The sequence below is a fragment of the Synechococcus sp. A15-24 genome (assembly GCF_014280195.1).
GTDB lineage: Bacteria > Cyanobacteriota > Cyanobacteriia > PCC-6307 > Cyanobiaceae > Parasynechococcus.
The window spans coordinates 2,144,525-2,254,655 of record NZ_CP047960.1 but is presented as its reverse complement, the minus strand read 5'-3'; the positions used below and the strand labels follow the sequence as shown (position 1 = coordinate 2,254,655).

At 58.7% G+C, this 110,131-nt stretch carries 118 protein-coding genes, 1 tRNA gene and 1 pseudogene (2 of these 120 cut by a window edge); 56 read left to right on the top strand and 64 right to left on the bottom strand.

All coding sequences use genetic code 11. From position 1 onward, the window contains the following. Together SynA1524_RS12630 and SynA1524_RS12625 are read left to right on the top strand one after the other, a co-directional pair. On the top strand, window positions 1–546 hold the 3' portion of the coding sequence (locus tag SynA1524_RS12630) for a metal ABC transporter ATP-binding protein (protein ID WP_186498369.1). 222 nt of this gene lie to the left of the window's left edge; the window shows 546 of its 768 coding nt (coding positions 223–768); its start codon lies beyond the left edge, outside the window; it ends in the stop codon at window positions 544–546. Next, window positions 539–1,369, top strand: a complete 831-nt coding sequence (locus SynA1524_RS12625; RefSeq protein WP_186498368.1) for a metal ABC transporter permease — start codon at window positions 539–541, stop codon at window positions 1,367–1,369. Before SynA1524_RS12630 ends, SynA1524_RS12625 begins: the two co-directional genes overlap by 8 nt. On the opposite strand, the gene SynA1524_RS12620 is transcribed toward SynA1524_RS12625, so the two are convergent. Both SynA1524_RS12620 and SynA1524_RS12615 read right to left on the bottom strand, forming a co-directional pair. Further along, the gene (locus tag SynA1524_RS12620) at window positions 1,358–2,284 is read right to left on the bottom strand and encodes a hypothetical protein (RefSeq protein WP_186498367.1); all 927 of its coding nucleotides are present in this window, start codon (window positions 2,282–2,284) and stop codon (window positions 1,358–1,360) included. The two genes, SynA1524_RS12625 and SynA1524_RS12620, sit on opposite strands and share 12 nt — an antisense overlap. 114 nt (window positions 2,285–2,398) lie before the next feature. Next, the gene (locus tag SynA1524_RS12615; protein WP_186498366.1) at window positions 2,399–3,940 is read right to left on the bottom strand and encodes a ferredoxin--nitrite reductase; all 1,542 of its coding nucleotides are present in this window, start codon (window positions 3,938–3,940) and stop codon (window positions 2,399–2,401) included. Window positions 3,941–4,500: 560 nt separating this feature from the next. On the opposite strand from SynA1524_RS12615, the gene SynA1524_RS12610 reads away from it, so the two are divergent. After that, on the top strand, window positions 4,501–5,163 hold the full coding sequence (locus SynA1524_RS12610) for a DNA mismatch repair protein MutS (RefSeq protein ID WP_186498365.1): 663 nt from the start codon (window positions 4,501–4,503) through the stop codon (window positions 5,161–5,163). After that, a complete protein-coding gene (gene cobA / locus SynA1524_RS12605; RefSeq protein WP_186498364.1) occupies window positions 5,160–5,948 on the top strand; it encodes a uroporphyrinogen-III C-methyltransferase in 789 nt (262 codons plus the stop codon). Before SynA1524_RS12610 ends, cobA begins: the two co-directional genes overlap by 4 nt. A 21-nt stretch (window positions 5,949–5,969) precedes the next feature. Here the strand turns inward: cobA and moaB are convergent, their stop codons facing one another. Next, a complete protein-coding gene (moaB, locus tag SynA1524_RS12600) occupies window positions 5,970–6,467 on the bottom strand; it encodes a molybdenum cofactor biosynthesis protein B (RefSeq protein ID WP_186498363.1) in 498 nt (165 codons plus the stop codon). A 51-nt stretch (window positions 6,468–6,518) separates the two neighbouring features. On the opposite strand from moaB, the gene SynA1524_RS12595 reads away from it, so the two are divergent. Further along, window positions 6,519–6,749 carry a MoaD/ThiS family protein gene (locus SynA1524_RS12595; RefSeq protein ID WP_186498362.1) on the top strand — a complete coding sequence of 77 codons (231 nt, stop codon included), beginning with the start codon at window positions 6,519–6,521 and terminating at the stop codon, window positions 6,747–6,749. Window positions 6,750–6,752: 3 nt separating this feature from the next. Continuing rightward, window positions 6,753–7,181 (top strand): molybdopterin synthase catalytic subunit, encoded by a 429-nt coding sequence (locus SynA1524_RS12590; protein ID WP_186498361.1) that lies wholly within the window; start codon window positions 6,753–6,755, stop codon window positions 7,179–7,181. Here SynA1524_RS12590 and SynA1524_RS12585 read toward each other — a convergent pair. Next, window positions 7,145–8,008, bottom strand: coding sequence for an NAD-dependent epimerase/dehydratase family protein (locus SynA1524_RS12585; RefSeq protein ID WP_186498360.1), 864 nt, complete (start codon window positions 8,006–8,008; stop codon window positions 7,145–7,147). The genes SynA1524_RS12590 and SynA1524_RS12585 overlap by 37 nt on opposite strands. 59 nt (window positions 8,009–8,067) lie before the next feature. Here SynA1524_RS12585 and SynA1524_RS12580 point away from each other — a divergent pair, with 59 nt between their 5' ends. Continuing rightward, the gene (locus SynA1524_RS12580) at window positions 8,068–8,865 is read left to right on the top strand and encodes a hypothetical protein (protein WP_186498359.1); all 798 of its coding nucleotides are present in this window, start codon (window positions 8,068–8,070) and stop codon (window positions 8,863–8,865) included. Here SynA1524_RS12580 and SynA1524_RS12575 read toward each other — a convergent pair. From SynA1524_RS12575 to SynA1524_RS12560, 4 genes are read right to left on the bottom strand one after another with little or no spacing between them, the layout of a single operon-like run. Beyond that, on the bottom strand, window positions 8,862–10,112 hold the full coding sequence (locus tag SynA1524_RS12575) for a molybdopterin molybdotransferase MoeA (RefSeq protein ID WP_186498358.1): 1,251 nt from the start codon (window positions 10,110–10,112) through the stop codon (window positions 8,862–8,864). The two genes, SynA1524_RS12580 and SynA1524_RS12575, sit on opposite strands and share 4 nt — an antisense overlap. Then, entirely contained in the window at window positions 10,096–10,572 is a 477-nt protein-coding gene (gene moaC, locus SynA1524_RS12570; RefSeq protein ID WP_186498357.1) for a cyclic pyranopterin monophosphate synthase MoaC, read from the bottom strand. Before moaC ends, SynA1524_RS12575 begins: the two co-directional genes overlap by 17 nt. Then, entirely contained in the window at window positions 10,569–11,267 is a 699-nt protein-coding gene (locus tag SynA1524_RS12565) for a carbonic anhydrase (RefSeq protein WP_186498356.1), read from the bottom strand. The genes moaC and SynA1524_RS12565 overlap by 4 nt, the downstream gene beginning before the upstream one ends. 38 nt (window positions 11,268–11,305) lie before the next feature. Further along, window positions 11,306–11,614, bottom strand: coding sequence for a hypothetical protein (locus SynA1524_RS12560; RefSeq protein ID WP_186498355.1), 309 nt, complete (start codon window positions 11,612–11,614; stop codon window positions 11,306–11,308). A 275-nt stretch (window positions 11,615–11,889) separates the two neighbouring features. Between SynA1524_RS12560 and SynA1524_RS12555 the strand changes: the two genes are divergently transcribed. Continuing rightward, a complete protein-coding gene (locus tag SynA1524_RS12555; RefSeq protein ID WP_186498354.1) occupies window positions 11,890–12,357 on the top strand; it encodes a nitrate reductase associated protein in 468 nt (155 codons plus the stop codon). Here SynA1524_RS12555 and SynA1524_RS12550 read toward each other — a convergent pair. Both SynA1524_RS12550 and SynA1524_RS12545 read right to left on the bottom strand, forming a co-directional pair. Then, on the bottom strand, window positions 12,338–14,569 hold the full coding sequence (locus SynA1524_RS12550) for a nitrate reductase (RefSeq protein ID WP_186498353.1): 2,232 nt from the start codon (window positions 14,567–14,569) through the stop codon (window positions 12,338–12,340). The two genes, SynA1524_RS12555 and SynA1524_RS12550, sit on opposite strands and share 20 nt — an antisense overlap. A gap of 80 nt (window positions 14,570–14,649) precedes the next feature. After that, window positions 14,650–16,191, bottom strand: coding sequence for a NarK family nitrate/nitrite MFS transporter (locus SynA1524_RS12545; protein WP_186498352.1), 1,542 nt, complete (start codon window positions 16,189–16,191; stop codon window positions 14,650–14,652). 233 nt (window positions 16,192–16,424) lie between these two features. Between SynA1524_RS12545 and SynA1524_RS12540 the strand changes: the two genes are divergently transcribed. The 3 genes from SynA1524_RS12540 to SynA1524_RS12530 all read left to right on the top strand — a co-directional run bounded on the left by SynA1524_RS12540 (window position 16,425) and on the right by SynA1524_RS12530 (window position 18,660). Next, window positions 16,425–17,051: a molybdenum cofactor guanylyltransferase gene (locus SynA1524_RS12540; protein WP_353616561.1), complete on the top strand. Its 627-nt coding sequence runs from the start codon at window positions 16,425–16,427 to the stop codon at window positions 17,049–17,051. Beyond that, window positions 17,048–18,088, top strand: a complete 1,041-nt coding sequence (locus SynA1524_RS12535; RefSeq protein WP_186498351.1) for a GTP 3',8-cyclase MoaA — start codon at window positions 17,048–17,050, stop codon at window positions 18,086–18,088. Before SynA1524_RS12540 ends, SynA1524_RS12535 begins: the two co-directional genes overlap by 4 nt. 80 nt (window positions 18,089–18,168) lie before the next feature. After that, the gene (locus SynA1524_RS12530) at window positions 18,169–18,660 is read left to right on the top strand and encodes a redox protein (RefSeq protein WP_186498350.1); all 492 of its coding nucleotides are present in this window, start codon (window positions 18,169–18,171) and stop codon (window positions 18,658–18,660) included. Here the strand turns inward: SynA1524_RS12530 and SynA1524_RS12525 are convergent. Genes SynA1524_RS12525 through SynA1524_RS12515 form a run of 3 tightly spaced genes read right to left on the bottom strand, consistent with a single transcriptional unit; the run spans window position 18,648 to window position 21,981 of the window. Next, a complete protein-coding gene (locus SynA1524_RS12525; protein ID WP_186498349.1) occupies window positions 18,648–19,547 on the bottom strand; it encodes a transglutaminase-like domain-containing protein in 900 nt (299 codons plus the stop codon). The two genes, SynA1524_RS12530 and SynA1524_RS12525, sit on opposite strands and share 13 nt — an antisense overlap. Next, window positions 19,532–20,515 (bottom strand): alpha-E domain-containing protein, encoded by a 984-nt coding sequence (locus tag SynA1524_RS12520; RefSeq protein ID WP_186498348.1) that lies wholly within the window; start codon window positions 20,513–20,515, stop codon window positions 19,532–19,534. The genes SynA1524_RS12525 and SynA1524_RS12520 overlap by 16 nt, the downstream gene beginning before the upstream one ends. After that, entirely contained in the window at window positions 20,509–21,981 is a 1,473-nt protein-coding gene (locus SynA1524_RS12515) for a circularly permuted type 2 ATP-grasp protein (RefSeq protein ID WP_186499654.1), read from the bottom strand. Before SynA1524_RS12515 ends, SynA1524_RS12520 begins: the two co-directional genes overlap by 7 nt. A 198-nt stretch (window positions 21,982–22,179) precedes the next feature. Here SynA1524_RS12515 and SynA1524_RS13130 point away from each other — a divergent pair, with 198 nt between their 5' ends. The 7 genes from SynA1524_RS13130 (at window position 22,180) to SynA1524_RS12485 (ending at window position 29,250) form a co-directional block, all read left to right on the top strand. Beyond that, window positions 22,180–22,305 carry a hypothetical protein gene (locus SynA1524_RS13130; RefSeq protein ID WP_286188597.1) on the top strand — a complete coding sequence of 42 codons (126 nt, stop codon included), beginning with the start codon at window positions 22,180–22,182 and terminating at the stop codon, window positions 22,303–22,305. Further along, window positions 22,295–23,725 carry a sodium:solute symporter family protein gene (locus SynA1524_RS12510; RefSeq protein ID WP_186498347.1) on the top strand — a complete coding sequence of 477 codons (1,431 nt, stop codon included), beginning with the start codon at window positions 22,295–22,297 and terminating at the stop codon, window positions 23,723–23,725. Before SynA1524_RS13130 ends, SynA1524_RS12510 begins: the two co-directional genes overlap by 11 nt. Continuing rightward, a complete protein-coding gene (locus tag SynA1524_RS12505) occupies window positions 23,722–23,877 on the top strand; it encodes a hypothetical protein (RefSeq protein ID WP_222930522.1) in 156 nt (51 codons plus the stop codon). The genes SynA1524_RS12510 and SynA1524_RS12505 overlap by 4 nt, the downstream gene beginning before the upstream one ends. Before the next feature lie 176 nt (window positions 23,878–24,053). Continuing rightward, window positions 24,054–25,169 carry an aspartate/ornithine carbamoyltransferase family protein gene (locus tag SynA1524_RS12500; protein ID WP_186499653.1) on the top strand — a complete coding sequence of 372 codons (1,116 nt, stop codon included), beginning with the start codon at window positions 24,054–24,056 and terminating at the stop codon, window positions 25,167–25,169. A 9-nt stretch (window positions 25,170–25,178) separates the two neighbouring features. Next, a complete protein-coding gene (gene asnB, locus SynA1524_RS12495) occupies window positions 25,179–27,203 on the top strand; it encodes an asparagine synthase (glutamine-hydrolyzing) (protein WP_186498345.1) in 2,025 nt (674 codons plus the stop codon). A gap of 59 nt (window positions 27,204–27,262) precedes the next feature. Continuing rightward, the gene (locus tag SynA1524_RS12490) at window positions 27,263–28,579 is read left to right on the top strand and encodes a Zn-dependent hydrolase (protein WP_286188596.1); all 1,317 of its coding nucleotides are present in this window, start codon (window positions 27,263–27,265) and stop codon (window positions 28,577–28,579) included. After that, window positions 28,576–29,250 carry a DUF1028 domain-containing protein gene (locus SynA1524_RS12485; RefSeq protein WP_186498343.1) on the top strand — a complete coding sequence of 225 codons (675 nt, stop codon included), beginning with the start codon at window positions 28,576–28,578 and terminating at the stop codon, window positions 29,248–29,250. The genes SynA1524_RS12490 and SynA1524_RS12485 overlap by 4 nt, the downstream gene beginning before the upstream one ends. 11 nt (window positions 29,251–29,261) lie before the next feature. Here the strand turns inward: SynA1524_RS12485 and SynA1524_RS12480 are convergent, their stop codons facing one another. The 5 genes from SynA1524_RS12480 to SynA1524_RS12460 form a co-directional block, all read right to left on the bottom strand. Beyond that, a complete protein-coding gene (locus SynA1524_RS12480; protein WP_186498342.1) occupies window positions 29,262–29,429 on the bottom strand; it encodes a DUF4278 domain-containing protein in 168 nt (55 codons plus the stop codon). A gap of 203 nt (window positions 29,430–29,632) precedes the next feature. Further along, entirely contained in the window at window positions 29,633–31,342 is a 1,710-nt protein-coding gene (ureC, locus tag SynA1524_RS12475) for an urease subunit alpha (RefSeq protein ID WP_186498341.1), read from the bottom strand. A gap of 3 nt (window positions 31,343–31,345) precedes the next feature. Further along, window positions 31,346–31,666, bottom strand: a complete 321-nt coding sequence (locus SynA1524_RS12470; protein WP_186498340.1) for an urease subunit beta — start codon at window positions 31,664–31,666, stop codon at window positions 31,346–31,348. A gap of 10 nt (window positions 31,667–31,676) precedes the next feature. Next, window positions 31,677–31,979 carry an urease subunit gamma gene (locus SynA1524_RS12465; RefSeq protein WP_006851427.1) on the bottom strand — a complete coding sequence of 101 codons (303 nt, stop codon included), beginning with the start codon at window positions 31,977–31,979 and terminating at the stop codon, window positions 31,677–31,679. 18 nt (window positions 31,980–31,997) lie between these two features. Next, entirely contained in the window at window positions 31,998–32,933 is a 936-nt protein-coding gene (locus SynA1524_RS12460; protein WP_186499652.1) for an urease accessory protein UreD, read from the bottom strand. A 98-nt stretch (window positions 32,934–33,031) separates the two neighbouring features. Between SynA1524_RS12460 and ureE the strand changes: the two genes are divergently transcribed. From ureE to urtE, 8 genes are all read left to right on the top strand, one after another. Beyond that, a complete protein-coding gene (gene ureE, locus SynA1524_RS12455; RefSeq protein ID WP_011129298.1) occupies window positions 33,032–33,484 on the top strand; it encodes an urease accessory protein UreE in 453 nt (150 codons plus the stop codon). Then, window positions 33,481–34,149, top strand: coding sequence for an urease accessory protein UreF (locus SynA1524_RS12450; protein WP_186498339.1), 669 nt, complete (start codon window positions 33,481–33,483; stop codon window positions 34,147–34,149). The genes ureE and SynA1524_RS12450 overlap by 4 nt, the downstream gene beginning before the upstream one ends. Next, window positions 34,149–34,751, top strand: coding sequence for an urease accessory protein UreG (ureG, locus tag SynA1524_RS12445; protein WP_186498338.1), 603 nt, complete (start codon window positions 34,149–34,151; stop codon window positions 34,749–34,751). Before SynA1524_RS12450 ends, ureG begins: the two co-directional genes overlap by 1 nt. A gap of 117 nt (window positions 34,752–34,868) precedes the next feature. Beyond that, the gene (urtA, locus tag SynA1524_RS12440; RefSeq protein WP_186498337.1) at window positions 34,869–36,176 is read left to right on the top strand and encodes an urea ABC transporter substrate-binding protein; all 1,308 of its coding nucleotides are present in this window, start codon (window positions 34,869–34,871) and stop codon (window positions 36,174–36,176) included. 72 nt (window positions 36,177–36,248) lie between these two features. Next, window positions 36,249–37,406, top strand: a complete 1,158-nt coding sequence (gene urtB / locus SynA1524_RS12435; RefSeq protein ID WP_186498336.1) for an urea ABC transporter permease subunit UrtB — start codon at window positions 36,249–36,251, stop codon at window positions 37,404–37,406. A gap of 17 nt (window positions 37,407–37,423) precedes the next feature. Next, window positions 37,424–38,545, top strand: coding sequence for an urea ABC transporter permease subunit UrtC (gene urtC / locus SynA1524_RS12430; protein ID WP_186498335.1), 1,122 nt, complete (start codon window positions 37,424–37,426; stop codon window positions 38,543–38,545). A gap of 50 nt (window positions 38,546–38,595) precedes the next feature. Beyond that, a complete protein-coding gene (gene urtD / locus SynA1524_RS12425) occupies window positions 38,596–39,339 on the top strand; it encodes an urea ABC transporter ATP-binding protein UrtD (protein WP_186498334.1) in 744 nt (247 codons plus the stop codon). A gap of 32 nt (window positions 39,340–39,371) precedes the next feature. Beyond that, window positions 39,372–40,118 (top strand): urea ABC transporter ATP-binding subunit UrtE, encoded by a 747-nt coding sequence (gene urtE / locus SynA1524_RS12420; RefSeq protein WP_186498333.1) that lies wholly within the window; start codon window positions 39,372–39,374, stop codon window positions 40,116–40,118. 65 nt (window positions 40,119–40,183) lie between these two features. Here urtE and SynA1524_RS12415 read toward each other — a convergent pair whose 3' ends face one another. From SynA1524_RS12415 to SynA1524_RS12385, 7 genes are all read right to left on the bottom strand, one after another. Further along, a complete protein-coding gene (locus SynA1524_RS12415; protein WP_186498332.1) occupies window positions 40,184–40,468 on the bottom strand; it encodes an FmdB family zinc ribbon protein in 285 nt (94 codons plus the stop codon). 34 nt (window positions 40,469–40,502) lie between these two features. Next, window positions 40,503–41,708 (bottom strand): formamidase, encoded by a 1,206-nt coding sequence (fmdA, locus tag SynA1524_RS12410; protein ID WP_186498331.1) that lies wholly within the window; start codon window positions 41,706–41,708, stop codon window positions 40,503–40,505. Between the two features lie 173 nt (window positions 41,709–41,881). Continuing rightward, window positions 41,882–42,133, bottom strand: coding sequence for a hypothetical protein (locus SynA1524_RS12405; protein ID WP_286188594.1), 252 nt, complete (start codon window positions 42,131–42,133; stop codon window positions 41,882–41,884). A gap of 179 nt (window positions 42,134–42,312) precedes the next feature. After that, on the bottom strand, window positions 42,313–42,921 hold the full coding sequence (locus tag SynA1524_RS12400; protein WP_186498330.1) for a hypothetical protein: 609 nt from the start codon (window positions 42,919–42,921) through the stop codon (window positions 42,313–42,315). A gap of 396 nt (window positions 42,922–43,317) precedes the next feature. Next, on the bottom strand, window positions 43,318–43,566 hold the full coding sequence (locus tag SynA1524_RS12395; protein WP_186499651.1) for a DUF1830 domain-containing protein: 249 nt from the start codon (window positions 43,564–43,566) through the stop codon (window positions 43,318–43,320). Window positions 43,567–43,769: 203 nt separating this feature from the next. Further along, window positions 43,770–44,096 carry a hypothetical protein gene (locus SynA1524_RS12390; RefSeq protein ID WP_186498329.1) on the bottom strand — a complete coding sequence of 109 codons (327 nt, stop codon included), beginning with the start codon at window positions 44,094–44,096 and terminating at the stop codon, window positions 43,770–43,772. 31 nt (window positions 44,097–44,127) lie between these two features. After that, the gene (locus SynA1524_RS12385) at window positions 44,128–45,405 is read right to left on the bottom strand and encodes a glycosyltransferase family protein (protein ID WP_186499650.1); all 1,278 of its coding nucleotides are present in this window, start codon (window positions 45,403–45,405) and stop codon (window positions 44,128–44,130) included. 69 nt (window positions 45,406–45,474) lie between these two features. Between SynA1524_RS12385 and SynA1524_RS12380 the strand changes: the two genes are divergently transcribed. Then, window positions 45,475–47,202: a sugar phosphorylase gene (locus SynA1524_RS12380; RefSeq protein WP_186499649.1), complete on the top strand. Its 1,728-nt coding sequence runs from the start codon at window positions 45,475–45,477 to the stop codon at window positions 47,200–47,202. Beyond that, window positions 47,199–47,993 (top strand): mannosyl-3-phosphoglycerate phosphatase-related protein YedP, encoded by a 795-nt coding sequence (yedP, locus tag SynA1524_RS12375; protein WP_186498328.1) that lies wholly within the window; start codon window positions 47,199–47,201, stop codon window positions 47,991–47,993. Before SynA1524_RS12380 ends, yedP begins: the two co-directional genes overlap by 4 nt. A gap of 44 nt (window positions 47,994–48,037) precedes the next feature. On the opposite strand, the gene SynA1524_RS12370 is transcribed toward yedP, so the two are convergent. The 10 genes from SynA1524_RS12370 to gcvT form a co-directional block, all read right to left on the bottom strand. Next, complete coding sequence (locus tag SynA1524_RS12370) at window positions 48,038–48,877, bottom strand: aminotransferase class IV (protein ID WP_186498327.1); 840 nt, start codon at window positions 48,875–48,877, stop codon at window positions 48,038–48,040. Beyond that, window positions 48,874–50,160 (bottom strand): anthranilate synthase component I family protein, encoded by a 1,287-nt coding sequence (locus SynA1524_RS12365; protein WP_186498326.1) that lies wholly within the window; start codon window positions 50,158–50,160, stop codon window positions 48,874–48,876. Before SynA1524_RS12365 ends, SynA1524_RS12370 begins: the two co-directional genes overlap by 4 nt. Further along, window positions 50,157–50,837 (bottom strand): 7-cyano-7-deazaguanine synthase QueC, encoded by a 681-nt coding sequence (gene queC / locus SynA1524_RS12360; RefSeq protein WP_186498325.1) that lies wholly within the window; start codon window positions 50,835–50,837, stop codon window positions 50,157–50,159. The genes SynA1524_RS12365 and queC overlap by 4 nt, the downstream gene beginning before the upstream one ends. Before the next feature lie 7 nt (window positions 50,838–50,844). Then, window positions 50,845–51,702 carry an NAD(P)-dependent oxidoreductase gene (locus tag SynA1524_RS12355; protein ID WP_186498324.1) on the bottom strand — a complete coding sequence of 286 codons (858 nt, stop codon included), beginning with the start codon at window positions 51,700–51,702 and terminating at the stop codon, window positions 50,845–50,847. A 3-nt stretch (window positions 51,703–51,705) separates the two neighbouring features. After that, entirely contained in the window at window positions 51,706–55,206 is a 3,501-nt protein-coding gene (locus SynA1524_RS12350; RefSeq protein WP_186498323.1) for a S8 family serine peptidase, read from the bottom strand. 159 nt (window positions 55,207–55,365) lie between these two features. Continuing rightward, window positions 55,366–55,986 (bottom strand): 7-carboxy-7-deazaguanine synthase QueE, encoded by a 621-nt coding sequence (locus tag SynA1524_RS12345; protein WP_186498322.1) that lies wholly within the window; start codon window positions 55,984–55,986, stop codon window positions 55,366–55,368. Then, a complete protein-coding gene (gene pyrG, locus SynA1524_RS12340; RefSeq protein WP_186498321.1) occupies window positions 55,983–57,617 on the bottom strand; it encodes a CTP synthase in 1,635 nt (544 codons plus the stop codon). Before pyrG ends, SynA1524_RS12345 begins: the two co-directional genes overlap by 4 nt. An 87-nt stretch (window positions 57,618–57,704) precedes the next feature. Next, window positions 57,705–58,838, bottom strand: a complete 1,134-nt coding sequence (locus tag SynA1524_RS12335; RefSeq protein ID WP_186498320.1) for an RNA polymerase sigma factor, RpoD/SigA family — start codon at window positions 58,836–58,838, stop codon at window positions 57,705–57,707. A gap of 101 nt (window positions 58,839–58,939) precedes the next feature. Continuing rightward, entirely contained in the window at window positions 58,940–60,769 is a 1,830-nt protein-coding gene (gene aspS, locus SynA1524_RS12330) for an aspartate--tRNA ligase (RefSeq protein ID WP_186498319.1), read from the bottom strand. A gap of 37 nt (window positions 60,770–60,806) precedes the next feature. Then, entirely contained in the window at window positions 60,807–61,910 is a 1,104-nt protein-coding gene (gene gcvT / locus SynA1524_RS12325) for a glycine cleavage system aminomethyltransferase GcvT (RefSeq protein WP_186498318.1), read from the bottom strand. Window positions 61,911–62,357: 447 nt separating this feature from the next. On the opposite strand from gcvT, the gene SynA1524_RS12320 reads away from it, so the two are divergent. Further along, window positions 62,358–62,756: a cyclic nucleotide-binding domain-containing protein gene (locus SynA1524_RS12320; protein WP_286188593.1), complete on the top strand. Its 399-nt coding sequence runs from the start codon at window positions 62,358–62,360 to the stop codon at window positions 62,754–62,756. On the opposite strand, the gene speB is transcribed toward SynA1524_RS12320, so the two are convergent. Both speB and speE read right to left on the bottom strand, forming a co-directional pair. After that, window positions 62,750–63,610 carry an agmatinase gene (gene speB / locus SynA1524_RS12315; protein WP_186498317.1) on the bottom strand — a complete coding sequence of 287 codons (861 nt, stop codon included), beginning with the start codon at window positions 63,608–63,610 and terminating at the stop codon, window positions 62,750–62,752. The genes SynA1524_RS12320 and speB overlap by 7 nt on opposite strands. Beyond that, window positions 63,607–64,449 carry a polyamine aminopropyltransferase gene (gene speE, locus SynA1524_RS12310; RefSeq protein ID WP_186498316.1) on the bottom strand — a complete coding sequence of 281 codons (843 nt, stop codon included), beginning with the start codon at window positions 64,447–64,449 and terminating at the stop codon, window positions 63,607–63,609. Before speE ends, speB begins: the two co-directional genes overlap by 4 nt. Before the next feature lie 234 nt (window positions 64,450–64,683). On the opposite strand from speE, the gene arfB reads away from it, so the two are divergent. Both arfB and SynA1524_RS12300 read left to right on the top strand, forming a co-directional pair. Continuing rightward, window positions 64,684–65,118 carry an alternative ribosome rescue aminoacyl-tRNA hydrolase ArfB gene (gene arfB / locus SynA1524_RS12305; RefSeq protein WP_186498315.1) on the top strand — a complete coding sequence of 145 codons (435 nt, stop codon included), beginning with the start codon at window positions 64,684–64,686 and terminating at the stop codon, window positions 65,116–65,118. A 13-nt stretch (window positions 65,119–65,131) separates the two neighbouring features. Continuing rightward, window positions 65,132–65,875 (top strand): dienelactone hydrolase family protein, encoded by a 744-nt coding sequence (locus SynA1524_RS12300; RefSeq protein WP_186498314.1) that lies wholly within the window; start codon window positions 65,132–65,134, stop codon window positions 65,873–65,875. Here SynA1524_RS12300 and mazG read toward each other — a convergent pair. Then, window positions 65,835–66,647, bottom strand: coding sequence for a nucleoside triphosphate pyrophosphohydrolase (gene mazG, locus SynA1524_RS12295; protein ID WP_186499647.1), 813 nt, complete (start codon window positions 66,645–66,647; stop codon window positions 65,835–65,837). The genes SynA1524_RS12300 and mazG overlap by 41 nt on opposite strands. A gap of 30 nt (window positions 66,648–66,677) precedes the next feature. Beyond that, entirely contained in the window at window positions 66,678–67,172 is a 495-nt protein-coding gene (locus SynA1524_RS12290; RefSeq protein ID WP_186498313.1) for a metal-binding protein, read from the bottom strand. A 59-nt stretch (window positions 67,173–67,231) separates the two neighbouring features. Between SynA1524_RS12290 and SynA1524_RS12285 the strand changes: the two genes are divergently transcribed. The 6 genes from SynA1524_RS12285 (at window position 67,232) to SynA1524_RS12260 (ending at window position 71,437) form a co-directional block, all read left to right on the top strand. Then, window positions 67,232–67,303 (top strand) — tRNA-Val (locus SynA1524_RS12285). Between the two features lie 143 nt (window positions 67,304–67,446). Continuing rightward, a complete protein-coding gene (locus tag SynA1524_RS12280) occupies window positions 67,447–68,712 on the top strand; it encodes a site-specific integrase (protein WP_186498312.1) in 1,266 nt (421 codons plus the stop codon). A 231-nt stretch (window positions 68,713–68,943) separates the two neighbouring features. Further along, window positions 68,944–69,234 carry a hypothetical protein gene (locus SynA1524_RS12275; RefSeq protein ID WP_186498311.1) on the top strand — a complete coding sequence of 97 codons (291 nt, stop codon included), beginning with the start codon at window positions 68,944–68,946 and terminating at the stop codon, window positions 69,232–69,234. Between the two features lie 169 nt (window positions 69,235–69,403). Continuing rightward, complete coding sequence (locus tag SynA1524_RS12270; protein WP_186498310.1) at window positions 69,404–69,718, top strand: DUF4326 domain-containing protein; 315 nt, start codon at window positions 69,404–69,406, stop codon at window positions 69,716–69,718. A gap of 301 nt (window positions 69,719–70,019) precedes the next feature. After that, the gene (locus tag SynA1524_RS12915; protein WP_222930491.1) at window positions 70,020–70,430 is read left to right on the top strand and encodes a hypothetical protein; all 411 of its coding nucleotides are present in this window, start codon (window positions 70,020–70,022) and stop codon (window positions 70,428–70,430) included. Continuing rightward, window positions 70,427–71,437, top strand: coding sequence for an AAA family ATPase (locus tag SynA1524_RS12260; RefSeq protein WP_186498308.1), 1,011 nt, complete (start codon window positions 70,427–70,429; stop codon window positions 71,435–71,437). Before SynA1524_RS12915 ends, SynA1524_RS12260 begins: the two co-directional genes overlap by 4 nt. 1,455 nt (window positions 71,438–72,892) lie before the next feature. On the opposite strand, the gene SynA1524_RS12250 is transcribed toward SynA1524_RS12260, so the two are convergent. Then, on the bottom strand, window positions 72,893–73,108 hold the full coding sequence (locus SynA1524_RS12250) for a hypothetical protein (protein WP_186499669.1): 216 nt from the start codon (window positions 73,106–73,108) through the stop codon (window positions 72,893–72,895). A gap of 6 nt (window positions 73,109–73,114) precedes the next feature. Further along, entirely contained in the window at window positions 73,115–73,972 is an 858-nt protein-coding gene (locus SynA1524_RS12245; RefSeq protein WP_186498306.1) for a hypothetical protein, read from the bottom strand. 432 nt (window positions 73,973–74,404) lie between these two features. Here SynA1524_RS12245 and SynA1524_RS12240 point away from each other — a divergent pair, with 432 nt between their 5' ends. Both SynA1524_RS12240 and SynA1524_RS12235 read left to right on the top strand, forming a co-directional pair. Next, a complete protein-coding gene (locus SynA1524_RS12240; RefSeq protein ID WP_158305758.1) occupies window positions 74,405–74,566 on the top strand; it encodes a hypothetical protein in 162 nt (53 codons plus the stop codon). Window positions 74,567–74,824: 258 nt separating this feature from the next. Further along, window positions 74,825–75,088: a hypothetical protein gene (locus SynA1524_RS12235; RefSeq protein ID WP_286188592.1), complete on the top strand. Its 264-nt coding sequence runs from the start codon at window positions 74,825–74,827 to the stop codon at window positions 75,086–75,088. A gap of 18 nt (window positions 75,089–75,106) precedes the next feature. On the opposite strand, the gene SynA1524_RS12230 is transcribed toward SynA1524_RS12235, so the two are convergent. From SynA1524_RS12230 to SynA1524_RS12190, 10 genes and pseudogenes are all read right to left on the bottom strand, one after another. Then, window positions 75,107–75,403, bottom strand: coding sequence for a DUF8638 family protein (locus tag SynA1524_RS12230; protein WP_186498305.1), 297 nt, complete (start codon window positions 75,401–75,403; stop codon window positions 75,107–75,109). Between the two features lie 105 nt (window positions 75,404–75,508). Beyond that, complete coding sequence (locus tag SynA1524_RS13125) at window positions 75,509–75,640, bottom strand: hypothetical protein (RefSeq protein ID WP_286188591.1); 132 nt, start codon at window positions 75,638–75,640, stop codon at window positions 75,509–75,511. Window positions 75,641–75,690: 50 nt separating this feature from the next. Continuing rightward, window positions 75,691–75,909 carry a hypothetical protein gene (locus tag SynA1524_RS12225; RefSeq protein ID WP_186498304.1) on the bottom strand — a complete coding sequence of 73 codons (219 nt, stop codon included), beginning with the start codon at window positions 75,907–75,909 and terminating at the stop codon, window positions 75,691–75,693. Between the two features lie 104 nt (window positions 75,910–76,013). Next, window positions 76,014–76,190 carry a hypothetical protein gene (locus SynA1524_RS12220; RefSeq protein WP_186498303.1) on the bottom strand — a complete coding sequence of 59 codons (177 nt, stop codon included), beginning with the start codon at window positions 76,188–76,190 and terminating at the stop codon, window positions 76,014–76,016. Window positions 76,191–76,341: 151 nt separating this feature from the next. Further along, window positions 76,342–76,572 (bottom strand): chlorophyll a/b-binding protein, encoded by a 231-nt coding sequence (locus SynA1524_RS12215; protein ID WP_186498302.1) that lies wholly within the window; start codon window positions 76,570–76,572, stop codon window positions 76,342–76,344. A gap of 81 nt (window positions 76,573–76,653) precedes the next feature. Further along, on the bottom strand, window positions 76,654–77,391 hold the full coding sequence (locus SynA1524_RS12210) for an MBL fold metallo-hydrolase (RefSeq protein ID WP_186498301.1): 738 nt from the start codon (window positions 77,389–77,391) through the stop codon (window positions 76,654–76,656). After that, on the bottom strand, window positions 77,388–77,792 hold the full coding sequence (locus tag SynA1524_RS12205) for a Fur family transcriptional regulator (RefSeq protein WP_186498300.1): 405 nt from the start codon (window positions 77,790–77,792) through the stop codon (window positions 77,388–77,390). Before SynA1524_RS12205 ends, SynA1524_RS12210 begins: the two co-directional genes overlap by 4 nt. A gap of 4 nt (window positions 77,793–77,796) precedes the next feature. Next, window positions 77,797–79,732 (bottom strand): annotated as a pseudogene (locus tag SynA1524_RS12200) (4Fe-4S binding protein). 37 nt (window positions 79,733–79,769) lie between these two features. Beyond that, complete coding sequence (locus tag SynA1524_RS12195) at window positions 79,770–80,675, bottom strand: oxidoreductase (RefSeq protein ID WP_186498299.1); 906 nt, start codon at window positions 80,673–80,675, stop codon at window positions 79,770–79,772. Window positions 80,676–80,683: 8 nt separating this feature from the next. Then, the gene (locus SynA1524_RS12190; RefSeq protein ID WP_186498298.1) at window positions 80,684–80,941 is read right to left on the bottom strand and encodes a hypothetical protein; all 258 of its coding nucleotides are present in this window, start codon (window positions 80,939–80,941) and stop codon (window positions 80,684–80,686) included. 54 nt (window positions 80,942–80,995) lie between these two features. On the opposite strand from SynA1524_RS12190, the gene SynA1524_RS12185 reads away from it, so the two are divergent. The 7 genes from SynA1524_RS12185 to SynA1524_RS12155 all read left to right on the top strand — a co-directional run bounded on the left by SynA1524_RS12185 (window position 80,996) and on the right by SynA1524_RS12155 (window position 88,236). Next, window positions 80,996–81,448 (top strand): protein phosphatase, encoded by a 453-nt coding sequence (locus SynA1524_RS12185; protein ID WP_186498297.1) that lies wholly within the window; start codon window positions 80,996–80,998, stop codon window positions 81,446–81,448. After that, entirely contained in the window at window positions 81,445–82,068 is a 624-nt protein-coding gene (locus tag SynA1524_RS12180) for a 2OG-Fe(II) oxygenase (protein ID WP_186498296.1), read from the top strand. Before SynA1524_RS12185 ends, SynA1524_RS12180 begins: the two co-directional genes overlap by 4 nt. A gap of 202 nt (window positions 82,069–82,270) precedes the next feature. After that, window positions 82,271–85,015: a valine--tRNA ligase gene (locus SynA1524_RS12175; RefSeq protein WP_186498295.1), complete on the top strand. Its 2,745-nt coding sequence runs from the start codon at window positions 82,271–82,273 to the stop codon at window positions 85,013–85,015. Window positions 85,016–85,019: 4 nt separating this feature from the next. Beyond that, window positions 85,020–85,994, top strand: coding sequence for an ABC transporter ATP-binding protein (locus tag SynA1524_RS12170; RefSeq protein ID WP_186498294.1), 975 nt, complete (start codon window positions 85,020–85,022; stop codon window positions 85,992–85,994). Beyond that, window positions 85,994–86,791 (top strand): ABC transporter permease, encoded by a 798-nt coding sequence (locus SynA1524_RS12165; RefSeq protein ID WP_186498293.1) that lies wholly within the window; start codon window positions 85,994–85,996, stop codon window positions 86,789–86,791. The genes SynA1524_RS12170 and SynA1524_RS12165 overlap by 1 nt, the downstream gene beginning before the upstream one ends. Next, window positions 86,791–87,579: an ABC transporter permease gene (locus SynA1524_RS12160; RefSeq protein WP_186498292.1), complete on the top strand. Its 789-nt coding sequence runs from the start codon at window positions 86,791–86,793 to the stop codon at window positions 87,577–87,579. Before SynA1524_RS12165 ends, SynA1524_RS12160 begins: the two co-directional genes overlap by 1 nt. Window positions 87,580–87,612: 33 nt before the next feature. Beyond that, window positions 87,613–88,236 (top strand): TVP38/TMEM64 family protein, encoded by a 624-nt coding sequence (locus SynA1524_RS12155; protein WP_186498291.1) that lies wholly within the window; start codon window positions 87,613–87,615, stop codon window positions 88,234–88,236. Here the strand turns inward: SynA1524_RS12155 and SynA1524_RS12150 are convergent. Further along, a complete protein-coding gene (locus SynA1524_RS12150; protein WP_186498290.1) occupies window positions 88,212–88,382 on the bottom strand; it encodes a hypothetical protein in 171 nt (56 codons plus the stop codon). The genes SynA1524_RS12155 and SynA1524_RS12150 overlap by 25 nt on opposite strands. Before the next feature lie 141 nt (window positions 88,383–88,523). On the opposite strand from SynA1524_RS12150, the gene SynA1524_RS12145 reads away from it, so the two are divergent. Together SynA1524_RS12145 and SynA1524_RS12140 are read left to right on the top strand one after the other, a co-directional pair. Further along, on the top strand, window positions 88,524–90,245 hold the full coding sequence (locus tag SynA1524_RS12145) for a choice-of-anchor I domain-containing protein (protein WP_186498289.1): 1,722 nt from the start codon (window positions 88,524–88,526) through the stop codon (window positions 90,243–90,245). Between the two features lie 469 nt (window positions 90,246–90,714). Then, window positions 90,715–92,706, top strand: coding sequence for a bifunctional metallophosphatase/5'-nucleotidase (locus tag SynA1524_RS12140; RefSeq protein WP_186498288.1), 1,992 nt, complete (start codon window positions 90,715–90,717; stop codon window positions 92,704–92,706). Window positions 92,707–92,753: 47 nt separating this feature from the next. Here the strand turns inward: SynA1524_RS12140 and ligA are convergent, their stop codons facing one another. Together ligA and SynA1524_RS12130 are read right to left on the bottom strand one after the other, a co-directional pair. Continuing rightward, entirely contained in the window at window positions 92,754–94,787 is a 2,034-nt protein-coding gene (gene ligA / locus SynA1524_RS12135) for an NAD-dependent DNA ligase LigA (RefSeq protein ID WP_186498287.1), read from the bottom strand. Further along, window positions 94,780–95,199, bottom strand: coding sequence for a hypothetical protein (locus SynA1524_RS12130; RefSeq protein WP_186498286.1), 420 nt, complete (start codon window positions 95,197–95,199; stop codon window positions 94,780–94,782). Before SynA1524_RS12130 ends, ligA begins: the two co-directional genes overlap by 8 nt. Before the next feature lie 75 nt (window positions 95,200–95,274). Between SynA1524_RS12130 and SynA1524_RS12125 the strand changes: the two genes are divergently transcribed. Further along, on the top strand, window positions 95,275–95,814 hold the full coding sequence (locus SynA1524_RS12125; RefSeq protein ID WP_186498285.1) for a SprT family zinc-dependent metalloprotease: 540 nt from the start codon (window positions 95,275–95,277) through the stop codon (window positions 95,812–95,814). Window positions 95,815–95,920: 106 nt separating this feature from the next. Continuing rightward, on the top strand, window positions 95,921–96,364 hold the full coding sequence (locus tag SynA1524_RS12120) for a hypothetical protein (RefSeq protein ID WP_186498284.1): 444 nt from the start codon (window positions 95,921–95,923) through the stop codon (window positions 96,362–96,364). 7 nt (window positions 96,365–96,371) lie between these two features. Here the strand turns inward: SynA1524_RS12120 and SynA1524_RS12115 are convergent, their stop codons facing one another. From SynA1524_RS12115 to SynA1524_RS12085, 7 genes are all read right to left on the bottom strand, one after another. Then, the gene (locus SynA1524_RS12115; protein WP_186499645.1) at window positions 96,372–96,824 is read right to left on the bottom strand and encodes a hypothetical protein; all 453 of its coding nucleotides are present in this window, start codon (window positions 96,822–96,824) and stop codon (window positions 96,372–96,374) included. A gap of 90 nt (window positions 96,825–96,914) precedes the next feature. After that, window positions 96,915–97,496: a chorismate lyase gene (locus SynA1524_RS12110; RefSeq protein WP_186499644.1), complete on the bottom strand. Its 582-nt coding sequence runs from the start codon at window positions 97,494–97,496 to the stop codon at window positions 96,915–96,917. Between the two features lie 14 nt (window positions 97,497–97,510). Beyond that, window positions 97,511–98,254, bottom strand: coding sequence for a pilus assembly protein PilZ (locus SynA1524_RS12105; protein ID WP_186498283.1), 744 nt, complete (start codon window positions 98,252–98,254; stop codon window positions 97,511–97,513). 23 nt (window positions 98,255–98,277) lie between these two features. Next, window positions 98,278–100,203 carry a tRNA uridine-5-carboxymethylaminomethyl(34) synthesis enzyme MnmG gene (gene mnmG / locus SynA1524_RS12100; protein ID WP_186498282.1) on the bottom strand — a complete coding sequence of 642 codons (1,926 nt, stop codon included), beginning with the start codon at window positions 100,201–100,203 and terminating at the stop codon, window positions 98,278–98,280. Between the two features lie 21 nt (window positions 100,204–100,224). Continuing rightward, the gene (gene dnaB / locus SynA1524_RS12095; RefSeq protein ID WP_186498281.1) at window positions 100,225–101,640 is read right to left on the bottom strand and encodes a replicative DNA helicase; all 1,416 of its coding nucleotides are present in this window, start codon (window positions 101,638–101,640) and stop codon (window positions 100,225–100,227) included. 61 nt (window positions 101,641–101,701) lie between these two features. Continuing rightward, window positions 101,702–102,160, bottom strand: coding sequence for a 50S ribosomal protein L9 (rplI, locus tag SynA1524_RS12090; RefSeq protein ID WP_186498280.1), 459 nt, complete (start codon window positions 102,158–102,160; stop codon window positions 101,702–101,704). Between the two features lie 73 nt (window positions 102,161–102,233). Beyond that, window positions 102,234–103,145 carry an acyl-CoA desaturase gene (locus SynA1524_RS12085; protein ID WP_186498279.1) on the bottom strand — a complete coding sequence of 304 codons (912 nt, stop codon included), beginning with the start codon at window positions 103,143–103,145 and terminating at the stop codon, window positions 102,234–102,236. Between the two features lie 146 nt (window positions 103,146–103,291). Between SynA1524_RS12085 and SynA1524_RS12080 the strand changes: the two genes are divergently transcribed. The 4 genes from SynA1524_RS12080 (at window position 103,292) to SynA1524_RS12065 (ending at window position 108,315) form a co-directional block, all read left to right on the top strand. Beyond that, window positions 103,292–104,569, top strand: coding sequence for an aminotransferase class I/II-fold pyridoxal phosphate-dependent enzyme (locus SynA1524_RS12080; protein ID WP_186499643.1), 1,278 nt, complete (start codon window positions 103,292–103,294; stop codon window positions 104,567–104,569). 21 nt (window positions 104,570–104,590) lie between these two features. Beyond that, complete coding sequence (gcvH, locus tag SynA1524_RS12075) at window positions 104,591–104,980, top strand: glycine cleavage system protein GcvH (protein WP_186498278.1); 390 nt, start codon at window positions 104,591–104,593, stop codon at window positions 104,978–104,980. A gap of 41 nt (window positions 104,981–105,021) precedes the next feature. After that, window positions 105,022–107,916, top strand: a complete 2,895-nt coding sequence (gene gcvP / locus SynA1524_RS12070) for an aminomethyl-transferring glycine dehydrogenase (protein ID WP_186498277.1) — start codon at window positions 105,022–105,024, stop codon at window positions 107,914–107,916. Window positions 107,917–108,063: 147 nt separating this feature from the next. Beyond that, entirely contained in the window at window positions 108,064–108,315 is a 252-nt protein-coding gene (locus SynA1524_RS12065) for a hypothetical protein (protein ID WP_186498276.1), read from the top strand. Between the two features lies 1 nt (window position 108,316). On the opposite strand, the gene SynA1524_RS12060 is transcribed toward SynA1524_RS12065, so the two are convergent. After that, window positions 108,317–108,523 (bottom strand): hypothetical protein, encoded by a 207-nt coding sequence (locus SynA1524_RS12060; protein WP_186498275.1) that lies wholly within the window; start codon window positions 108,521–108,523, stop codon window positions 108,317–108,319. A 52-nt stretch (window positions 108,524–108,575) separates the two neighbouring features. Here SynA1524_RS12060 and SynA1524_RS12055 point away from each other — a divergent pair, with 52 nt between their 5' ends. Further along, complete coding sequence (locus SynA1524_RS12055; RefSeq protein WP_222930490.1) at window positions 108,576–108,740, top strand: hypothetical protein; 165 nt, start codon at window positions 108,576–108,578, stop codon at window positions 108,738–108,740. A 16-nt stretch (window positions 108,741–108,756) separates the two neighbouring features. Here the strand turns inward: SynA1524_RS12055 and SynA1524_RS12050 are convergent, their stop codons facing one another. Further along, on the bottom strand, window positions 108,757–109,488 hold the full coding sequence (locus SynA1524_RS12050; protein WP_186498273.1) for a pirin family protein: 732 nt from the start codon (window positions 109,486–109,488) through the stop codon (window positions 108,757–108,759). Window positions 109,489–109,492: 4 nt separating this feature from the next. Then, window positions 109,493–110,017, bottom strand: coding sequence for an NAD(P)H-dependent oxidoreductase (locus tag SynA1524_RS12045; protein WP_186498272.1), 525 nt, complete (start codon window positions 110,015–110,017; stop codon window positions 109,493–109,495). Between the two features lie 92 nt (window positions 110,018–110,109). Here SynA1524_RS12045 and SynA1524_RS12040 point away from each other — a divergent pair, with 92 nt between their 5' ends. Further along, window positions 110,110–110,131, top strand: partial view of a winged helix-turn-helix transcriptional regulator gene (locus SynA1524_RS12040; RefSeq protein WP_186498271.1) — the 5' end (the start) only. Its footprint extends 338 nt past the window's final position; the window shows 22 of its 360 coding nt (coding positions 1–22); its start codon is at window positions 110,110–110,112; the stop codon falls past the right edge of the window.

The window sequence follows — 110,131 nt, the reverse complement described above, 5'->3', positions numbered from 1 at the left end:
CTACCGAAATCCATACGTGAGCGAATTTCTTATATTCCACAGAATTTTTCTTTTCAGGGTCAGTTTCCCCTCTCCGTATTTGAGTTCGTGCAACTTGGACTTAGTAATAGTTCGTCCTTTCTCCGCATGCGGGACTCCCGTACTAAGATTTTAGTTCATCGATCTTTGGAAAGAACCGATACTTTTAATTTAAGACGACGTCTTCTTAGTGAACTTTCTGGCGGTGAACTGAAGCGCGTTATGCTTGCATTTTGTATCGTACGTCCGAGGGATCTTCTTGTTTTGGACGAAGTACAGGCTGGTCTAGATATACCTTCAACTCAACGTTTTCAAAAAATGTTATTTGAATTGCGTCGGCAGGAAGGTTGGACTGTCCTCCATATATCTCACGATATTGATATGGTTCTCCGTAGTAGCGATCAAGTACTTGGTTTAAATAGACGTTTGTGCTGCCGAGGTATACCTAATCTTGCATTGACTTCCGAAAGATTAAGTGTTCTCTATGGGCCCAATATAGTTTCTTATCAGCATCAATGTCGTGGGTGATTTATCAACTTTTTTTGAGTTATTTGATGAGCCATTTATTCACCGCGCATTAATTGGTGGCTTTTTAACTGGTTCTTTAGGAGGGCTTATAGGTTCTTTTGCTGTACTCCGACAACTTGCTTTTTTTAGTGATGCATTAGGGCATTCTGCCTTGCTCGGTATAACTCTAGGTATCCTTTTAAATGTGAATCCTACTTTTGTTCTTATTCCTTTTGCCATTATCTTTGCATTTCTTGTAAATAATCTAGTTGAGCGCAGTTCTTTGCCTACCGACGCACTATTGAATATCGTATATTCTAGCTCTCTAGCAGCAGCTGTTCTTGCCTTAAGTAAAATCAACTCTTATAGTGGTAGCATTAAGCAGTTGCTTTTTGGAGATATTCTTGGTATTACAGCATCAGATATATATATTACATTGATCCTTTTTATTGTTTCTTTTATCTACCTTGTCTTTAGTCTTCGTTCTCATGTTCTTTTAACTCTTAATGAGGATTTGGCTGGCTCTATTGGTATTAACACAAGATTCCATAAACTTGCTTTCATAATTTTATTGGCTATTGTTGTATCTGTTTCAATTAAGTCTGTTGGTGCATTGCTTATAAGTGCCTTCGTTGTAATACCTGCATGCGCTGTTAGACTAATTTCGCGTAAGTTTAGTTCTTATATTGTTTTTTCTATGGTACTGGGTGGTATGTGTGCTCTGTTTGGGCTTATCTTATCAGGTTTCTTTAATCTACCTTCAGGTCCTTCAATTGTAATCTTTCAATTCTTTGCCTTCCTTTTTTCCTTGGTATTTTCTTGTGCTTACAATTTAGTGGAATAATCTCTTTGCGATTTCTTCTCCGAATTCTTCGTGGCATCCTAGCCTACCTCTAATGTATAAAATATCTTTAATGCTCTCTGAGAGTGCTTCCATCTCTGATAATGATCTTTTTGGTGAATCCTTCGGTATAACAAGAGTAGACATTTCTTTAACCATATTTGTATTTGATATCCACCACTTGTTATTATTATCTATATCTAATCTCCCTGTTACGAATGCTGCGCTTGCGTATCGTGCTCCCTTCTGTCGAGATAATACTTGAAGTTTTCGTATTTTATCATTATCAAGGTCATTCTTATTTAACCATACATGCCTTTTCATCATTAATCTTATAATTACTTTTGTTGTATTTATGAAGTATAGTATTGGACCAATGATAGGAAGCCTTACTATTTCATTTATGATATTTAGCCTCTTAGGTGACCATCCTGTCATACTTGGAAGTGGACCTCTCCATGTTGGTGCAATTAGCACAACTTGTTTTATTGTATTGATGTATTTGTCTTTTAGTGTAAGTACAACTGAGGCACTATGACCAGCTGCAATTATAGTTAGCTTTCTGTTATTTTTACTCTGTATTACTTTGATAGCCTTTTTTAGTGTTTTTTGTAATACTGTTCCACTGTAGTGTATATCTATTTTATCACTTTCGCCGAATCCAGGCCAATCGATTGTTATTAATTGGTATTTATCTGTCACTATTGCTTTAAAATGTTGCCATTCATCGCTTCTTGAAATTGTACTTAAGGCCGGAAGCATTAGCATTGGAGGTTTTTCTCTTTTACCTTCCCATTTCATTTGTATTCCTATTATCTTATTATCGTGAATAATTGAGAATCTTTCTCTAATGTGATATAGATTCTCCATCTGATTTAAGTTCGATACTTTCTTTGTTATACCTTTTAACCCTAGCATGATCTTTTTTTCTATACTCTAATTATTGCAATTCTTTTAATTGTGCAATATTATCTTTACTCTTCTCTGTTGATCAACTTTGCTTCATAACTTGTTTTATTTCTTATAAAATGATTATTTCTTTTCTGTAGCTCCAAATTTTGAAATAAGTACTTCCTTGAGGGCTGTTTTGATTTCAGCCGCAGGTATAGCTTTGCGATAGATTTGACCAATAGTTGGGTTGCGACCCTGTGAACCACCAATAGTCATTGTGTAGCCTTCACCCATTACTCCTTCAGCATTTTTAGCCTTTGTACCTGTTAAACCTATTGCTCCCATATAAGCCTGTCCACATGTATTTGGACAGCCAGTCCAGTGAACTTTTATCTCTTCAGGTAGGTTCAACTCCTCGTCAAGTTCCTTTGCTGCTTTTAAGGCTTGGTCTTTAGTGTTGGTAAGCGCAAAACTACAGTACGTATTTCCCGTGCAGGACACTGTTCCTGCTGAAATATTGCTAGGTGCTAGGGGGAAACGCTGCATTAATGTATCAGTCTTTAATTCTTCAACTTTTTCACTCGTAAGACCTGTGATAATTATATTTTGGTCTTCTGTGAGTCTAATTTCTCCATTTCCATATTTGAGACTCGCTGTTGCGATATCTTGTAGATCCTCTGCCGTGAGGCGACCGACCGGCACGTGTATGCCAGCAAAATAAAGTCCGGCTTGTTTCTGCTGATTAATGCCGAAGTGAGAGCGTGGAGAGTTTTCGAATATTGAGCCTGGATCGGGAGTGAGTGTTCCGTACAGTTTTTCCACTTGGCTGCGGAATTCTTCGTGCCCTATCTCATCGAGATACATGCGGAAACGTCCTTTGGTTCTCTTTTCTCTTTCTCCATTGTCTCTCCAGAGACGAATCACAGTATCCAAAATGTTGCAGATCTCGTCAGGTAATACCCATACATTCATGGGAAATGCATATGCGTTCATCTGTGGAGATAAAATCCCTCCAATCCAGATGCTAAAACCCATCACGCCGTTATTCTCAACGGGATGAAACACTATGTCGTTGTGAAGAAGGAAATTGTCTTTAGACCCTGCGACTGCTGTGTTCCATTTTCTCGGTAGGTTGGAATATTCCGAATTTCCCTCACAATTATTTGTGAGAAAGTTCTGCAATTTAGTTGTGTAAGGTCTCGTATCGACGATTTCGTTCGGATCTATTCCTGCGAGTGGATTGCCGGTTACGTTTCGTGGATTATCAAAGCCCGACTGGACGCTACTTAGTCCGGCTTCACGCAGTCTTCTAAGGATCTCGGGAAGATCGCATAATAGTATTCCTCTAAGTTGCAGGTTTTGCCTTGTGGTGATGTCGCAGCTTCCATTTTCTCCATAACGTTCAACTATTGAAGCTACAACTCGTATTTGATTGGATGTCAATACACCATTTGGTATTCTAAGTCTTAGCATGAATTTTCCGGGTGTTTTCGGACGCCAGAACATTCCATACCATTTCAGACGGAGTTTTAAATCGGTTTCATCCATATTTTCCCACCCAATTTTTGCAAACTTTTCGATTTCGCTTCCTACTAAAAGCCCATCTTTTTCCAACTTACTTTTTTCAATCTTATTCAATTTTTTTTCTGCGAAGTAGGGGTTGATTTGGTTTTTGATGGTCATGATTCATGAAAATAGGGCGGACTGATCGATCAAAAAATGTAGTAGATCAGTTTAATCGGCCCGGGGACCTTTGTCGCTACGTAATAATGAAAGCGTGCGATAGTGAAGTAACCTTCGATTTCTCGAGCTACTTAAGAAATATATTAGCACAATGTTGGTTTTTTAGACTCCCAGCTTCCCTGTTGATTTTATATTCTTTTTCCTGTGCGATCTATGCTATTCATTTTATAGATTTAAATCTGATGTAAAACTCTGTTCAGCATGCGGGCAGCTCCCGAACAGATCATTTGCCAAACCGGCTTCTAAGCGGCTACGTCCTTTTCTAGTTCGTACTCAAAAGTTGTTCTGTTGATGGAATTACGATTCCGCTCGTATTGCCGTCTGTAACTCTTGTCGTACGGCTTTGCCCTTTTGCGCATACTTGGACTCTTAAATTCAATTAATGTAGAGCTTAGGTCAAAGCGCCGACGTGTCTGTGCCCGGTAGAAACGACTTTCCAATGATGCACGTTCGTTTTGTTGGCGAGGTGCCATGTACTTACCCCAGGTCATTACTTCTCGATGACATCAGATAGCTCTTTTTTTGATCCGTGGCCATTGCTACGGAATGACGCTTCCGATCGGGGGCGTCAAGGGTTGCATCTGGTGGTGCATGGCCGTAGTGGCGGTGTCGTTCCCGACTGCTTGGCCTCCCTGCCGGATCTCCTGGCCCAGCGGCGATCGGCGCCCGTTCAGCTGGAGGTGCTGACGGCTGAACAACCCGTGTCGGCGCTTCCCCAACCCTCTTGGATTATTCCGTTGCTGTTGTTGCCTGGAGCGCATGCCCGAACGGACGTGCCGGCGATTCGCAACAGGCTTCATGCCGCCGGGGCCAGCGTGCGTTTGCTTCCCTTTCTGGGCTCCTGGATCACCTGGTGGAACGCGGTGATCTCAGCACTGCCGGTGTCTGAGCGCCGTGATGCCGTGCTGGTGCACCACCCCCTGCGCCCGGGAGTGGCGGATCGCTTCCTCGCGATGCTCTCCTCTCGCCTGGCCTTGCCATTGGCTGCCTTTGATGCCTGGCCCAAGTATCAGCAGCGCCATCCCTGCGCCCGCCCACTCCCGTTAACCCTCGCCCCGAACCGCATGACGGAGGCATTGAGCGAAGCTGGTGGATTGCCTCCTCTGTTGGAGCATCCCCCCACCCGCCAGGCCCTGATCGATCTGCTTGTTTCTCTGCCGTGACCACCGCTGAACAAACCGGAACCGTTTATCTGGTGGGAGCCGGTCCCGGCGATCCCGAATTGCTCACGCTGAAGGCGCATCGGCTGCTGAGCCAGTGCGATGCCCTGGTGTACGACTCGCTGGTGCCCAGAGAAGTGCTGGATCTTGTGCCGGCGTCCTGTAAGCGCCGTTTTGTCGGCAAGCGTCGCGGACATCATTCGGTGCCACAACCCAGCACGAATGCCGTGCTCGTTGAAATGGCCCAGAAGCACAGCACGGTGGTGCGTTTGAAGGGGGGTGATCCTTTCCTGTTTGGTCGTGGAGGGGAAGAAGCGGCTTACCTGGCGGAGCGAAACATCCCTGTTCAAGTGGTGCCTGGTGTCACCGCTGGTATTGCCGCCCCTGCCTACGCCGGGATTCCCGTCACCCACCGGCGGGCGGGCTCATCGGTGACCTTCGTCACCGGTCATGAGGAAATCGACAAGCGCCGTCCCTCCGTGGATTGGCGCGCTTTGGCCACGGCCAGTGACGGATTGGTGATCTACATGGGGCTACATAACCTGCCCCGGATCGCAAAGGAGCTGATGGCGGGTGGTTTGGCCGCGACAACCCCCGTGGCGGTGATCCAGCAGGGGACGGTGGCGGGGCAACGCTGCCTCAAAGCCACCTTGGTAGACGTTGCCGATCAATGCCGAGCCGAAGCCTTCAAGTCGCCCTCGATCGTTGTGGTGGGTGAGGTGATTGATCAGCAGGTTGAAGCTTGCAGGCCCTCACCGGCAGCGGTCACGATGCCGATTCCGTTCTGAACAGCTCCCCTCGATCCCGCTTTATTCCTTCAAGCGAGCCCGCAGTTGGGCCAGGTTGCAGGGACGGGTCTGTTCATCAAGCTGAGCACGGATGAGCTTGTCCCAAGCGGTGGTTACCGCATCCAGAGATCCCGGCAGCACAAACACAAAGGTGCCGTTGGCCACGCCGGCAAGGCAGCGGCTTTGCAGCGTGCTGGTGCCAATGCTCTCGAAGGAGAGCACACGGAACAGTTCCCCGAATCCCTCGATTGTTTTGTCCAGCAGCGGTACCACCGCTTCAGGGGTGCCATCACGGCCGGTGAGTCCGGTGCCGCCGCTGGTGATCATCACATCAACCGCGGGATCGGCGATCCAGCGGCTCAGTTCACGGCGGATCTGATAACGATCATCCGGGCAGAGTTGTCGCTCGTGAAGGCGATGGCCGGCGGCTTCAAGGCTGCGCTGCAGCTGATCTCCGCTGCTGTCGTCCGCCAGGCTGCGTGTGTCGGAGATGGTGAGCAGGGCGATGGACAGGGCCATGGCACAGCGGCGGAGCCTTCGGACGCTAGAACCGCTCCAGATGGGAAGGTCATGGTGCTCCGGGTGTTGCTGTTCGCATCCCTGCGCGAACGCTCCGGTTGGGGCGAGCGTTCCCTTCCGTTCACTTCAGGCGTTTCGACGGCCCGTGAGGTCTGGAACCAGTTGGATCTTGGTCCGCTCGAGGGCATCAGCATTGCGGTGAACCAGGAGTTGGTCGGTGCCAATCAGCCGTTGCAGGCTGGAGATGAGCTGGCCTTTCTGCCACCGTTCACGGGGGGATGAACCATGACCGGTTGCCGTGTGGAGGTGTGCCCGGATCCCTTTGATCCGTGGCAGCAGCTTGCGCTCTGGTGTGGGGATGCCGCGGCCGAGGCCATCTTCATCGGTCGGGTGCGGCCCACCACGATGGATGGCAGGCCTCTGGAGGCGCTGGAGCTGGAGCACTTCCCCGGCCTCTGCGAACGTCAGATCACAGCCATGGCCCAGCGTCTGCAGCAGGAGCACCAGGCGGGGCCGATTTTGGTGTTGCATCGCGTGGGCAAGCTTGCCCCCGGTGAACCGATCGTGCTGGTGGCGGTGCAGGCCGATCGTCGTGGAGCGGCGCAGCGCTGCTCAGCCGCGTTGTTGGAGCAACTCAAGCACCACGCCCCGTTCTGGAAGCGGGAGTGGTGCGCTGGTCAGGGCACCTGGCTGGTGGCCAACACGCCACTCTGATCAAGGCGCGGGTGCTGCAGTTGGTAGCCCAGCTGTTTGAGCCGGGTGTTGCGAATCCGTCGGCCCCCTGAACCCGGTTTGTCCTGCCCCAGCCAGCGCACGGGGGCCAGGCCCTGGCGCTGCAGGCTGCGCCCTACCAGGTCTCGCAGCTGAATCGGCTCGTCGTTGACCACGTTCACCAGACCGGCCCATTCAGCATCGAGAGCTGCTTCCAGGGCACCGGCGGCATCCGCCACATGCAGCCAGTTGCTGAAAGTCGCTCCGCTGCCAGGGCGTTCCAGTCCGGCGAGCCCGCGCAGCCGTCGATCGAGATCGCGGCCAGGGCCATAGAGCGCCCCGAGGCGCAGGATGCATACCCGCCGGTCGCTGATGCCGCTGAGCAGTTGTTCGCCTTCCAGCAGAACATCGCCATGGCCGCGGTCTGGTGCGGGCGGTGTTTGCTCATCCACCCAGTCCCCCTCGGCATCGCCGTACACCGAGCAACTGCCCGTGTAGACGATCTGCCGCAGTTCCGGGAGTTGTGGCAACAGCGACGTCAGGCAGCAGAAGCTGTCGATGAAGGTGTGGCGGTAGCCGTTGGCATCCACCTGGCGATCTCCTTTAGGCCCAAGACAGAACACGGCGCTGCTGCTCTGCCGCAGGGCGGCCAGCAATTGCACGGGGTCGGTGGCATCGCACAGCTCCACCCGATCGGCCAGAGGGCTGAGTTGCGCCAGCCGTTCTCTGCTGGTGGTGGTGAGCGTCAGCTTCAGCTGGGGACGTCTTGGTTGCAGCCGCTCCGCCAGGGCAAGCCCCACATAGCCGCAGCCAACGATCGTCAGGTCCATGGCTGGGATGGCTGTTGGGGCGACGCTAAGGAGATCGACCGATTCATGCCGTCACGGACATGACCGATCAATGGACCCTCAACAGCCGCAATTTCGCCGGTCACTGGCAGGGCTGTGGCCATTGGTTTGAGCGGGATGGCAGCGGTCGGCTGGATCTCCAGCGTCCGACCCGTCGGATTGACCCCACCACCTACGCGATTTCCTTTTCCGACGATGACCACGGGGTGTGGGATGGCTCGGGTCTGGCCTTTGCCCCCGGTGGTCAGGCCACCTATCCCATCAGCCGAGCCACCTACAACGCTGGTGGAGGCTGTTGGCAGTTCCCCGGGGCGGGAGGTCAGTCGAGCCGGGGGCTTGATCCCGAGCGTCCCCGCTTCGGCCATGAGATCAACCTGTTCTGCGGACGTTCCCGCTCGATGCTGGTGCTGCTCTGGGAACCGCTCGACGGCAATTGGCTTTTACAGCGTGTTGGGGCGGTGGGTTTCCGTTGCCTGAACAGTCCTGATCCCGAACCCGACCGTCCCGCATGCGGGACACCCGAAGCCCTGCTGGCGCCGGTACATGGATGGAGTGGCGAGCGGCAGATGCTCAGGCCGCAAGCGGGGGTGAACGGCAAGCCTGAGGACGCAGCTCCGATGCTGTTCGATCCAAGCCAGCTGTTGCACAACGACTGCTCAGCTGTGATGCTCGACGGCTTGGTGTTCTCCGTGCCCAGTGAGCTCCCCAGTGAGCCCTTCAGCCTCGAGATCGGTGGGTGTCTCGGCGATGCGCTGTTTCAGCAGATCAGTATCCATTTCGATGCATCGGGCCAGCTTATGGCCTGGGAGCGCCGCCGCTTTCGGCCTGCTGCGGCTTAGAAAATCCGCTGACGGATCAGCTGGGCCCAGAGACGGGTGCCGCTTTCGAGTGGGCCTGCTTCTGCCGGCAGTTCCAACAGCAGATCGGCGTGTTGCAGCGAACCGATCCGGGACGAAGCCTGTGAGCCATCCACCCGTGCCAGAAGTGTTCCTGCGGCGTTGGTGTCGAGGCGGGCCCGGGCCAGTTCCGGCCGTCCCGGTCGGCGGGACAACGGGTCGGCGAGTTCCACCATCACCCGGGGGAACAGCCCCGGTTCGCTCTGGCCCTCCAGAACCTGCAGGGCGGGCCAGAGCAGTTGCAGGGCGGTGACCGCCGCCGCCACGGGATTGCCCGGCAGTCCGAAAAACGGCACGCCGTCACCGATGCTGCCGAAGGCGAAGGGGCGCCCCGGGCGCAAGAACAGTTTCCAGAAGTCCACGGCACCCAGCTCCGCCACCAGCGGCCGGATCCAGTCGCTGTCGCCGGCGGAGACGCCGCCGGTGCTCACCACCACGTCGCAGTCATGTGCCAGATCCAGCAGGGCCTGGCGCAGGGCGTCGGGTTGATCGGCCACCACCTGTCGCTGGGTCACCGATTGACCGAGGGCCCGGAGCATCGTCTCCAGAAGCGTGCCGTTGCTCTCCCAGATGGCACCGGGTTGCCGCGCTGTTCCTGGTGGCACCAGCTCGTCCCCGCTGATCAGCAGCCCGATGCGTGGTTGTTGCGCAACGGTTAGGTCGGCGATGCCGCAGCCGGCGAGGCGTGCGAGATCGGCGGCACCCAGTCGCTGTCCAGCGGCCAGAAGTAGGTCCCCAGGCCGGCATTCCTCATCTTCGGGGCGAACCCAGGAACGATCCGACGCTTCTTTCGCTAGCTGCAGGCTGCTGCCGTCAACGGAGATCAGTTCCTGGGGCAGTACCCAGCCGGCACCGTCCGGCAGTGGAGCGCCGGTGAGGATGCGGATCGCATCGCCGTTGGTCAGGGTCCCGCTGAAGGGTTGGCCGGCGGCGGAGCGTCCCTTCAGTTGCCAGGTGTCCCCAGGTTTGGGCTGGTGGCTCTGCCCCAGGGCATAGCCATCCATGATCGAGGCTCTAAACCCCGGAACGGCCTCGCTGGCGAGCACAGCCGCTGCGCTCACCCGGCCGAGGGCCTGCTGCAGCGGCACTGTGTTGCTGGCTGTGATCGGCTGAAGCGCCGCCAGAACCCGTCGACGTGCCTCCTCCAGGGGGAGCCCTTCGCGTCCATAGGGCTCAGCGCTTCCAGACACCGTTCCGCCCTCCTTCCTTGAACTCCAGCTGGATCGCCTCGATCGTCATGGGTGGATCGACCGCCTTGAGCATGTCGTAAAGGGTCAGCAGCCCCACAGACACCGCCGTCATCGCTTCCATTTCCACCCCGGTCTGGCCTGTGGTGCGACAACGACAGTGGACGACCAGGCCAGGCAGCGATGCGTCGGCGTCGATCGTCACATCCATGCCACTGAGTGGCAGGGGATGGCACAGGGGAATCAGTTCCCAGGTGCGTTTGGCCGCCTGGATCGCTGCCACCCGTGCGACCGCGAGAAGATCTCCTTTTGGTGTCTCGCCCCGCTGGATCAGGCTGAGGGTTGAGGCGTCCATGCGAATGGCTCCACGGGCATGGGCTTCGCGCTGGGTCGCCGGACGGTCCCCCACATCCACCATGTGAACCTCGCCTTGCTGGTTCAGATGACTCAGGTTTTGCGTCATTCGATCAAGGTGACAACACCGCTGTTGAGTTGGAAGCAACCCACCACCAGTTTCAGCGCACCGCTGGTTTTGGCGTCGGCCAGAACGGCGCTGCGTTGAACCAACGTGGAGGCGCTGGCCAGGGCGTTGCGCTTCACCGCTTCTTCCAGATCGCTGCTGCCGCTGATGTTCTCCCGGATGGGTTGGATCAGCCGGTCCAGGGAAGGGGTCAGCGGATTGGTGCCCATCGCTGCGGTGACGGCTCCGCAGCCGCTGTGTCCCATCACCATCAGCAGCGGCGTTTTGAGAACGCTGACGCTGTATTCAACGGAGGCAATGGCTTCGGTGAAGGCGGTGTTGCCGGCGTTGCGGATCACGAACAGCTCGCCAGGGGTGGTGTCGAACACCCAGCTCGGCGACACCCGTGAATCAGAGCAGGTGAGCACCGTGGCCCAGGGATTTTGGCTGGTGGCCAAAGCCCTAGGGGAGTGGAAGCAGCGCGGGTCGGGATTCGCCGCTCGGAGTGTCGTTTTGTTCTCCTGGTCGGCCCGTTGCCAGGCCTCGGCAAACCGGCGGTTCCCCGCCATCAGGGCCTGGAGTGGATCCTCCGGGACGCAGAACCCCTCCTCTGCCGCCTCAACAGGCTGGACACGCATCAGGGCGGCCAAGGCCAGACCGCCCGTTGTTTGGAGGAATTGACGCCGCTGAATCCCCATGCCGGCACCCTATGTGGGCCGGCTGATGGGCTGTGAGATTAACGCTCGCCGAAGGGGGCCCAGAGGGTGGCCTCGGAGCCGACAACCGGCTTAACGGCGGGTTGGATGGCAGCAGCCGGTTGGGCCGTTGCGCCTGTGTTGGCGCTGACGATGTCACGCTCAGCCAAAGGAGCCCAGAGGGCAGCGTGGCCCGCGATCACCGGCTCCACAGCGGCGACGCCCGATGACATGGTGGCGGTTTGGCTGCGCACCAGCTGGACGGCCAGGGAGCCAACGATGAAGGCTCCGAGAAAGCCGGCGGCCAGGGTGATCGGGCTGCGACCAGCGGAGATGATGCTGTTGGTCAAAACTCAAAACTCTCGTATTGATCTTCAGTATGGAAAAAATTGGTGTTGACCGCTACTGAATGGAGAAAAACTTGTCGTCGATTTAACGGTTCTTACGACTGCAAGGCCTGAATTGTCGTTTGCTTGGCCCTCAGCCGTCACCCAACCGTGGGACATGCCAAGCAACATTCCGAGGGAGAGGGCGAATCGCACGGACGTGGATGTGTAACGAGGTGAACATCTCTGATTTCCTGATTGGTCGTTGTCATCATTGACACCGTTCGCCGGCTTCGTTGATGGCCAGCACCTCTGATTCATCCAGCCATTGTTTTGCTTTCGAGCAGGATTTCATCGGCACCTGGCGTTGCATTCCCCTTTGCGTGCGCCGCAAGTTGGATCTGGCCGGTGTGAAGCTCAAGCTCAGCCACTGGTTGGCACTCACGCAGAACCAGCGGCAAGAGCTGGTGGATTGGTCGGACGCTGCAAATGCGCTCGATCAACTCCGGAAGCACCTGCGGGATCTCACCGAGGGGATGGCTGATGGTGTGGTGAAGGATTTGCCGCCGGCTGTGGACGCAGCCTGGCAGCAGCAGTCCGTTTTACCGGCAGAGATTCACAGCGCTGCGGTGGCCCGGGGTGTGGAGTTGACGCCTGAGCAATGGGCCCAGGTCACTGAGCTGGATCGTTTCGCTCTGTGCAAGCTGGTGCGGCCGGGTCATGACCACCACAATCTGGATGCTGCCTTCAGCGAAGTGCTGGGGTGAGCAGGCGCCGCAGTGCCTCCAGGTGTCCTTTCTCCTGCTCCACCGGTTTCACCACGGAGACCGCCGGCGCCACGATCACAGCGCAGGCTTTCAGTTCCGGTTGCTTGGACACCGGGCAGGCATCGTCATGCATCAGCGTGTTGGCTTCGCAAGCCTTCTCCTGAGTGAATCCCCAGTGCATCGGTAGGAACACAGTTCCGCAGCGGATGCGATCGGTGACCTTCACCGTGGCCGTAAGGTGGCCGCGGCGTGAGCTGACCGCAGCCAGCTCGCCGTTGCGCAGTTGTAGTTCCTGGGCATCGCTTGGATGAATCTCCAGCAATGGCTCAGGGTGCTGTTTCATCAGCCGCTCCACTTTCCCGGTCCGGGTCATCGTGTGCCACTGCCCCAGGTATCGACCGACGGTCAGCACCAATGGGTAGGTGTCGCAGGGGGGTTCTGCCAGGCCTAAAGGCTGGTCGGTGCTGAAACGGGCCCGTCCGCTGGGGGTCGCGAACTGATGGTTTTCGTAGAGGCGTTTGGCTGCTGTGTTGGGGATGCTGCCCATGGGATACGGCCATTGCTGAGGCCCCGCTTGCTCGAGCAGTTCGTGGCTGAGGCCACTGACGTCACAGAGGCGTCCCTGGGTGAGTCGGGTGAATTCGGCGTACACCTCGGCAGCCGAATCGAAGCGGAACTGCTCGGTGTAACCCAACCGGCGACCCACGTCCGCGAACACCTCCCAGTCCGGACGACTTTCCCCGAAGCGAAGGCGGTAGGCAGGACAGAAGGTCACACGCCGCTCGGAATTGGTCATGGTGCCGGCCTTCTCACTCCATTGGGCGGCTGGCAGCAGCAGGTGGGCGTAGTGGGACGTTTCTGAATCGGCGTAGGCCTCGCTCACCACCACCAACGGGCAGTTGCCCATGGCCTGTTTGACCCGATCCAGGTCCGGCATGCTCACCAGCGGGTTGGTGGCCGCCACCCACCAGAGATCAAGGTCACCGCGTTCCATCGCTTCCACCTGCTGCCACGCGGCAAGTCCAGGCTTGCCGGCGATTTGGCCAGCCGGGAGCTGCCAGGCCTGTTCCATCTCGGCGCGGTGCTCAGGGTTGGCCACCAAGCGATAGCCCGGCAGCAGGTGTGCCAGGCCTCCGGCTTCGCGGCCGCCCATGGCATTGGGTTGGCCGGTCAGGGAGAAGGGACCTGCCCCTTCTTTGCCGATCTGGCCGGTGAGCAGATGCAGATTGATCAGGCCTTGCACCACGGCCGTTCCTTCTCGGCGCTGGTTCACCCCCATCGACCACAAACTCAGCACCTTTTGGCGCCGGTGAAACAGAGCCGCCACGTCCCGCAGACGTTTCTCGGGGATGTTGCAGAACAGGGCAACTCGCCTGGGGGTCCAGCGGGCGGCCACGTCGAAGAACGCGTCGTAGTTCTCGGTGTGGTCGTCGATGAAGACCGGATCCTGGCCGTTGTCCCGCAGCACCAGGTGGGCGATGCCATGCAGCAGGGCAAGGTCGCTGCCGGGTGCAATCGGCAAGTGAATATCAGCCGCTTTGGCGGTGTCGGTGCGGCGTGGGTCCACCACCACGATCTTGACGCTGCCGGGGTTCTTGTGTTTCCGCTTCAGCAGCCGCTGGAACAGCACCGGGTGGCATTCGGCGGTGTTGGTGCCGATCAGAAAGGCCACCGTGCAGTGATCCAGATCGTCGTAGCTGCAGGGGGGGCCATCGGAACCCAGGCTCCGGGTGTAGCCGGCCACCGCTGAGCTCATGCACAGCCGCGAGTTGGCATCGAAATTGTTGGTGCCCAGGGCGCCTTTCAGCAGTTTCTGGGCCAGGTAGTAATCCTCGGTGTGGAACTGCCCGGAGCCGTACATGGCGATGCCATCGGCATTGCCGCGGCGGGCCACGCTCGCCTTGATCTGTCGGGTGATTTTGTCGAGGGCGTCGTCCCAGCTGATCGGTGCAAAGTCGTCCGTGAGCTTGCTGCGGAACAACGGTTGTCGCAGTCGACCCCTGGCCAGGGTCTCGCCGACGGTGGCCCCCTTGATGCACACCTGGCCAAGGCTGGAGGGGTGCTTCCGGTCGCCGCGGGCGGTCCACATCGGGTTGCCTTCTGCATCCCGCTTTACGGCTTGACCCTTCACGGCCGGAGGCAGCAGCTCAAGACCGCAGCCCACACCGCAGTAGGGGCACTGGCTGCGAACACTGCGGGGGCCGTCAGACATCAGGGCTTACGAAAGAGAAAAGCCCGAAGCCAAAGCTCCGGGCCGTGATGCAGCACCACTGCGCTGCGTGGACACCACGATCAGGCGGTTTCGCCTTCATGCAGTTCCGCGAAGGATCCCTTTGGTTCCTTGAGGAAGAAGAAGCAGAAGAAGGCCACGATCAGACCGGCCACGCCCAGGATCTGGAAGAAGGCGCTGTTGGAAGCCGCGATCACCTCGGGGGTGGGTTCGCCGCCGCCGCCTATCCACATCGGCAGGAGGCTGAAGATGGTCAGGTAGGTCACAGCACCAACGTTGCCGTAGGCACCCACCAGGCCGGCCACCTGACCGGTGACACGACGTTTGACCAGGGGCACCAGCGCGAAGGTGGCGCCTTCTCCGGACTGCACGAAGAAGGAGGCGAGCATGGTGATCACCACAGCAACTGCGATGCCGGTGGAGCCGGTGAAGGTGCCCGGCTTGATCATGCTCATCACCAGATAGCCCACGCCGAGACCGGCGGTGAGGAAGCCCATGGTGTTCTTGCGGCTGCCGACGCGGTCGGAGATCAGACCACCGGCAGGGCGGGCGACCAGGTTCACGAAAGCGAAGCAGGAGGCCAGGATTCCGGCGGTGGCCTTCGGCAGATCGAAGGTGGTTTCAAAGAAGGTGGGCAGCATCGAAACCACGGCCAGTTCGGAGCCGAAGTTCACGATGTAGGTGAGCTCGAGGATCGCCACCTGGCGGAACTCGTAGCGGTCTTCCTTGGGGTAGACCTTGTTGCCGAGGATCAGGTCGCGGTTGGTGCGAATGATTCCCCAGGTCTGGAAAGCAAACCAGACGGCAACAGCCCCGAGAGCCAGTGGGTAGGTGGACGAAGTAAGGAAGCCCACCTTGCCGAGACGCCAGCAGAGCACGCAGAGGATGGCTGCGAAGGGCACGTTCATGCCGAGTAGACCCCAGAAGTCGCGCATGGAGGTGACTTCCAGGCCTGCGGTTTTCTCAGGGCGCTGATACGTCTTGCCGGGGGGGGTGTCGGTGACGTTGAAGAAGTAGAAAAAGCCGTAAACGGCGGAGACGATGCCAGTGAGGGCGATGGCACCTCGCCAGTTCAGAACAGCGCCGGTGGGCAGTTCGAAACCGCCGGAGAAGGAGAGGAAGCCAGCGAGGGCCACCATCGTGAGAGCGGAGAAGGCGGAGCCGAAGTTGCCCCAGCCGCCATAGATACCTTCAGCCAGGCCGATTTCCTTGGGCGGGAACCACTCGGCCACCATGCGGATGCCGATCACGAAGCCGGCGCCAACGATGGAGAGCAGCAGACGGGCCACCACCAGCTGATTGAAGTCCTGAGCGGAGGCAAACAGCAGGCAAGGAATCGCTGAGAAAACCAGGATCGAGGAGTAGGTGATCCGGGGTCCGAACTTGTCCAGCAGCATGCCGATCAGCACGCGAGCAGGAATGGTGAGGGCCACGTTGCAGATGGCCACGGTCCGGATCTGACCAACGGTCAGTCCCAGGTCTGCTTTCACGGTGGTGGCCAGAGGGGCCAGATTGAACCAGACCACAAAGGTCAGGAAGAAGGCGATCCAGGTGAGGTGAAGGGTTCGGTACCTGCCCTGGAACGACCAGAGGTCGCCAAGCATTGAGAGGAGAAATGTTGAAACCGCGGGCTTCAAAACGAAAGGGTGCCCGGGGGTGGCGAAACGGTCGAAAAAAATCCGTTAACTCGGGCAGTTAATCAATCAACAGGGAACGACTTCGTTGGAATTGCTACCAATGGAGGGGTTTGTGTGATCAGCGGAACATCGCTTGGGCTTATCCGATTGATCAGCATCCGCGTTCAGTTTTTGCTTGGTAGCGGTTGTCACCGCGGGGAATGGGTTTTGCTGGAGTGGAATCTATGGATGCTGGAGATCGGTGCGCGTTGATGTTGTGTGCCTGCTTGTTCAGCGGTGGAGAGAGCCAGCGCATGGGTCAGGACAAAGCTCTGCTGCCGCACCCCAGTGGAGGGCTCTGGCTAACCGCCCTGGTGGATCAGGTGAGACTTCTCGGCTTGCCGTTGCAGGTGGTCAGCCGTCATCCAGCCCATGGGGATCAACTGGCTGGTCGCCCCGGCGTTACCGTTGTGCAGGAGCCACCGCCCTGGCAGGGGCCGCTTCAGGCTCTCGGCCGCGTGTTGCCTGGCATCCCTGCTGAAGCTCTGCTGGTGCTGCCAGTCGACATGCCTCGGCTCAGCGCTGCTGTTCTTCAGCAGTTGATCAACGCCTGGTATGAGAAGCCTGATCAGATCGCCGTTGCCCAGGATGGGAAGCGCCTGCAGCCATTGCTGGCGGTGATTCCAACGGGAGAACCGTTTCAAACCAGGCTCGCTGAGCAGTTGGCCCGCGGTGAACGGCGTTGGATGGCTTGGTTGGCGTCGGTGCCCCATCGGCCGGTGGTGCTGCCGTCTCAGGCCTTGCTGAATGCCAACCGTCCGGAGGATCTGGCAGCGTTGATGGCATGACACCAGCTTCAGCGCTTGTCGATCAGCGGTCGCGGCCTTTGAGAGTGCTTCGGTTGTCGTTGACGGCCCGCTGCAACCTGGCCTGTCCTTACTGCTGTCCGGATCTTGAGGATCCGCCGGATTTGCTCAGGCTCGAGCAGCAGCTGTGCCTGATTCGTGTTGCCTGCCGGCTGGGGATTCACACCCTGCGGCTCACCGGTGGCGAGCCGTTGCTCAGTGCTCGGCTTCTCCCCCTGTTGCAGGCAATCGCGGCAGCACGGGCAACGCCTGGCGATCCACTCCAGGGTCTTCAGCAGGTGGCCCTCACCACCAATGGGACCTTGCTGAGCGACCAGCGAGCTCGCGAGCTCAGGCAGGCCGGTTTGGATCGCATCACCGTGAGCCTTGATGGCGTGGATGGGGCAGTGGTGGCGCGGATGGCAGGACGACCAACTGCCACAGCGGGGGAGTCATTGGTGCAGAAGGTGCTCGGTGGATTGGCTTCGGCTCGTTCCGCTGGTTTTGACCCTTTGGCGGGGGAACTCAAGCTCAATGCCGTGATCCAACGGGGGGTGAATGAGGATCAGCTTCTGCCTCTGGCGGATCTGGCTCGTGATCAAGGTGTGGAATTGCGCCTGATTGAGTACATGGATGTAGGCAACCGCAATCAGTGGAGGCCGGATCAGGTGCTGTCAGCGGCGGAGATGGTGACGCGGATCAGGGCACGGTGGCCGCTTCAGGCAGTTGGCCGACCCACCGGCGGAACAGCTCAGCGTTGGCGTTACGTCGATGGTGGTGGACATCTCGGCGTGATCGCCTCGATCAGCGAGCCATTTTGCGGCGATTGCAATCGACTGCGGGTCACAGCTAATGGACAGGCGTTCCGCTGCCTCTTCGCGTCGGTGGGGACTGATCTGAAACCCGCTCTGCACTGTGAGGCGGAATTGCTGCGGCTGGTTGCTGATCTCTGGCGGCGCCGTGACGACCGTTACAGCGAGGAGCGCCAGCGGATGACCGGTTCCATGCCCCATGCCGAAATGGCTTATCTCGGTGGTTGAACCGTTGCCATCGTCACCGTTTTGCTCGGATAACCCCAGTACAACCATCTCAGAGCTCGGGCTTTGCCACGCCCCAGGAGATGTTTGAACTGCTGGCCTACGAACGCTTCCGCGACACACCAGCGGTGCGTTTTTTCGACGTCACGGTGGACACCTCCAATGCCCGCGATCTGGTGATCCACAGTGGTCCGGCGGTCAGCCCTCCCAACGATGCAGCCAGTGGGGCCTGGCAGTTCTATCTCCATCCGCACCAGGAAGACAATCTTCTGGCCGCCAGTGGTGGGCGAACGTTCTACCTCGTCAACCTGGCCTGGGATCAGCCGTTCCACATCGTGCGTCTCGACAGTGGCGGCGACATCCTGCGCATTCCACCCGGCACGTTTCACAGGTCGGTGTCGGATCCCGATGGCTCGGTGGTTCTCAACCAGGCGGTCCGGGAGGAAGGGGTGTCGTTGGTGCAGGAATTCCGCGTCTACAACAGTGCACGCATTCCAGCGCTGTTGGCGGTCACCTCGATTCAGGCTCCGCCACCCCGTCTCCATGGTGTCGAGCCGCTGCTTCAGGCGGCCTGAACCATGGTTTGGCTGGACGAGGCGACCGGTCGGGGTTCGACATCTGCGTCAATGGTCCAGCTGAGGTGGCTTGTTGTTGCTGGGGGTCCTGTAAAGCTTCCCTGAACCGCAGCACTGAGATCCGGTTTGGAGGAACTGGCGAGCACGATGTATCGCGAGCTGATTTCACCACCAGCACTGGGATCAAAACCGCGCCAGCCGGCACCTGGCAGATAAATCTCGGTCCAGGCGTGCAGGTTGTAGGTCTCAGGTGCTGGTTCGGCCAGGTGGTAACCACTCACAAACCGAGCCGGCAGCCCCACGCTGCGGCAGCACTCCATCATCAGCATCGCCAGATCACGGCATGAGCCCACACGCTCCCGCAGAGTCCGGCCTGCTGGCCAGGCTGGGCCCACATGGCGCTGGGTGTACTTGACCCGGTCCTGGATCATCTCCATCAGTTGCTGGAGAAAAGGCAGCACCTGCTGATTGCTTCCCATCAGAGCGTCCTGCGCCAGTTCCACAGCGGAGGGGTCGTGTTGACCGTTGGGCAGCCACCCTTCCAGAGCCCCCAGCAGGTCGTGGTTCAGCAGACCGCGCGGATAGGGAAGCGAGGGTTCAAGTCCGTTGAAACACGTGAGCAGCGGTGCGGCTTGCCGGGTTTCCACCAAGCTCCTGGCTTCGAGCTGCAGCAAATCGGTGCAACCTCGGAAGCGCACGCGTTCGATCGCATCGCCACTGGCGGCCAACAGCTCATGGCTGTGGAAGGGTTCCGGTGTGATCTGCAGTGTGTGGTGGATCAGCCGTTGATGACCCTGGGCCCGGGGCCGCAGACAGAGGCGGTGTTCTCCGAGCTGCACCGGAGCCTCGTAGCGGTACGTGAGGCAATGGGTCAGCTCAGCGCGCATGACGGGTCGGTGGGGATGGAGCCCAGGTCGGTGGTGGTGAAGTAGCAGCGGTGGATGAGGCCATGCATCCTGTTCAGATCGCTTTGCAGTTGATCGATGGCCTCATGCAGTCCACGTTCGATCAGAGCGTCAATGCGGACGTAGCTCCATTGGGCCAGCAACTGACCGCCCAGGCATTCCAGGTCATCCGGTGGGCCGGCGTGGGGTTTCGTCTGAATGCGTTGCAGCGTCTCGTTGATCTGTTGCAGGCAGAAGCGAACCGAACGGGGAAAGATCTGATCCAGGAGCAGGAATCGTGCCACTGATGCTGGTGTGATCGCCTGCTGCACGCTCTGGCGATACATCTGATAAGCCCCAGCTGTTCGAAGCAGTGAGATCCACTGCAATTCATCGAGAACGCCGCCCACCTCCGTTGGCGTTGGCAACAGCAGGAAGTACTTCACATCGAGGATGCGGGAGGTTTTGTCCGCCCGTTCGATCAGCTGTCCCAGCTGGCTGAACAGCCAGGCTTGATCACGACTGAGGGTCACGTCTGTGATGCCGTAGAAGAGCTGACATCCGCGTCGGATGCTGCGCAGCTGTTCTTGATCCGGCTCCTGCCAGAGCGCCTCACCGTCTTGAACGTTCCAATAGAGGTCATTGAGCTGCTCCCACATTTCCGTGGTGATCACATCGCGGATTTGGCGAGCGTTCTCACGGGCGTTGGCGATGCAACTCACGATGCTGTTGGGGTTGTCGCGATCCAGCAGCAAAAAGCTGACGACGTCCCGTGGTGTGCCCTGAGGATAGGCCTCGTCAAAACGCTTGCGGTCCCCATTGGCATCCACTAGCGGAAGCCAGGGCTCAGCGCTGCCCGGGGGGCAATCCAGGGCCATTGCTTCGCTCACTTCCAGAAACCGGGAGATGTTTTCGGCCCGCTCGACATACCGGTTGATCCAGTACAGCGAATCGGCCACACGGCTCAGCACGGCACGAGCTCCTGATTGTCAGCCGTTACAGCGCTGTCGCTGACCACCCAGGTGTCCTTGCAGCCGCCCCCCTGGGAGGAGTTCACCACAAGGGAACCGCGTTTCAGGGCTACACGAGTCAAGCCGCCGGGGCTGACCCAGTCGCTCTTACCCCGGAGCACGTAGGGGCGCAGATCCACATGGCAGGGGTACAGCTCCCCTTCGCTGAGGGATGGAACTGTGGATAACTGCAGCGTGGGCTGGGCGATGAAATTGCGCGGGTGAGCTTTGATCTTCACCGCGAAGCTCTCAATCTCCTCAGAGCTGGCGTGGGGCCCGATCAACATTCCGTAGCCGCCTGCCTCGGCGACTGATTTCACCACCAGTTTGTTGAGATGTTCGAGCACATAACGGCGGTCGTCGTCCCTTGAGCAGAGATAGGTGGGGACGTTGTCGATGATCGGTTCTTCGTTGAGGTAGTAACGGATCATGGCCGGCACGTAGGCATAGATCAGCTTGTCGTCGGCGACACCGCCCCCAGGGGCGTTGGCGATGGCCACCCGACCGGAGCGCATGGCATCGATGAGGCCAGGGACACCAAGCATCGAATCGCGTCGGAACACGTTCGGATCGAGGAAATCGTCATCGATGCGCCTGTAGATCACATCCACAGGTTCCCGACCGGCCGTGCTGCGCATCCAGACGCGTCCGTCCTCACAGATCAGATCGCGGCCTTCCACCAGGGCAATGCCCATCTGCTGGGCCAGATAGCTGTGCTCGAAGTAGGCGCTGTTGAACACGCCGGGGGTGAGCAGCACCACCCGTGGAGCATCACTCCAAGGGGCCAGATCCTGCAACGTGCGCAAGAGATGGGAGGGGTAATCGTCGATAGGCTGCACGGTTCGCCCTTGGAACAGGCTGGGGAACAACCGCTTCATCACCCGACGGTTCTCAAGGAAATAAGCCACGCCGGAGGGGCAGCGCAGGTTGTCCTCCAGAACCCTCCAGGTGCCGTCGCCATCGCGGATCAGATCTACTCCTGAGATGTGGCACCAGCGGTTGAGCGGCACGGCGATGTCTTGCATCTGGGGCCGCCAGCCCTGGGAGCTCTCCACATCCTCACGGGGGATCACGCCATCGTTGAGGATCCGTTGGGGTCCATAAACGTCCGCCAGAAACTGATCAATAGCCTCCAGGCGTTGCACCAATCCGCGTTCCAGATTGGACCATTCCTGACGGTGAATGAGTCTTGGCAGTGGATCGAAGGGAAGGATCCGCTCTCCGCCATGCAGACCTGATCCGTTGAGTCGGAAGGTGGCGCCAAGGCGTCGCAACAGATTGCTCGCTGATGCATGACTGCGATTCAGTTCCGCCAGCCCCATGGCTCCAAGAGAGGACAGCAGCGGCTCCAGATCAGCGCGGGGAGCGGACTGTTCACGGCAAAAATATTCGTCGTACCCATGGGTTGGTCGGTACTCGGTGAACATTGCCTGAACGATGAATAGGCGCATCCAAAAACTCGATCAGGGCCCCGCGGGTTGTGATTGCTACACATTTCGAGATTGAAGGCATCAGTGCACTGACAGCCTGTGATTTGGGTAGCGCCAGCGACTTCTTATCCGTGAATGCAAGCTCGCGAACACCGCGATTTGCTTGTCTGAGATCTGCTGAAGAGGAGATTCGCTTTGGATGACAATCTCTGGGCTGGACTGATCTTTGCCCTCGGTGCTGCGGTGACCCTGGCAACGGTGGCGATGATCATTCAGGGCCATCTGCACTGGCGTGATCGGGGGTCGGTCGATGCTCGTTGACGCCGCACCATTTCTGGCGCCTGGCATCGCCTGGGCCCTGGTTGTATTGTTTTCCGTGCTGTGGATCGCCCTGGGGATCGTCTGGGGCCGCCGCGGTAAAGGAGATGCCGACGACTACATGCTGGCCGGACGCAACATCGGGTTGGCGTTGAGCACGGCCACGCTGATGGCCTCCTGGGTGACAGGAAACACCACACTGCTGGCTCCGGAATTCGGCTACAGGACTGGTCTTTGGGGCATGTTCAGTTATGCCCTGGCCGGTCTGGGCTTGATCCTGTTCGCGCCGCTGGCCGTGCGGATCAAGCAGCTGATGCCGTATGGCCGCACCAGTGGTGATTTCATCCGGTTGCGTTACGGGCGCCTGGCGTGGTGGGTGTTCATGGTGATCACCGCTGTGTACACCCTCGGTTTTCTGATGACCCAGGCCATGGGGGCCGGTCTGTTGCTTCAGGCGCTCTCCGGCTTCGATTACCACGTGGGCATGGTGGTGGTGATCGGCGTCGCCACCGTCTATACCCTGTTCGGCGGCATGCGGGCCGTGATCGGAACCGATTTCATTCAGTCGCTGCTGATCATGGTGTTGCTGGCGGTGGTGGCGGTGCTGGCGTTCCGTCAGTTCCCGATGCCGGAGGTGCATGCCCGCTTGATCAGTGCGCACCCTGACCGGCTGGATCTCTTGCTTCCGGCTGGTCTGCTGATCGCCTGGAATTCCGCTCTGTTCTCGATGGGTGAGGTCTTTCACAACAACATCTGGTGGTCGCGGGTGTTCGCTAGCCGGCGCAGTGTGGTGATGACCTCGTTTGTCTTGGGGGGATTGGCCTGGATGAGTGTCCCCCTGGTGACGGGATCGATCGGACTGGTTGCGCTCGCCAGGGACCTGCCGCTGGAGCAGGTGAACATGGTGTTCCCTGTGATGGCAGCGGATCTGCTCGGCGCGGGTGGGGCGGCACTGGTGTTTGTGGTGGTCTTCGCGTCACTCACTTCCACCCTGGATTCGCTGTTGGCGTCCACGGCGGATCTGCTGGCGGAAGACGTCTATTTCCGTCTGCTGCGCCCCCAGGCGAGCGATGCACAGCTCAAGCAGGCGGCCAGGCAGATGGTGGTTGGCCTGGCTGTGCTCACCCTGGCCCTGTCCTGGCCGCGGCTGGATTCGTTGGCGTCGGTGCTGTTCTTCACCGGAGCGTTGGTGGCCTCCACGGTCTGGCCTGTGGCTTGCGGTCTCTACTGGTCTTCTGCCAATCGTTGGGCAGCGATCGTCGCCATGGCAGCCGGCAGTGCCGTGGGACTGTCGGCCTACGTTCTGATTGCTCCCTATTGCGCGGCGGTGTTCTCCGCAGCCGTTTCGGCTGTCGTGATGGTGGTGGGCAGCCGCTGGCAGCCGGAAGGGTTTGATTTCAATCTTTTGCAAGAGGAGGTGTGAACGCCATGGCCAATGCGTTGCTGTTCACGGTTCTGGTGGATCAACACTGGTTCGGTCTGGTCCTGGTGGGAAGCCAGGTGGCGCTCGTCTGTTCTGTGCTCGCGTTGCTGGTGATTTGGTGGTTCGAATGGCGCAATGGACGCGTCTGGTGAATGTTCAAGCTGAACAATTTGTGGCGGATTTAGTATTCAGTCGAACTATTTTCTAGAAATTTGTATAAAGAACTTCTTTGAAGCTGGCCAGGGGTGTTGGTGCGTTGTTAGCGAAGGATGATGTGATTCATGGCACATCACGCGATCTGGCAAATCGGGTGTTGATGCAACTGCTTATGGCACAACCCCGCACAGCCGTGATCGAGGAAGCTTCGGCGCCGCTCCGCTTCCAGCCGATGGGTCCTGATGTGTTCGGCAACAATCAGCCGCAGGAGCTTTTGGCCGCAATCGCTGAAGACGGCGAGCCGTTGGTGGATCTCGTCGATCAACACGTGGTGTCGATTCAGGCATTTCGCGCTGAAACCCTGCTCCAGCTGTTTCGACTGGCGGCGAAATTCGAAAGCAACCCAGACCGTTACTGCCGGCACAACACGCCGCTCACCGGCAAGATCCTGATCAACGCGTTCTACGAGCCCAGCACGCGCACACGCCTCTCCTTCGACAGCGCCTGGCATCGTCTTGGCGGTGATTCCATCAACATCACCGATCGCAGCACCACCGGCATCGCCAAGGGGGAGTCGCTCGAGGACGTGGCGCACATGTTCAACAACTACGGCGACTGTGTGGTGCTTCGCGACAGCAATCCGGAGGCCGTGTACGCCATGAGTTCCACCCTGCGGATTCCGATCATCAATGCCGGTAACGGCATTGATGAGCATCCGACACAGGCGATGGCGGATCTCTACACGATGTTCAAATGGCGTCCAAGCCTTGCTTCGAAAGAGGTCTCCCCGGAGGATCGGATCCGCATCGGGGTGATCGGCTTGCCGTCGCGGATGCGCACCGTGCGCTCGCTGCTGCGGATCCTCAGCAAATTCCCCCAGATCCTGGAGGAGGTGGTGGTGATTCATGCGCCCGAGGTGGAGTCTGAAGCGCCTTTGTTCGATCCAGGCCAGCTGGAGGAACTGGAAGCAAGCGGGATGTCCATCCGCTGCAGTTCAGATCTGGCTGCTGAGATTCCCGATCTGGATGTCGTTTACATCAATGCGATTGCCTGGGTTGGCGACAGCTACGAGGTGCACGGCGGTGGATTTCGTCTCACCCGGGATCTGCCGTTCAAGCCGGAGGCGATCGTGCTGCATCCCTTGGCCCGGGGTTCCGAGCTGAGCACCTGTCTTGATGAGACGCCGCACAACTGGTATTTCAGCCAGGCGCGTGGGGCGGTGTTTCTGCGCATGGCACTGCTCACTTGCATGGTGAACCGTGCCGAGCGAGTGATGGATGTGATCTGAGGCGAACTGATGTGCGGAATCGGAGGTGTGTTTCTGGCGGATCGTCATCAGACGTTGGATCGCCAGCTGTTGGTCAACATGGCGGCCATCCAGTCCCATCGCGGACCGGATGGTTTCGGTGTGGAATGCCTCGACGCAGCCGGTGTCGGCTTCTGTCATGCCCGCTTGTCGATCATTGATTTGAACGAATCCCGGGCACGTCAGCCGTTTCTCAGCAACGACCGTCAGGTGCTGATGGCGCACAACGGCGAGTTCTACGACTTTCAGCGCATCCGAGCTGATCTCACCGCCCAGGGGGTGCGTTTCTCCTCGAAGAGTGATTCCGAGATTTTGCTGCGCCTGTATCAACGGCAGGGTCTCGAGTCCACGTTGCCTTTGCTGCGGGGGGAATTCGCCTTTGCGCTGTTTGATGCGGCGGATGACTGTCTCTATTTGGTGAGGGATCGCTTCGGCATCAAGCCCCAGTACTGGACGATGACGCCGGAGGGGTTGGTGTTCGGCTCCGAGTTGAAGGTGCTGTTTGCTCACCCGGCCGTGGAGCGACGTTTCACGTCGGAGGGTCTTTTTCATCAGTTGATGCAGACCATGGTCCCGGGAACTACCGCCTTCGCCGGGGTGCACCAGGTTCAGCCCGGTCATGTGCTGAAGGTGCAGCGCAGGGGTGACCGGCTGGAGGTGTCGAAGTCGACCTACTGGGATGTCGATTTTCCACGTTTGGATCAGCGGGACAGCACCCTCACGGAGGCTGATCACATCGCCAATGTTCGTGCTGCTTTGCTGGAAGCGGTGGAGATGCGGATGGTGGCCGACGTGCCCGTGGGTTGTTACCTCTCAGGCGGCATCGACAGTTGTTCGATCCTCGGTCTTGCGTCGGCGGTGAGTCAGGGTCCCGTCAAGGCCTTCACGATCGGCTTCGATGATGCGCGCTACGACGAAACACCCATTGCTGCCGAGATGGCGGAGGCCACCGGTGCCGAGCAGGACGTCATGCGTCTGTCGGGTCGTGAGTTGTACGGCCACATGGAACAAACGCTCTGGCACACCGAGCGCACGATTTACAACACCTTGGCTGTGGCCAAATACTTGATGAGTCGCCATGTCAACAGTGTCGACTACAAAGTCGTGATGACCGGGGAAGGGTCAGACGAGCTGTTTGGTGGCTATCCCGCGTTTCGGCGTGACATGTTCCTCCATGGTCTGGAGGCACTGCCGCAGAACGATCGCCAGGATTGGGAGTCTCTGCTGCAGACCAACAATTCGCTGGTGCAGGGAGCGATGCTGGCGGCCGATCAGGTGGATGATCCCGATCTTGATGCCGTGGTGGGCTTCACCCCCAGCTGTCTGCAGCCTTGGCTGGCCTGCGCGCCGCTGGTGCCGGATCTGCTGGCTGACGAGCACCGTCAGGCGTTGGTGGAGTACTCGCCAGGTAAGGCCATTGCTGAGCAGTTGAATCCCCAGCAACTCGATGGTCGCCATGCCCTCGACAAGGCTCAGTACGTCTGGATCAAAACGATGTTGGAAGGCCAGATCCTCACCTGGGGAGGTGATCGCGTCGACATGGCCAACTCCATGGAGGCACGGCCGGCTTTCCTGGATCACCATCTGGCGGCCGCGGCGGTTCAGGTGCCTCCAGAGCTGCGGATCAAGGGGAAAACTGAGAAATATGTGCTGCGGGAGGCCATGGCGGGCCTACTGCCGGAGGTGCTCTACAAGCGCGAAAAATTTGCCTTCATGGCGCCCCCGGCCCACACGGAGCCCGAGAAGTGGGCGCAGATGAAGCAGTTGGCTGATGATTACCTGAGTGATGAAGCGATTGATGCGGCTGGGTTGTTGAGCAAAGAGGGCGTTAGTGCCTTGTTTGCGCGCCACGACGACCCTGCCACTACCGACGCCGAGCGGGTTCAGATGGACGCCGTCATCAACCACCTCCTGGGTGTCCAGATGCTGCATCGGATGTTTGTAGCGGCCGATGTGCCAGCCCAGGCTCGCGAGCAGGCTGATCGCCTCGGGTGGCGGGTGCTGATGCCCGTTTGAATTCTTTGGTGAGGGTTAAAACGTCGCATTGACGACAGGCCGTTTGGGTCGCTGCGGCGATGGTGAAAAGATCTTTTGATCTGAAGGCCACTGCATTGCCGTCCCTCCTGACCACATGCCAGGTCACTGCTCGGTCGAACGCACAGGTGGGCATTCGACCCAACCGTGAGCGTCTGATGCAATCCTTGGCTGAAATGGCTGCCATTGGGCTGCAGCCCGATGGCAGCGTCTGTCGACGGGGTTTCTCGACTGAGGACGTTGCGGGACGTGCCTTGCTGGCCCGATGGATGAACGAGGCTGGTCTTCAGGTTCGGATCGATACGGTGGGCAACCTGATCGGTCGGCTTCAGGGGTTGGATCCGGATCGCCCAGCACTGATGACCGGTTCCCACCTCGACACCGTTCCCACCGGTGGGCGCTTTGACGGTGTGTTGGGGGTTCTGGCAGGTCTTGAAGTCTGTCGCTCCTTGCAGGACAACAGCATTTGTCTTCAGCACGATCTCGAGTTGATCGCCTTCGCCGATGAGGAATCGACGATGGTTGGGTGCAAGGGCATGGCCGGAACGGCTTCCTGTGACCCCAAGGCCTATGCCACCAGCAATCGGGAACCGATCGAGGACAATCTCGCTCGTATCGGTGGCCACTGGCCATCGTTGGCCTCAGCGCGTCGGGCGGACGATGCGTGTGCTGCTTTTCTTGAGCTTCATGTGGAACAGGGAGGCGTGCTCGAGCAACGCGGTGACGACATCGGTGTGGTGGAGGGCGTTGTGGGACAACGCCGTTTCAGCATCCAGGTGGATGGTCAGCCGAACCACGCCGGCACCACGCCGATGACCCTGCGGCAGGACGCTCTGGTGGCGGCGTCTCGGATCGTGCTGGCAGTGGAGACGATGGCACGACAGCACCCGGGCGATCCCGTTGCCACAGTTGGTCGACTCGAGGTCTGGCCCAACGCCGCCAATGTGGTGCCGGGCTCAGTGGCACTGACCGTTGACCTTCGGGATGTGAACTCAGTTGTGCTCGATCAGTTGGTGGCTGAGTTGATGCAGCAGGTGGAGCGAATCGGTGCCGAAACCGGATGCCCAATCCAGTTGGAACCGCAATTTGAGGTGGAACCCACAGCTGCAGCGGATGGAGTGATGGCAGCGATCGTCTCTGCTGCAGAGGATCTGGGGTTGTCGCATAGCCACCTCCCCAGCCGTGCCAGTCACGATGCTCAGGAGATCGGGCGTCGCTGGCCGATGGGAATGATCTTCGTCCCCAGCCGTGGTGGGCTCAGCCACTCAGCCAAGGAATTCACCAGTGACGAGCAGTGCTGGGCTGGGGCTGCCGTCTTGCTGGGGACGCTGCAGCGTTTGGATCTCGAGCTGTCTTGACCTTTTCAATCCTGGCGCGAGATCCCAACAACGGTCGTTTCGGCGTTGCCGTAGCGACCTGTCACCTGGCCGTGGGCTCCACTGTTCCCCACATCCGATCTGGAGTTGGTGCCGTCGCAACCCAAGCTCACACCAATCCTTATCTGGGAATTTGCGGACTGGAGCGTCTTGAACAGCATGCGGATGCGCAGGATGTGCTGAACAGCCTTCTGCTGGATGACCCCCAACGGGATTGGCGCCAGTTCCATCTGATCGATCTTGATGGGCGCACGGCTTGCTGGACTGGAGTTGAGTGCGGCGGATGGGCCGGTCATCGGCATCATCCCAACCTTTCGGTTGCGGGTAACTGCCTGGCTGGCGAAGTGGTGCTGGAGGCGATGGAACAGACGTTTCTCACCAGTGATCCCAACTGGAAACTGGGCCATCGTTTGATGACTGCCCTGCTGGCAGGAGAGCAGGCTGGTGGCGACCAACGTTCACCAAGCTGCACCTCCGCCGCTCTGCAGGTGAGCGGCGAAGCGGCATTTCCATTGCTGGACCTTCGCGTTGACTACCGTGCCGGTGCTGTCGAGGAGCTGATGGAGCTCTACGAACGCAGCCAGGATCGATGGGCTCAGCAGTGGCGCGATGAACTGCTGGAATTGCCCATGCTCAACCGGCTTGTCGCCTGAAGAAGCGGTTTTCAGCGCAGGTAGCTGACACCCCGGTAGGTGAGCTGAACCCGGGCCTGACGCACATCAGCCTGGCGGGCTTGATACACGTTGCGGCGGTAGGTGAGTTGCACGCTCTGCTGTTGAGCAGCGTCTTTGACCTGCTGGTAGGCGTGACCTCTGTAGAGAAGAGTCGTCATGGTGGTTCCTCGAAGCAAGCTCAGGTCCCCGTTCCATGGCCTGAGTCGAACTGCGCCTTACCGAGAGAGGCAAGGTGAACGTCTGTAGCAGTTGCTACAAATTAATTATGCAGAGACGGAATTCTTGAATGTCGTTCATGGTGATACCAACTTGACTTTTCTATTGAATTGGTGAATAAGAAAACCTTGCGGTGTCCTCTGCATTACAGCAACAGATAGCGCTGGGCCAGGGGCAGCACCTCAGCGGGCTCGCAGGTGAGCAGTTCACCGTCGGCGAACACCTCATAGGTCTGCGGGTCCACGCTCACCTTGGGCAGCGCTGCATTCAGCTTGAGGGCGCTCTTGCCCACGCTGCGGGTGTCCTTCACCGCCATGCAAGTGCGGTCAAGCCTGAGTTTTGATTGGATGTCGGCATCCATCGCCGCTTCGCTCACGAAGGTGAGACAACTGGGGGCGAGGGCTTTGCCGAAGGCGCCGAACATCGGCCGGCCGTGCACGGGGCCGGGGGTTGGGATCGAGGCGTTCGCATCGCCCATCTGGGCCCAGACGATCGAACCGCCCTTCACCACTAGTTCCGGGCGAATGCCGAAGAAGCCCGGCTTCCACAGCACGAGATCGGCGAGCTTGCCGGTTTCGATCGAGCCCACCTCGCTGCTGATGCCATGGGCAAGAGCGGGGTTGATTGTCACCTTGGCGATGTAGCGCTTCAGCCGATGGTTGTCATTGCGGTTGGAGTCTTCCGGCAGTGCACCGCGCTGCACCTTCATCTTGTGGGCGGTCTGGAAGGTGCGGGTGATCACTTCGCCCACGCGCCCCATGGCCTGGGAGTCGCTGGCGATGATCGAGAAGGCGCCCAGGTCGTGAAGGATGTCTTCGGCGGCGATCGTTTCGCGGCGAATCCGCGATTCGGCAAAAGCCACGTCTTCCGGGATCTTCGGATCGAGGTGGTGGCACACCATCAGCATGTCGAGGTGCTCCTCAAGCGTGTTGCGGGTGTAGGGCCGGGTGGGGTTGGTGCTGCTTGGCAGCACATTCGCTTTGCCGCAGATCTTGATGATGTCCGGTGCATGGCCGCCGCCGGCACCTTCGGTGTGGAAGGTGTGAATGGTGCGTCCCTTGATGGCGGCGATCGTGTCTTCCACGAAGCCGGCTTCATTCAAGGTGTCGGTGTGGATGCACACCTGCACATCCATCCGGTCGGCCACCGACAGGCAGGCATCGATCGTTGCCGGTGTGGTGCCCCAGTCTTCATGCAGCTTCAAGCCGCAGGCGCCGGCGCGCACCTGTTCTTCCAGGGCTTCAGGGGTGCTGGCGTTGCCCTTGCCGAAGAAGCCCAGATTCACCGGCAGGCCTTCCGCTGCCTGGAGCATTCGCCCGATGTGGAAGGCGCCGGGGGTGCAGGTGGTGGCGTTGGTGCCGGTGGCTGGTCCGGTGCCGCCTCCCATCAGGGTGGTGACGCCACTGGCCAGAGCTGTTTCGATCTGCTGGGGGCAGATGAAGTGGATGTGGGTGTCGATGCCACCGGCCGTGAGGATGTGACCTTCCCCAGCGATCGCCTCGGTGCCGGGGCCCACCACGATGGTCACCCCTTCCTGGGTGTCGGGGTTGCCGGCTTTGCCGATGCCCACGATCCGGCCGTCTTTCAGTCCGACATCGGCTTTGACGATGCCCCACCAATCCAGGATCAGAGCATTGGTGATCACCGTGTCGACGGCGCCCTCGGCTCGAGGGGTCTGGGACTGGCCCATGCCATCGCGAATCACCTTGCCGCCGCCGAACTTCACCTCGTCGCCGTACACGGTGAAATCCTTCTCGACTTCGAGGATCAGCTCGGTGTCGGCCAGGCGAACCCGGTCGCCGGTGGTGGGTCCGTAGGTCTCGGCGTAGGCCTGGCGGGAGATGCGGTAGGGCATGGGTCAGGCGTCGAGGGGTCCGTTGATCTGGCCGTTGAAGCCGATGACGCGTCGCGCACCGGCGAAGGGAATCAGGTTCACGTCGCGGCTGTCGCCGGGTTCAAAGCGGATGGCCGTGCCGGCGGGGATGTCGAGCCGTTGACCGCGGGCTGCGGCCCGGTCGAACTGCAGGGCGGCGTTGGCTTCGGCGAAATGGAAATGGGAGCCCACTTGCACAGGGCGATCCCCACTGTTGGAGACGCTCACCGTGGTGACGGGTCGGCCTGCATTCAGTTCGAGTTCACCCGGTTCGGGAAGCAGTTCGCCTGGAATGAGAGGTGCCATGGGTTCTGTCTCAGCGAATCGGGTCATGCAGGGTGACGAGCTTGGTGCCATCGGGGAAGACGGCCTCGATCTGCACCTCATGGACGAGCTCGGGTACGCCCTCCATCACCTGGTCCTGACGCAGCCAGGTGGTGCCTTCCTGCATCAGCTCCGCCACGCTCTTGCCGTCACGGGCGCCTTCAAGCACCAGAAAACTGAGCCAGGCCACTGCTTCGGGGTGGTTGAGCTTCAGGCCACGGTTCAAGCGCCTCTCGGCCAGCAGCGCCGCGGTCACGATCAGGAGCTTGTCCTTTTCCTGGGGACTGAGATGCATGGAGAGCCTGGGTCCTCTTCAGTGTGTCGTTGCAGCGGTCGGTGAAGCGTTCGCCGTGAACGGTTGTCCCATCAACGGCTGTTCCTGCAGGGGCCAGACCCGAGGAATGCGCGGCGTGGAGAGTCCCCGTAAGGCGCGGGTTCGTGCCCAGATTCGGCTGAACCAGAAGCGGGCATCGCGGCTGGAGGGGCCGGCGTAGCGGGCGATCAGCCCTTGATCAAGGCTGCTGCAGCGCATGGTTCCCTCAAGGCCGTCACGGTCGCTGCGGGCTCCCGCCAGCAGCAGGGTGATCTGCTCACCGGTCAAGGGCATTGGTGCTGCCCAAACCAGTGAGCCGAACACGGGAGCACCACCAAGTCCGTGGGGGTCGTTGAGGCTGGTGTCGCTCAGTTCCAGCCGGTCCACCAGCTCCCATCGGGGCTGGTGCGCCCCTTCGCGCTGAATCTCAAGGCAGGAGCGCCAGCGCCCGCGACTTAGCTGCTCCCCTGCGGCGGTGCGCCCCAGCCGCACGATCTCGGCGCTGAGAAATGAGGCGTTGTTCGGCAGGCTCACCGTTAGGGTCTGTTGGAACAACGCGTCCGCGTAGAGCACCAGTTCTTGGGGCAGCCACTCCAGATCACTGGTGTCTTCCAACCTGCAGGTCACGGACTGCTGGGTCCAGGCTCCGTCGGGATTGAGACGGCTGCGGCCCACGGAGCCGTAGACCTTCTGGGCCGCCACGCTGGTGATCAGGCTGCGACTGTCAGGGCCGAGGTCAAGCTCAATGCTGAGCTCATCGCCTCCCACCAGGCCGCCGGCGGTGTGGAGAAGGGGCAGCTCACAGCGGCCGTGATCCCCCACGTCTGCCCGCAGCAGCTTGAACGGAGCTGTGCATCCCCCCTGGTGTTTGGTGCTGCCGTTGGTGGTTTGGAACTGCAGCCGGCAGCGGCCGTGCCAGGGCTCAAGGGATTGCATGGGGGCACGCTCCTTCGCCGTGGGATGAAGCTCGGTAACAACCATCACCAAATGCTGGCCCACGGCTGGGCAGGCTTGAGTTTCTACGTGAAGCACGGGTGACGCAGGCCGTTCTTGTTCTGGATCAACGGCTTGCCGCCAGGGCTGATCAAGCTGATCTGCTGTTGCCGCTCACGGCGGATGAACGCAGCGTTGTGCGTGGCCGTCGCCGCACGGACTGTGGCCGGGAGGTGCTGTTGCAGTTGCCAAGGGACGGGGCCCTGCAGCCAGGGGATCAGCTCAGTGATGCCGCTGGTACAGCCAGGGTGGAAGTGACGGCAGCCACCGAAGCGCTGTTGCGGGTGCGGGCGACATCAGCCTTGGCGTTGATGCAGGCGGCTTATCACCTGGGAAACAGACATGTGGCCCTCGAGCTGCATGAGCAGGATCTGTATCTGCTGGAGGACGCCGTGTTGGCGACGATGCTGGAAAGCCGTGGTCTGCAGCTCAGTCGCTGTCAGCGACCGTTCCGGCCCGAAGGCGGCGCCTACGCAGGCCATCAGCACGGATGAGTTCGCTGGCGCTGCTGCAGCTGGTGAGCCCCGCTCTGCCGGTTGGTGGCTTCAGTTATTCGGAGGGATTGGAAGTTCTGATCCAGTCGGAGACGATCAGAGATGAGCAGCAACTGCAGGCCTGGTTGGAGGCGGAGCTGTCGCGGGGGGCGATCCGATTGGAGGCGGCGGCGTTGCCATCGCTGCTGCGTGCATTCACGGCATGGTCAGCAGGAGAGACCGCGGCCTGCTGCCGGGTGCTGGATCTTGATGGCTGGCTGCTGGCCGGTCGTGAATCGGCTGAACTGCGGGCTCAGCAACGACAGATGGGTGGGTCGTTGCTCAATCTCCTCGCGGAGATGGGCCACCCCTTGCCGGAGCAGGTGGCGTTGAGCTGGCCAGCGGCCTGGGCATGGGCAGCGCAGGCCTTGGGGGTGGCGGAGAGCGAGATGGTGGAGGGCTACCTCTACGGCTGGGTCGCCAATCAGCTCAGTGCTGCGGTGCGGCTCTTGCCGTTGGGCCCCAGCCGGGCTCAGCAGCTGCAGAACCGCTTGCTGCCATTCATCATTGGGCAGGCCGAGCAGCTGCAACGACGGGATCCCCGGCAGTTGTGGACCAGCGGCGTTGGGGCTGGCATGGCGCAGCTCGCTCATGCTGAGTTGTATTCCCGCTTGTTTCGGAGCTGATGAGCAGCAAGTTGCGTCTTGGGGTGGCCGGTCCGGTCGGTTCCGGCAAAACTGCGTTGGTGGAGGCGCTTTGCCACAGACTGCGCGGTCAGCTTGAGCTGGCTGTTGTCACCAACGACATCTACACCCAGGAAGATGCGCAATTTTTGACGCGCGCTGGCGCCCTTGAGCCGGAACGGATCCGCGGCGTGGAAACGGGCGGCTGTCCGCATACGGCGATCCGTGAGGACTGTTCCATCAACCGGGCGGCTGTGGCCGATTTGGAGAAACAGTTTCCGGATCTGGATCTTGTGATGGTGGAAAGCGGTGGCGACAACTTGGCTGCCAGCTTCAGTCCGGAGTTGGTGGACCTCTGCATTTATGTGATCGATGTCGCCGCTGGGGACAAGATTCCCCGCAAGGGAGGGCCTGGCATCACCCGATCCGATCTGCTGGTGATCAACAAGATCGACCTGGCACCCCTAGTGGGTGCCGACCTCTCGGTGATGGAGGCGGACACTCAGCGAATGCGGGGCGAGCGTCCCTGGTGTTTCACTAATCTCCAGAGCGGCGAAGGATTGAAGGAAGTGGAGGCATTTGTGTTGCAACAGCTACCGAATTAAGTCAACGAATCGCGGCAATTCTCAAAATGTCGTAGTCGATACAAATCGGGTCTTGGACGGTTCATACGGTTCTATTGTCGCCCTCATGGCGGTCTCATCCACCGTGTGTCTTTCTTCATGAATTCAACGTTTACGAAGCGTCTGCTAGCTGCTTTCGCTGCCACAACAGTGGGAGTCACAATGACCGCCTGTGGCGGAGACAGTGGTGATTCCGCTGGTGGTGGTGCAGATTTTGATGGTGAAATCAAAGTTGGCATCCTTCATTCCCTTAGCGGAACGATGGCGATCTCCGAAACGACTCTAAAAGAAGTCGAGGAGATGGCGATCAAGGAAATCAATGCCGACGGTGGCGTCAAAATCGATGGCAAGAGCTACAAGATCACCTACACCTCTGAAGATGGTGCTTCAGATTGGCCTACCTTCGCGGAGAAGTCACAGAAGCTGATCGACGCCGATAAGGTTGCCGTTGTGTTTGGCGGCTGGACATCCGCAAGTCGGAAGGCAATGCTTCCGGTTTACGAAGCCAAGGATCACTTCCTCTTCTACCCAATTCAGTACGAAGGTCAGGAGTGCTCCAAGAACATCTTCTACACCGGCGCTGTCCCTAACCAGCAGGCTGAGCCCGCTGTTGACTGGCTGTTTGAGCAGTTCGCCGACAAGTACGGCAAGAAGGTTTATTTGGTTGGTTCTGACTACGTCTACCCCAGAACTGCTAACACCATCATCAAAGAGCAGGTCAAGAGCCTGGGTGGTGAGACAGTCGGTGAGGACTACATCCCTCTGGGCAACACTGAGGTGGCACCTATCATCGCCAAGATCAAGAAGGAGTTCCCTGATGGTGGAATCATCATCAACACTCTGAACGGTGATTCCAACGTTGCCCTGTTCAAGCAGTTCAAGGCAGCAGGAATTACTCCGGAAAAGTATCCGATCATGTCCTTCTCCATCGCTGAGGAGGAGATCCGTCAGATCGGACCTGAGTATGTGGGCGGCACTTATGCGGCCTGGAACTATTTCATGTCCCTCGGAACCTCGGCCTCCGATACCTTCAATTCAGCATTCCTTGCTGAGTACGGTGATGATCGTGTGACGAACGATCCGATGGAGTCGGCTTACAACATGGTTTACCTCTGGAAGGCTGCTGTTGAGAAGGCTGGCACTTATGAAGATCTGGATGCTGTCCGGGATGCACTGATCGGAATTAAGCTCGATGCTCCTCAGGGTCCGATTGAGATGTATCCCAATCACCACATCTCACAGACTGTGCGGATTGGTGAGGCTAAGGAGGATGGTCAGTTTGAGATTCTCTGGGACAGCAAGACCCCTGTTCCTCCTATCACTTGGAACCAGTACGTTCCTGAGACCAAAGGCTACAAGTGCGACTGGACCCTTGATCGTGCTGATGCCGGAAAGTTCAAGATGTAATCGTTACTTCTGAATTTCTTTGAATAGTGGGCCACAATAAACTTGTGGCCCTTTTTTTTACCCCATGTACTGATGGAATTAATTTTTTCACAGCTCCTTGATGGGCTCAGCATTGGGTCAGTTTTGCTTCTTGCGGCTACTGGCCTTGCCATCGTTTTTGGTTTGATGGGGGTAATCAATCTCGCTCATGGCGAGTTGATGATGGTTGGAGCTTACGTGACTTTTGTCACTCAAAACATGTTCAAGCCTCTTGGCGAAGGTGTTTTCCAACTCTATTATTTTTTCGCATTATTTTTTGCCTTTGTCATTACTGGAATTGTCGGCATTCTTCTGGAAAGAACATTAATACGGCAATTATATGGCCGACCGCTTGAGACATTGCTTGCTACTTGGGGTGTCAGCCTTGTGCTGATTCAATTTATACGCAGTGTTTCAACAAGTATGGTTTTAGGTATATTAATTGCGATATTGCTAGGTTATTTCTCTCAACGATTTTCACCAGCAAAGCTTAAAAGTGCTAATTTCTACCCTTATTTATCAGGTTTTGCTTGGGTTGTGGCATCAGCGATTGGATTTATTTCAATTAATGCGATGACAGCTTCTAAGATGCTCTCTAAAGCTTGGTTTGGACCTCGCAATATTGACGTGACAGCTCCGAAATGGTTGCAAGGAAGCTGGGGTTCCATTGCGGGGATTGAGTTGCCAGGTATTCGAATTTTTATCATTATCCTTTCGGCTCTGCTGCTTGCGTTTGTGGCATGGTTCCTCACAAAGAGTGTTTGGGGTTTACGTATCCGTGCTGTCACTCAAAATCGCCAGATGAGCAATTGCTTGGGTATTCCCACTGATAGTGTCGACAGCATCACCTTCGGGATTGGATCAGGCTTAGCTGGTGTTGCTGGTAGTGCGATCACTCTGCTTGGCTCTGTAGGACCCAATCTTGGAGCGGCCTATATCGTTTCTTGCTTTATGGTTATTGTTCTAGGGGGAGTTGGAAATCTTGTTGGTACTGTGATTGCTTCGATGATGCTTGGCATCATTCAATCCATCATTGGATCTGGTGCCATCTTAATTGCTTTCGACAATATACCGGCTGGTCCTGCTGCTGTGATTGAGTTCTTTGCCACAACAAGTATGTCATATGTGCTGATATTTATCTTTATTATTACGTTCCTTCAATTTAAACCTACTGGGATGTTCCCTCAAAAGGGACGATCTGTCGAATCCTGATTACTACTGTTTTTACCATGAAAATTTTCAAAAAGCTGATTCCCTGGCTTCTTCTCGCCTTCGCATTCTTTGTCCTACCAGCGATTCTTTCACAGTTCCGCCTTAACCTTTTCGGTAGGTATTTTTCTTTAGCTATCATTGCTTTAGGTATCGACCTGATCTGGGGATATACCGGACTCCTAAGTCTTGGTCAAGGTATCTTCTTTGCCTTGGGTGGTTATGCCATAGCCATGCATCTTCTCTTGGTGACTAACAATGATTTCACCACTGGTGCTAATGGTCTGCCTAAGTTCTTTGAGAATTATGGTGTTGATAACCTTCCGTTTTTCTGGCAACCATTCTGGTCATTCCCTTGGACATTGATTGCTATATGGTTAATTCCTGCTGTGGTTGCTGGCCTTGTCGGATATTTGATTTTTAGAAACAGAATCAAGGGTGTTTATTTTTCTATTATTACTCAGGCTTCTTTGATGGTTTTTTACCATTTTTTCAATGGTCAGCAGAAGCTTGTTAATGGAACGAATGGCCTTAAGACGAGCACAACGGAGATCTTCGGAATGATCGTGGGCTCCGATGATGCTCAGATTATGTTCTATCGGATTACACTTATAATTCTCCCTTTTGCCTATCTCTTATGTAAGTTTTTAACGAGTGGTCGTTTTGGTGATGCTTTGATCGGGATCAGAGATGATGAAGCACGACTCCGTTTCAGTGGGTTTAATCCGGTTCCTTTTAAAGTGATCGTCTTTTTAGTTGCTGGTGGCTTGGCTGGCATTTCAGGTGCACTTTATACAGTTCAGTCAGGTATCGTTTCACCTCAGTACATGGCCATTTCAATGTCTATTGAAATGGTGATTTGGGTCGCCGTTGGTGGTCGTGGAACATTGATCGGACCGATTATAGGCGCCGTTTTGGTGAACTACTTACGAAGCCTTGTCAGTGAAGCACTACCAGAAGCCTGGTTGTTTGTGCAGGGTGGTCTGTTTATCTTCGTGGTTGTGTTGATGCCGGATGGTATTTATGGATGGTTCAAGAATGGTGGATTTACTTCGATGTTGGCAGCCTTTGGAATTGCCAAAAAATCTTCGACTTATCCAAAATTAGAAATAGATAAAAGTTACACAGTTGAATCACAATAGTTTGCTTTTAAACAACCTTCTTCTTCATGTCAACCAACACTGTTTAAGCAATGTCAACACCAATTCTTGAATTGAACGATGTCAGCGTTGATTTTGATGGTTTCTTCGCATTGACTGATCTTTCCATCTCACTAGAGCATGGTGAGTTAAGATCAATCATTGGACCCAATGGCGCTGGTAAAACAACTTTTCTAGATGTCATCACTGGAAAGGTTAAGCCAACCAAAGGCTCAGTCTCCCTGCGAGGTTCCAGCATTATTGGTTTTTCGGAACAGAAGATTTCAAGACTAGGTGTTGGTCGTAAGTTTCAGACACCTCGCGTGTTTGAAAATCTTTCGGTCTCTAGAAATCTTGAGTTGGCTGCTTCACCGAGCAAGATGCCATTCAGTCTTATGTTTGAAAAACTCAATAACACGGCTAAAGATGAGGTCTATCGCTTGATGGATTATGTGGGCCTTGCTCCTTATGCAAAGGTCTTGGCCGGTTCTTTGTCTCACGGCCAAAAACAATGGCTTGCGATTTCAATGCTTGTTGCTCAATCTCCAGATATCATTCTTCTGGACGAGCCAGTGGCAGGCTTGACCGATGACGAGACGAACAAAACAGCTGAACTGATTAAATCCCTTGCAGGTGAACATACCGTGGTGGTAATTGAGCATGATATGGAGTTTATTCGTGATCTTGCCGCACCAGTCACTGTGTTGCATCAAGGGCAGTTGTTGACGGAAGGTTCACTTGATGAGGTAAAGTCTGATCCAAAAGTGATTGAGGTTTATCTCGGTCAATCTGAATAGTATCTTTTTATTCACTAATCCCTTTAAAGATCATGGTACAAACGACAACCACCACACATCCAACCTCAGCAAAAACAGTTCTTCGAGCAAATGGCTTGAATGTCTATTATGGCGAGAGTCACATTCTCAGAAATGTTGATCTGCATATCCCTGAGGGGGAAATGATTTGTTTGATCGGTCGTAATGGAGTGGGAAAGACAACCTTTCTAAAGACGATCATTGGTCTTCTCGAGCAACGATCTGGTTCGATTGAATATGACGGAAAAATGTTAACTAACCAGCCTCCTTATAAACGAGCAAGGGGAGGAATTGGTTATGTTTCCCAAGGCCGAGATATTATTCCTCGAATTACAGTTCGAGAGAATCTTTTGATCGGAATGGAATCATTGTCTGGGGGGATGGGGCGAAATCGTCATATTGATCCCATTGTTTTTGAATTGTTTCCTATTCTTGAACAGTTTCTGAATCGACGTGGAGGTGACCTCAGTGGAGGTCAGCAGCAACAACTTGCGATTGCACGTGCACTTCTTGGCAAGCCCAAGCTTCTTTTGTTAGATGAGCCAACCGAAGGGATCCAGCCATCGATTATTCTCGACATTGAACGTGCTGTCAAACGGATCATTAAAGAAACAGGCATTAGTGTTCTTCTGGTTGAGCAACACCTTCATTTTGTGAAGCAGTCTAATTTCTATTATGCGATGCAACGAGGTGGTATTGTATCGAGTGGTCCAACCTCACAATTATCAGATCATGTGATTGAAGAATTCCTGACAGTTTAATCAGAATAAAAATGGGGTGTGATTTTTAATCACACCCCATTTGTTTTGATTTTGATAGTCTTTTCTTAGCAACCTCGATTCAACATCCAAGGACGTGAATCGTTTGTGCGTAATCGAGGCTTTGAAGCCTCAGTCGCATATATTGAATTTTTTTTGCTCACAAGTTTTGGTTCCTTAACTTCGATTTTCGAGCGAATAGATGAGGATAACACCATGGGTGGATTGAAAATCCTCTTGCCTTCTCTTCCACAAGTAGGGCATTCTGTTTGAACAGAACGTTGATCAATTGATCGCCATACTTCATAGGTGAGGCATTCACTAGATTGGCAGGAATATTCGTAGACTGGCATGTGAAAATCGATAAATAATGGTAGAAGTAAGTGCTTAGCAGGGGAGAATATCTTTGTCAAATATGGAAGTTGGTATGGCAAGGGTGCAGCACGCATTTGGAATGTCGACAATTCCACTGATCCTGCCTTCAACCGGAGCGCAGCTCAGCAAGAGATAGGCCTGTTCTCCTGTATAACCAAATTTTTTCAAGTATTCAATTGCATTTAGGCAGGCTCTGCGATAAGCGATATGCACATCCATATAATATTGTTTCCCTTCAAATTCATCGACAGAGATGCCCTCAAAGACTAGATAATCAGAGTAATGAGGCTCAACAGGACTGGTCTTGAACATTGGATTGACCATGCCATATTTAGCCATCCCTCCTTTGATCAGCTCAACATGAAGATCGAGATATCCAGACATCTCGATAGCACCACAGAATGAAATTTCCCCATCACCCTGAGAAAAGTGAATGTCACCCATGGAGAGCTTTGCACCCTCTACGTACACAGGGAAATAGATCCGTGTTCCTTTTGTGAGATTTTTAATGTCGCAGTTTCCTCCATGTTCCCGTGGAGGAACAGTCCGAGCTGCTTCGTTAGCAATTCTCTCAAAATCTCCAGCAGCGACGTTCCCAAGAATGGCGCTGTTTGGGTTCGGCAAAGCTGCCAGAACCGGTTCCGTTCCAGAAAGTCCTGCGCCATAGGTTCTGCGGTCTGGTGCAGTCTGAACCAACTCTGTTTCTCGACGGTTCCATTCCTGGAGCAGATCTATGGAGGGAGCGCAACCGATCAGGCCTGGATGGGTGATGCCAGCGAAACGAACTCCGGGAATGTGGCGAGAGGACGTAAAAACTCCTTCCAAATCCCAGATTGCTTTTGCTGCTTTTGGAAAATGATCGGTCAGAAATCCTCCACCGTTTTCTTTGGCAAAGATTCCAGTAAAACCCCACTCATCACCTTGAAGTGCTCCTACCTCGAGGATATCAACAACCAAAATATCTCCTGGCTGAGCTCCATTGACCCAAATTGGACCACTTAGAACGTGAACAACCTCGAGATTCACATCAGCAATATCTTGGGGATTGTCGTTGTCTTTAATCTGTCCATCTGTCCAGTCTTTGCACTCAATTCGAAAGACATCGCCTGGATTAACTGATGCGACTGCAGGAATATCTGGATGCCAACGGTTATGTCCAGGCATATCCTGCTGATCCATCGACTTGGTGAGATCAACTTTGAAAAGCGTTTCGGGCATTGATAGCAAGAAGCTAACACTGTTTTATTAAAGACACAACGAAAGGGCCAAGATGTGGCCCTTTATACGCAATTAAAAATTGCACTGTTTTGATACTAAAACTTTGTTTTATGTGATACTTTTTTTAATCCTACAGTATGATAAAAAAATCTTAATTCGTCGCAAGTTTGCTCTCATGCAGAGAGCAAACTTGCGGCAGCAAACTTTGTCAGGCTGTTGCTGTTGCTGGGATCGAATTTGTCACTCTGTTCTGTGGCATAGGTCCAAATGGCTGTGTTTAAACCTTGAGTTGAGTACTCAGGCATCACAATTATGTCTGCTTCCGGATATCCAGCTTTTGTTGACGCTACGGCTTTGCAAATCTGGTCGACTTGTGTATGGATATCGGCTGGACCTGTGATCACAGGCACGGGATATTGAATCATTGCGACGAGCACAGACTCGTCCCAGGAACTGACACTGCCGGTACTAGCCATTGGCGAGAATGAGAACCATTCCCATAGTCAGGTCTCGAGGAGAGCCTGGCCGTATCAATTGCCACTGTTGTGTCATTTTGTTGGGCGACCGTTGGCCATTACGGAGATGCTTGGCCTCCCTAGGTAGCTCAGTCGTCTAGGAAATCTCCTTTTCGACAAAGGTTTTGCGCGAGGCGTTGGGCCCATGCAGGAGCTGGTTCGCGGCCCTTCTCCTCGGTCTGGCCATTGAAATAGAGCAACAGTTGCCAGTCCGTTTTTCCTCCCTCGACACCAGGCGTTTCGCCGTCCGTTAACCAACGTCCATAAATGTTGTCGTACTGAGGCCAGTTCGGCAGATCAGGCATGCTGCAGACCGCATTCACCTCTGCAGTGCTCGTCACGGATTGATCCGTTGTGACCCTGATTCCTCCATCGAAGAGTCCATTGGGTTCTCCTGGTTTGAAGGTGTGGGTCAGGCGTATCTCTGCACCTCCCTTCACCACAAGCGTGTCGCCGGGTTGAGCTTCATGACTGGGAGTTTCCTTGGCTTGCTGGTAGCACCCTTGAATTGCTGTCGTTGTCACGGAGAGTAGGCAGGCTATCGCTCCAATTGGTAAGAAATTCTTCAATTGCTTTCGGGCAGGGACATGCCGTACATGGGCACCTTCTACTTTGCTGGGGCAGACCTTTGTGAAGAATATTAACCGTTTGCCATTTTGTTTCGACACGAACGACATCTGTATCCATTGGCTTGTCATGATTTATCTGTATCAACCAATACCAGCCGTTCACCCTGGTTCAGGGCGCAGTGGTTCTCAGGTCAAGGAACGGGGACCTGTTCATCTCGGAGAGGACGAATGTCCAAACTTCAATCTCAACGCTCGATTATTCAAACGTCTCAACTGCTCTACCGGCCTTCCGGGCGGAAGACGGCAAGTTGCCAGATCATCCGTTCCAAGAAAACTGCTGAGCTTCTTAGCCTCTCCGACGATGTGCAAGATGATCAACGGCATGCATTTGAGGCTGGAGCATCTGCGGCAAAGGCGAAGACCCTCCGTCCCGGGGGCTTTCTGCGCTCAAGGATGACTGCTGAGCTGCTCGGAGTCGATCTGATTGGCCGCTAGCCCTCCTTGAGGTCCTGGGGCTGGAGCGGTTTAGCAGGCCCAGACTGTTTCGGTGGCCGCCTCGTCTTGATTCATGGCGTACTCGCTCACATCGGCGCGTACGTGCAGCATCTGACCGCTCACCGACATTTTCCAGATTTCAAGCCGCGCCTGTTCAGGGGCTTCAAACCAGAACATCTCAGTGGGAAGCACAACCTTTTCACGGTAAAAGCGGTCATCCCCGACACATTTAACAATCACCATTCGGTCAGTGTCGTTGCGGTAGACGCACTCAATCATGTCTGAATCCCAGAATGATGCCACTTTGCAGAACTCTGCGCCAGTGGAGTGTTGGATTGGGCACGAATTGGAAATGCTTTCAGATTTCGTTTAGACCCCGTGATACAGATGCAGTTGGTTTGGTAGCTTTAGCGACTTTTTGATGATGGCGCGGCTCTTTTTGGTTGCGGAGTGTGGGTTGATCAGTACGTAAGTCTGAAAGTTCACACAGTGTGGATGTTTCGTTTCAAATGAAACAATTCTTTTTCGTGGTGGCATGAAAATAGTGAAGTCTTCAATTGGAGTAAGTGATGAGGGAATCGATTGCAATGTCCACGACGCAATGCTTTGAAGTGGAGCGGATGAACCGTGCCATTGAAGCCACTGCTGACCCAGCGCAGTTGCAGACGCTTGCCAAGCAACTTCTCCATGCCTGGCAATCCCAGCGCGCTGCTACGCAATGGGTAATGCGGCAGCAGCAGGCTCTTTGATGCGTCTTGGGATTTGTCTAAACGAATAGAAATTGGCTCCAATCTGACGATTGGGGCCAATTTGACTCGTTTACATTTGATTCAAGTCCGTTCAGGCAACAAGCTCAGATGTTGATGATCTGGGTTTGTGATTGGGTCGACGCAATGGTTGAGACTGGGGCAATGTTCGAGATGTAGTGCGATCCATTTGACCTGCTGCACTTAGGTCGCCTTGAAGTGAAGGATTGCAGCTTTTCAGTCGTGACCAACTGGGGAGCTGATGAGCAACTGGAGACTCCATTAGGCGGGAGAGTCCTGGCCGCAGCAGTTCAGCAAAACTGTGCACAGCCAGTTCTTCTCCATGGCGGTTATAGGGGAGCCGGTTGATCGCCGAATCAATGCCGAATTGGCGCACCCGATCCTCACCGACGCGTCGGTAGAGCACCTCAAGGGTGGGAATCTGATCCATCGAGATCACGGCGCCCTCGTGCTCCATCAAGCTGCGCAAAACGGTTCCGAAGATTTCACCGGCCATGCGTTGCAACCCCTCACTGGGTTTGCTTCCGAGTCCTTTGTGCTTGTGATCAAACAGCCCCAGATCCACCTGGGCAATGCGACTGGTGGCGACATGACGGAATACCTCCGAGAGCAACCCCATCTCCAGGCCCCAATCGGAGGGGATGCGCAGATTCATCGCCAGATCGGTGGTGAAGGCGAATTCACCAGCCAAGGGGTAGCGAAAAGACTGCAGATAGCGCAGGTACGGCAGTGGGCCAAAGATCTGTTCGAGGCTGACCAGCAGAGGACCGACGAACAGGCGGGTGGCCCGACCCTGCAGCGCCTGGGTTTCCAGCGATAGCCGGCTGTAGAAGGCCTTGACGTAGGCGATGCCGTGGGAGCGATCCAGCAGTGGACGCAACATCCGCTCCGGGTATGCCGAGCCGAAGGTGCGGATGTCGGCGTCAAACAGGCCCACCACTTCGGCGTCCTGACAGGCCACCCCAAGCCCTTGCCAGACCGCCCAGCCCTTGCCGGGGGGACCGGTGACCTCGAGTCCCAGGGCGCCCATGGACTCAAGCAAGTCCTTCACGGCTGGGCCATTGGTCCAGTGCACCTGAACGGGAAAGGGCATGCCGGCGAAGAAGGCTTCGGCATGGGCTACGTCCTCCGCGCTTTCAGCGGCCAGAGCAATGACGAGGCGATTGAGGCCTTTCAATGACGACAGAGTGTCGCGGATCAGCGCCAGTGCTGGACGGCTGAACTCCTCCATCAGACAGGGGATCAGCAGCGTCGTCGGCCGCTGGCTCAGCTCGCGGTTGAAGGCAACAGCATCCAGGTTGCCCAGGCTGTAGTCATGAACCGTGGTGATCAGGCTCTGCTGAAAATCCATCCGGTGCTTAATGCGACAACAGTTGATGAGGTCATGACCCATACCTGAGCGATGTTCAGGAGAGCCGATATGCAGACCTTGAGCGCTGAAACGCTGCAGGGCCTGCTGGAGAACCTCTACCTCGAGGATTCTTCCGCTGATTCCGAGCAGCTGTCGTCGCAATTGCTGCAGATTTTGCGTGGTGCGTCAGCAAACGACGACCCGCCCGGTGCGACGGATCTCTGGACAGGCGCCGATGCGGTGCTGATCACCTATGCCGATACGGTGGTGGAGCATGGGGTGCCCGCGTTGCGCAGCCTGCGTCAGCTACTCAACAACCGCCTGCGGCCCTTCGCTGAGGTGGTGCATGTGCTGCCGTTTCTGACCTCCACCAGTGATGGCGGCTTTGCGGTGGCCAGCCACGACCGGATCGAGCCGCGCTTCGGTGACTGGGGAGATCTGGCGGACCTTGCTGACGGTCGTCGTCTGATGGCAGACCTGGTGCTGAACCACATCTCCGCCTCCCATCCCTGGGTGAGGCAGTTCCTGCGCGATGAGGAGCCGGGGCGCTCCTGTGTGCTGGAGGCGACGCCTGATCCCTGCTGGGACCAGGTGGTGCGGCCGCGGAGTTCTTCTCTGTTCACCCAGCTGAGCGGGTCGGATGGTCCGCGTCAAGTGTGGACCACGTTTGGGCCCGACCAAGTGGATGTGGATTGGCGAAGTCCGGAGGTGCTGCTGGGATTCACGCGGCTGATGGACCAGATGCTTCGCCATGGGGTCCGCTGGGTCCGGCTGGATGCGGTCGGGTTCATCTGGAAGACGCCGGGGACAGGCTGCATCCACCTGCCAGAAGCCCATCGCATCGTTGAGGTGCTGCGGCAGCTGATGGAGCGCAGCTGTTCAGGCGGGGTGGTGGTGACGGAGACCAATGTTCCGGAGCAGGAGAACTTGTCGTATCTGGTCAGCGGTCGAGAGGCCCATCTGGCCTACAACTTCCCGTTGCCGCCCCTCTTGCTGGAGGCGGCCATCAGTGGTCGTGCTGATCTGCTGAACGGCTGGCTCAACCGTTGGCCCGCGCTACCGGAGGCCACGGGGCTGTTCAATTTCACCGCTTGCCATGACGGTGTCGGTCTGCGGGCCCTCGAGGGGCTGATGTCGGATCAGCGGAGACTGCAGCTGTTGATTGCCTGCGAGCAGCGGGGTGGTCTGATCAGTCACCGTCGCCTCACCAACGGTGAGGAGGCTCCTTACGAGATCAACATCAGCTGGTGGAGTGCCATGGCGGATGCCGGAATTGACCCGGCCCATCTGCAACGGGCACGCTTTCTGATGACCCAGCTGCTGATGCTGGCCCTGCCCGGTGTTCCGGCGTTTTATTTGCCGGCCCTGTTGGCCACACCCAATGACCTGGGCCGGTTCCGCCGCACCGGACAGCGCAGGGATCTCAACCGCCCGCAGTTCAAGGCGGACACTGTTGAGCGGCGGCTGCAGGATCCCGACAGCGATGCCACCGCCGTTACATCGGTGTTGGGTCATGCCCTGCGTGTGCGCCGCGATCAGCCGGCCTTGCATCCCGATGCGGCCATGGAGGTGTTGAGTGCTGGACGCACCGATCTGGTAATGCTGCGTCGAAGTGGTGGCGGTCAGACCCTGGTGGCGGTTCATAACGTCACCCCTTCGCGGTTGACCCTGGCCTTGGGGCGTCTCGGCGGTCGCACTGGTCTTGCCTGGGCCGATTGTCTGAGCGGATCCTCCGAGACCCATGGCTCGCAACTTCAGTTGGAACCTTATGCCGTGCATTGGCTGATTCAGGCATGAGCGACCCCCAGAGCTGCCGTTGGTGGGTGGTCACCGACCTCGATGGCACCTTGATGGACCATCACTACGACTGGTCTCCGGCAGCGGCGACGCTGCGCTCGCTGCAACGGGCAGGAGTGCCCGTGATTCCCTGCACAAGCAAAACGGCGGAGGAGGTGGAGCGTTTCCGCGCTGCAGCTCTGCTGCGGGATCCCTACATCGTCGAAAATGGGGGTGCCATTCATGGTGAAACGCCAACCTGCGAGCCCTGGGACCAGGCCCTGGGGCCTGGCTGGTCGGCGTTGAAACCTCGCTTGCAGGAGCTGTCTGAGCAGCTGTCTGAACCGTTGCAGGCTCTCGATGAACTCACGGACGCGGAGGGGGAACGTCTGCTTGGGCTTTCCGGCGAGTTGTTGCAACAGGCCCAACGGCGACGCTGCAGCGTGCCCTTTGTTCCGCCTTCAGCGGCGATCCAGCGGCGCCTTGATGCCCTGGCGGCGGCCCAGGGGCTGGCCGTTGTGCGCGGTAACCGGATGTGTCATCTGCTTGGCGCCGAGGTCAGCAAGGGAAACGCCTTGGCGGCTCTGAAGCAGCGCCTCCATGAACCGGATGTGAAGGTGCTGGCCCTGGGTGATTCCCCCAACGATCTGCCCCTGCTGGAGGTGGCGGACCTTGCGGTGGTGGTGCCGGGTGCCGAGGGTCCCCATCCGCAGTTGCGTCCTGGCGTGGAGAGCGGTCGCTTTGAGCTCGCCCGTGCCCCCCATGCAGAAGGGTGGGCTGAGGCGGTGGAACGCCTGCTACAACTCAGATAGTAAGATATTTAACTCATATCTATAAATATATAATGTATATCGTGCTAGTTGAGCAGATGTTGCCACAGCGATTCGGCTGAATCGATTCCCAGGGCTTGGGAGTAGAGGGGCTGATGGTCGAGGCTCAACAGGCTTCGGCAACCGAGGCTGTTGATCAGCAGCAGCTGATCGTCTGACCCCAGGCTGGCGCCCAGGTCGGCCTCCACCGCCAGTCCCAGCCGCAGGGCCCGGGCCCGCATCACCCCCGGCAGGCAGCCACTGCTGAGGGGAGGAGTCAGCCAGGGGCCATCCCCCTTCGCACCGCCAGGCTTCAGCAGCAGATTGGCGGTGGTGCTGCAGCAGAGCTCGCCGTTGGTGTTGAGCAACAGGGCGTCATCGCAGCCCCGTTCTGAAGCTTCCCGTCTCGCCTGCACCGCTTGACCGTAGGCAAAGGTCTTGCAACGGCTCAGCAGGCTGTCGCTGTTGCGGCGCTCCAGGCGACTGATGATCGCGGAGATAGGTGTGAAGATCGGTATCCAGGGCTGAAGCGTCAGCCAGAACCGATGTCCCCCGATACATGGCGGTGCGATCCCGCGTTGGGAGGATGAACCCCGACTCCAGTTGAGCCGCAGGGCACCACAACTCTGGTCGGGCAAGGCCCGCTGCACAGCCTCCTGGATCAGGGGCATCAGATGGTCGCGGCCGGGCGGAGGATCCAGGCCCAGCTGCGCGCTGGCCTCACTCCAGCGCTGCAGGTGCTCATCCAGCAGACAGGGCTGACCGGCGCGGATCAACACGGTTTCGAACAGTCCATCGGCGAGTTGCAGGCCCCGGTCATCCAGGGGCAGGCTCAGCTCAGCCGGTGTGCCCCATCGGCCCTCACACCAGGCGACCCCTCCCGTCAAGCCAGGGCCTCCAGCAGTGGCCGTAATTTCCACATCAGCTCCTCTGCTTCGCCATCGGGGTCGGAGTCGGCAACGATGCCGCAACCGGCATGGGCCCTCAGCCTGTGATCCTTCCGCATCAGTGTGCGGATCAGGATGTTGCTGTCGAAGCGTCCGTCCCAGTCGATGCGGATCAGGGAGCCGCAGTAGGGGCCGCGGCTGGTGGGCTCCAGCTGCTGCAGCCGCTGGCAGGCCCTCAGCTTCGGGGCACCGCTGATCGATCCACCCGGCCAGCAGGCCCGAAGCAGATCCACCCAGCTGAGCCCAGCTTGCAGCTGCCCTTCCACCACCGATGTGAGGTGATGCACCGAGCTGTAGCTCTCCAGGCCGAGCAGTTGCGACACCTGGATGGAGCCCGGTTGGCAGACGCGGCCGAGGTCATTGCGCAGGAGGTCCACGATCATGACGTTTTCGGCCCGGTCCTTGTCGCTGCAGACCAGCTCCGCCGCCAGCTCGGCGTCGCGGTCTGGATCACGATGGCGAGGCCGTGTGCCTTTGATCGGTCGGGTTTCGACCCGGCCGGCGGGGTCCACCTGAAGGAACCGTTCGGGCGAGGAGGAGAGCAGTGCTTCGCCGTTGTCCGCCACCACCAGGCCCGCAAACGGCGCAGGGCAGCGTTGACGAACCCGTTGGAACAACTCCACCGCCGAGGCATCACTGGGCCAATCGGTGCTGCAGCAGGCGGTGAGGTTGGCCTGGAACAAATCACCGGCGGCGATCAGCGCACGGATCCGGCGTACGCCATCAGCGAAGCCTTCGCGGCTGGTGTGCTGATGCCAGGCCTCCAGCGGGATGGGCGCTGTGGCCGGCGGGATGGGCGCTCTCTGCTGCAGTCGCGCTGCCAGCTGCTGCATCGCCATCGGGTCCGTGCCTTCGATCCAGAGCTGCCGCTGCTGCAGGTCAAACCGCAGCAGCGGGTCATGGCGGGCAATCCACAGGTTGGCCATGGCATCCCTGGACCAGGGGTTGCCGGGTTCAGTCCAGGCGGCCGCCTCATAACTGAGCCAGCCGGTCCAGTGGCCCGGACCCAGCCCGTTCAATGCAGTGAAAGGGTCGCGGGCTTCCGCATCCCCCGGCAGGCCCTGGCTGTGGATCACCTCCAGCGGCTGGCTGGCCAGGGTCACCCAGCGGCCCAGGTCACTGCCGTCACCATCCAGCCATATCAGCCCGTCGTCGCTTTCCAGCTGTCGGGCCACGGCAAGCGGTTCACGCCAGGGCAGGTCCAACCGCTGGGGCACGGTCATGTTGACGCGTTACTGCAGAGGTCCGGGCGACCGGCTTCCCGCAGGGCGGCATCGCGGATGCGGCAGCTGTCGCAGATTCCGCATGGGGTCGAGCCACCGCTGTAGCAACTCCAGGTGGATTGGATCGGCACGTTGAGCCTGAGTGCTTCCTCAACAATTCTGGTTTTGCTCCACTCCACCAGCGGTGCACAGAGCCGGGTGCCATGGCCTTCGCGACCAGCTTTGCTAGCTAGATTAGCCAGCTGCTGAAAGACGTTCAGATAATCGGGCCGGCAGTCGGGATAGCCGGAATAGTCCACGGCATTCACCCCCAGTACCAAGCGTTCGGCTCCACGGGCCTCGGCAAGGCTCAGTCCTACTGCAATGAACACAGTGTTGCGACCAGGGACGTAGGTGGGTGGGATCACGCCGTCCTGGACGCCATCGGTGGGAATGGTGATGGCGTCGTCGGTGAGGGCGGATCCGCCCCAGGCCGCCAGATCGACCGCAAGACAGTGATGCTCCGCCAGCTCCAGGTGCGAGGCAACTGCAGCCGCAGCCTCCAGCTCGCGACGGTGACGCTGGCCGTAGTCGAAGGACAGGCCGATCACACGATCACCTTCCTCCAGGGCCATGGCCGCCGCCGTGGCTGAATCCAGGCCGCCGGACAGCAGCGCGACGGAGGTGCGTTGGGTCATGACCTCATTAAAAACTTTCTTGCGTCAGCTCATGCAGGGCGCAATAGTCGAGGTCATCCAGTTGGCTACCGGATGACTGTTCCAGCAGGGCGTCCAGACCCTGCAGCCCTTGGATTTGGAGTCCAGCAGCGGTCGCCTCCTCCAGGAACAGGTGCAGGTCCTTGCGCAGCAGGGCTGTGCTGAAGTTCGGGTCGTCATAGTGACCCTCCAGCATCCGCTGCAGCTTCTTATCGAAGGTGGGGGCATAGAGCGCCGAGGGCCTCAGGATGGCCATGAACGTCTCAACGTGCACGCCTGCCTGCTGCACCAGTCGCAGCGACAGAGAAAAGGCGTGGGTAAGGCTGGCGATCAGTTGATTGAGCGCAAGCTTGGTGGCAGCACCGCTGCCGATCGGTCCCACCAGCATTGGCTCTTGTGAGAGATGCTCCAGGAGCGGTCTCTGCTGGTCAAACAGCGCCGGCTCACCACCGGCCATCACCAACAGTTCTCCTTTCAAGGCCTGAGGTTTGCTGCCCAGCACAGGCGCTTCCAAACAGTGTCCGTTCTGATGCTGAACCTGTTCAGCCAAGCTGCGGATTTCCGTGATGCCCATGGTTCCCATCGGCATCACGGTGGAGCCATGGATTGGCCCAAGTGCATGGATCACGTTTGCTGTAACTGCTCCGTCGCGCAACACGGTGATGACGGCTTGGCGTCCTTGGGCAGCTCCGTGCAGCTCTTGGATGGCGTGCGCCCCAAGCTCTTGCAGATCTGCCAAACGCGCGGGGTTGCGATTCCAAACATGAACCTCAAAGCCCTTCTCTAATAGTCGCTTGGTGATGGCAGTACCCAGGAGCCCTGTCCCTACAACGGCTACAGAAGTCATGGATCAGACGATTGAAAATTGTTGGTCGACTTCAAAGTAATTGAAGTGGTTGGTGGCCAGAAGTTCACTCAGTAACTCCCGCTGGTCTACCGAACGCTCATTGGAGATCTTCAGCGTGGCAAAGCTGTTGCGACTGGCTTCGATCACACGCACATCTTCCAGGCCTTTGTAAGTGACATCGTTGGATCGAATCCCTCGCTTGAGCAAGCGGATAGTTGAGCGGCATTCTTGCCGGTTTCCGTCAATGCTGGCGATCAAAGTGCCATTGAGTTGTTTGTCACTGAAAGTATCAAGTGTCTGCCGGGTGATCACATCACTTATTGTCAATCCTGTCGGAGGTGATTGATTTGATGCTGTAGCTCTACCTTGTGAATTGCTACCAGAGTTTGTGAGCAGATCTTCGATAGTTGATGCTGATAAGCCCTGGTTATAACTTTTAAGTAGGGCTGCAACTCCGGCCACATGCGGAGCCGCCATCGATGTCCCGTTGAACGTGTCGTAACCGCCTCCAGGAACAGCTGAATAGATATTGACGCCCGGTGCTGTGACGTAATCCAACGGTGTGCTCCCGGCGCGGTTGGAGAACCCGGCTAGGAATTGATAGCTGTTTGCAGCACCAACAGCAATGCCGTGATTGATGGCATGGGCGGCGGGATAGTCGGGGGAATTGCTACCGGTGTTGCCAGAGGCCATTACGACAACGCTCCCGCGCTGTGATGCGTAACGAATGGCATCGGCCATGGCCTGGCTGGAGCCATCTCCACCCAGAGATAAATTGATCACATCAGCTCCGTTGTCGGCAGCCCACCGCACTGCGGAAATGATGTCACTGACCCAGCCATTGCCATCATTATCCAAAACTCGAAGGGGCATGATCGAGGTGTCATGGGCGACCCCGGTTATTCCCTGACCGTCATTAGCACCAGCGATAATGCCAGCAACATGGGTGCCATGGCCTTCGCCATCATCAGCGATTGAATCGTTGTCGACGAAGTCGTATCCAGCAACAATGCGACCTGCAAATTCTGGGTGATCCAGATCCACACCTGTGTCGATCACCGCAACAGTAGTTCCACCACCTGTTGTACCTGGAAAAATGCTGCCACCGTTCCAAACTTCTGGCGCATCAACATTGTCGACTCCCCAGAGTGCGCCGCCAATGGAGGCGACTGGGTCAAGTGAAATATCCAAAAGTTCTTCGAAGGCGCGTCTGGCGCTCACATGGCCGTAACCATCCGTGCTGCTGAAACTAGGTTTTACTGCACTGAGCTCAGAGGCTTTGAGGGTATAGCGACCCGCATAAGCGTCGTCGTAAGAGCCTGCGTCAAGGTAATACGTATCACTGCTATCTACGTCAAAAATTATCTGTGAATTAAGGCTGAATAAGGACTTGTCATCATTAAAATTAATCAGGTCTGATGACCCGTTGCGGAGATAGAGGAAGGGATCGTGAAGACTGACGCCATCCAGGTCGACTTGGTATCTACGGCCTGCTGTCAGGTCGATGGCAAACCAGTCGCGGTCGCCAGCAGATTCAAGTTCACCGTCAATACTGCTGTTGACATTGAGCTTGCCACTTGTATTTATGTTGCTATCGAAGTCGTCGACTCTACTGAGGTTTGATTCAATGGCGCCTGAAATGGAGACGTTGACGGATCTAATTCTTTCTTTGAAACCTTGCCCATCAACGTACCGTACGAAGGCATTGAGTTGATGTCCGGCGAGCTCAGGTCCGATCTGGAATAAGGGGGTAGTTCCGACTTCCCACCAAGTGATGCCATCGAGAGAGGCTTGCCAGGTGATCTCCAGCGAGTCATCACCATTACCATCTGGGTCGTCGGTGGAGCGATGGATGGAGAGTGTTTGGCCGACGTCTGGCGTGCCTTGGATTGTGAAGGCTGCATCACCGTCGTCGATGAAAGGAATGGTGAGATCGTCGGTGCTGATGGATTCGCTGAATCCCTGAGTATCGGTGTAGGCGACAGTTGCATCGATTCGATGCCCCTCGAGGGTTTTGGGAATGATTAAGGAGGGGTTGGTGCTGGCGAGAGACCAATTGACTCCATCGAGGGAGGCTTGCCAGGTGATCTCAAGCGTGTCATCACCGTTGCCATCTGGATCGTCGATGGAGCGATGGATAGAGAGGGTTTGACCGACTGCTGGAGTGCCTTGAATTAGGAAGGCAGCATCTCCGCTATCGACGTAGGGAATGGAGACAGCATTTGTGGAGATGGATTCCTCAAAGCCTTGGCCATCGGTGTATTGGACGTCTGCCCTGATGTTCTGCCCTTCCAGGTTGTCGGGAATGGCGAAGGTGGGGTTGGAGCTAAGGAAAGACCAGTTGATGCCGTCGCGGGATTGGAGCCAGGAGAAGGAGGGTGTCCCATCCCCATCGGGATCAGCGACGGATTGTGAGATAGAGAGGGTTTGACCGACTGCTGGAGTGCCTTGAATCAGGAAGGCAGCGTCGCCGCTATCGACGTAGGGAATGGAGACAGCATTCGTGGAGATGGATTCCTCAAAGCCCTGGCCATCGGTGTATCGGACGTCCGCCCTGATGTTCTGCCCTTCCAGGTTGTCAGAAATGGCGAAGGTGGGGTTGGAGCTAAGGAAAGACCAGTTGATGCCGTCGCGGGATTGGAGCCAGGAGAAGGAGGGTGTCCCATCCCCATCGGGATCAGCGACGGATTGTGAGATAGAGAGGGTTTGACCGACTGCTGGAGTGCCTTGAATTAGGAAGGCAGCATCGCCGTGATCGATGTATGGAATGAAGCGCGACTGGGTAAAGACAGTTTCTTGAAACCTATCGCCATCTTTGTACTCAACCCTGGCACGGACCTGAGCGCCCTCCAGTGTTGCTGGGATACTTATCGATTTGCCGGTGTCGGTTGTTGTCCAGATGCTTGCTCCTGATGATGACTGCCAGGTGATGAGGAGTCGTCCATTTCCATCTGGATCATCGGCAGCTCGCATCGCCCGTAATCGTTTCCCAACCATTGCAGTTCCCGTCAGAGAGAAATCTGCGTCTCCTGCGTCGATCAGTGTGTCAGCTTCAATGATGCCGTCACCATTAAAATCAATATCGAAAACTTGCTCGTAGCCTTGTGAGCTAAGGGCTCTTTCTGTGAGCCGCCGACCTTTTAAATGGACGATTCCCTTGCTTCTCAATCTCCAAATTTGGTATTTGGCTTTTTTGGATTGATTGTTCGCTATTAAAACTTGATGTCCTTTCTCTGCTGGGGCTGCCGCAATGGCTGACCACTTTTTAGATGTTACATCGGAAAATATTTTACCAGATGCGGTGGTAATAAAAATCTCGCTTTCGGGGATGTAGAGCTGGTATCCAGTCTTCTCGGAGCTGTCGACTAAGCCATTGCCATCTCTGTCGACAATTGGTCTGGATAAACTTTTATTTTTAATGCTACTTCTATTGGACTTTTTGATGCTTTTAGTGGCTCTATTGCCTTGGTCGTCCGCCTTGTCATAGCCATATTTTTTTGGCATTAGTCGCCGGAAATACTACGTTGAAGGTCCTTTTTGGAAAAGTTGTGGAAAGTGTTCGTTTGAATGATAGCGTCTTCAAAGATGGGTGTTCTCATGAATCTCTCTGAATGGATCCTGAGAGTTGCATGAGTATGAGTGGTTTTGGTGTTGCGTAATGGTTCATTGAATTGCGAGCCACTTATGAGTTTGAAGGCTGAGTCTCCAGATGGGATGGCGGCGGACGTGCTCCAGAGCCAACTGTTCACCTTCCGAGCAGTTCCATCCTGGTTGCAAGAGTCGCTCTGTCGAGGCCGGACATTGCGATTCCATCTTTTTGGCGAAGGCGATGTCGTCTGAGGTGTGGACGACCACTTTCAATTCGTGACATGTCCGCAGGAGAAGCGGGAGAGGGGGGCGGTGGCGCTTGGGAGAGAGCGTGATCCAGTCAAAGCGTCCTGTTAAGGGGTCCACACCACTGGTTTCCAGGTGAATCGGCAGTGCACAGCGTTTGTTCAAGGCTTCGGTCAGCGGCGCCAGATCCTGATGGAGAGGTTCTCCGCCGGTGATCACAATGAAGGCGGCGCCGTTGTGACGCGCACGCGATGCCTGCTCAGCAAGGTCGTCAACACTCAGACTTGAATGCTGCGTTGTTGGCCAGGAGTGCTTGGTGTCACACCAGGGACAACCGACATTGCAGCCGGCCAAACGGATGAAGAAGGCGCTGCGGCCGCTGTGATGGCCTTCCCCCTGCAGGGAATGGAAGGTCTCCACCACCGGCAGGGTGGCCGCGTCTTGGATCATCGCTGGGTCTGTATCGCCTCCACCGGTGAGGAGGGCAGCCGCTGCTGGGCTGCTTCGATCAGGCCTTTGAAAAGTGGATGAGGCCGTCCCGGACGGGAGAGAAATTCCGGGTGGTACTGGCAGGCCGTGAAGAACGGGTGGCCCTTGAGTTCGATCAACTCCACCAGGCGGCCGTCGGGTGAGCTGCCGCTCACTACATAGCCCGACTCAAGGAACAGGTTTCGGTAGGCGTTGTTGAACTCATAGCGGTGGCGGTGCCGTTCGTACACCACTTCTTTGCCGTAGAGGCTGTGGGCCAAGGTGTCCTGCGCGATGCGGCAGGGATAGACACCCAGTCGCATCGTGCCCCCAAGATCCACCACATCCTGCTGCTCCGGCAACAGGTGAATCACGGGATGGGGCGTTCCGGCATCGAGTTCGGCGCTGGTGGCTTCCGTCAGCCCGGCCTGGTTGCGCGCCCACTCGATCACGGCGGTCTGCATGCCGAGACACAGCCCCAGGAATGGCACCCGCTGTTCCCTGGCCCAGCGAATCGCCGCGATCTTGCCATCGACACCGCGGTTGCCGAAACCGCCCGGCACGACCACGGCATCCATACCCTTCAGCAGGGTCTGAGCACCATCGCTTTCGATCTGCTCTGCGCAGACCCAATGCAGATCAAGGGAGGCATCCTGGGCGATACAGGCATGGCGCAGCGCTTCCACCACGGAGAGGTAGGCATCGTTGAGCTGGATGTATTTGCCCACCAGGGCCACCTTCACGGCCGGGCCGGGGTTGCGGAGTTTGTGCACCAGCTCCTGCCAGGCCGCCATGTCGCTGTCGTGGTCGGTCAGATCCAGCACATCGAGCACTTCGCAGCAAAGCCCTTCCTTTTCCAGGGTCAGGGGCACGGCATAGATGCTGTCGGCATCGAGGGATGGGATCACGGCCCGGGTCGGCACCCCGCAAAATCCCCCGATCTTCCGCTTCATTTCATCGCTGATGGTGCGGTCACTACGGCAGACCAGCACATCCGGTTGGATGCCGATGGAACGAAGTTCCTTTACAGAGTGCTGGGTGGGCTTGGTTTTCAGCTCGCCTGACGTGCCAATGAAGGGCAGCAGGGTCACGTGGATGTACGCCAGATCGCGACGTCCCACATCTCCGCGGAATTCTCGGATGGCTTCTAGGAAGGGCAGCGATTCGATGTCACCGACGGTGCCGCCGATTTCCGTGATCACCACATCGGCATTGCTGTTGGCGGCAACCCGGTGGATGCGTTCTCGGATCTCACCGGTGATGTGGGGAATCACCTGCACCGTGCCGCCGTTGTAGTCCCCTCGCCGTTCCTTGTTGATCACCGCTTGGTATATCGAGCCTGTTGTCACGCTGTTCAGCCGCGACATGGCTGTGTCGGTGAAGCGTTCGTAGTGACCAAGATCCAGATCGGTTTCGGCACCGTCTTCGGTGACGAACACCTCGCCGTGCTGGATCGGGCTCATGGTGCCCGGGTCCACATTGAGGTATGGGTCCAGCTTCAGGATCGAGACGTTGTAACCCCTGGATTTCAGCAGCCGTCCAAGGCTTGCCGCCACAATCCCTTTGCCGATGCTGGAGACCACACCACCGGTGATGAAGACGAACTTGGCCATGGCCTCCCGGGTGACTCTTCAAGCTACCTGGCGTGGGGCTCGATCTCCAGCGTCATCCGAAGGTTAATTGGGAGCTTTGATTCAGGTTCATGAATCCAGCCCCTGGATGTAGTCCCGCACCTTGCTCCTCCTTTGCGGTTGACGCAGCTTCAGCAGGGCCCGCGTTTCGATCTGACGCACCCGTTCGCGGGATAATTTCAAGGCTTCACCGATCTGCGCCAGGGTCTGGGGCGTGTCGTCCTCCAGTCCGAAGCGCCGTCGCAGCACCGCCGCTTCTCGGCTGGTGAGCTCATCGAGCAGATGCTCGAGGTCGTTGTGCAGTTCGTCGTGGGTGAGGCTCTGTTCCGGTGTGGCTTTGCCGTCTTCGATCAGGTCTCCCAGTTGGGTGTCCTGGTCCCGCCCCACACGGGTGTCCAACGACACGGAGCGGGGAACCCGGGCAAGGGTCTGGCGCACGGTGTCCTCACTGAGCTTCAGCGCACGGGCCAGATCGGCGATCGAGGCGATGCGTCCTTCGTTGGTGGCGATTTCCTGCTGCGCCCGTTTGATCCGGTTGAGTTTTTCGGTGACATGCACCGGTAGCCGGATCGTGCGGCTCTGGGTGGCAATAGCCCGCGTCATGCCTTGGCGGATCCACCAGTAGGCGTAGGTGCTGAAACGAAAGCCCCGTGTTGGGTCGAACTTTTCCACCGCCCGTTCCAGGCCGAGGGTGCCCTCTTGCACCAGGTCCAGCAGTTCCATGCCGCGTTGCTGGTACTTCTTGGCCACGGCTACCACCAGGCGCAGGTTGGCCTGGATCATGTGGTCCTTGGCCCGGCGACCATTGCGCAGGGCTGTCTTGAGCTCACGGGCTTCGAGGTTGGCTTCCCGGGCCCAGGCGCTGTAGCCGGCTTCGATCCGCTGTTGCAGTTCCGTCAGGCACAGGCCTGCGGCGCGAGCCCATTCCTGCTTGGTGGGCCAATGGCTGTGCTGATTGGCTTCCCGACGCTGCAGTTCCTCAAGGCTGTAAAGCTCTCCGATGGCGGCGTTACTGGTGGCCAGATCCCGTTGCTGCTGCAGCAACGCTTCCCGTCGTTGCACCAGCCGGGCCAGCGTCACCTCCTCCTCGTTGGTGAGCAGATCAACCCGGCCAATGTCCTGCAGGTACAGCCGCAGCAGATCTGTCGTGCTGCGGCTGCGGCGATCGCGGGTTTCCCCGGTCCGTCGGGGTTGACGGGGCAACGGCGTGGAGCAATTGGACTGCCTTAAGGGTTCCCCGCAGCCGTCGTCAGTGCGACAAAAGCGCTGAATCCCTTTGGGATCTGCTCAGCTCAGGTGAGGAATCACTCGTCGTCGCTGGGGTCCACCCAAGTGCTGGCCACATGCAGCTCTTCCAGCTGCTTGTCGGCGACTCCGCCCGGGGCATTGGTCATCAGGCAGCGAGCTTGCTGGGTTTTTGGGAAGGCGATGGTGTCGCGGATCGATTCCTCGCCGGCCAGCAGCATCACCATCCGGTCAACACCGAAGGCCAAGCCGCCGTGGGGTGGGGCGCCCACATCAAGGGCGTCCATCAGGAAGCCGAACTGTTCCTGGGCTTCCTCGAGCGGCAAGCCAACGGTCTGAAGCACCTGGCGTTGCAGGGCTGAGTCGTGGATGCGCAGGGAGCCGCCGCCGAGCTCCAGGCCATTGAGCACGAGGTCGTAGGCCTGGGCCCGGGCACCCGGCAGGGTGTCGGCCCACAGGGAGGCATCGCTGCCGAGATCCTCGGCATTGGGGGCGCAGAAGGGATGGTGCAGGGCCTCGTAACGGTTCTCGTCGCTGTTGAACTCGAACATCGGGAAATCCACCACCCAGAGGAAGTTCCACTGGTCGTTGTCCAGGTCGGCCTTGACCATGCCCAGCTCCTTGGCCAGGTACTGGCGCACCCGGTCGAGGGCTTTGTTCGCCGTGGCGGTATCGCCGGCGCCGAACAGCAGCAGGGTGCCGGGCTCGGCGCCGGTGCGGCTGAGCAGCTCCTGCTTCTGCCCGTCGCTGAGGTTGTCCTTGATCGCGCCGATGGTGTCGATCTCGCCGCCGTCGCGCACGCGGATGAAGGCCAGGCCGCCGGCACCGGCTTTCTGGGCTTCACTGAACACATCGCCGCCGGGCTTGATCCGCACGTTGCTCACCGCATCGTTGCCGCCGGGCACCGCGATGCACTTCACCGCGCCGCCGGATTTCACAGCACCGCTGAACACCTTGAAGCCCATGTCCTTCACGATGTCGCTCACGTTGATGAGCTCCATGCCGTAGCGGGTGTCGGGCCGGTCGGTGCCATAGCGCTCCATGGCGTCATGCCAGGTCATGCGCGGGAAGGGCCGCGGCAGTTCGATGCTCTTCACGGCCTTCCAGATGGCGCAGATCAGCGATTCGTTCAGCTCCAGGATCTGCTGCTGATCCATGAAGCTCATCTCGATATCCAGCTGGGTGAATTCCGGCTGGCGATCGGCCCGTAGGTCTTCGTCGCGGAAACAGCGGGCTACCTGGTAGTAGCGCTCGATGCCGCCCACCATCAGCAGTTGCTTGAACAGCTGCGGCGACTGGGGCAGGGCAAACCATTCACCACCGCAGACCCGGCTGGGCAGCACGTAGTCGCGGGCTCCTTCCGGTGTGGAGCGGGTCAGCACCGGGGTCTCCACCTCGATGAAGCCTGCGTCCTCCAGGAAGCGACGGGCTGCCTGAATCGTCTGGGCCCGCAGGCGCAGGTTGTCGTTCATGCGCTTGCGGCGCAGATCCAGGTAGCGGTGGCGCAGCCGCAGCTCTTCGCGGGTGTTCTCATCGTCGTGCACCGACACGGGAAAGGGCAGGTTGCCCTTAACGCTGTTGAGCACGGTGATTCCGTTGGCCAGCACTTCCACGGCACCGGTGGCCAGCTTGTCGTTCAACGATTCAGCCGGACGGGCCCGCACCTTTCCTTCCACCTGCAGCACGGTTTCGCTGCGCAGGTGCTCGGCCACAGCAAAGGCCTCAGCCCCAAGATCGGGATCCACCGTTATCTGCACGGTGCCGGAGCGATCCCGCAGGTCGATGAAGATCACGCCGCCATGGTCGCGGCGCCGGTCTACCCAGCCGCACAGCTGCACCGCGTTGTCGATGTTCTGCTCGCGCAGGTCGCCGCAACCGTTGCTGCGCATGGGAGTTTCAGCCGAGGACAGGCGAGTTTCCCACAGCTCAGGACCGGCGGTAGAAGGGGCGTTTGACCACGCAGGCGGGTTGGGCCTTACCGCGGATCTCAACGCTGAGTTCCGTTCCGATTTTGGCCAAGGCTGTGGGGACGTAAGCCAGCGCGATGGGCTCCTCCAGGGTTGGAGACCAGGTGCCGCTGGTCACCACACCGACGGTCTCGCCGTTGTGGAGCACGGGGTAGTCGTGACGGGCGATGGCGCGTCCCTGCAATTTGAGGCCCACGAGTCGTTTTGAGGGACCGGATGCTGCGGCCTGCTCCAGGGCCTGCCGACCGACGAAATCCGCAGGCATCTCCAGATGCACCAGCCAGCCGAGCCCTGCTTCAAAGGGGGTGGTGTCGGCATTCATGTCCATGCTGTAGAGATGCATGGCAGCTTCGAGACGCAGGGTGTCGCGCGCGCCGAGACCACAGGGGCTGACGCCGCGATCCAGCAGAACCTGCCAGAGCTTTCGTCCGTCGTCGTCGGTCAGCAGCAACTCGGCACCGTCTTCACCGGTGTAGCCCGTACGGCCCGTGAACACGGGATGGGCAAGACCTTTGAGGCTCAGGGTGCGATGTCCGAAGCGGGGCAAGCCGCTGAGGCTTTCGCCAGACAGCTCCTCCAGCAGAGGGATGGCCTGCGGGCCTTGCAGGGCTAGCAGTACGCCACCCGCCTTGATGTCGCTCACCGTGAGGCCAGCCGGTTCCATTTGGTCACGGATCCAGGCGGTGTCCGCTTCAGCGCAGGCTGCATTGATCACGAGCACCAGGGCACCCCGTTCGGCATCAACGGCGCCGCAGTCGTAAACGATCAGGTCATCGCGGATGCCACCGCTCTCGTTGAGCAAGACGGTGTAGCAGGCTTCGCCGGGTCCGATGCGATGAAGATCGCTCGGCACCAGCTGTTGCAACGCATCTTTCGGATTCGGGCCTTCCAGTCGCAAGACGCCCATGTGGGAGATGTCGAACATCCCCACCTGCTCCCGTACGGCCTTGTGCTCCTGGATCAGGCCGCTGAACTGCACCGGCATCTCCCAACCAGCGAAGGGCACCATGCGGCCGCCGCCGTCCCGGCAGAGCTGATGGAGGGGTGTGCGCTGCAGCGTCATGAACGGGAGGATGACCGCAGCATTCTTATGGAGTGCTTCACCAACTGGAAGGGAACCCGCAGATTCGCCAGCGGGACTGGTCCATTTTTTCGACCGTCCCTAGCTTGAGTGCTCTTCGCTGTCTGTTATTGACGCCCAATCCCAGCTGTCGCAGCTGTCAGCACTGTTCGGGGGGCGGAACAGCCGAAGGGTGGTGCCGCTTGCGTCGTTTGGCTGTGCATGCGGACGTGGCAGATCTCGTGGTCTGCCATCACTGGACACCGAGATCGCCTCAGTTGCCCATGTTCAGTAGGGAACAGCTCCCGCAGATGGATCAACAGCTTGAGCTGGACCGTACCTTCGCTTAAGACTCGGTGAAGCTTTGGTCAAGACTTCGCTGACTGTGATGTATGTCACGAAGAAGATGTGTTTTTCAGTCGATGATCATCTCTTGTCTTTTTTCACGAATTGACCGCGTTGTACCGATCTAATAATGCTCTTGAGCTGATCGGTGAGCATCCTGAGGCTGATCGTCTGACGCTGCCCACCGGCGCTTTTGTGTTCCGTCGTGGCGAACCGGTGCATGCCATTCATATTGTTCAGCAGGGGCTGGTGGAACTTAGTTGTGGCCCCCGAAACCGCATCCGCTACGGCTCCGGTGAGTTGTTTTTTTACGAGGATCTGGTGACCACCAACCAGTTCCACAGCCGTGATGCCAAAGCGTTGACCCCCCTGGCGCTGATCCGGCTGAACCGCTCGGGATTTCTCGCGCTGATCCATCGCCATCCCACCTTGGTGGTGGAGCTGATCGCTCAGCAGCACACCCGATTGCGGCAACAACGGGCTGATGCACGGCACTTTTATTGATCGGCACCCATCAGCAGGATCAGGCTGCGTGTCACCTTGGCTGCCAGAACGGAGCTGACCCCACTGCTGTCGAGTTGCGGTGCCAGTTCCACCACGTCGGCGGCTACAAGCCGATGGCCACGCAGCACATCAACTACGGCTGCGAAATCTCTCCAGAGGAAACCCCCTGGCTCGGGGGTGCCGGTTCCAGGCAGAACGGCAGGATCAAACCAGTCCAGATCCACGGTGAGATAAATCGGGCGGCCGGTCCAGGGGGCCATGGCGTCCCTCAGGGCCTGGACGTCATCCATGCGTCGACCACTGCTGTGCAGTTCATGGAATTCGTCGCGGGTGCCGCTGCGAATCGCCAGCTGCAGCAGGTCGCCACTGGGCAGCACCTCCAGGCAGCGCCGCATTGCGCAGGCGTGGCTGTGGCGGGCCCCAAGCCACTCCTCCCTGAGATCGGCATGGGCATCCAGCTGCACCAACACCAGATCGGGATGTTGGTTGGCGACGGCGGCTACGGCGCCGGAGCTGATCGAATGCTCACCGCCCAGCATCAGGGGGTTCAGACCCAGATCGAGCACCGCCGTCGTGGCCTGCTGCACGGCGTTCACGACCGGTTCCGGTGCACCGAAGGGGATGTCTACAGCACCGAGATCGGCATAGGCCAGATCCTCCAGATCCAAATCCAGCTGCGGGCAATAGGTTTCCAGGCCTTGACTGACCTCACGGATCGCTGCAGGCCCGAAACGGGTGCCCGGCCGGAAGGAGGTGGTGCCGTCGTAGGGAACGCCGAACAGGCCGACGCGGCAGCCGGCTGGGTCCCGGCGGGATCCCATGAAGATCCCGCCTTCGTTATCGAAAGGGGTCATGGCGCCAACTCCCGTGCGATGAAGGCGGGGATGGCATCCAGGGCGCCCTGTTGCCAGCGGGGGCTCCATATCTCACAGCCCTCGGCCACCAGGGCTGCCCGTGCGGGCTGCACAGTGCGATAACGGGGGCCATCCACTGCAGCGAAGGTCCAGCTCCACCAGCCACTGGGGTACATCGGCACCCAGCCGTAAAGGGGGTCGGCGTGACCGAACACTTCACGCAGCAGCCGCACCATGGCCACATGCACCTCGCGGAAGGCTTCCGGTGATTCGCTCTGGGTGGCGAAGACGCCGCCGGGTTTGAGGATGCGCCGGCAGTGTTCGAAAAAGGCTCGATTGAATAGGCCCTCCGCCGGGCCTGCCGGGTCCGAGCCATCCACCAGAACCACGTCGTAGGTTTTATCAGGAGCATTCGCGGCCCAGGCGATGCCATCCCCCACCGTGAGCTGACAGCGGGAATCACTCCAGGCCGCCGCGCCGATGCCCGGTAGGTGCTCCTGGCTCAGCTCCACCACCCGTCCGTCGATCTCCACCAGGTCGAGGTGGATCACCTCGGGGTAGCGCAGACATTCCCGGGCGGTGCCGCCATCGCCGCCACCGATCACCAGCACCCGTTCGATCGCCTCGGCGCTGCAGAGAGCTGGATGGACCAGAGCTTCGTGATAGTGCCGCTCCTGTTGCTCGGCCGTCATCCAGCAGCCATCGAGCAGCAGGCCCTTGCCATAGCGCTCGCTGCGGATCACGCTGATGCGCTGAAACGGGCTGGTTTCCTCCACCAGCACATCACCGGCAAGGCCATAGCGGACACCGCGGTGTTCTTCGTCGATCCAGCTGCTCATGAGGTGCAGAGGTGATCACTCCAGCTAAGGACCTCAGGGGGACTTCGCCAAACACCGTATGGAGCGTTTGTAGGTTTGCCGCACTCAACATCTAGTGTTTAATGAACGTGGATATGGGGCTGCAAGGAAGAGTGCAGCTCCGTGCCTTTTCTGACTGATGCCAGCTGATCCATCAGCGGCCTTCACTGCATCGCAGCGATTCGGCCGTCAAGACCAAAGTGCCAGCGTGGCGTCATGGTGCTGGATCTCCACGTCACGGATCGCCTGGTGATTCCCTCAGGGGACTTGCAGTGGCGCTTCTCGCGGGCCTCCGGTCCAGGGGGGCAAGGGGTGAACACCACCGATTCACGGGTGGAGCTGGTGCTGGATCTGCAGAGCTGTTCGGTGCTGGGCCCCTTTCGGCGGGCGCGCTTGCTGGAACAGCTGGCATCCCGGCTGTCGGACGGTTGTTTGCGTGTGGTGGTGGCGGAGGAACGCTCGCAGTGGCAGAACCGTCAGAAGGCTCTGCACCGCATGGCCGACCTGCTGCGGCAGGGTCTGCAGCCCCCGCCACCATCGCGAAAGTCCACCCGTCCGAGACGCGGTGCAGTGAAGCGTCGTCTGGAGGCCAAGAAAAAGCGCGGTGATCTCAAGCGTCAGCGCAGCAACCGGCCAACACTTGAGGAGTAACGCGCCGCCTGCCATGCGGATCGAGCAACAGACCATCGGTCTCACCGTGGACGACAGCTTGATGCGGGTTCATCTGGCCCGCCCCGTTGAGGAGGGCCCTTGGCCGGGCCTGATTTTTTATTCGGATATTTACCAACTGGGCGATCCGATCCTGCGGTTGGCGAATCGCCTGGCGGGCTATGGCTTTGTGGTGTCGGCGCCGGAGATCTTCCATCGCGTGGAGCCGGTGGGGACAGTGCTCGAGCCCGATGCGATCGGTCGTCTGAGGGGCAATGACGCGGCCCGTCGTACTGAAATCGCCTCCTTCGACGCTGATGCAAAGGCCATGTTGACCTGGCTGAGTGAGCAGACCGAGGTGGATGAGCAGCGCCTCGGTGCCATTGGCTTCTGCATCGGCGGTCATCTCGCCTTTCGTGCCGCTTTGCGACCGGAGGTGCGTGCTACCGCCTGTCTTTATCCAACCGGGTTGCAGAACGGAAAACTGGGCCGCGGCATCGCGGATTCGCTGCAACGGGCCGGCGAGATCAAGGGGGCCTTGTTCACGCTGTTCGGCTCCGAAGATCCCCACGTACCGGCTGAGGATCGTGAACGGGTTCTCGAAGCCCTGCGGGGGCTGAGGCACGAGACCGTGCTGTTTGAGGCCAATCACACCTTCATGCGTGATGACGGCTGGCGCTGGGATCCGGATCTTGCCGATCAGGCCTGGACCGCTGTGATCACGTTTCTGAGGCGTGAGCTGTTGCCTGCTCAGCCCTGATCTGGGCCTTGGCCTGCTGCCAGAGCGTTTCCAGCTCCTGGATACTGCGGCCTTGAAGATTGCCCTCCAGGGCGGCCTCCACTCGGGAGAAGCGATCGAGAAAGCGGTGGTTGGTGCCGGCCAGCCCCTCCTCGGGATCGAGGCGACACCAGCGCGCCACATTCACGAGGGTGAACAGCAGATCGCCCAGTTCTTCCTGGGCATGGCCCTGATCGCCGCTGGCGATGGCCTCCTTCAGTTCATCGAGTTCCTCCTGCACTTTTTCCCAAACGCCGGCCATGTCGTCCCACTCGAAGCCGGCTTTGGCGGCTTGCTTTGAGATGGCCATGGCACCGGCCAGAGCGGGCATGCCTCGCACCTTGCTGGTCAACCGATCGCTGAGGGGGCTGGTGGACTGAGCCAGGACTTCGGCCTGTTCTTCGGCTTTGATTTCATCCCAGCTGCGGAGCTCTCCGCCAAAGACGTGGGGATGGCGACGAATCAGCTTGTCGCTGATGGCGCAGGAGATGGCATCCAGATCAAAGCGGCCCTGCTCCCGGCCGATCTGGGCATGGAGGATCACCTGCAGCAGCAGATCGCCGAGTTCCTCCTTGAGGTGGTCGTCGTTGCCATGGCGAATGGCATCGGCCACTTCATGGGCCTCTTCCAGCACATAGGGCACCAGAGACGCATGGGTCTGCTTCAAATCCCAGGGGCAGCCCTGATCCGGATCCCGCAGCCGGGCTACCACATCGATCAGCTTCTGCAGTGCATCAGGCCGGTCTGGAGCCATGGAGGGGTGGATCGACACGCGCCCACCCTCTCACCGCCGCCGCCGTTGCCCTAGACGCCGCGGTGACCACTCCACAGGCCAGGGATCGCCATCCAGGATCAGGTGCAGCCAGGCACTCGCCTCCAGCCCGATTCCGAGGGCGATGGCCTGTTGAGGCTGCTGGTTCAGCCAACTGACCAGCGTCGGCAACCCGGCGTTTGTGGGCCACCCGATCAGCAGTGACACCACAACCCACCAGCTCAGCAGCCACAGCAATCGCAGGGCTGTGCCGATCAAGGGGCCGTGGGACCAGAGCGATCGGTGGGGAATTAGGTGCCTGTAGGGCCACCACAGCCCACGGAGCGGTCCCCAGCGCCGCAGGGCGTTGGAGTGGGTGTCGAGATCTGGTGACAGCCAGAGTCCGCCGATGAGGCATGCAGCCGCTGCGATGAACCCGGCGTCAGCTCCCCACCAAATTGCAGCAGCCATTCCGATGGGTGCACTGACAATCAGCGTGGCGCGGTCATGGGCTCTGCCGGAGGCCATCGTGAACCGACATGACGGCTGTGTTCAGGCTGCCGCGTTGAGGCAGAATTCGCTGCATTGGGCGATTAGCTCAGCGGTAGAGCACCTCCCTTACAAGGAGATTGTCACTGGTTCGATCCCAGTATCGCCCACTCTCCAAAAGCCCAGTCTCATACTAGTTTCTGAGCGGTCGTAAGGCCGCTTCTTTGTTGTCTGGCTACAGCTGGCCGCGGCTTGCTAGAGCTGTTTTGCTCTAAAAACTGCTCTAGAACGGCTTAGAGCAGGCCCCGCTTCCATGCCCGCCCAGCAATGGGAAAAAACGCTTCGGCGTCAGATCAAGGACAACCACGGCTTCGGCTGGAACGTCATTGCTCAAAGCGGCAAAACCAAGCTGACTCGCGTTTTTGAAGACGGCACCAAGAGCGCCAAGGTGCTGCCGATTGAGTGGAAGGCCACCAACTCAGTGCAGATCTTGAACGCCGTCACACGCGTTCGGCAGCTGATGGAAAGCCGCAACCTCAGCCTTGCTGAGGCTGTTCGTCTAGACACCGCAGAACTTGCAGTTCCCTCCAGTCACAGCGGCGTTGCTGAACAAGGTTGGTCGGCTGTTGTGCAGGAGTACCTGAAGGGCAAGCAAGGTCTTCGCAGCTCAACGCTGTCTGACCTCAGAACGCGTCTGAATCGTTTGTTGGTGTGCATGGATCAAAAGCCCAAGCCACGCGATTCAAGGGCCTTGCTGAAGCGTTACGCGCAACTCTTTTTTGCCGACATGGAATCTGGTGGTGAAGGCCGTAGGCGCAATGTTCAAAGCGTCGTGGCTTTCTTGCGTTACGCCGTTGATCGGGCTGGTGCCTATCAGTGTTGGCTGCCGCCGGAGAAGTCATTCACAGCTGAACTGATCGGTGTTTCCGCTACTAGTACGCAGGCGCGTTTAACCCCACCAATCAAGTCGCCAGACCTTGCTGCCCTGTTGGATCAGATGGAGGCAGATGGCCGTCATGATTTGCGTTTAGCGACAGCCTTGATATCGCTTTATGGGCTCAGGCCCGCAGAGTTGGCTCTGCTGAGCGTCAAGGAAGGTCGGCTTTATGCCGGTGCCGTCAAAAGGAACACGGCTTCACTGGCGCAGAAGCCAAAGCCACCACGGCTGTGCCTGCCACTGGATATCGAAGGCCGTGCAGGTGAAGGAATGAAGGCTCTGCAGCTTTATGCCTCTGGCCTGGTGAAACTGCCCCAGCCGGTTCTGAACGAAATTTCCAAGGTTGAGGAGAAGCAAAGCTTTAAGCAGGTTGGTCATGCCTACGGGCAGTTGCTTCGCCGATACGCACCCTGGCAAAACTTGGTGCGAAGTAATCCAGGTCTCAGCATTTATTCGCTGAGGCATTCGTGGGCATGGCGCTGTCATGTTTGCTCAACTAATCCTTTGCACGTTCGACAAGCAAGTGCGCTTATGGGTCATACCCCGACCGTGCACATGTCAACATATGGCAGGTGGGTTGATGAATCTAGTCTGCAAGCGGCAGTTGAGCGGTACTCCGAAGGTTTGGTCGCTGTTGAATAACGAAGATGGAAGAGTGGTATGCCTTGGTTAATAACGTGGTGCGCCACTTTGCTGCAGCCTGCTGTGGTTGACAGCCGCAGACAGTGCTCGCTAGGTTCTCATCAACATCTCACGGACAACGTCACAGCGATCCTGTGACCCCGTGAACAGCTTTTCCCAAGGCTGGACCGATTCGCTTCTACGTTGCGTCTAACGGGGTGGAACTTCAAACGTTCATCCTTTGCTCTGTAAATGAGTCGGACTGCGTCGAAACTGAAAAAAGCTCAGGGAAAGCTGGCCATGCTGGTTAACGGTCACGATGTTGACTTCCGTTACCCCGCAGGTGGTTTAGACGTTGAACAGATTGGCCAAAACCTGTTGAGGCTCAAGGAACAGCACGGTGATGCTGTCTTTGATTTCAGCAACTACAAGCCATACATCCGGCTGATTGCGCAGTGCATGGGCCTTAAACAGGAAGGTCTCCCGTGTTGTTACGGACCCCAGATGCCGCAGAGCATCTCCAAGTCAGTCAAAGCTATTTAAAACGCCTCAGAGACTCCCATGGCGGCTTCTTGGTCGGCGGGGAACACTATTTCTTGGGCGCCAGTTCTAACGCCAGCATCCGCTGGGACGTTGACCGTATCCAGAAAGAACTGCACAAGCGTGGTCGCATCCAACGCAAGGCAGACCAGCTCATCAAGGAGCTGGTCTGATGCCTAAACGTATACAACGCAAACGCACCGCTGGTTGGCGGATGCCTAAGAACACCGTTTATGTCGGTCGTCCTACTCGCTGGGGCAATCCATACCCAGTGACGCCAGCTAAGGATCGTGATCCTGGTGTTCCTGAGGAGACCTATTACGAGCTGGCGGTGGACAAATTCAGGTTCTGGCTTCTTTCGCCTGCTGCTGATGACTACTGGGAGCAGGTTCGACAAGAGCTGAAGGGTAAAGACCTTGCCTGTTGGTGCTCAGAAGACAAGCCCTGTCACGCCGACTTGTTGATCCAAATCGCAAACGAGGAATAAAAAAATGGCCACTCAAAAATTGAGCAGCCATGAGGCCCGTACAACCTCAAGGCTAAGTGAAAACCTACTCGCGGAGCAGGGTGTCAGTGCGCCCAAATCGACTGGTGCGACAAGTAGATCTAGATCTATAAAACCGCGCCTAGGTCATTTTTTAGAGCAGAAGCTGACCAGATCAGGGCGTAAGAACCCATGCGCTTGTGGTCGCGTTAAAGACGGCGACTGCCGCTTCAACGACAACACACTGTTCTGCCACAACAGCCCGCTGCAGGATCAATTCCGGTGGCGTGGTCAAACCTGGTTCTTGCATCGCACCAACTGCGGCCACACGGGCGCTTGCAACCTGTACAAGCCATGGCTGCCTGCTGGTCAACGCAAGCATCGGGCTACGGCAAAACGCAACGTCAGTACAAGGTGGCGAAGGCTGCTGCCTCAGTTCATTGCTGAATGGCGCGAGGCAATGGCATGTCCTGAATTTGAACTGTGCAGCCCGGATGAGCTGCGCCACTACTTCAAGGCCATTTACCGGGCGGAATACAAGGGCGACCAGTTGTTGCCGCTTTTGGTTGATGCCGCCAGGCACAACCCCAAATACCGGCGGTTTGTCATCGCTGTGCAGCACAAGCTCAAGACCTTGCGGTACCAACGCCGTGACGTTGATTGCTTCCGCAAAAACGATCTCGGCTGTCCCGAACTCCACGGGTGGCTGTCATGAGCGAATACGACTACCGGCCACTAAAGGACTTAATCCATGACTCAAAAAAAGGGGGTGTGCAGGACCTAGGAAAAAACTGGCGCGTTCATCAGTTCGCTGCCAGCGGCATTGTTGTGTTCCCTGCAGAGCGGGGCACTGGCAAAACAACCTTGATGAACCACTGCTGCGAGGCAGTTCAAGAAGGCACTCCCTTTCTGGGTGCCTTTAAAACACAGCAGGCCAAGGCACTGCTGATTCAAGGTGATGAGCCTGAGAAGTTCAGCGAACGCAAGTTCCGTCGTCAGGGACTGAAACGCAACTTTGATGTCATCTACTTAGATGAGCCGTTTCCATTTGAACAGCTCCTGGAGACCATTCAGTCAAAGGAGTACGGCTTCATTGGCTGCGACAGCTTGACCACCGTTCTGTGCTCAGAAGGGCAGCGCATAACTGACAGTGAAATTGTTGATGTCCTTTACCGACTCAACAAATGCCTGGTCAACAACGGCGTGTCGATGTTGATGAGTGCTCACTGCAATAAACGCAAGCCAGACGGAAATGGCATCAGGCGTAAGCGCTCAGAAATTGAGTGGGACGACATCTCTGGCATTGGAACCATCAGTGCTGCAGTTCAAGACGGCTGGGGTTTGACAAGCCTCAATGACGGCAAGTTTTCACTGCATGCCCTTGGCAAGCGGAATATCGAGCCAGGCACCACATGGGTTCTTGAGCGCGATGTCGAGACTTACAGCTGGTGGCTTGCAGAGCAGCAAGACCAACAGAAGCCAGTTGAGTCAGAAAACCTGGCCAAAAGGGTTCTGCAGCACGTTGAGCAACACGGCTATCAGTCCATCACTGAGATGGTCAAAGCTCTTGGTGGCAATGCAGAACACGCACGGCTGGTCTGCTTTGACCTGTTTGAACAAGGTCAGCTACAGCGTCACCAACGCAGAACCGGCAAGCGTGGCCGTCCTGAATACCTCTACGGCGTTGGGGATTTTTCCCATGTCTCGCACCCCCCCCTCTAACAACAGTTCCGTACATCGGTGGTGAGGACGATCCGGCATGGGGTCCACGTCCGGAGGTCATCTGATCGCTTTGTAGTCGCTGTTGCCGCTGCTCGTGAGCTGAGCAAGATATTGTGCATCAAGATGCACAACCGACGACCGCAGGGTGGTTATTACGGGCGCTGAGCAAAAAAAAAAGAGCCCGAAGGCTCAGTTGCAAAAAGTGCTGTTGCCGATTGTTCTACAACTCCCTGAGTATCTATTCCCGTAGCTGTCTGTGCCATTGTAAAAAGTAGAGTTGCCAATAGATCGCTGCTGGTAGGTAGAGCTGCCATTGCTTCCATACCCGTTGCAAAAAGTGCTGTTGCCGATTGTTCGACAGTTCACCGAATCGGCTTTAGCCGCGGCAGGTACAACTAACAGTGAAGAAATTAAGAGAAGTGTTTTCATGAGAGGTGGAAATGAAAATAGAAGTCAAGCCTTGCGGCTTTAATCAAACACCACATTTCGCGGTCATCTTACCCCGAGACCCAAAAATGTCATTCCCAAGCCCTACTGGCTTATCCAGGGCGCAAGGACGCTGTGCCAGTTCCACTCCGATCTCACTGGCAGGCTGAGTCTCAAGATTGCTGGACTCGATACATTCCCTTAAGAGCACCTGCTACGTCAGCAGGTGGTCAATCTTCTGAAATGCCAGCTGTGACTGCGGTTGTTGTGGGCTTTTCCGCTTTTTAGAGCAATCTTTAGAGCATTAGCGCCTGTGGACTTGGTGCGTAAAGCGGCCACGGAAGTGCGCTTCAAATTGCCGATCCAGTTGCGGCTGCACCAACATCACCCTCAAGGAATTAAGGCATCCGCAGGCTGCTGCGTACTGGCCGTCCCTTTCAGCTTTGGCGGCTAGGCGTTGATACTGCGTCGCCAACCAACCCACCATGTTCCGCAACTCTGATGAGTCCAGGGCGGTTGCAAGCTCACTTTGGGCGAGTTCTATGTCCCTTAGTGATGTTCTGCGAGAGCACCCCCACTTCAACGACAATTGCGTCGCTGCGTCAGTTGGTGGCACACCATCAGCAATCAGCTGAAGAGCCTCGTTACGGCGTTGAACACGTTGCTGCCTGGTGGTGATTGCCATGGTGATCAGCGGCGATTTATTGGGTCAGCTGCATTGCTGAGATGACACGCGTGTTTCGTGACCAGTGGTTGTCGATAGTGATTGGAGGAGCATCACTGGTGACGTTGGTGTGGCTTGAGGCGTTTGTCTGGTGATGACTGTCGTTACCTAGCTTCATGGTCGTGTGTACGTAAATGACGCTTCTGAAAGAGCCGCAGGCATTGCTTTTAGCTTTTCAGCTATGAATTTTCTGTCATGTCTCATGATCCATCCAACTGCTGGCGACAAAGCGATTTGTAAAGCGCAACTACTCCAATTGGCGCGTGAAATTGAAATAGAAACAAACATAAGACGAATGGAAATCGCTAGAGAGCGTTTTGCTTCAAAGGTTGATTCAGTTGTCGTAGTGGCAGGTCATGGCCGGGGGGTTTAAGGGCATAAATCGCTGAGATGCATTGCGCTGCAATGGATTTACCCCGGGGCCCCTTACCCGCCGGTTTGGTGGCCGGTTTAGCACTGCTGATCAGCTGAAGAGCCTCGTTTTGGCGTTGCTGGCGTTGTGCTCGTGTGGTGATTGCCATTGCGACCTAGAAACCTGTGCCTGAGATCATCGCCTCCACCTTGGTTCCTCTTAAGTATCGAAAATTTGCTGGCAAATCAGGCATATTCACAGTATCACTTCCATTCTTTTTGATGTATTCATTCTTCTTTGACTCAGCTAAGCCAGGGTTAGCCATTGCCCATGCTTTCATCCCAGGATTTTTCTCTAGATAACGATTCCACGGGCCCAGCGAGGCCAGTCTCTTAGCCTCCTTTAGTTTCATTGAGTATTCTTTGATGTCATTTGGATTTGTAGCACCTTCTTTTAAAATGCCAATCGTATACCTATAAAGAGGAGATTCTGGAGAGTTGCCAGATAAATTGCAACCGCCTCCAAACATTCCCGTTTCTCTAAAGTTCCAGGGAATACTTTTACCAATTATGCCATATGACCGGCCGACTTGGTTCTTGAAACTCACGCATTGATGATATAAATGAGTCACGCCTGGCACCGATCCCATCCCCATTGCTAATACAGTATTGCTAATCCTGGACTGCCAGACCGACTGGGTAAGGTCGAATAAATCGATTGCCATGGAAGCAGATTGGTATGCCAAAGAATTTTGCTGCTCGGCAGGAACTATGGCATGAGCATCAATTACCGGCTGAAATGTAGACGAGGAATTATTGAGGCTCGTGCCTGATGCAAGCCTGGACGCAACTTTTTTCATTGCATCTCTGAGCGCTGACAATTCATCATTTATTTTTGCTGGCTGAGAAAAAGCTTTTACGCAACCAAGAAAGTCTCTGGCGTCTTTGCACTGCTCGGCTACCTGAGGATCAACCTGTGCGAGTACAGGGCAACCGAAAGCCCATAGGGCAGCAACAATAGAAAACCGTTTCAATCTAAAGCACTCCTAGCTTGCCCCATTGTTACAAGGATCAAATCCTTTGATCAAAGAAGCCTGTGAGCTTGGAACATTTCCACCACTTGTTGGAGCTGCTCATCAGTCCAATGCGGGGACAGCTTGCTGATGCACCGCTGCACAGTGACCTTGCTGATTCGGTTTGGAGTGGCTTGCTCTAAGGCGACCTCAAGAATTGGTCTTGGGTCATCACTGAACTGATCCAACACGCTCATGACAACAGGGCGGTGAGTTTGGCAGCTCTGCTCTAAAAACTGCTCTAAAAAATTAGTAGGATTACTTTAGCTCAGTTGTGTCAGTGAATCTGAAGAAAAGAGCACCTCCCTTACAAGGAGATTGTCGCTGGTTCGATCCCAGCATCGCCCATTCGTTGCGGTAGTTCGCTAGAGGTGGAGAAGTCGCCTGCCGGCCATGTCACTTCATGTCGCGAACAAAATGGATGAAGTGGAAGCGGCTGTGTGGTGGGACCTATCCCGCATTGTTCGCCACTTCGAACGTGAAGGGATGAAGCGCAATGAGGCGAAGCAAGCCGTGTTGAATGCCGCTCTTCGTTTGATCAACGACGAGAGCTAGACGATTGGTGATCCATCGCCAATGCGTTCAGTGATTGATGAACGCAGGTGAGTGGAGTGCTCAGTTGTTGTTCTTCGATAAAACTTGGTCAGTCGTTTGTTATGCAGAAGCATCTGTTCTGAATTGAATGCTGTTCTGATGTGGAAGCCCTAGATAGTCTGCATCGCTCTGCTGATGGGTGCCTCGGCGGCTGCCTTTGATGGAGGAGGGTTGGATCAAGTTGGCATCGATCAGACGGATCGACAATGACAAACTGACGTGCAGCCTGATTACATCAGCTATCACGCTTCATGCATGGAACGAAAGATGAGAATGTGGGGTGAAGTTGCAGAATTGATGAATGATCTTGCGACAGCCCAATGCCATTGCGAGTACATAGAGCTTGAACAAGCTGGTGCGTTCAGCGATGCCGTCAGAGAGTCTGCGGCGGCAGGTTGTGCTCGACGAGGCTCCCGTGACAAGAAAGAGGCCTTTATTGAGTGGGCCCTGCCCCGTCATCAGCAACGGATGAATGCTGATTGATTGCTGGTCAGATCCACCTCAATCTCGGCGGAGCCAGGGATCAGCATTGCCGAACCACTCGCTGAGGTCATCACTGCGGCGATGCATGTCACCTGGATCGCAACTACCGAGGTCCATGTCGATTAGCAGTTTGTCGAGCCCCGTCACAGCGCCTTGTTGCTGTCTGCGTTGAGCCCGGTTCATCCAGGAGAGGACGCTGCGGTCTCGATCGGCAAATTTCTGTAGGTAAACCCGTTCGGTTAAGGAGACTGATTCGCCTTGTGCGATGCGATCGCAGATGTTCTGAAGTCGGAGACGGGTCGTCGTTGTGATCATCAGACGGTTGGCTTTGCCTGGTGATAGGCATCGCGACCAAGGTCATGGGTAACCATTCACACCGGAGAGGTTGATGTCAGGAGTTCAACGCCTTTGGATTTGACGTCAACCCTTGATGAGTTTGAAAACCACCCACCCCGCAGCTAAGCCCAGCAACCAGTTAAGCCAGGTAAGTTTCAGCACTAGCGCAGCAACGACACCCACAGCAAAGAGGATCAAGAAGCGACCAAGGGTCATCTAAACAGCTCAAATGACCTCATCAAAGCGGAGACAACGCCTGATGGGAACTACTGATTGCTCTGGACATCCTCTACGGCGTGGAGCTGGGAGGCGTAGGGGTAATCAAATCCCCTCTCCCGCTCGCGCAGGAATTCTTCAGCCTCCCAGAGACCACACACTTCCCGACAGTTCCGGTCCCGATCGCAAACCCAGAAGCCGCCATCACGAATGGAATCGATGGTGGAACCCATTGGAGTTTCCACCACGCGTCCTCCGAGTTTGATCATGGGACTGGTGTGTTCAGGGTGCTCTTACCGTCTCAGCGCGCACGATGTCGGGCTGTGAAATTGATAACCGTTGAACACAGCGAAATAAACGACCTGGCGCTGAATCAGAGCCAGTTGGCGCTGATGGCTCGGTAGGAGAGGTCATATAGCGGTGCCGGTGCAATCCTGGCGCTGTTGACTTCAAGGTCGAAGCACCCTTCGGCTTTGGCCATCTGGCGACGAGCGCCTTCAAGAAGTTGCTGGCGTTGGGTGCGCTTTTGAATCATTGAGAGGGGGGACATGGGCGTCTCCACAGCGTCCTGGCCCCCGTTGCATGGCCTGGAACGAACTGCATCCGGAAGATCCGGGTCAACGTTACGAAAATTTAGCCTGTTTTTGTCGCCGATGCGACGGAAGTCGCGCTGCCCGTCGCATCGGTCGAGTTTCTGAGGCTCAGAAGCAGAAGGGAAGGAACTGGGTGCGGCAAGCGGCGTAGCCATCCACCAGTGGCCCCAGGCCGATTTGGTGGGCAATGCCAGCTCCGGTGAGTCCTTCGGTGATGATCCCGATCACGATGCCGAGCATGGCGGCGCGGCCATTGAAGCGCTCAGCTTGCTTGAGCTGTTCCAGATGGATTTCACGGGCTGCGGTGGTCTGGAACCAGTTGTCGTTGGAGTTGGTCATCGGGGATCTCGATCGATCTGTAAAGAACTGTAACGCGATCTCGCCGATTGCTCCTTTTGAGTTGGTAAGGATTTGCTTCCCTTACGGTTTCAGCACCAAACGCTCTCCTGGTGTGGGGTCTAGCCATTGGGTGCTCGTCGGCAGGTCGCGGCCGGTTTGCTCCACAGAACCGCTCATCTGCAGGATTCCACTCAAAGCGCCGCTGAAACGCACATCGCCACCGGAGGTGCTGGCCAGCATGGTGGTGGGTTGGAAGCGCTGAACCAATTCCGGCGCCACGCTGCAGCCCTTCACAAAAGCACCCAGGGCTGGAAGACCCAGATCCACCATCGGCGTGATCACGGCATCCAGAGGTTGTTCGGGAAGGGTTGGGTCCAGGAATCCATGGGGTTCCAGGTAGAGCTGTCCGGCCTCGTGCTCCAGCAGATAGCCGTTTTCCACCATCGGAACTGGAGCGCCGGCGGTGGCACGCACCGTGAGTCCCTGATGGTTGGTTGTCTCACCTGGTTTAAGGCTGGTGATGGTTTGAAATCCCAGTAGTCGCACCACCCGTGCCGCGGATGCCGAGCCGATGACGGGCAGATCGCGCGGCAGGAGATCAAGACTTTCGGGGTGGCTGTGATCCGCCAAGCCCTGGGTCAGCAGCAGCAGATCGAGTGTCCCAGGTGCGGGACGCTCATGGGGCAGAACCCCTTTCAGAAGCCAGGACCCCGGAGGAAAACTCAGGCTTCCCCTGAGCCAGGGGTCCACAAGCACGCGCAGGTTGTTGAATTCCAGTAGCCAGCTATTGGCTCCGTAGTAGGTCGCTGCCAGGGTCATGGTTTGAAGCTTCGCTGCGGACGGCAGCTGCTGCAGAAACCAAAGAATTCAAGCGTGTGAAACAACAATTTGAAGTCTCCTCGACTGTCAGCAGGCACGTCGATGCCATGGATGGGGCAATGGTCCAGCACCTGCGTTGTTCCACAGTCCACACAGGTGAGGTGATGGCGATCCCGGTCCACAGGGGCGTAGAGCGCTTCGCCGGTGGGCAGATGGCGACAGCGCACCAGGCCCCGTTGCTGCAGTTGCCGCAGATTGCGATAAACGGTCGCTAGTCCCATGGATGCCTCGTCATCGAGGCTGCGATGCAGCTGTTGACCACTCATTTCATCCCCACAGGCGTTGAGAGCCGTCAGCAACGCCTTTTGACGGGCGTTCAAGGCAGGAGAGGAACCAGTCATGGCATCAGAAGGCCACCAGCCAGCGTCCAGCGCAGCTGATTGATAACAGCACCATGCTGCAGCTCAGCCAGCCCCAGAACTTTGCGGTTGAGAGCCGTCGGGCCAAAACCACAGCGCCAGCCCAACCGATGCTGATGACCAGGGTCTGACAAAACGCCAGCACATGGGAATCAGCCGACCAACGGGGCCAGCCGCTGGGCAACACGGTGCCAGCTTCCAGCATTCCCATCGGAAGATGACGTGCGAGGAGCAGGGCCCAGAGCAGGGGCAGCGCTGCCAAAAACCAACGTCGGTTTAGCCACAGCCCGGCTGTAGAGGGGAGAGCAAGAGCAAGCAGGGCGAAACTCAGCCGTGGCAAGAGCGGACCCTCCTGCAATGACGCTGGTGCCAAAGGCAACCAGCTGAGCAGCTTTTCCCAGTGATGCAGTGTGATTCCCCCAGCAAGCACCAGGATCAGCCCCCGCTCGCCATCTGGGCTCCGCATGTCTTTCTGCACATCAGCGGCAGGGGGCCTCAGACGCAGTTGCACCGATCGGTTTGGACAGGCTTGGGTGCAGGTCATGCACAGAACGCAATTGCGGTTGTCACTGAGGTGAGCCGGGTGCGTGCCCAATGGACAGCCCTCCGTGGCGAGCCCCTCTCCCTTGGGCTGGACCTCCCTTGAAGCAGGCGTAGCTGCTGCAGCTGCCACCGCAGGTGCCGGCTTCAGCCCTCAGTTCCAGCATCGAAAGTTTGGCGAACAGGCCGTTCATCCCTCCCACGGGACAGAGGTAGCGGCACCAAAACCGTTTTTCGAACAGCAGCGATCCGACCACAGCCCCTGCTGTGATCAGCAGCAGCAGGCAACTGCTGAGCCAGGCGGTGTTTTCAAGATTCCACACCTCCTCCCAGATCAGGATCAAGGCAAACCCTGCTGCGAGCAGGTTTGAGGCCCAGCGATCGGTGTCGCCATGGGGCCAGAGCCGCTTGCGCCATGGGGTCAAACGCTGGGCGATCTGCCCCCAAACCATGAAGGGACAGATGGCACACCAGAGCCGACCCACCAGGGGGTAGCTGATCAGGATCAAGGGCCACCACCAGGCCCAGAACAGTTTCAGCATCGGGTTGTCGGCACGTGCCTGGGGCCCAAGCCAGAGCGCCAGATTCACCGCAACGAACAACCAGCTCACCAACCCGAACAGCAGTCCATTCCAGAGCTGGGGGGCCCGCATCCACTGGCGCAGCTCTGGCTTCCAGCGCCACAGATCAAACCTGGCCTTTTGGTTCCGATTGCCCGTCCAGAACACTGCCTCGGGAAGCATGGTTGGCAGTTCTCCAGCGGACGACTGTTGCCGGGCCTGACGGGGCGCTCGATCCACCAGGGTCTCCAGTTCGCGCAGGTTGTTGGCTAAGTCATGGTTCTGCAGCCTGCGGACCACCGCATCCGGCACCGCGGGGGGCTGTTCCCACCCCAGACCAGAGCTCTGCAGCCGGACCATGTAGCGAATCCAGTCCCCCACCAGGTCCTCCCCGCGCACCCGCAGGGGTGGAACTCTGATCAGTTGTGCAATCCCATCGTGGCAGGACAGATGGGTTTCGCTGGTGAACAGAACGCGGGCGGTGAACTGTGGTGATTCACCCCGCGCCATGGAGATCAAGCGTTGCTGCACGGCCGGTTCCAGGCGATCGATGCCGCTCACCAAAAGGGAGGAGTCCAGCAGGTCATCCAAAAGCAGTCGGCCATTGCCCTGGAGATCTCCAGCATCCAGGCGCACAAGCAGCCGGCGACGGCGCTCGGAGCCGTAATGCACCAGCGCAGCAAGGTTGTCTTTCTCCAGTCCCGGTTCCCCCCTGACCAGCAGAGGTCGGTGCTCGGCATCCTTGGCTGCCTCCAGCAAGGCCTGCCGAAGCCGATGGGCGTAACGGCTCGATCCCACAACGCCACGGCGGGCTCGCCCCATCACGTATGGAATCAACCGCCCGATGGCGGTGGGCTGGTCAGGCACTGATCAGCCGTTCGCTGAGTTGCCAGAGCCGTTGACGCTGCTCACGGTCGAGGGCGGCTGGAGCGATGCGGCAGCGGGTTGGGTGGCCGCGCATTCCCCCCAGTTGGTCTGGGCCGTAGTGCTCTCCCCCCTGCGCTGTCGCGGCTGTAGCGGCATGCAGCTGAGGTAAGGCGCCCATGGCAGCGCTTTGGAACAGGGGATCCATCAGGCGGTATGCCACAGCCTCCAGACGGTTGCCGCCACTGGCGATCGCTGTTGGCTGCAGATCCGTACGAGCCAGGCCGGGGTGGGCTGCCAGAGAGCGGATGCCGCCGCCTTGCTTCTGCTGCCGTGCCTCCAGTTCCAGGGCGAACATCACATTGGCCAGCTTGCTCTGGCTGTAGGCGGCGTAGCGGTCGTAGCCCTGTGCCCAGCTGGGGTCAGTCCAGCGAATGCGTCCGAAGTACTGGGCGCCGGAGGTCACGGTCACCACGCGGGCATCGTTGCGACCCTGCATCAGCGGCAGCAGTTTTAGGGTGAGGGCCATATGGCCCAGGTGGTTCACGCCCAGTTGCAGCTCATGGCCCTGAACGGTCAGCTGACGCGGTGGGGCCATCACCCCGGCGTTGTTGAACAGCAGATCCAGGTGGCCGTAGCGATCACTCACCTCGGCTGCAGCACGCTGCACACTGTTGAGGTCCGCCAGGTCAAGCTCCAGCAGATCCAGGCCGGTGAGCCCCGCTTCCAGCAGCTGCTTCCGTGCCGTTTCGGCTTTGCGCCGGGAGCGGCAAGCCATGATCACCGTCGCCCCGCGAGCGCTCATGGCGCGGGCGGTGGCCAGGCCCAGACCGCTGTTCGCTCCTGTGACAAGCGCAACTCTCCCCTCCTGGGAGGGGATGTCGTCAACGGTCCAGACCATGGCTCGGTTCAGTCTTCGGGGAACAGCAGCTCAGCCAGCTCATCGGCATCCACGTCATAGACGCGGGCCAGGCTGGTCTCGATCGCACTAGTGACTTCACCGGGGAGGAAGCGCATGGCATTCAGTGCGTCTTCGGTGATGTCGTCAGTGAGCAATTTGTCGTCACCGTCGAGCTTCTCGTCGTTGATCACCGCCATCACCCAGCTCTGGTAGGCGTAGACCAGATCGGAGAATTCAAGTTCGGGATCGTTGAGATCCAGGGCCATGGGGGAAGCAGCCGGTTCGTCCAGTCTGACCTCTCGCAGGAGAGGATGAGTGTCATGGATTCCGCTGATGCCACTGGCCTGCAGGCCACCCTGTTCGATTTCGCCATCGGCGAGTTAGTGAAGCAGCACCGCGAGAGCTTCCAGCCGTTGTGGACGGTGGACAGCTGGGTGAAGCTGCTAATCTGGTTGTCGCTCAACTGTGGGTGCTCTGGACATGAGGCCGGGATGGCCCGTTTTGTTGAGGCCCTTGGCTCCACTGTGACCACGCGCATGCGGCGAGTGTTCTTTGAGCGGGAGCTGGAGGACCTCGATTTGCAGGTGATGGCCGATCCGGCAGAACAGCAGGTTTTGGTGCTGCCGATGGGACCTGGTGTCCCCCTGGATCTCGATCGGGCCGCGGCGGTGATCGAGCAGGTGCAATTGCAGGACCATGTGGTGGCTGACCGGGTGCGCTGGCAGCAGCTCGATGCGGTGGTGGCCGTCCCGCGCCTGGAGACAGCGGTATGAATCTGATCGGGCGCTACAGCAATTCCGGCTACCTGTCGGTTGCCGATGCGGTGCGTGACTTCTTCGAACGCCGTGTGGATTTGCAGCGGCCCGGCGTGGCCTTCGTGCCGGAGGGTGAGGGGGAACCGGCGAAACAGAGCACTGACATCAGCCTGGTGGCGATTGATCGCTTGGAACCGGAATCCTTTGCTCTGTCGCAACTGATCCTTCGTGGGGTGACGGCCGGCCTGGAGCGTTATCTGAAGGAGCGGCCCCTGTTTCGCGATTGCTGTCCGGAGCAGAGCCTGTTTGTGAATCCGATCTTCAACCTTCAGCACTACGCCCCCGGGGAGGGCTTCAAGCGCTGGCACTGCGACTGGATGATCAGCGATGAGGCCACTGAACCCGTCCACCGGGTGCTGGCCTGGATTCTCTATTGCAACGACGTGGATGAAGCTGGGACCGAGTTCCACTGGCAGGACCACCACGAACCGGCGGAACGGGGCAAGTTGGTGATCTTTCCGGCTGGTCCGTCCCACATTCATCGCGGACGGGTCAACGAGAGCGCCCGAAAGCTGATCGCCACCGGCTGGATCAACGCCGGTCGCCAGGAGGACTATCTACGGCGTCTCGCCCGTTGAGCTGGGCTCATCCTCTGGGGTGACGTCCTCCGCTTGAAATTGATTGCTCGTGCAACCTGCGCAGAGGACTGCAAGGGTGATGCCCAGGGTCAGATTCCGGGTCCGGATCGCACCCATGCCGTGACCTCGATATTGTGGTTTAGGGCCTTTCGTCTGAACGAACAGGGCTTTGCGAGCATGGCCCACTCATTGCACCGCTTCCGTGCCCGAACTGGCCAAGACCTACGATCCGGTTGGTACGGAAGCGTGCTGGCAGCAGGCCTGGGAAGACCAGGGAGCCTTCCATCCTGATCCCAAAGCACCCGGTGAACCGTTCTCGGTGGTGATTCCGCCGCCGAACGTGACCGGCAGCCTGCACATGGGCCATGCCTTCAACACAGCCCTGATCGACACGATCGTGCGCTCCCAGCGCCTGGCTGGGAAAAACGTTCTCTGTCTGCCGGGCACCGATCACGCCTCGATCGCCGTGCAGACGATTCTCGAGAAGCAGCTCAAGGAGGAGGGCAAGACCCGTCACGACCTCGGCCGCGATGCCTTCCTGGAACGGGCTTGGCAATGGAAGGCCGAAAGCGGTGGCCGGATCGTGGGCCAGCTGCGGCGTTTGGGTTATTCCGTGGATTGGCAGCGCCAGCGCTTCACCCTCGACGAGGGCCTGAGTGAGGCGGTGAAAGAGGCCTTTGTGCGCCTGCATGAGCAGGGGCTGATTTACCGCGGTGAGTACCTGGTGAACTGGTGCCCCGCCTCCGGTTCGGCGGTGAGCGATCTGGAGGTGGAGATGAAGGAGGTGGACGGCCACCTCTGGCATTTCCGCTATCCGCTCAGCAGCGGCGATGGCCATCTGGAGGTGGCCACCACTCGGCCCGAAACGATGTTGGGTGACACGGCGGTGGCGGTGAATCCCACCGACGAGCGCTATGCCCATCTGGTGGGCCAGACCCTCACGCTGCCGTTTGTGGGCCGTGAGATTCCGATCGTGGCCGACGACCACGTGGAGAAAGACTTCGGCACCGGCTGCGTCAAGGTGACGCCGGCCCACGACCCCAACGATTTTGCCATCGGCCATCGCCACGATTTGCCTCAGATCACGGTGATGCGCAAGAACGGCACGATGAACAAGGAGGCCGGCCAGTTCGAAGGGCTTGATCGCTTCGAGGCCCGCAAGGCTGTGGTGGCTGGCCTGGAGGAGCTGGGCCTGCTTGTGAAGGTGGAGGACTACCGCCACAGCGTTCCCTATTCAGACCGCGGCAAGGTGCCGGTGGAGCCGTTGCTCTCCACCCAGTGGTTTGTCAAAACCGAGCCCCTGGCGGCTCGCTGCCGCGAGGCCCTCGAGAAGCAGGATCCCCGCTTCATCCCAGAGCGCTGGGAGAAGGTGTATCGCGATTGGCTCACCGACATCCGCGACTGGTGCATCAGCCGTCAGCTCTGGTGGGGCCATCGCATTCCCGCCTGGTTCGTGATCAGCGAGACCGGCGGCAAGTACACCGACACCACGCCCTATGTGGTGGCCCGCAACGAAGCCGAAGCCCTGGCGAAGGCCAAGGCGGAGTACGGCGCGGCGGCGGAGATCGAGCAGGACGAAGACGTGCTCGACACCTGGTTCTCCAGTGGCCTCTGGCCCTTCTCCACCCTGGGTTGGCCTGATGCCGATAGCGCCGACCTGCAGCGCTGGTACCCCACCAGCACCCTGGTGACGGGCTTCGACATCATCTTTTTCTGGGTGGCACGGATGACGATGATGGCCGGCGCCTTCACCGGTGAGATGCCCTTCCAAGACGTGTACATCCACGGCCTGGTGCGGGACGAGCAGAACCGCAAGATGAGCAAAAGCGCCGGAAACGGCATCGATCCGCTGCTGCTGATTGAGCGTTATGGCACCGATGCCCTGCGCTTCGCCTTGGTGCGGGAGGTGGCCGGTGCGGGGCAGGACATCCGCCTGGACTACGACCGCAAGACCGACACCTCCGCCACGGTGGAGGCCTCGCGCAACTTCGCCAACAAGCTCTGGAACGCCACCCGCTTCGCTCTGATGAACCTGGGCGGCGAAACGCCGGCCCAGCTGGGGGATCCTGACCCCGCGGCCCTGCAGCTGGCGGATCGTTGGATCCTCTCCCGCCTGGCCCGGGTGAACCGGGAGACGGCCGAGCGCTACAGCAGCTATGGCCTGGGTGAAGCGGCCAAGGGGCTTTACGAGTTCGCCTGGAACGACGTCTGCGACTGGTATCTGGAGCTGAGCAAGCGCCGTCTCAACCCCGGTGAGAATCCTTCAGCAGAGGCTCTCGCCGATCAGCGGGTGGCCAAGCAGGTGCTGGCCAAGGTGATCAGTCAGATGCATCTGATGTTGCATCCACTGATGCCCCACCTCACCGAGGAGCTCTGGCACAGCGTGACGGGTGAGTCGGAAACCACCTTCCTGGCCCTGCAGCCCTGGCCGGTGCTGGACGAGAGCGCTCTGGATGATGCCTTGGAAGCCTCCTTTGCTGAGCTGATCGCTGCAATCCGTGTGGTGCGCAATCTGCGCGCTGTGGCGGGGCTTAAGCCCTCGCAATCGGTACCGGTGCGTTTCGTCACCGGCCGCGGCGAGCTGGCGGCGGTGCTCAACCAGGGCACGGCTGACATCACGGCCCTGACGCGGGCGGAGTCGGTGGCGGTGATGGCGCCGGCAGAGGCGGATGCAGCTCCGGTGGCCAAGGCCCTGGCGGGGGTGAGCGGTGAGCTGCAGGTGCTGCTGCCGATCGAAGGCCTGGTGGATCTCGATGCGCTCAAGGGCCGCCTCGAGAAAGACATCGCCAAGGCCGAGAAGGAGATCAAGGGCCTGGCGGGCCGGCTGGGCAACCCCAACTTCGCCGATAAGGCACCGCCGGAGGTGGTGGCGGAATGCCAGGCCAACCTGGATGAGAAGCAGGCCCAGGCCGATCTGGCCCGCAAACGCCTGGCGGATCTGAGCTGAGTCGGTGATTCAGGTTGAGGGGCTGAGCAAGACTTACCGGGTTGCCGAGAAGCAGCCCGGCCTGGCTGGCACCCTGCGCCATTTCATTCGCCGCCGCACCCGGGATGTGACAGCGGTGCAGGACGTGTCCTTCCGGATCGAGCCCGGCGAGATGGTGGGCTTTCTTGGCGCCAACGGCGCTGGCAAAACCACCACCTTGAAGATGCTCTGCGGCCTCATTCACCCCAGCGCTGGGGAGGTGCAGGTGGCGGGCTTCAGTCCGCAGCGCCGTCAGGCGGAGTTCCTGCGGCGGATCACCTTGGTGATGGGTCAGAAACAGCAGCTGCTCTGGGACCTGCCGCCGATGGATTCGTTGCGGGTGAATGCGGCGGTGTACGGCATCCCCGATGGCGTGGCCCGGCGACGGATCAGTGAGCTGGCTGATCTGCTGGAGCTGGGGGAGGAGCTCACCCGGCCGGTGCGCAAGCTCTCCCTCGGTCAGCGGATGAAGGCCGAACTCCTGGCGGCGCTCCTGCACGAGCCGCAGGTGCTGTTCCTCGATGAACCCACGCTGGGGCTGGATGTGAATGCCCAGGCCAGGGTGCGCACATTCCTGGCTGACTACAACCGCCGCACAGGAGCCACTGTGCTGCTCACCAGCCATTACATGGCCGACATCACGGCCCTGTGCCCCCGGGTGCTGCTGATCCACCAGGGACGCTTGTTTCACGATGGGCCGCTGGACTCCCTGGCTGAGCAGCTGGCGCCGGAGCGCGAGGTGCGGTTGGAGTTGGAATCTCCTGTTGATCCCGCGGTGTTCGCGGGTTTGGGGAGGCTGGAGCTGATCGATGGCTGTGATGTGCGGCTCCTGGTTGCAAGGGATGAGCTCACCGCCGTGGTGGCCCAGCTGCTCGAGCGCTTTGCGGTGCGCGATTTGGATGTCACCGATCCACCGATTGAGGAGCTCATCGGTGGGCTGTTCCGGCAGGGGCGCGTCTGATGCGGATCTTCGGGCTGAATCGGCGGATCATCCGCGTGCTGCTGGGTTGCCAATACGCCCACATGCTCGAGTACCGCGCCGAGATCGCCCTCTGGGCGCTTTCCGGAGTCTTGCCATTCATCATGCTGAGCGTCTGGAGCGGTAGCGACGCGCGTTCAGGGCTAGGTCTCGATGGAGTGGCCCTCGATCGCTATTTCCTCAGTGCCTTTCTGGTGCGCCAGTTTTCGGTGGTTTGGGTGGTGTACGACTTTGAGGATGATGCTCTGAGCGGTCGGCTTTCGCCCTACCTGTTGCAACCGCTGCACCCGCTCTGGCGCTATGTGGCGGCGCACCTCGGGGAACAGCTCACCCGTTTGCCTTTTGCCGCTCTGATCGCTGCCGTGTTCTTTGCAGTGCAGCCGCAAGCCTTCTGGTTGCCGTCGTTGGGGGGCTTCCTGCTGGCCTGGCTGGCCATCTGGATGGCTTTCGCCATCGCTTTTCTGTTCCAGAGCCTGATTGCAGCTCTGTGCTTCTGGAGTGAGAAGGCCAGTGCCTTGGAGCGGCTCCAGTTCATTCCCTTCCTGTTCCTGTCCGGTCTGTTGGCGCCGCTCACGGCCTTCCCGCCGGCGGTGCGGGCCTGGGCCCAGTGGACCCCGTTCCCCTATTTGATCGATTTCCCGGCTCGGGTGTTGGCAGGCCAGCCGGTGGATCTGTTGGCGGGTTTTGGGGCGCAACTGGCCTGGATCGCGTTGTTGTTGCCGTTGGTGCTGCTGCTCTGGAGGGCCGGGGTGCGTTATTACAGCGCCATGGGGGCCTGATGGGGCGCTACTGGCGAACCCTGCGTCGCTTCTGGGGGACGGCCCTGGCCTCACAGCTGGAATACCAGGCCAACGTGCTGATCGAGCTGCTGGCGGTGGCGATGAGCCTCAGCGGCAGCCTGTTCCTGCTGTCGCTCTTCTATGGCCCCGATCAGACATTGGGGGGCTGGAGCTGGGCCCAGGCCCTGATGGTGCAGGGGCTCTACACGGTGTTCGACGGCATGGCCACCACCTGGTTGCGCCCCAACCTCGGGGCGATCGTCACCCATGTGCGTGAGGGCACCTTGGATTTCGTGCTGCTCAAACCGATCGACAGCCAGTTCTGGCTGTCGCTGCGCACTCTGTCGCCGGCGGGGCTGCCGGAGATCGGTCTGGGGCTTGGGCTTTTGGCTTGGGGCAGCCATCAGGCCGGTGTGGTGCTCAGTCTGTCTGCGCTTTTCACCCTGCTGGTGATGCTGCTGGCCGGTGGCTTGATCCTCTATTCGCTCTGGTTCCTGATTGCCGCCACCAGCATCTGGTTCGTCAAAACCTGGAATGCCACTGAGGTGCTGCGGGCTCTGCTGGCCTCCGGCCGTTATCCCCTCAACGCCTACCCGCCGGCCCTGCGCCTGCTTTTCACCCTGGTGCTGCCGGTGGCGTTTCTCACCACGGTTCCCGCTCAGGTGCTGCTCGGTGAAGCCGCCGCACCCATCCTGCTGGCGGGCCTGGCTCTGGCGGTGCTGTTCTTTGCGGCGGCGCGGGCTTTCTGGCTTTTTGCCCTGCGCTTCTACACCTCAGCCTCCAGTTGAGTGCCATGCTCCGCCGAGTGGGTGGGTGTCCAATTGATCTCCCTGGTTCAGCACTGGCTCCCGGATGCGTTGGAGCTACTTCGCTCCCCGCTGGGGGCGGTGGCGTTCATTCCGCTCTATGCCCTCTGGGTGACCTTGCTGCTGCCGGGGGTGTGGGCCTCGATGCTGGCCGGGGTTCTTTATGGCACCTGGCTTGGCAGTGGCCTGGTGTTCGTTGGCGCCAGCCTTGGGGCGGTGGTGGTGTTCCTGCTTGGTCGCACGGTGCTGCGCGACTGGGCCCAGCGCCGATTGGAGCAGCTCCCCAAGCTGCAGGCGGTGGAGCGGGCCGTCAGCAAGGAGGGGCTGAAGCTGGTGTTGCTGACGCGCTTGTCGCCGGCTTTCCCCTTTTCACTGCTGAATCTGGCCTATGGCCTCAGCGAGGTCTCGTTGCGGGATTACAGCCTTGGGTTGATCGGGATTCTTCCGGGCACGGTGCTGTTCTGCGGACTTGGCGCCCTGGCCGGTGATGTGGCTCGGTTTGGTGAGGTGCTGGCCGGTGAGGCAGATCCGATCACCTGGGCTTTGCGGGTGGCGGGTGTGCTGGCCACGATCGGTGTGGTCGTTCTGGTGAGCCGTGCTGCACGCCAGGCGCTTCAGGAGGATGAGTCGCCGCTCTGATCCGTGTTGGGCAAGGGCCAGTCACGCAGGGCGGCGATCAGCACAAACCAGATCAGGCGCAGGCGCGCAAGAACACCTGGGCGCGCTGCAAGATCGGCCAATTTGGCTCTGCCGCAGTCGGTTTTGATCCAACGGTGCAGTTCCATCAGAAGAAAGAAAAGATCAAGAATGTTCGACTAGTGCGCAACGAACATGTCCCGCAAGAGAGCTTGACCAGATCTTAAACCTGTCATAAATCTTTCTTTCCTTATGAATGGCATTTTCACTTCGGGTACGTCTTTTTTTCCGTGATCAGCGACAAAATTATCAGCCCTTTGCAATCGGTTAACCCCGGTGGAGCTGAAAAGGTTGATTGGGACCCTTCGGCTAAAACCGCTTTCGTTATCACCGGTGAGTACACCGATGACAAAGGTGGCCAGGTTGTAGCAGTTGATTACTCCAATGGTTACGACCAGGGAGTAGTTGTTGCTGAGTATTATCTGGAAGGCGACGTCTCCGACGTTCGCGTGAGCTCAAAGGGTTTGGTCGCGGCCTCTGTTTTCGATCGCGACACCCGCGAGGGCAAGGTTGAGTTTTTCAACTACGAAGCAGGCGAACTGATCAGTCGCGGTTCTGTTGACGTTGGCTTCCAGCCTGACCAGCTGTCCTTTACGAAGAACGGCCGCAAGCTGGTTACTGCCGATGAGGGAGAGCCTCTGGATTTCTACGGCTCCGATGAGTCAGGTCAGAACCCCCCAGGAAGTATTTCAATCATTGACATCAATAACAAGAAACCCTCTAAGTCTGCCGTTGATATCCTCTACTTCACAAAGAATAACAGTTATTACCAGAACAATGGTGTACGGATGTATGGCCCTGAGAAAGAGGGCAATAACAACTTTGCACGTATCGACCTCGAGCCTGAGTACGTCGGAATTACCGGTAATAAGACAGCTCTTGTTGCGTTGCAGGAAAACAACGCTTTGGCTGAAGTCAACCTGAAGAAAGGAAAAATCACCGGCGTCTTCGGCCTTGGTTATAAGGATTGGTCTGGTATCCCCTTCGATACCACCGATAGGGATGACGGGTACAACCCCACTGTTAAAGAAGGCGTGACAAGCGCACGGATGCCGGACGGCATCGATACCTTCAAGATCCAGCTTGGTGGTAAGAAGCAAATTCTGTTCATCTCCCCCAATGAGGGTGATGGCCGAGTTCGCCCAGATGATGTCAACTTCGAAGCTGAAGCTGACGGTGTTTACTCCTACGGAACGAACTCCACTGGCGCCGAGATCGATTCCTTTGTCGATCCTCTCAGTCTGACTGAAACGATCTACGTCTACGATCAAGCTGGTATTGGCTCCGAGGGAGATTTTGAAGCTGAAGAAGGTGATGAATTCTTCATCACCAAGAAGTACGGTGTCAGCTCGGATGATGAGTTCTGGTCTGATGAGGTTCGTGCCGGCAAATTGGAAGACTTCGGTGATGTGAGCAACTACGACTCACAGATCATCGCTGAGGGTCGCCTGAAAACCCTGGCTGATCAGAACGACCCTGTTACCGGCAGCCTCGTCGGTTTTGGCGGCCGTGGCTTCTCCATTCACAACAATGAGGGTGAAGTCGTTTACGACTCTGGCAATCTCACCGAAGAAATTGCTGCTGAACTCGGCTACTACCCCGACGGCCGCAGCGATGACAAGGGAACCGAGCCTGAAACCGTTGAGTACTTCTCCTTTGGCAAGAAGAAGAACAAGCGTCACTACATCGCAGTGGCATTGGAGCGTTGCTACAATAACGGCGATGAAGATGAGCTCGGAACGATTGTTCCCATCTTTGAGGTTGTTGACATCAATGCGGCAGACAACGATGACCGCGTTAAGCACGTGGCCACTCTCCAATCCCCTGAATCCCTGTCCCCAGAAGGTCTGCTCTTCGTCAACGACACGAAAACGAGCGGTCACATGTTCGTGACCAACGAGGTGTCCCGCACTCTGGACACCTACGCCATCAGTCAGGCTGATCTGGGCTGATCAAATAGAGCGAATCTCTTCAACCCCTTGCATCAGCAAGGGGTTTTTTTATGCATAATAATTTCTATGACTAGAGTTAGATAAACGTGTAAAGCTGCTGGCTACTTTTACGGATTGAACCTTGTAATGCGTAAGACAGCATTGTGTGCTCCGTGCAACAAGGACTGAAGAATCCTGCGAAAATTTCATCTAATATTAGTTTTCGATTTATTTTTAAATCATGGCTTTTCAGCTTCAGCTGATTCACAGCTCTGACAACGAGTCCAACTTCAAGGATGTCAATACACTTGAGGACAAGGTTGTTAATTACGCAGCCATCACTGATGGCTTGCAGGATGAAGCTGCAGCGCAGGGTTGGGCCAGCCTTCATGTCACCGCTGGAGACCACACCCTTCCTAATCTCTTTTATTCTGCTAGTGAAACTACAGAAGGTAAGCCTGGCTTAGCGGATATCAAAATTTTCAATGCCATGGGCGTGAAGGCCAATGGCATTGGTAACCATGAGATGGATGGGAACATCGGTGAGTTCATCGACATGGTGAATGCATCGGAGTACGTCCATCTGTCCGCCAACCTCGACTTCAGCTCCGTTGTTGATACGGACGGCAATGCCGCTCCTTTCGTGAGCTACGCCGCCGGTGAGCCCGCTCAAAGCGTTGAAGACTTGGCAGGCAAGATTGCACCCTCCGCTTATATCGAAATCGACGGTGAGCAGATTGGTTTGATCGGCCGTTCACCCAGTGAAATGTTCTCCCTGGTCGCCGATGGCAACCTGCCCGGTCTGGACTACATCGGTGGCACCAGTGGTGAGGGAACGGCTCGGGAACCAGTGCTTGAGCCGCTCCCCCTGATTCAGGCGGAGATCGATCGCCTCACCAATCAAGGTGTGAATAAAATCATCTTCATTGATCACGCTCAGGACTACACCGATCAATCCGTTCTTCCTGCGGAATTGGATGGTGTCGATGTGATCATCCAGGCCGGCATGACCGGTTACATGTCCGCTGACACCCCCAGCGGTCCGTTCAACCTGCTGCGTACCGAAGAAGCCGGCAATCCGATCACGCATAACTACCCTCTGCAGTCGGCTGATTCCGAGGGCAACACCGTTCTGATCACCAACACCGAGCAGATCTGGCGCTATGTGGGCCACCTGTTGGTGAACTTCAACGACAACGGTGAGATCACCAGCTACGACGCCGACAACAGCGGCCCTGTGCCCACGAACGATGAGGGTTTAACCGCTCTCCGTGCCTGGACCTCCGGCGACGCAGTGGCTGATCCCGTTGTGGTGAGCACCTACGAAGCTCTTCTGGCGACAGATGAGGTGGAGGCCGCCTTCGCCGAAGTCGGCACCACCAACGACAGCCTCAATGGCGTTCGCGCTGATATCCGCAGCCGTGAAACCAACCTGGGTCGCCTTGCTGCTGATTCAACGCTCTGGTATGCCAACGAGTACCTCGCAGAAATCGGTGAAACGAAACGTGCTGATATCGCCCTGAAAAACGGCGGCGGCATTCGCGACACCATTGCTGGTCTTTCCCCGATTACCAAGCTGCAGGTGAACGCCGCTCTGGCGTTCGATAACCAGCTCACCATCATGGATCTCACCGGCGCTGAGTTCCTGGCCATTGTTGAAAACGGCGTCAGCCGGGCGCCGGCACTGGATGGGCGTTTTCCACACTTTGCCGGTGTTGAGCTGGAGTTCGTCACCTTTCGCCCCGGCGTGGAAGAGGCGCTGTCTCTCAGTGAAACCAGCCGTGTGGCCAACCTCACGGTGACCCGGGATGACGGCAGCACCGTTGAGCTGGTCGAGGACTTCGCCGTGAACGACGCAGCACTGGAGGAAACCTTCACCCTGGCCACGAACAACTATCAAGCCGGTGGTGGTGATGGCTATCAGGCCTTTGTTCCGCTTCAGGACAAGATCGAGACCGTCATTGGTGAGCAGGAAATTCTGGCGACCTACATCGCTGAGGAACTCGGTGGCGTTGTCGACATCAAGGACGCTGACGTCATTGCTTCTCCCCGCTCTGTTCTGCTCCGTCCCAGCCAGGCCGATCTCGTGGACCCCGCTGATGAAATCATGGGTACGCGCGGCAATGACCAACTCGTAGCTACACGTACTGGCAGCGCACTTCAAGGTCTCCGTGGTGACGACATGCTGAAGGGCCGGAAAGCTGATGACCTGCTCGATGGCGGTTTCGGTGATGACAAGCTCCGCGGGCGCGGCGGCGCCGATGTTTATGTCGGCTCAGCTGGCAAGGATAAAATCATGGGCTTCAGTTTTGAAGAGGGTGACGTGATCGCCATCGATGAGTCGATCGGCTTTGAAGTGTCCCAGCCCAGCAACCCTGAGCGGAGCATCAAGATCATTCACGACGCCGGTACGATTCTCGTTAAAGGCATCACCGCTGATCAGGCGATTGACCTTCAGAATGCAATTCAGATCACGGTCTGATTAACAGCGTTCAATGATTTCTGCCCCCTTTTAGAAGGGGGCTTTTTTCATGACTTCAATAGCTCTAGGAGTTGAGCTTCGTCGAGGATTATTACTCCCAGACTCTCAGCTTTGGTCAACTTGCTGCCGGCTGCGTCCCCCGCCACCAGGTAATCGGTTTTCTTGCTGACGCTGCCGCTCACCTTGCCGCCGGCGGCTTCAATCAGGGCCTTGGCCTCACTCCGGCTGAGGCTGGGCAGGGTGCCGGTGAGCACCAATGTTTTGTCCTGCAGCACGGCGCTGCTGGCGTCTTCGCTTCTGACCTGAGCAGCCTGTTCCGCTGCAGATGCTTCCAGCGACAGGCCGACCGCCCTCAGATCTTCCAGCAGCTTTGTGTTGGAGGGGTTGGCGTGCCATTGCTGCAGGCTGCTGCTGATTTCTGGGCCAATGCCGTGCAGCGCTGCGATATTTTCCGGATCAGCAGCGGCCAGGCTGGCGCTGCTGGGGTAAGCCACCGCCAGAGCTTTGGCGTTCACCTCGCCGATGTGTCGGATTCCCAGGCCATACAGCTGGCGATGCCAGGGCTGTTGTTTGGATTGTTCGAGGGCCGCCACCAGGTTGGCGGCGGATTTCTCGCCCATCCGCTCCAGACTCGCCAGCAGGGCTGCATCCAACCGGTAAAGGTCGGCGATGGAGCGCACCATACCTCGCTCCACTAGCTGTTCGATCATCTTGCTGCCGAGCCCGTCCACATCAAGGGCGCTCTTGCTGACCCAGTGGCGCAAGCCGCCCCGCAGAATTGCCGGGCAGCTGCTGTTGATGCAGCGGGTGGCTGCTTCGCTGTCGTCGCGCACCAGGGTGGAATCGCATTCCGGACAGTGGTCCGGCAGGTCCAGGGGAACGGCTCCTGCGGGCCGCAGTTCCGGCAGCACCCGCACCACCTCCGGAATGATTTCTCCGGCTTTACGCACGACCACCGTGTCCCCGACGTGCAGGTCCAGTTCGGTGATGCGATCAGCATTGTGCAGGGTGGCGCGGCTGACGCTGGTGCCCGCCAGGGCAACGGGCTCGAATTCGGCTACGGGCGTCACGGCGCCGGTGCGTCCCACCTGCACCACCAGCTTCAGCAGCCTGCTGGGGGCTTCTTCCGCTGGATATTTCAGGGCAATGGCCCAGCGTGGGGCCTTCTGGGTGGTGCCCGCCTCATCTTGAAGACGCAGGTCGTTGAGCTTCACCACCACGCCATCGGTGGCGTACGGCAGCTGATGGCGTTGCTGCTCCCAGCGTTCGCAGAAGCGTTCGATGCCGTTCAAGCCATCATAGAGCTCACGGTTGGGATTGACGCGAAAGCCGGCTTGCTCCAGCCACTGCAGCACCTGCCATTGGTTTGCGGGTGAGGGCCCATCGGGCAGATGCAGCGTGTAGGCAAAGAAATCAAGTCTCCGAGCCGCCACCACCTTGGGATCCAGTTGCCGCAACGTGCCGGCGCAGGCGTTGCGGGGGTTGGCGAACAGGGTGTCGCCGCGGGCTGCCCGTTCGTGGTTGATCGCCGCGAAGGTGTCATCGGGGATGAAAGCTTCCCCGCGCACCTCCACCCATTCCGGTGGATCGTCGATCTGCAGCCGCAGCGGAATCGAACTGATTGTGCGCACATTGGCGGTGATCTCCTCACCGCTGCTGCCATCGCCGCGGGTTGCTGCCCGCTCCAGCACCCCATGGCGGTAGCTCAGGGCCAGGGCATTGCCGTCAATCTTGAGTTCGCCCACCAGGGGTAAAGGGCTGTCGTCAGCTCGGTCCAGCACCTTGAGCAGGCGTTCATGCCAGGCCCTCAGTTCCCCTTGGTCAAAGGCGTTGTCGAGACTTTGCAGCGGGATTCTGTGTTCAACGCTGTGGAAGCCCGTTGCCGGTGCTCCGCCCACCCTCTGGGTAGGGCTGTCAGCACTGAGCAGGCTTGGGTCGGTCTGCTCCAGCTGCTGCAATTCCCGGTGCAGCCGGTCGTAGACCGTGTCCTCCATGACTGGGGCATCAAGGACGTAGTAGGCGTGGGCAGCTCGGTTGAGCAGGGACCGCAGTTCAGCGGCCCGCTGCTGTTGCTCAGCCATTGACGCGGTTGATGCGGGCGATGCGCCAGTTGTCGTCCACCTTGGTGAAGGTGAAGTCCAGCGGCAGTTCGTCGTTGTTCTCCGCCTTGAGCTTCACCGTGAGGATCACGTCACCCTCCTGGATGCGGGGCCGGCCGGATTTGAGATTGCGGAACTTGTTCAGTTTGAGGTCCGCCAGAAAGCGGATGAACTGCTGGCGGTTCACGTGCTGGCGGTAGGCCTTGGTTGTGAGCAGGTAGGCGGCATCGATGCGGCCGGCTGCCACCTGGGTGAAGAACTGCTTGATCAGTGGATTGATGCCGCGGGCGCTGAGCACCAGCTTCACCGCGGTGTAAGTCCAGTAAATGAGCAGGGCACTACCCCCTGCCAGGAGTGACTTGACGCCAACCTCACGGATCAGACCCAGTTCCATCGCCTGCCTTCAAAGCAGCGACGAGTCTGACTGACCGCGGCAGGATGATGCTGCATCGCTGCAACCCACCCGATCGTGCCGTTGCTGCCGTTGCTGCCGATCTTTCATCGCCTCAACCGGGAGCATTTCGATGGCACCCTGGCCGTTGATGGCCAACCGTTGAGTTGCGTGCGTTGGAGTGACGGCCGGATGAGCCGCACCGCCGGTTTTTATCGTCGTGGCCCTGGTATCGGGGCCGGCCGGGGCAGTGAAATTGTGCTGTCCAGGCCGCTGCTGGAACCTCTGCCCCAGGAGGCCACGGAAAGCACGTTGTGCCACGAGATGATCCATGCCTGGATCGATCTGGTGCTGCGCACACGGGAGAGCCATGGGCCACGCTTCCGCGCCCGCATGGAGGCAATCAACGCTGCCCAGGATCGCTTTCAGGTGAGCGTGCGCCATCGCTATCCCGTCCCAGTGCGGCCACCGCGCTGGTGGGCGGTCTGCCCCAGCTGCGGCAGCCGTTATCCCTACCGCCGTCGCATCAGCAACGCCGCCTGCCGCAAGTGCTGTGATCAGCATCACGCTGGGCGCTGGCATCTGAGCTGTGTGTTGCAGTTCGAATCGGCGGTCTGAGATGGAGGTGTTTCTGTTGTCTCTGGAATTGGGTGGCGTCACGATTGCCTTGATCGGGTTGCGACGGGAGCGTTGGTTGCGCCGTCGGCGTCGGTAACGTCAAACCATGGAAGACCGCAGAGATCGTCGCCTGGACACCTGGATTGAGACCGGCCGCCAGTTCGTGGATGGGGTGTCGGGACGTCGTCCCGGCCAACGCCGCAGCAGTTTTGATCTGGATTCCGTCGGCCGTTGGGTTGGCGACAAAGTCGAGTGGTTGTTGGAGGACGACGACGCCTGGCGGGAGCCCTGGCAGGACACGGACCGCCCGCTGCGCGGCGGTAAACGACCCCTCGAGGCCATTTCCCGTCGGGGCCGTCAGGTCGCTTCTCCGCCGTCTGTTCCTGCGATGACGTCTTCTGACCCAGGCTCCGTGGATGACTGGCCGGAGGACGACAGCTTTCGGGTGGATCGCTGGCAACGGTCTCGCAGCACGGCAACTCCCGCCGTTGACCCTCAACCTCCAGCCCCAAGGCGTTCGTTGCCCCGTTCAAGTCGTCGCCGCGACTGACGGCAGCTCAGCAGGCGTAGGCGCTGCGACTGGCCTGACGCTGGTGGCGGCTGACGCGATAGCTGCAGCCGCGAACCGCCAACTGTTGGTTCACGTCTTCCACCAGTTCTGTGGGCATCTCCTCGGCCATCTGGTCCGGGGTGGCGGAAATGGACGGGGAGCCCAGCTGCAACGCCTCCAGCAGCTGGGTCCATTGTTCGATTTGGACGTTGCGGCTCATCGGCGCATAGCCCTTGCTTTCCAGGAGTTTCGAGCAGATTGCGCGGCTCCAGAACACCGTGCGGCCCTGGCCATGGGTGCCGGCACAGTTGGCCGCATCGGCCTCATGGGCAGCTGGTGTGGGGCGACCGCGGCGATCACGCCAACCTTGCTGTTCAAGGATGCGACCGCAGTGGATCGCTGAAATGCCGTAGATCCGACCGAGGTCGGTGAGGCTGAGCCAGGGGTTGAGGGCAGCCATGACACGGTGAACCGATGTGTCCACATATTCCTCAGTGCATACATAAAGGCAAGTTGTCAAGAGCAAATCCCAACAAACTTGTAGGTTTGTTCATGAACTTTGCTGAAGCTCCTGGCGCAAGGTTGGTCCCAGCCAGGTTTCCAGCTGCGGGCTGAACACCTCTCGGATCACAGTGAGTGCGGTGCCGCCGCGGAAAAAGCGGTAGTGACGACTCCAGAACGGACCGCGGTGGCCGAAGGTCTGCTCCAGCCAATCCGCCTGCACCAGCGCCAGACCATCGACTTCACGGAACAGCTCCGAGCGGCCCTGGGTCAGGCTTTTCCAGATCGGCAGATTGCGATCCTGCAGATGAAGATCTGCTTCCGCTTGGTTCCACCAGCTCTCGGCCCAGGCCAGGGGCAGGCCGCCGCAGGTGAGCCACACCTGACGCCGCAACAGTGGTGCCTGCAGTTCGGCCACTTCCGGCGGTGCTTCCGCAGGCAGGCTGGCTTCCGGTTCCATGGCGATCAGGTCCACGGCCACCGGCTCACCGGTGAGCAGCCGTAGGTGGCGGGTGGGGCTGCCGTCCCCCAGCAGCATCAGCCGCCAGGCTCCCGGTAGCTGGCGCGGCCCTTCGCCACTGAGCACCGCCTTGGTGGGTGCTTGCCAGAGTTGATGGGGGGAGGGAAGCAGCGGAGTGGATGAGCTCAGAACAGCCCTCCCACGGACAGGGTTCGTTGCTGGCCCTGCTGGCTGATCACCGCTCCACTGCTGTTGATCGCGTCCAGCCGCCAGCCGCTGTTGCCGATGTTTTCACCGATGCCAGCGGACAGGGATGTTGTGTCCAGCTGGAAGATGGCGGAGCTGTTGCCGCCAGGACCTTGCACCACCCCGGTCAGTTGCGGCATCGGCGTCAGGGCTGGAACCGGCAGCGGTTGAGGGGCAACCGGTGACAAGGCGAGCCTGGGCGTGATGGATTGTGATGGGGGCTCGAGGCTGGTCATCCACTCCGGTTCCGGCGGCGGTGGCGGCAGCTGGGGGTCGGGGTCGCTCGCAGCAACCTCTGCTGCAGGCGATGCTTGCGTGACCTGAGGCTCAGGAGCGCTGGCCTGTGTCTGGAGCCGTTCGAGCATCTGCAGGTTGCGTTCCTGATCCAGCTGGCTGCGGGACTGCAGCAGGCTGCTGATCAGCCAGCCGCTGTTCACGGCTCCTGCCACCGCCAGACCACTGACGATCAGCAACAACCAGGGGGTGGGGCTGGTCGTTGATGGGGTGGGATTTGGCTGTGCTGGTGGCGGCGTTGGAGCTGGCGGCTCCTGCACGTCCACGTCCACCAGGACGAGATGGTTGGGGCGCGCGGTATTCAAAGCCTCCTGGTCGAACACCTTGTCCATCACCTGCTCGGCCCGCAGGTTCCAGTAGGCACGGGAGGTGGGAAGCCGGACGGCCAAGGTGGACCCGCGGGGTCCCAACGCTATCGAGCTTCTGCAGGGGGGGCGAGGGCCTCACGCTTGCGCAGTTCCAGCCACATCAGCAGAGCGGTGATGTCCGCCTGGCTGACGCCGGGGATGCGGCTGGCCTGGCCCAGGGTGGTGGGTTGGATGCTTCCAAGTTTTTCACGGGCCTCATTGGAGAGGGTGCCGATGCCGGCGTAGTTCAAGTCGGCCGGCAGCTTGCGCTGGCTCTGGCGTTTCACCTGGTCGATCTGCTGCTGTTGCCGCTGCAGATAGCCGCTGTATTTGATGTCAATCTCCGCGCCTTCACGAACCTGCATCGGCAGGTCGGCATCGGCCAGGCCGTGGCGCACCAGATCGGCGGCATGCATGCCGGGTCGGCGCAGCAGGTCGGCCAGGGTGATCGAGCCTTTGATCGCAGCGCCGGTTTCCTCTTCCACCGCTGGCGCCACCGGATCACTCACCTTGAGACGCACGCTTTCCAGCCGTTGTTTTTCGCTTTCCATCGCCTGGAGCTTCTCTTCGAACAGTTGCCAGCGGCGGTCGTCAATCAGGCCGAGTTCTCGGCCCAACGGCGTCAACCGGCGGTCGGCGTTGTCACCCCGCAGGATCAGGCGGTATTCACTGCGGCTGGTGAGCACCCGGTAGGGCTCCCGCAGGTCCTTGCTCACCAGATCGTCGATCATCGTGCCGATGTAGCTGCCCTCGCGGGGGAAGTGCACCGGCTCCTGGCCGCCGATCAGGCGGGCGACGTTGACGCCGGCCACCAGGCCCTGGGCTGCAGCTTCCTCGTAGCCCGTGGTGCCATTGAGCTGGCCGGCGCTGAACAGGCCACGCACCCGCTTGGTTTCCAGCGATGGCTTGAGCTGGGTGGCGGGTAGGTAGTCGTAATCCACCGAATAGGCCGGCCGCAGCATCACCGCTTGCTCCAACCCCGGCAGGCTGCGCAGCAGCTGCAGCTGGATCGGTTCCGGCAGGCCGGTGGAGAAACCCTGCACGTAAATCTCCGGGGTGTCACGCCCTTCCGGCTCGAGGAAGATCTGGTGGCTGTCCTTGTCGGCAAAGCGAACGATCTTGTCTTCGATGGAGGGGCAGTAGCGCGGGCCTTTGCTGTCGATCACACCGCCATAGATGGCGGTGAGGTGCAGGTTGTCGCGAATCATCTGATGGGTTTCGGCGGTGGTGCGGGTGATGTGGCAGCTCATCTGCTCACCGCTTACCCAGGCGGCCGGGTCAAAGGAGAAGAAGCGATCGGCCGCATCGCTGGGCTGCTCCTCCAGTTGATCAAGGGCGATACTGCGCCGGTCCACCCGGGCGGGGGTGCCGGTTTTGAGTCGGTCGGTCTGGAATCCCAGTTGCTGGAGAGCCTCAGTAAGGCCTTCGGCGGCCTGTTCGCCGGCACGGCCGGCGGCCATCGATTGATGCCCCACCCAGATGCGGCCCCCCAGAAAGGTGCCGGCGGTGAGGATCACTGCTTCAGCGCCATAGACGCTGCCGAAATAGGTGCGGATGCCGCTGGTTCGTTGCTGATCGCCCTCACCGGTCGTTTCCAGGCCGGTCACCATTGCTTCGCGTAGGGCGAGGTTGGGGGTGTGCTGCAGCAGTTGCAGCATCTGTCGCGAATAAAGACGCTTGTCGGTTTGGGCGCGCAGGGCCCACACTGCTGGGCCTCGGCTGGCGTTGAGGATGCGCTTCTGGATGGCAGTGGCATCGGCCAGACGCCCGATCACCCCACCGAGGGCATCCACTTCATGGACCAGCTGGCTCTTGGCCGGGCCACCGACGGCCGGGTTGCAGGGCTGCCAGGCGATGCGATCTAGATTGAGCGTGAACAGAGCCGTGTTCAGTCCAAGCCGGGCGGCTGTGATGGCTGCTTCACAACCGGCGTGGCCGCCACCGACCACGATCACATCGAAGGATTCGGTGGGGGCGGCGGAGAAGCTCATGGCTTCATTATCTGATCTGGATCAGGCCGCCAGGTTTCGGAAGCGGGTGTACTGCGGCTCGAACAGCAGCTTCACCGTGCCCACCGGCCCATTGCGGTGCTTTGTCACGATCACTTCGGTGATGCCGCGGTCGGGGGTTTCCGGGTTGTAGTACTCGTCGCGGTAGATCATCAGCACCAGGTCGGCGTCCTGCTCGATCGAGCCCGATTCCCGCAGGTCGCTGAGCATCGGCCGTTTGTTGGTGCGCGATTCCACGCCACGGCTGAGCTGGGAGAGGGCAATCACCGGCACGTTCAGTTCCCGTGCCATGCCTTTCAAGGCCCTGGTGATCCGGGAAATTTCCTGCACCCGGTTGTCCGGGCTGGAGCCTTCCATCAGCTGCAGATAGTCGATCACCACCAGCCCCAGCTCCTTGCCCTGTTCGGCCATCAGCCGCCGGCACAGCGAGCGCATCTCCAGCACGCCGGAATTGGGTTTGTCGTCGATGAAGATAGGCAGTTGCCCCAGGGTGTTGATCCCCTGGCCCAGCAGAGGCCATTCCTCCTGCTGCAAGCGGCCAGTGCGCAGCCTTCCCGCTTCGATGCCCACCTCCATCGACAGCAGGCGGTAAGTGAGCTGTTCCTTGCTCATCTCCAGGGAGAACACGCACACCGGCAGGTCGTGCAACTGGGCCACGTTCTTGGCCAGGTTGAGCACCATCGAGGTTTTGCCCATCGCCGGCCGGCCGGCCACGATGATCAGGTCGCTGCGTTGCAGTCCCTGGGTCATCGCATCCAGGTCGTAGAAGTTCACCGGGATGCCGGCCACGGAGGTGCCCAGGGAGCGGCTTTCGATTTCCTCGAAGGTCTGGGTGAGGATTTCGGCGGTGGGTGTCAGCCCCTTGGACGGCTTCTCCTGGCTAATCGCGAAGATGGTTTGCTCTGCCTGATCGAGCACCTGCTCCATCGGCAGGCTTTGGTCAAACCCCAGCTTGATCACCTCGTTGCCGGAGCGGATCAGCTGGCGGCGCAGGAACTTGTCCATCACCAGCCGCGCCACCTGCTCGATGGAGGCGGTTGATGGCACCCGTTCCACCAGTTCGATCAGGCGGGAATTACCCCCCACCTTCTCCAGCGACCCAGTATCTGCCAGCCAGGCGCTCATTGCCGTGAGGTCTGTCGGTTTGCCCTGGCTGTGCAGCATCAGGGCAGTGCGGAAGATCTCCCGGTGGGCATTGAGATAGAAGGCCTCCGGCTGCAGCACATCCGCCACCCGGCCGATGGCATCCGGGTCAAGCAGGATGCCACCCAGCACCGCTTCCTCCGCCTCCAGATTCTGGGGCGGAACGGAATCTGGCAGGGCTTCAAAGCTTGGTTCCTGGTCGCGGCGGCTGCGGACGAACCCTCGGCGTCCCCCGTCGGCGTTCTCGCCGCTATCGCTCAGGGGGACGCTCACCATGGCCGTTGGCCGTTGCAATCGGGTCTCTCACTTTGGCTCAGATGAGCCGTTTCGCTAGGGATCAGTAGCTGACCACTTCCAGGTTGATCTCAGCGGTGACTTCACTGTGGAGTTTCACCGTGACGCTGTACTTGCCGGTGCGGTGGATTTCGGGCACCACGATGTCGCGGCGGTCAATATCCTTCTTGGTGGCGTCTTGGATGGCTTCTGCCACATCGCCGTTGGTGACCGTGCCGAAGAGCACGTTGTCTTCGCCGGTCTGCTTCTTCACGGTAAAACGGCCGATGGTGTCCAGGGCCGTACGGAAGTCAAGGGCCGCTTGCTTCAGCGCCGCCTGGCGTTCGGCTTCTTTGACACGACGGTGCTCCACCTGCTTCATCACGGCAGGGGTGACAGGGACCGCTTTGCCGAAGGGAAGAAGGAAGTTGCGGGCATAACCGGGGGCGACCTCCACCAGGTCTCCGTCCTTGCCGAGGCTGAGGACGTCCTCATTCAGAACGACTTGAACACGCTTGGGCATGGAACCTGGGGGCGGACGTTATCGGTGCGATGGACCACGTTACGACGTGGCCTGATCAGTTGAAATCTGGGAGTCAGGAAGCCCCGGGCACATATCGAGCAGTTCTCACACGGCTCGCAAGGCCAAAACGCTTAAGCAGGCGAACGTGTTGCCAGGTGAGGTCAAATTCAAACCAGCGCAGACCATGGCGGGCGCTCGCTGGGTGAGCGTGGTGGTTGTTGTGCCAACCCTCACCGAAGGAGAGCAGCGCTACCCACCAGCAGTTTCGCGACAGATCCGGGCAGTCGAAGTTGCGGTAGCCGAAGGCGTGGGTGGCGGAATTAACTAGCCAAGTGACGTGATAAACGATCACCAAACGCAGGGGGATGGCCCAAAGCACAAGGCCGACTCCACCACCATGCACTTGAGCGGCTTCACCGATCCAGTACAGACCAAGCCCCAGGGGGATCTGCAGCAACAGGAACCAGCGGTCCAGCCAGCGATAGAACGGGTCTACCTGGAGATCACCGGCGTAGCGATCGAGTTCCTTCAGCGCAGGAATGTCGTGCAACATCCACTCGCTGTGGCTCCACCACAAACCGCGGCCGGCATCATGGTGATCGGTCGGTTGATCGGAGAAACGGTGGTGATGGCGGTGCAGGCCAACCCATTCGATCGGTCCGCTCTGGCAGGCCAAGGTGCCCATGATTACCAGCACGCGCTCCACCCAGACCGGAACCACCAGGCTGCGGTGGGCGACCAACCGGTGCAGGCCCAAGGTGACGCCAAGGACGGTCACCCAGTACAGAACTCCGAAAGCCACAAGGCCCTGCCAGCTCCAGAACCGCGGCAGCAGTGCCACGGTGGCCAGCACATGCATCACCACCATGAAGCTGGTGGTACCCATCTTCAGCTTGCGCTGTCGGGCCGGTAGAGGGCCACGGGGTGCTTGCACCGCCGCCCGTTGCCGAAGCTCACGGGTGTCAGCTGTTTGCGAGGAAACCAACAGGAAGACTCCAGGGGTTGACAAGGCCGCTCAGACCAGAAAGCCGTGAAGCGGATGGTGCCATTGATGACCGAAATCTAAAGGAGTTGACGCTGCAACCCGTGGCCGAGAGGGCATGCTGCAGATCTGGACTCTGGTGTCGCATCGTGACGAGTGGTGAAGGGAGTGCTGCCGCAAGGGCATTCGTAACCTCCGTTGCCCGAGAGCAACAGCCCCTGGCCGCCGCTCGCACTGAGCTGGTTCAGGCGCGTCTGGAGCGGGTCTTGTCTTCAATGGCGTCTGAGCGGGTGGGCACACAGCATTTCGCTTCCCTCACCGGCTACGGCCATGGGGATCAGGGGCGTGAGGTGGTGGACCGGGTCTTTGCGCGCGTCCTGGGCGCGGAGGCGGCTGCTGTCCGCATGCAGTTCGTCAGCGGGACCCATGCAATCGCGGCGGCCCTCTTCGGAGTGCTGCGGCCTGGCGACCGGTTGTTGTCCATCACCGGGAGCCCTTACGACACCCTTGAGGAAGTGATCGGCCTGCGGGACCCTGGCCAGGGCTCTCTGGCGGAGTTCGGTGTCAGTTACGACGAAATCGAACTGACGGCAGATGGCTCGGTGGATGTCGATGCTGTTCAGCGTGCTCTGGAGCGCCCCTGCCGCATGGTGCTGATCCAACGCAGCTGCGGTTATAGCTGGCGGCCGTCGATCGCTGTGGCGGAGATCGGACGCCTCAGTGCCCTCATTCATGCCCGGCAGCCGGAGTGCGTTGTGTTCGTCGACAATTGTTATGGCGAACTGGTGCAGGAGCAGGAGCCAACCCAGGTGGGTGCGGATCTGATCGCCGGCTCTCTGATCAAGAACCTTGGGGGAACCATCGCCCCAACGGGGGGGTACGTCGCTGGACGAGCTGCTCTGGTGGAGCAGGCCTGTTGCCGGCTCACGGCGCCGGGCATCGGTCGCGAAGGGGGCACCGGTTTTGATCTGCAGCGGCTGGTCTTGCAGGGGTTGTTTCTGGCTCCACAGATGGTGGCGGAGGCATTAATTGGTGCTGATCTGGTGGCTGGCGTGTTCCAAAGGCTGGGTTTTGCGGTGAATCCAGAACCTGGGGCGAACCGCAGTGATCTGATCCAGGCGGTTCGGCTCGGCTCGCCTGAGTCTCTCAAGCTGGTCTGTCGTGCATTCCAGGCCTGTTCACCGGTTGGCGCTTACCTCGATCCTGTTCCCGCATCGATGCCGGGGTATGCCAGTGACCTGGTGATGGCTGGTGGCACTTTTATTGATGGCTCCACCAGCGAGTTCTCCGCCGATGCACCCCTGCGTGAACCTTTCAACCTTTATGTGCAGGGCGGCACCCACCGGGCCCATGTCCAGCTGGCACTCACCCGGGCTCTTTCAGTGTTGGATGCAGCGGGGTTGATCGATCTCCCTCAGACTGGGTAAAGACATCTGGATCTGCCGTCAATGGCGTTCGAGTTCCCCGCTTCCTTCCGCTTCGCTGATAGCCACGAGTACGCCAATGCCGACGGTGAGCTTGTGCGGGTGGGCATCAGTGCCTTTGCCGTGGATCAGTTGGGAGACATCGTGTTCGTAGATCTCCCCGACGTGGGCGACAGCCTCGACAAGGGCGCCACGTTTGGATCGGTTGAATCGGTGAAGGCTGTGGAGGACATGTACGCCCCGGTGGCCGGCGAGGTGGTGCAGCGAAATGAAGCGGTGCTCGCCAGCCCTGAGGAGTTGCAGAACGATCCCCATGGGGAAGGTTGGTTGCTGGTGCTGCGCCCCAGTGATCCCGCCCAGCTGGAAGCCCTGATGGATGCCGGCACCTACGGCACCAAGGTGAACGCAGGCTGACATCGGGCTGCGGTCACCCTTCTTTACGATCGGCGGATTCTATGGCGTCCGCCTTGGTGACCTCCCCCTTCCTGCAGCGTCACGTCGGTCCCAGCGACGCCGAACAGCAACGGATGCTCTCCGCGCTGGGCTACGCGGACATGGCTGCCTTTCTGGCTGACGTTGTGCCGGAGGACATTTTTGATGAATCTCCACCGCAGGGGTTGCTTCCACCAGGTTGCGGCGAAGCCGAAGCCTTATCCCATCTGCGTGAGATCGCAGCCGCCAATGATTCACGCCGCTCGTTGATCGGCCTGGGTTACCACGGAACAGCCACGCCGGCCTTGATCCAGCGCCAGGTCTTCGAAAATCCTGCCTGGTACACGGCCTATACCCCGTATCAAGCAGAGATTGCCCAGGGACGCCTCGAGGCCCTGCTGAATTTCCAGACCCTGATCAGCGAGCTGACCGGTCTGCCCATCGCCAATGCGTCCTTACTGGATGAGGCCACGGCGGCAGCGGAAGCGATGAGCCTGAGTTACGGCATTTGTCGCCGGACGGAGGCCAACCGCTTCCTGGTGGATGCCAACGTTCTTCCACAGACCTGGGCCGTGCTGCAGACCCGCGCGGAACCCTTGGGGATCGTTCTGGAGCGTGTCACCCCAGAGCAGGCCAGCTTTGACGCCTCAGTGTTTGGCGTGCTGCTGCAGTTGCCCGGCGCTGATGGTCAGATCTGGGATCCCACGGCCGTGATAGCCCGTGCCCACGAGGCTGGGGCCCTTGTGACGGTGGCCATCGATCCTCTGGCTCAGACCTTGATCGCCCCGGTGGCGTCCTTTGGCGCTGACATTGCGGTTGGCAGCGCCCAGCGTTTCGGTGTGCCGATGGGTTTCGGGGGGCCCCATGCCGCCTTCTTTGCCACCAAGGACACCTACAAGCGTCAGATCCCTGGCCGTCTTGTGGGTCAGTCCAGGGATTCGGCAGGCAATCCAGCCCTGCGTCTGGCATTGCAGACCCGTGAGCAGCACATCCGCCGCGACAAGGCCACCAGCAACATCTGCACGGCCCAGGTTCTGCTGGCGGTGATGGCGTCCTTCTACGCCGTTCATCACGGTCCGAACGGTCTGATGGCGATCGCCCGTCGCATCGTCGGTCAGCGCCGGCAGCTTGAGCGTGCTTTGCAAAGCCTTGGTTTTGATGTGCCGGACGGAGAGCGCTTCGACACGGTCACCGTGACCTCAGCTCTGGCGCCAGCTGTGCATCAAGCGGTTGGGGAAGCAGGTTTCAACCTGCGGGTGCTCCCGGATGGCGCTAATCCGCCCGATTCAACGGGTTTTGGCATCGCCTTGGATGAATGCACCACGGCCGATGAACTCTCCAGGTTGGTCGCGGCCTTGGCCACGGCCGCTGGCCAGACCTCTCCTTCCTTACCGCTGGCGCCCGTTGAGGAGCTGGCCAGTGTGCCCGAGCGGGTTGACCCCTGGCTTAGCCAATCGGTGTTTCACGACCATCGCAGTGAGACCGAACTGATGCGCTACATCCAGCGCCTGGTGAGTCGCGATCTTTCCTTGGTGCACGGGATGATCCCCCTCGGGAGTTGCACGATGAAACTCAATGCAGCCGCTGAGCTGCTGCCCGTGAGCTGGCCTGCCTTCGCTGGCCTGCACCCCTTCGCTCCGGTGGCTCAGGCCGCCGGCTACCAGCGGTTGGCCGAGCAGCTGGAGGCCTGGCTCGCAGCGCTCACCGGTTTTGCAGCGGTGTCCCTGCAGCCCAATGCCGGGTCCCAGGGGGAGTACGCCGGACTGCTGGTGATCCGGGCCTGGCATCGCTCAAGAGGCGACGACCATCGCGATGTCTGCCTGATCCCCACCAGTGCCCATGGCACGAACCCAGCCAGTGCCGTGATGGCGGGTCTCAAGGTGGTGGCCGTGGCTTGCGACGCCGACGGCAACATCGATCAGCAGGATCTGGCTGCCCGGGCAGCGGAGCACGCCGATCGCCTCGCGGCCCTTATGGTCACCTACCCCTCCACCCATGGCGTCTTCGAGACCGGCATTCGCGGGATTTGTGAGCTGGTGCATCGCCATGGTGGTCAGGTGTATCTCGACGGCGCCAACCTCAATGCCCAAGTGGGTTTGTGCCGTCCAGGCGCCTTCGGTGCCGATGTTTGCCATCTGAACCTGCACAAGACCTTCTGCATTCCCCACGGCGGTGGCGGACCCGGTGTTGGTCCTATCGGTGTGGCGGCCCATCTGGCTCCCTTCCTCCCCGGTCATCCCTTGCAGGCTTCGCCAGATCAAGCCATTGGGCCGGTGTCTGCAGCAGCTTTGGGCAGCGCGAGCATCCTGCCGATAAGCTGGATGTACTTGCGGATGATGGGGCCGGAGGCCCTGCGCCAGGCCACAGCGGTGGCGTTGCTATCCGCCAACTATCTGGCCCTTCGCCTGGACCCGCACTACCCCGTGCTGTTCCGCGGTGCCACGGGTCGTGTTGCCCATGAATGCATCCTTGATTTGCGTCCGTTGAAACGGGATGCCGGGATCGATGTGGATGACATCGCCAAACGATTGATGGATTACGGCTTCCATGCGCCGACGGTGAGTTGGCCTGTGGCCGGCACCGTGATGGTGGAGCCCACCGAAAGCGAAAGCCTGGGGGAATTGGATCGTTTTGCTGACGCCATGATTGCCATCCGCGATGAAATTCGGGAGATCGAATCAGGGGCTATGGATGCCAGCAATAACCCCTTGAAACAGGCTCCTCACACGATGGCTGCTGTCATCGCCCAGGACTGGGATCGTCCTTACAGCCGGCAACAGGCTGCATTCCCGTTGCCTGATCAGCAGCAGAACAAGGTGTGGCCTGCGGTGGCTCGCATTGACAATGCCTATGGCGATCGCAACTTGATTTGCACGTGCCCAAGCGTTGAAGAGATTGCCGTGGCGGTTGCTGCGTAAGGGGGCGACGTGCCAGTTCGGGCTGGTGCTTTTGACTTCTGGCGTGTAAATTTTCACTGAAAACCGAAAAGATGATTTGGATTGAACAGTTGTTTGTTCAACTTCAGTCAAACTTTTCGGCAACTGATTCGTCTGTCGGGGGACACCATGGATCGGAGCGACATCAACAAATCCGCTGAATCAGTACAAGGTCCGGATCTGCCACAACTGCCTGAAGGCCTGCAGTCGGCGCTGAACCGAGGCCATACCTTGCCCATTGAAGGAACCAATGTGCTGCGTGTGCCCTTCGGTGTGCGCCAGCCGCGTCGCCCTCGCCCAGAGCGACCCGACCATTGGGCCACCCTGGTGATTCCATTCCAACCCCTGGGCGATCCCACGCCGCCACCTGCGGCGGCCTGATTCAGGCCACCCCGATCTCTGATCGTTCCTGCGACAGTCGCCAGTCCAATAGCGCTTTGACGTCGGCCAGCGAGCAGGTCGGCGTCCGAAATGGCAATTGCTGCATTGGACTGCGTTCCGGGCGCACCAGCCAGCTTTGATTGGTCTGAGGCAGCAGAAGATAGCCGCGGTATCGCACCACGGCCTCATGGCTCATCGGGAATCCCATCGCTCTTGGGAGTCGGTTGTTGTGACCTTGTCATTTGAAGGCACCAGATCTGGTGTGGCTCGCATTGCCCGAATCTCTTTGGGATCAACACCTCAAGGTCTGGAGCCTGGGCGAGATTCTGAAATTTGTGGTCGACGAGATCCTTTGCGACGCAGGCAATGTGACCTTTGCGACGCGCAAGTGTATCGAGCGCTACTGCCTAGTCATTTGGGCATGAATCCACATGTGGCGGTTCAGGCCAGGCTGAACAACAGAAGATCGGCCTCGTCGGTCTGGCTTGTCAGGGTCCAGTTCCGCTGGTTTCGCAGTCCCAGGCCATCACCGCACTGGAGCGCATCAGGGGCATCGCCATCAATCCCTTCCAGCTGGACGGAGCCGTTGATCAGTTGCAGCCAAAGGGTGTCACCACTTTCAGCGGGCAGGATGAGCTCCTGCCCCTGCTTGGGTTGCGCCCGCCAGAGCCGGACCGGCCGGTCGATGGCCATGGCCCCTTGGCTCGGGTCTGGATTCAGCAGCGGTGTCCAGGCCTTGCCGACGTCGATGTGGCGTTGCTCGTAGGACGGCTCAAGTCCCTTGTGGACAGGTGCAATCCAGATCTGCAGAAGGCGACAGGGCGACTGGCCTCTGTTCATCTCACTGTGCACGATCCCCCTGCCAGCGCTCATGCGTTGCACCTCTCCAGCCCGCAGCACTTCAGCGTGGCCCATGGAGTCCTGGTGGTTGATCTGACCCTCGACCATCACCGTGATGATTTCCATATCGCGGTGTGGGTGCATGCCAAATCCTTCACCGGCGGCAATGGTGTCGTCATTGATCACCAGCAGGGGGCCGAAGCCTGTCCAGGCGGGATCGAAATGATTGGAGAACGAAAAGGTGTGGCGGGAATCCAGCCAGTTCAGGCGGCTGTGAAAACGCTCGTTGGATGGTCTGTGAATGACAGCGGTTTTGGAAAGCAGGTTGGTCATCGGTTCAGAGAGCGAGAGGTTGGAGTTGAAGCAGGCGATGGATCAGGTCGTTGATCGTCTCGTCTTCGGGTGGTTTGGACTTGTTGCCGAGCAGCTGGCGGCCCACCACCTGCGCACCCAGATGGGTGAGCTGAATTCGCAGGGACACCAGCAGTTCCATGCCGCCACTGCCGGACACCGTCGCCATGGCGATCGGGCGGCCGTTGAACAGGTCGCGGAAGTCGTCCCCCTGCACCGACAGCCAGGCGATCGCGTTGCTGAGCACCGGCGGAATGGAGCCGTTGTATTCCGGGGCGCAGATCACCCAACGGGGTGCCTGCTGCAACTGCTGTTCAAGCTTGATCAAGGGTGGATTGCGTTCCTTCTGTTCGGCCCTTGGGGTGAACAGGGGGAGATCCAACCGGGTGAGATCGAGCAGGTCTGCCCGTTGCTGACGTTGTTCGGCAGCCGCCACGAAGCGCTGGGCCAGTTTCAGGTTTTCGCCATTACTGGCAGCCAGGACCAGGAGATCTGGAGCGGACGGGGCCATCCCGTTGCGAAGCGTCTGAACTAATTGTCTGCAGTTCGATGCCTCCGCACAAGAACGCACGTCAAAGTGGGGGAGTGACCTGAAGGTGACCTTTGGCGGAGCACAGGGGATTTC

Excerpts from the sequence above, each read along its gene's own strand:
- SynA1524_RS12620 (WP_186498367.1), bottom strand. The coding sequence starts at position 2,284 with ATGCTAGGGTTAAAAGGTATAACAAAGAAAGTATCGAACTTAAATCAG.
- SynA1524_RS12615 (WP_186498366.1), bottom strand. The coding sequence starts at position 3,940 with ATGACCATCAAAAACCAAATCAACCCCTACTTCGCAGAAAAAAAATTG.
- SynA1524_RS12610 (WP_186498365.1), top strand. The coding sequence starts at position 4,501 with ATGACATCAGATAGCTCTTTTTTTGATCCGTGGCCATTGCTACGGAAT.
- moaB (WP_186498363.1), bottom strand. The coding sequence starts at position 6,467 with ATGGCCCTGTCCATCGCCCTGCTCACCATCTCCGACACACGCAGCCTG.
- SynA1524_RS12595 (WP_186498362.1), top strand. The coding sequence starts at position 6,519 with ATGGTGCTCCGGGTGTTGCTGTTCGCATCCCTGCGCGAACGCTCCGGT.
- SynA1524_RS12590 (WP_186498361.1), top strand. The coding sequence starts at position 6,753 with ATGACCGGTTGCCGTGTGGAGGTGTGCCCGGATCCCTTTGATCCGTGG.
- SynA1524_RS12585 (WP_186498360.1), bottom strand. The coding sequence starts at position 8,008 with ATGGACCTGACGATCGTTGGCTGCGGCTATGTGGGGCTTGCCCTGGCG.
- SynA1524_RS12580 (WP_186498359.1), top strand. The coding sequence starts at position 8,068 with ATGACCGATCAATGGACCCTCAACAGCCGCAATTTCGCCGGTCACTGG.
- moaC (WP_186498357.1), bottom strand. The coding sequence starts at position 10,572 with ATGACGCAAAACCTGAGTCATCTGAACCAGCAAGGCGAGGTTCACATG.
- SynA1524_RS12565 (WP_186498356.1), bottom strand. The coding sequence starts at position 11,267 with ATGGGGATTCAGCGGCGTCAATTCCTCCAAACAACGGGCGGTCTGGCC.
- SynA1524_RS12555 (WP_186498354.1), top strand. The coding sequence starts at position 11,890 with ATGGCCAGCACCTCTGATTCATCCAGCCATTGTTTTGCTTTCGAGCAG.
- SynA1524_RS12550 (WP_186498353.1), bottom strand. The coding sequence starts at position 14,569 with ATGTCTGACGGCCCCCGCAGTGTTCGCAGCCAGTGCCCCTACTGCGGT.
- SynA1524_RS12545 (WP_186498352.1), bottom strand. The coding sequence starts at position 16,191 with ATGCTTGGCGACCTCTGGTCGTTCCAGGGCAGGTACCGAACCCTTCAC.
- SynA1524_RS12540 (WP_353616561.1), top strand. The coding sequence starts at position 16,425 with ATGGGTTTTGCTGGAGTGGAATCTATGGATGCTGGAGATCGGTGCGCG.
- SynA1524_RS12535 (WP_186498351.1), top strand. The coding sequence starts at position 17,048 with ATGACACCAGCTTCAGCGCTTGTCGATCAGCGGTCGCGGCCTTTGAGA.
- SynA1524_RS12530 (WP_186498350.1), top strand. The coding sequence starts at position 18,169 with ATGTTTGAACTGCTGGCCTACGAACGCTTCCGCGACACACCAGCGGTG.
- SynA1524_RS12525 (WP_186498349.1), bottom strand. The coding sequence starts at position 19,547 with ATGCGCGCTGAGCTGACCCATTGCCTCACGTACCGCTACGAGGCTCCG.
- SynA1524_RS12515 (WP_186499654.1), bottom strand. The coding sequence starts at position 21,981 with ATGTTCACCGAGTACCGACCAACCCATGGGTACGACGAATATTTTTGC.
- SynA1524_RS12510 (WP_186498347.1), top strand. The coding sequence starts at position 22,295 with ATGCTCGTTGACGCCGCACCATTTCTGGCGCCTGGCATCGCCTGGGCC.
- SynA1524_RS12500 (WP_186499653.1), top strand. The coding sequence starts at position 24,054 with ATGGCACAACCCCGCACAGCCGTGATCGAGGAAGCTTCGGCGCCGCTC.
- asnB (WP_186498345.1), top strand. The coding sequence starts at position 25,179 with ATGTGCGGAATCGGAGGTGTGTTTCTGGCGGATCGTCATCAGACGTTG.
- SynA1524_RS12490 (WP_286188596.1), top strand. The coding sequence starts at position 27,263 with ATGGTGAAAAGATCTTTTGATCTGAAGGCCACTGCATTGCCGTCCCTC.
- SynA1524_RS12480 (WP_186498342.1), bottom strand. The coding sequence starts at position 29,429 with ATGACGACTCTTCTCTACAGAGGTCACGCCTACCAGCAGGTCAAAGAC.
- ureC (WP_186498341.1), bottom strand. The coding sequence starts at position 31,342 with ATGCCCTACCGCATCTCCCGCCAGGCCTACGCCGAGACCTACGGACCC.
- SynA1524_RS12470 (WP_186498340.1), bottom strand. The coding sequence starts at position 31,666 with ATGGCACCTCTCATTCCAGGCGAACTGCTTCCCGAACCGGGTGAACTC.
- SynA1524_RS12465 (WP_006851427.1), bottom strand. The coding sequence starts at position 31,979 with ATGCATCTCAGTCCCCAGGAAAAGGACAAGCTCCTGATCGTGACCGCG.
- SynA1524_RS12460 (WP_186499652.1), bottom strand. The coding sequence starts at position 32,933 with ATGCAATCCCTTGAGCCCTGGCACGGCCGCTGCCGGCTGCAGTTCCAA.
- SynA1524_RS12450 (WP_186498339.1), top strand. The coding sequence starts at position 33,481 with ATGAGTTCGCTGGCGCTGCTGCAGCTGGTGAGCCCCGCTCTGCCGGTT.
- ureG (WP_186498338.1), top strand. The coding sequence starts at position 34,149 with ATGAGCAGCAAGTTGCGTCTTGGGGTGGCCGGTCCGGTCGGTTCCGGC.
- urtA (WP_186498337.1), top strand. The coding sequence starts at position 34,869 with ATGAATTCAACGTTTACGAAGCGTCTGCTAGCTGCTTTCGCTGCCACA.
- urtB (WP_186498336.1), top strand. The coding sequence starts at position 36,249 with ATGGAATTAATTTTTTCACAGCTCCTTGATGGGCTCAGCATTGGGTCA.
- urtC (WP_186498335.1), top strand. The coding sequence starts at position 37,424 with ATGAAAATTTTCAAAAAGCTGATTCCCTGGCTTCTTCTCGCCTTCGCA.
- urtD (WP_186498334.1), top strand. The coding sequence starts at position 38,596 with ATGTCAACACCAATTCTTGAATTGAACGATGTCAGCGTTGATTTTGAT.
- urtE (WP_186498333.1), top strand. The coding sequence starts at position 39,372 with ATGGTACAAACGACAACCACCACACATCCAACCTCAGCAAAAACAGTT.
- SynA1524_RS12415 (WP_186498332.1), bottom strand. The coding sequence starts at position 40,468 with ATGCCAGTCTACGAATATTCCTGCCAATCTAGTGAATGCCTCACCTAT.
- fmdA (WP_186498331.1), bottom strand. The coding sequence starts at position 41,708 with ATGCCCGAAACGCTTTTCAAAGTTGATCTCACCAAGTCGATGGATCAG.
- SynA1524_RS12405 (WP_286188594.1), bottom strand. The coding sequence starts at position 42,133 with ATGATTCAATATCCCGTGCCTGTGATCACAGGTCCAGCCGATATCCAT.
- SynA1524_RS12400 (WP_186498330.1), bottom strand. The coding sequence starts at position 42,921 with ATGACAAGCCAATGGATACAGATGTCGTTCGTGTCGAAACAAAATGGC.
- SynA1524_RS12395 (WP_186499651.1), bottom strand. The coding sequence starts at position 43,566 with ATGATTGAGTGCGTCTACCGCAACGACACTGACCGAATGGTGATTGTT.
- SynA1524_RS12385 (WP_186499650.1), bottom strand. The coding sequence starts at position 45,405 with ATGGATTTTCAGCAGAGCCTGATCACCACGGTTCATGACTACAGCCTG.
- SynA1524_RS12380 (WP_186499649.1), top strand. The coding sequence starts at position 45,475 with ATGCAGACCTTGAGCGCTGAAACGCTGCAGGGCCTGCTGGAGAACCTC.
- yedP (WP_186498328.1), top strand. The coding sequence starts at position 47,199 with ATGAGCGACCCCCAGAGCTGCCGTTGGTGGGTGGTCACCGACCTCGAT.
- SynA1524_RS12365 (WP_186498326.1), bottom strand. The coding sequence starts at position 50,160 with ATGACCGTGCCCCAGCGGTTGGACCTGCCCTGGCGTGAACCGCTTGCC.
- queC (WP_186498325.1), bottom strand. The coding sequence starts at position 50,837 with ATGACCCAACGCACCTCCGTCGCGCTGCTGTCCGGCGGCCTGGATTCA.
- SynA1524_RS12355 (WP_186498324.1), bottom strand. The coding sequence starts at position 51,702 with ATGACTTCTGTAGCCGTTGTAGGGACAGGGCTCCTGGGTACTGCCATC.
- SynA1524_RS12350 (WP_186498323.1), bottom strand. The coding sequence starts at position 55,206 with ATGCCAAAAAAATATGGCTATGACAAGGCGGACGACCAAGGCAATAGA.
- SynA1524_RS12345 (WP_186498322.1), bottom strand. The coding sequence starts at position 55,986 with ATGATCCAAGACGCGGCCACCCTGCCGGTGGTGGAGACCTTCCATTCC.
- pyrG (WP_186498321.1), bottom strand. The coding sequence starts at position 57,617 with ATGGCCAAGTTCGTCTTCATCACCGGTGGTGTGGTCTCCAGCATCGGC.
- aspS (WP_186498319.1), bottom strand. The coding sequence starts at position 60,769 with ATGCGCAGCAACGGTTGCGGCGACCTGCGCGAGCAGAACATCGACAAC.
- gcvT (WP_186498318.1), bottom strand. The coding sequence starts at position 61,910 with ATGACGCTGCAGCGCACACCCCTCCATCAGCTCTGCCGGGACGGCGGC.
- speB (WP_186498317.1), bottom strand. The coding sequence starts at position 63,610 with ATGACCCCTTTCGATAACGAAGGCGGGATCTTCATGGGATCCCGCCGG.
- speE (WP_186498316.1), bottom strand. The coding sequence starts at position 64,449 with ATGAGCAGCTGGATCGACGAAGAACACCGCGGTGTCCGCTATGGCCTT.
- arfB (WP_186498315.1), top strand. The coding sequence starts at position 64,684 with ATGGTGCTGGATCTCCACGTCACGGATCGCCTGGTGATTCCCTCAGGG.
- SynA1524_RS12300 (WP_186498314.1), top strand. The coding sequence starts at position 65,132 with ATGCGGATCGAGCAACAGACCATCGGTCTCACCGTGGACGACAGCTTG.
- mazG (WP_186499647.1), bottom strand. The coding sequence starts at position 66,647 with ATGGCTCCAGACCGGCCTGATGCACTGCAGAAGCTGATCGATGTGGTA.
- SynA1524_RS12290 (WP_186498313.1), bottom strand. The coding sequence starts at position 67,172 with ATGGCCTCCGGCAGAGCCCATGACCGCGCCACGCTGATTGTCAGTGCA.
- SynA1524_RS12280 (WP_186498312.1), top strand. The coding sequence starts at position 67,447 with ATGCCCGCCCAGCAATGGGAAAAAACGCTTCGGCGTCAGATCAAGGAC.
- SynA1524_RS12275 (WP_186498311.1), top strand. The coding sequence starts at position 68,944 with ATGAGTCGGACTGCGTCGAAACTGAAAAAAGCTCAGGGAAAGCTGGCC.
- SynA1524_RS12270 (WP_186498310.1), top strand. The coding sequence starts at position 69,404 with ATGCCTAAACGTATACAACGCAAACGCACCGCTGGTTGGCGGATGCCT.
- SynA1524_RS12260 (WP_186498308.1), top strand. The coding sequence starts at position 70,427 with ATGAGCGAATACGACTACCGGCCACTAAAGGACTTAATCCATGACTCA.
- SynA1524_RS12250 (WP_186499669.1), bottom strand. The coding sequence starts at position 73,108 with ATGGCAATCACCACACGAGCACAACGCCAGCAACGCCAAAACGAGGCT.
- SynA1524_RS12240 (WP_158305758.1), top strand. The coding sequence starts at position 74,405 with ATGTCACTTCATGTCGCGAACAAAATGGATGAAGTGGAAGCGGCTGTG.
- SynA1524_RS12230 (WP_186498305.1), bottom strand. The coding sequence starts at position 75,403 with ATGATCACAACGACGACCCGTCTCCGACTTCAGAACATCTGCGATCGC.
- SynA1524_RS13125 (WP_286188591.1), bottom strand. The coding sequence starts at position 75,640 with ATGACCCTTGGTCGCTTCTTGATCCTCTTTGCTGTGGGTGTCGTTGCT.
- SynA1524_RS12225 (WP_186498304.1), bottom strand. The coding sequence starts at position 75,909 with ATGATCAAACTCGGAGGACGCGTGGTGGAAACTCCAATGGGTTCCACC.
- SynA1524_RS12220 (WP_186498303.1), bottom strand. The coding sequence starts at position 76,190 with ATGTCCCCCCTCTCAATGATTCAAAAGCGCACCCAACGCCAGCAACTT.
- SynA1524_RS12215 (WP_186498302.1), bottom strand. The coding sequence starts at position 76,572 with ATGACCAACTCCAACGACAACTGGTTCCAGACCACCGCAGCCCGTGAA.
- SynA1524_RS12210 (WP_186498301.1), bottom strand. The coding sequence starts at position 77,391 with ATGACCCTGGCAGCGACCTACTACGGAGCCAATAGCTGGCTACTGGAA.
- SynA1524_RS12205 (WP_186498300.1), bottom strand. The coding sequence starts at position 77,792 with ATGACTGGTTCCTCTCCTGCCTTGAACGCCCGTCAAAAGGCGTTGCTG.
- SynA1524_RS12195 (WP_186498299.1), bottom strand. The coding sequence starts at position 80,675 with ATGGTCTGGACCGTTGACGACATCCCCTCCCAGGAGGGGAGAGTTGCG.
- SynA1524_RS12190 (WP_186498298.1), bottom strand. The coding sequence starts at position 80,941 with ATGGCCCTGGATCTCAACGATCCCGAACTTGAATTCTCCGATCTGGTC.
- SynA1524_RS12185 (WP_186498297.1), top strand. The coding sequence starts at position 80,996 with ATGGATTCCGCTGATGCCACTGGCCTGCAGGCCACCCTGTTCGATTTC.
- SynA1524_RS12180 (WP_186498296.1), top strand. The coding sequence starts at position 81,445 with ATGAATCTGATCGGGCGCTACAGCAATTCCGGCTACCTGTCGGTTGCC.
- SynA1524_RS12165 (WP_186498293.1), top strand. The coding sequence starts at position 85,994 with ATGCGGATCTTCGGGCTGAATCGGCGGATCATCCGCGTGCTGCTGGGT.
- SynA1524_RS12160 (WP_186498292.1), top strand. The coding sequence starts at position 86,791 with ATGGGGCGCTACTGGCGAACCCTGCGTCGCTTCTGGGGGACGGCCCTG.
- SynA1524_RS12150 (WP_186498290.1), bottom strand. The coding sequence starts at position 88,382 with ATGGAACTGCACCGTTGGATCAAAACCGACTGCGGCAGAGCCAAATTG.
- SynA1524_RS12140 (WP_186498288.1), top strand. The coding sequence starts at position 90,715 with ATGGGCGTGAAGGCCAATGGCATTGGTAACCATGAGATGGATGGGAAC.
- ligA (WP_186498287.1), bottom strand. The coding sequence starts at position 94,787 with ATGGCTGAGCAACAGCAGCGGGCCGCTGAACTGCGGTCCCTGCTCAAC.
- SynA1524_RS12130 (WP_186498286.1), bottom strand. The coding sequence starts at position 95,199 with ATGGAACTGGGTCTGATCCGTGAGGTTGGCGTCAAGTCACTCCTGGCA.
- SynA1524_RS12120 (WP_186498284.1), top strand. The coding sequence starts at position 95,921 with ATGGAAGACCGCAGAGATCGTCGCCTGGACACCTGGATTGAGACCGGC.
- SynA1524_RS12115 (WP_186499645.1), bottom strand. The coding sequence starts at position 96,824 with ATGGCTGCCCTCAACCCCTGGCTCAGCCTCACCGACCTCGGTCGGATC.
- mnmG (WP_186498282.1), bottom strand. The coding sequence starts at position 100,203 with ATGAGCTTCTCCGCCGCCCCCACCGAATCCTTCGATGTGATCGTGGTC.
- dnaB (WP_186498281.1), bottom strand. The coding sequence starts at position 101,640 with ATGGTGAGCGTCCCCCTGAGCGATAGCGGCGAGAACGCCGACGGGGGA.
- rplI (WP_186498280.1), bottom strand. The coding sequence starts at position 102,160 with ATGCCCAAGCGTGTTCAAGTCGTTCTGAATGAGGACGTCCTCAGCCTC.
- gcvH (WP_186498278.1), top strand. The coding sequence starts at position 104,591 with ATGGCGTTCGAGTTCCCCGCTTCCTTCCGCTTCGCTGATAGCCACGAG.
- gcvP (WP_186498277.1), top strand. The coding sequence starts at position 105,022 with ATGGCGTCCGCCTTGGTGACCTCCCCCTTCCTGCAGCGTCACGTCGGT.
- SynA1524_RS12065 (WP_186498276.1), top strand. The coding sequence starts at position 108,064 with ATGGATCGGAGCGACATCAACAAATCCGCTGAATCAGTACAAGGTCCG.
- SynA1524_RS12060 (WP_186498275.1), bottom strand. The coding sequence starts at position 108,523 with ATGGGATTCCCGATGAGCCATGAGGCCGTGGTGCGATACCGCGGCTAT.
- SynA1524_RS12050 (WP_186498273.1), bottom strand. The coding sequence starts at position 109,488 with ATGACCAACCTGCTTTCCAAAACCGCTGTCATTCACAGACCATCCAAC.
- SynA1524_RS12045 (WP_186498272.1), bottom strand. The coding sequence starts at position 110,017 with ATGGCCCCGTCCGCTCCAGATCTCCTGGTCCTGGCTGCCAGTAATGGC.